Below are 115,343 nucleotides of genomic sequence, written 5' to 3'. Positions count from 1 at the left end.
TCGTTCTGGTCGGGCGCTCAGGAATTCCGCGGATGCGGGTTTTCAGGGCGCGATTTTTCGATCAGGCGCGCAACAAAGCGCACCCTTCCGCAGAAGGTTGATCTGAACTGGAAGAAACTGACATGACTTCACCCCGAAGCTTTCGACAGGCTGCCGGGGAGACGTCGAGATGATGAAGCAGGCTCATCCTGCCGCAATGCACTCAACCCCTCCGGACACCCCGCCCGTGGACGTTTGGTGATCGAGGCAGGTCTCCTGGCTCACGGGTCTCAGCTTCCATCCCGACCTTCCCGAGGCCTCATGCCTCAGTGGTCCAATTCCGGACAGTTGCTCGCCGTCTACAGTTGCGGGGGCAGCTACGGCATAGCCTGAACGGAAAACCCGCCGGCGCACCGTATTCCCGTCTTAGCTCCCAATTCTTGCGAATCGGAAGAACCTCGAACACTAGATATAGTAGTTCATCGGAAATCTGCGTCAATAGGTTCCGTGTGCAGACGGCGGGGGTAGGAGGGTAGTTTCTTTTGCAGTGTGGATAACGGGGAGTAAACGGGCCTTTGGCACCAAGGCTGTGGATGGTGCGCCCCTGGTGCGGACGCCCCATTCCATCAAGCAGCGAAAGCGGCCACGGGCCGGTTGTCCTCGTCGACGGCGACCATAGCGAAAGTTCCGGTAACAGTCCGCTGTCGCAGACCGGTGAGGAGCTCTTCCGACCAGAGTTCGACCTCGACGGTGGCCGAACTGCGACCCGTCCGCACAATGCGGGCGATGGGTTCGATGATCGAACCGATCATGATCCGGTGCTTGAAGTCCATGCCGGTGCAGGAGGCAAGCACGGTCGTCCGGCGGCTCCGGCGCGTCGCGACGACAAAGGCCGCCTTGGTCATCTGCGCAAGGGCGTCGCCGCCGAACATGGCGCCGAAGCTGTTGGCCTGATCGGGAAAGACAATGTCGACCATGCATAGCGTGCCCGCCTCTTCGGGCGCGGTCATCGCTCGATCGAGCGGCGGCAATGTCCAATCCGCTTGCTCGATACCAGGCGTGGCGACCATGGTGAACGTGCCCCGGCTGCATAGGTGGCGGCCGCCGGTGGCGATGTCTTCGGCGATCATCTCGATCTCAATCGTCATCGAACGTCGCCCGACCCGCGCCGGGCGGCCGGTGAAGCAGACGATCTGTCCGATGCGCGCTGGCGCACGAAAGTCGATCCGATCGCAGGACGCGGTCACGAAGGGGACGCGACCGTGACGGGTGGCAATGATGAAGGCGACCCGGTCCATGAGCGCGAGACCGGCGCCGCCGAAGAGCGTGCCGTGGTGATTGGTATCCCCGGGAAAAACGATGTCGATAAGGGTGGCAGGCGCCGAGGTTCTCCCCGGCGCCGTCTCAGTGTGGTCGGTCATGCGCGGACGAACTCGCGTGACGGAGCCCTTGGCCTATGGCGCAGCGCCTTCGCTGCTGCGACCATGTTGACGAGGGTAGGCCGCGTCTCTTCCCAGCGCCGGGTCTTCAGCCCGCAATCGGGATTGACCCAGATCTGGTCCGGCGTGAGGCCCTCGGTCGCTTTTTCGATGAGATGCACGATTTCCTCGACGCCGGGCACGCGTGGCGAATGGATGTCGTAGACGCCCGGGCCGATCTCGTTCGGATAGGCCTCGTCGGTGAAGGCGCCGAGCAGTTCCATCTTCGATCGCGACGTCTCGATCGAGATGACGTCGGCATCCATCGCCGCGATTGCGGCCATGATGTCGTTGAACTCGGAATAGCACATATGGGTGTGGATCTGCGTCGCATCGCTCACGCCGGCTGCGCTGAGACGGAAGCACTCCACCGCCCAGTCGAGATAGGCCTTGCGATCGGCCTTTCGCAGCGGCAGGCCTTCGCGCAGTGCCGGCTCGTCGATCTGGATGATGGCGATGCCGGCGGCCTCGAGATCGGAGACCTCATCGCGCAGTGCCAGTGCGATCTGCCGGCACACCACCGAACGTGGCAGGTCGTCGCGCACGAAGGACCATTGCAGCATTGTGACCGGACCCGTCAGCATGCCCTTGACCGGGCGATCGGTCAGCGACTGCGCGAAGGTCGCCCACTCGACCGTCATCGGGTTCGGTCGCGAAACGTCGCCGAAGATAACGGGCGGACGCACGCAGCGCGATCCGTAGCTCTGCACCCAGCCGCTCTGGGTGAAGGCGTAGCCCGAGAGCTGCTCGCCAAAATATTGCACCATGTCGTTGCGCTCGAACTCGCCGTGAACGAGTACGTCGATGCCGACCTCTTCCTGCCAGCGCACTGCCTGCTCGGTCTCTCGCCGAAGATAGGCGACATAATCGACATAGCTGAGCTCGCCTTTGGCATGCAGCGAGCGTGCCTGCCGGACCTCCGATGTCTGTGGGAAGGATCCGATCGTCGTTGTCGGGAAGAGCGGCAATGACAGCTTCTTCGCCTGCAGTGCCCGGCGTGCCGCAAACGGGGATTGCCGCTTGCTGTCCGCATCCGTCAGCGCTTTCAAGCGCCCGGCGACCAGGGGATCATGGATCCTGAGGGAGGTGAGCCTCGCTTGGGCAGCCGCGATCGAGGCGGTGAAAACGTGCTCGGGAATGGCAAACCCCGGCTCGAAGGCGCTGGCAAGCAGGCTGAGTTCCTCGAGCTTCTGCGTAGCGAAGGCGAGCCAGGAGGACAGTTCCGGATCGAGCGCACGCTCCAGGTCGAGATCGATAGGCACGTGCAGGAGTGAGCACGAAGGTGCGAGCTCGATGCGGTCGCGGCCGTGGGCCGAAATGAGAGGCTGCAGCCGGCGGAACAGGCCGGCCAGATCGGTCCGCCAGATGTTGCGGCCGTCGGTGACCCCGAGCGATAGCACCAGGTCCGCCGGAGCCGATTGGATGAGCGTGTCGATCTGCTGCGGGGCGCGCACGAGATCGACATGCAGTCCGGCGACCGGCAGCGCCAATGCCGTTGCCGTGTTGTCGCCGATCGAGCCGAAATAGGTCGCCAGCATGATCTTGAGTCCGGGCACGTCGGTGTCGAACGTGCGATAGGCGAGGTCGAGGGCGCGACGGTCCTTGTCCGCGAGATCGAGCGCCAGGCAGGGCTCGTCGATCTGGACCCAATCGGCGCCGGCGTCAGCAAGCTCCGCCAGGACCCTCACGTAAACGGGCAGGAGCCGTTCGATCAGATCGATCGGATCGAAGTCGCCGCCCTTCGATTTGCCGAGCTTCAGCAGTGTCACCGGGCCGATAAGCACGGGGCGTGTGCGATAGCCGAGGGCTTGAGCTTCCAGGAAGGTTTCCAGCGGCTGATTGTGGGTGAGCTCGAAGCGCTGATCCGTGTCGAACTCGGGCACCATGTAGTGATAGTTGGTGTCGAACCACTTGGTCATTTCGAGCGCGGGAGTGCCGCTGCTTCCCGAATGGTTGCAGCCGGCGGTGCAGGGCGTGCCAGTCGAGCCGCGCGCCATGGCAAAATAGGTGTCGAGATCGACCGGGCCGCCCTTCCAGCCATAGGCCGGCGGGATTGCGCCGACAAGCAGGGCGGCATCGAGCACGTGGTCATAGAAGGAGAAGTCGTTCGACGGGATGACGTCGATGCCGCGCGCCTTCTGCGCGGCCCAGTTTTCGGCGCGGAGCTTCGCTCCGGTATCGAGAAGTTCGTCGCGGTTGGCCTTTCCGGCCCAATAGCGTTCGAGCGCGAATTTCAGTTCGCGACGGCGGCCGATGCGCGGGAAGCCGAGATTGGCAGTCTTGATGGTCATTTCCTTACCCCGAAGGTTATGGGCAAGGCTTGAATGCGACGCAGCCGTGGCGCGAGAGCGATCCCGCGTCCTCAACGCGCCTCATCGGACACCCCGCCCGTGGACGTTGTTCATCGCGGCAGGTCTCCTGGCTTGCGGGTCGTCGCGGACCGTTCCGTCTTCCCGAGGCGTCTTCCTCAGTGACATCATCGAACGGCCGCTCTCCGCCTACAGTTGCGGGGGCAGCTCCGGTCTTGGCGCTTTTCAAGGCGCCGCACCGAATTCCCTCTTAGCTCCGTCCCGCCAAAAGGCGGGCGAAGAACCACGATGGGGCGACAATGCCCTGTCCCGAGCTTTCCGTCAATCGCATAAAGAAATGCTTATGTCTTTATTTTCTCCCACTGCCGCACGCGGCGAGACAGTGGCAGGACGAGGTGTTTCCATTGCTATCCGCACACGGGACGGTTGCGGCTTGGTCGAAGCATCCTCCTCCGGCCAGTGCCACGGATCGGCCGTATCGCCGACGCGCGCGCGGATGTGCTCCAGGTCACGCGTCAGGCCGATGTCTCGGAGTTGGAACTCGCTGAAGGCATCGATGGCGATGGTCGGGTTGAGTGCGTTGCCGGCCCAGTTCAGGACATGGTAAATCGTTGATCGCACTGCGCTAAGCATTGCTATCCTCACTTCTTCTCAAGGGCGTGTGTTCGCGAAAAAAGTGAGGGTTTTTGCGGCTTCGCGCAAAGCGATTTCTCGCATACTGGCATAAAGAATGCTTATCTCAGTTCCATGAGCAAGATTCCCCCCATGAGTGCGGTGCGCGCCTTCGAGGCGGCGGCCAGGCACCTGAGTTTCACCCGCGCCGCCGAAGAGCTCGGCATGACGCAGGCGGCCGTCAGCTACCAGATCCGGCTCTTGGAGGATCGTATCGGCGCGCCGCTGTTCGTGCGCCTCCCGCGCGAAGTGCGGCTGACCGCCGCCGGGCGGCAGCTCGCGCCAAAGGTGACGGAGGCGATCGACCTTCTCGGCGCGGCTTTTTCCGAGATCGCCGACAAGACCGAACACCACCTGCACATTTCGGTGCTTCCGACCGTCGTCTCGAGCTGGCTCGGCCAGCGGCTCGCATCGTTTCAGACGGCCCACCCGAACATCAGCATAAGGGTGCACATGTCGACCGATCTGGTCGACTTCAAGCGTGACGCCATCGATCTTGCGGTGCGCAGCGGCGCTGGCGACTGGCCGGGCAACGACGTGTTTCCGCTGTTCCCGCTCGATTACGTGCCGATCTGCACCCCGTCCTTCCTGGAAAAACACCAGCTCAAGGAGCCCTCCGACGTTCTCAGAGTCCGGCGTTTCGGCAACGCCAACTGGTGGCGGCGATGGATGATCGAAACCGGCGTCGAGCCACCGGCAAGCAACGGCACCGAGTTGATCTTCGACGTCCAGGCGATGGATGTCGCCACGACCCTGGCGGATCACGGCATTGCCATCGCCGTCTCGACCTTCCTGATGGATGAGCTGAAGAGCGGCAGGCTGATCCGGCCATTCGAGCATGTCGTGCGCGACGGCCGCGCCTACTGGCTGGTCTATCCGCAAAGCAGCAGGCGGCAGAAGAAGATCCAGGCCTTTCGTGAGTGGGTCGTCGCCGAGGCTGACGCGTCGAACGCGATGCTTTCGACCGTGATGGAGCAATCCTGCCCGACGACATCGCGGGCCGAGCGCGGCGCAACGCTCTGAAGTTCGGCGTACACAACGGCGACCCACCTCAATGGGCGCACGTCCGCGCCGATTTCGCGGCCTGTCGGGTTTTCTGAAGATGACGCTTTCATGGAGAAACTGAAAATCAGCTGAGAACGGCTGTTACCAATCTGACATGGCGGCTCCCTAAAGACTGCGGCCAACCGCAGACGAGGGGAGAACAGCTCTCCGACGCGGATACCGCAATCCATCGTCGGAGGCCCGTTTCCATGAAGATCGTCCAGATCAGCGACACCCATCTCAGCCCCGCCAAAAGCCATTTCAACGGCAATTGGGAACCGGTTCGCGCCTGGATCGAGGAGGTGGCGCCCGATCTCGTCGTCCATACCGGCGACGTGACGATCGACGGTGCCGACCACGAAGACGACATTGCCTTCTCGCTCGGCCTGATCGGCCAGCTCTCGATGCCGGTGCTGACCGTTCCCGGCAACCACGATGTCGGCCACCTGCCGGGCTCGCACCAGCCGGTCGATGCTGAGCGGCTTGCCCGCTGGCGCCGGCTCGCCGGTCCGGACTACTGGGGCCGCGACCACGGCGACTGGCGGCTGATCGGGCTCAACAGCCTGCTCTTCGGCTTCGAGGACGAGGAGGAGGACAGGCAGTTCCGTTGGCTAGAAGAACAGTTGCAGGGGCGTGATGGCCGCCAGGTGGCGATCTTCGCGCACAAGCCGCTCTTCGTCGATGACCCGCTGGAAGGCGACACCGGCTACTGGGGCATTCGTCCGCGCCAGCGCCAGCGCCTCCTTGAGCTCTTCGCCGATGCCGAGGTGGCGCTGCATGCAAGCGGCCACCTGCACTGGGCCTGGGCGGGTGAACATGCCGGCACCTCGCTCGTCTGGGCGCCGCCGACCTCCTTCATCATCGACACGCTGGAACGGCCGATGCCGGGCGAGCGGCTGGTCGGCGCCGTCGTGCACGAGTTCACCGACGCTGGCGTCTCGAGCGAAATCGTCCGGGTTCCGGGCCTCGTCAACCATGTGCTCGATCCGATCGTCGAGGAAGTCTATCCGCTGGCGGCGAAGAAGAAGGTCCTTGTGGAGGCGGCGCAATGAGCGTGCTTTCGCTTCGCGGCATCACCAAATCCTATGGCGGCAACGCCATATTGAAGGGCGTCAGCCTGGAGGCGGAGGCTGGTGAGTTCATCGCGCTCGTCGGCCCTTCAGGCTGTGGCAAGAGCACGCTGTTGCGCATCGTCGCCGGTCTCGATCACGGCGACAGCGGCGAGATCGTCATCGGCGGCCGCAGCGTTGCCCGCATGGTCGCGGCCGATCGCAATGTCGCGATGGTCTTCCAGTCCTATGCTCTCTATCCGCATCTGACGGCGGGCCAGAACATCGCCGTGCCGCTCGCCATGCGGCGGCTGACAGCGACGCAGCGCCTGCCGGTCATAGGCAATCTTCTGCCGGGGCAGAAGCAGATCCGCAGCGACATTCAGCGACAGGTCAAGGAGATGGCGCTGGCGTTGAAGATCGACCATCTGCTCGACCGCAAGCCCGGCCAGATGTCCGGCGGCCAGCGCCAGCGCGTGGCGCTCGCCCGGGCCATGGTGCGCCGTCCCGCGGTCTTCCTGATGGATGAGCCGCTCTCCAATCTCGACGCCAACCTGCGCGTCCATGCCCGTGGCGAGATCGTCGACCTGCACCGCCGGGCCGGCGTGCCGACGCTCTACGTCACCCACGACCAGTCGGAAGCGCTGTCGATGGCCGACCGGGTCGCCGTGATGATCGGCGGCAATCTCCTGCAACTGGCGAGCCCGAAGGAGATCTACGACAACCCCTCCCATATCGAAGTCGCGCGCTTCCTCGGCCAGCCGAAGGTCAATGTGCTCGAAACCCGCAGTGACGCCGCCGGCATCGTGCGCTTTGGCGATCTTGCCCTGCTGGCAAAGCGCGGGCAGGCGCCGGACGCACCGGTGAAACTAGCGATTCGCCCGGAATTCGTCCGTTTCCGCGCGGCCGCTGCCGGTCGACTGTCTGCGCGGGTCGAGCGCATGGAGTTCCTCGGTTCTGAGGTCATCGTCCATGCCCGCCTTGACGCGATCGGCGAAGTGATGACGTCGAAGGCGACGCCGTCTGAAGCCGCTTCTCTCACCCTCGGCCAGCCGGTCGATGTCGAGATCATGCCGGAGCGCACGGTGCTCTTCGATAAGGAAGGCGCTCGCGTTGAGGCGGAGCCGATCGCGATCGCCGCGTCCTTGGAGAAGGTCCATGGCTAAGGGGGGCAGCGACCACAATCTGGCGGCGGAGCGCGGTATTGCGACTGGCGATACCCCCCTCTGCCTTGCCGGGCATCTCCCCCACAAGGGGGGAGATCAGATGGACGCAACGTCCCGGACCTCGCTTGCCTTGCCGGGGGAGCAATCGGGGCAAGTTGTCGGCGACGAAACGGCGGGGCGTAAAGCCGTTGGTCTTGAAGCGGTTAGCATTGAGACTTCAGAGCGCGTCGGTCCGGGCGAGAGCGCGCCACTAGCCCATCTCCCCCCTTGTGGGGGAGATGCCCGGCAGGGCAGAGGGGGGTACTCCATGGCACAACCCGGACCGTTTTCTCCTGCCGATGCCGTGCGGCGACAGTCTCGCGCCCCCGTCGAAGCCGCCTACCTCCCCGACCGGCGCGAGGCCCGCATCGCCGGGCTGCTCGCGCTGCCGGCAATCGTCCTCCTGTTCCTCTTCATCCTGTTGCCGACGCTGGCTGTGATTGTGCTCGGCTTTACCGACTTCGAACTCGGCTACGGCAGTTTCCGTTTTGTCGGTTTCGAAAACTATGTCGAACTCCTTGGCGACCGTACCTTCCGCCGCTCGCTCTGGAACACCGCCGTCTACACCGCGATCGTCACGCCGGTTTCGATCGTGCTCTCGCTTTCGATCGCCATGCTGATCGAGGCGGAAACAAAGGGGCGGGCGTTCTTCCGCACGGTCTATTTCCTGCCGGTCGCCTCGCTGCTCGTCGCCATGGCGACCGTCTGGCAGTTCCTCTTCCATCCGACCATCGGCCCGATCAACACCTTCCTCGCGCTCTTCGGCATTGCCGGCCCCAACTGGCTCGGCGCCTCCGGCACGGTGCTCTATGGTCTCTCGATCATCGGCATCTGGCAGTCCGTCGGCTTCAACATGGTGCTGTTTCTCGCCGGCCTCACCGCCATCCCGCGCGAACTCTATGCCGCAGCCGAAGTCGACGGCGCCAAGTCCTGGTTCGACCGCTTCCGGCTCGTGACCTGGCCGATGCTCGGGCCGACGACGCTCTTCGTTACTACCATCAGCATCATCAACTCGGTGAAGGTGTTCGAGACGGTGAAGACGCTGACCGAAGGTGGCCCGAACAAGGCCTCGGAAGTGTTGCTTTTCACCATCTACCAGGAAGGCTTCGTCTATCTCCGCGTCGGCTACGCCTCGGCGATGACCGTCGTCTTCCTTGCCATCCTCGTCGTCCTGATGTTCCTGCAATACCGCGTGCTTGACCGGAAGGTGCATTACGCATGATCTCCAATACTCTTTCCGTCACCCGCATCGCCCGTCTGACGCTCCTGTCACTCGGCGCCCTCATCTTCCTCGCGCCCTACATCTTCATGATCTCGACCGCCGGCAAGGCGCAGAGCGAGATCTTCTCCTCGTCGCTGTCGCTGATCCCTGAGCAGTGGTCCTATATCGAGAACTTTTCCAAGGCGCTGTCGCGCGTCTCGATGACGACCCTGCTCTTCAACGGCGTCGTCGTTTGCGCCCTGATCTTCGTCATCCAGATCGTCGTCGCCATCCCCTGCGCCTATGCCATGGCGAAGCTGAAGTTTCGGGCGGCCCGCACCATGATGGTGCTGGTCATGCTCGGCCTGCTCGTGCCGATCCATGCAACGGCGCTGCCAATTTACATGGCCTTCGACAGGCTGTCGGTGCTCAACAGCTACGCAGCACTGGTGGCGCCCTTCTCGATCTCGGTCTTTGCGATCTTCCTGTTCCTGCAGTTCTTCCGCGCCATGCCCGACGACCTGATCCATGCGGCGAGGCTCGACGGCATGTCGGAGGCCGGCATCGTCGCGCGTGTCATCGTGCCGAATGCCTGGCCGGCGATCACGGCTTTCGCGATCTTCTCGGTGGTCGCCCACTGGAACGACCTCTTCTGGCCGCTGATCGTCGTCACCAACCAGGATTATGCGACCCCGCCGCTCGGTCTTCTCTACTTCCGCGCCGCGGAAGCCGGCGACGACTACGGCGCGCTGATGGCGGCGACCCTCATCATCACCCTTCCCCTCGTGACGGCTTTCCTGCTCGCGCAGAAACGCTTCGTCGAGGGCATCACCATGACCGGTCTCAAAGGCTGAACGGTCCAACCTGGAGCGCAACCCATGAAACATCTGAGACAGCTTTTCACCGCGGCTGCCGCATCGCTGATGCTCGCTGCCCCTGCAAATGCCGAGACCCAGCTTACGGTGCATTATCCGATGCCCGGCTTCTTCAAGGACGTGATGGACACGATCTCGAAGAAGTTCATGGAGGAAAACCCCGACATCAAGATCACCTTCGCCAACCCGTCGGCGACCTATGAGGAAGGCATCCAGACGATCATGCGTCAGGCCGGTACGGCCGAGATGCCCGATCTCACCTTCATCGGCCTCAACCGCCTGCGCATGGTCAATGAGCGTGACATCCCCGTCGACCTCGGCCCGTTCATCGCCAAGGACGGCAATATGGCCGAGCAGGGCTTTTCCGAAAACATACTGAAGCTCGCCCAGGTCGGCGGCAAGCAGGTGGGCCTTGCCTTCGCCACCTCCAACCCGATCATGTATTACAACGCCGATCTGGTGCGCAAAGCCGGTGGCGACCCGGAAAACCCGCCAAAGACCTGGGACGAGGTCATCGCACTCGGCGCGAAGATCAAGGCGCTTGGCGACGGCAACGAAGGCATCGATTTCCGCTGGCAGGGCGACGACTGGATGTTCTCGGCACTGCTCTTCGGCGCCGGCGGCGAGATGCTGGCTGCTGACGAAAGCACGGTTGCCTTCAACGGGCCTGAGGGTCAGAAGGCCGTCGAGGTGCTCGACCGCATGGTCAAGGAAGGCGGCCTGCCGGTTCTGACCAAGCAGGCCGGCGAGCAGGCCTTCGTTGCCGGCAAGGTCGGCTTTGCCTTCCAGACCACGGGGGCGCTGCGCAACACCATCAAGAATGTCGGCGACAAGTTCGACCTGCGCACCGCCCATATCCCTCTGCTCGACCCGGCAAAGGGCAAGCTGCCGACCGGCGGCAATGCCGTCGTCATCCTGACGCGCGATGCCGAAAAGCAGGAAGCCGCCTGGAAGTTCGCGAAGTTCGCCGCCGGCCCCTATGGCGCCTCGGTCGTCGTGCCGGGCACCGGTTACGTGCCGAACAACGAACTGGCCGCTAAATCGCCCGAGTATCTCGCCGACTTCTACAAGGAAAACCCGCTGTTCCGCGCCGGCCTGGAGCAGATGCCGCTGATGCGCCCGTGGTATGCCTTCCCCGGCAGCAACGGCGTGAAGGTCACGCAGACGATCGTTGAGAATCTCTCGCGCATCGTCGAGCAGACGGCGACGCCGAAGGAAGCACTGGACGAGGCTGCGGCCGAAGTCGAAAGCTTGCTGCCGCGCAGCTGATGCTGGATCCAAGCGATGGACGCCGCCCCGGAGAAAACTCCGCGGGCGGCGTTTCTGCGTGATCAGGCGAGGTGGCGAACGGTTCCGCCGGGATAAAGGCGGCAATCGAGGTTGAGGTGGCGGCAGCGGGAGGCATTTTCTGCCATGTCGAGCAGCAGCGCCGCCGCCGCGACCCCCATGTCGCCGTCGGGCATCGCGATGGTGGTAAGGGCCGGAGTCATCAGCCGCCCGAGCGCGATACCGTCGAACCCCGCGACGGAGACGTCTTCCGGCACGGCGAGACCTTCCCGTCGGAGCGCCGCGATGACGCCAAGCGCCAGAAGATCGTTGGAGGCGATGATCGCGGTCGGGCGGTGATGTGCGATGACCGTACCAAGGTCGAGGTTCTCGTAGCCGTCGACGAAGGGAATCTCGACCGCCTCCATCGGCGGGACACCGGCTTCCTGCATGGCGGCGGAATAGCCGTCATAGCGCAGGCGCGCCCGGTCGGACGACCGGAAGTGTCCGGAGACGACGAGAATGCGGCGATGCCCGTGGTCGAGGATATGCCGGGTCAGCTCGTAGCCGGCGCGATAGTTGTCGACGGTGACGGCGGCCGCAAATCGGGCGACCGGCCGGTTGTTGAGGAGCACTGTCGGCGGCAGTGCCGCCGAAAGCGCCTCGCTGGACTTGGCGTCGCAAAGCGTCAGGATCAGCCCGGTCGGGCGTTGGTCCAGCAGCGAGCGCACTGCACGCGCCTCGAGTGTGGGATCGTAATTGGACTGGGCAATCAGCACGCCGTGGTTTGCCGCCTGCATGCGGTGCTGGATGCCGCCGAGCGAGGCGGCGAAGACCGGATTGGTGACGCTCGGCACCAGCACGCCGACGACCGGTTGGCTGCGGCTGGCGGCGCGACCTGCCGCCGGCTGTGGCCGATAGCCGAGTTCGGCGGCGGCCCGGCGCACGCGCCGCACCATCTCGTCGCTGACGGGACCTTCGCCCTTCAGCACACGCGAGACGGTGGCCAGCGAGCAGCCGGCATGAAAGGCGATCTGTTGCAGGGTAATCATCGCAGCCGTCTAGCCGATCCGCGTGACAGCAGATTGAAGGACCCGTTCGCGGTTTTCCACGTCGCGAAATGAATTATTATTCATGCCGTGAATTATATTGACAGCGCGTGAGTCCGCGGTTTTAATCGCAATCGTCGGAAGTCGAGGAGGAGTTCCGGCGAACTCATACATTCAGCGGTCGCGAGAAGCGACCCTATCGGTTTTTGGGAGGGGCTTCGGCCTCGAGGAGGACGCGTGCGCAAATTTCTCAGCACGACCGCTCTGGCGGTCATTGCAGCTTCGTTCTGGGCAGGTTCGGCCAGCGCCGAAACGGCGAACCCGTTTCGCTGCCAGCCCGGCGAAAAATACGTCATGAACGTCATGGTATCGGGGGTCGAATACTGGTTCCCGGTCTATGAAATGTTCAAGCAGGCCGGCCAGCAGTTCGGCTGCGAGACGGAATACACCGGCACGCCGGAATATGACGTCAACAAGCAGATCGCCACCTTCGACCAGGCGCTCGCCCAGAACCCGGCCGGCATCCTGGTGCATCCGATGAACTCGGATCCGTTCATCGAGCCGATCAATCGGGCGATCGATCAGGGCACGGCGGTCGTGACCTTTGCGGCGGACTCGCCGCTGTCGAAGCGCGTCTCTTTCATCACCTCGGACAATACCCGCGAAGGCACCTACGCCGCCGACGCGATCGCCGAGAAGATGGGTGGCAAGGGCGAATACGCCGTGCTCGAAAACCCCGGCCAGGACAATCACGATAAGCGCATCGCCGCCTTTGTCGCCCGTATGGCCGAGAAGTGGCCGGACATGAAGCTCGTCGGCCGTGCGGCCTCGAACCAGGATCCGAACAAGGCCTATCAGGGGCTGATGAGCCTGATCCAGGCCAATCCGAACCTCGGCGCCGTATTCATGCCGGAAGCCAACTCCGCCATCGGTGCCGCTCAGGCCAGCAAGGAAAGCGGCGGCAAGGTGCTCGTCATGTGCGCCGACGTCAACGCCAACATCCTCGACATGATCAAGGCCGGCGAAGTCTTCGGTTCGATCAACCCGAACCAGGGCATGCAGGGTTATATGGGCTTCATGCTGCTTTGGCTCGCCAAGCACCCGGAGCTGATCGATCCGATGAACGACGCCAAGCGCTCGGGCTTCAACCCGATGAGCATCCCCGTGGTCGACAATGGCCTTTCCATCGTCACCGCCGAAAATGCCGACGACTTCTACTGGGACAAGTACCTGAAGCGTCGTGGCACCAAGGGCATCGACGAGTAAGATCCATGAATTGGCTGCCCGGTTCGTTTCCGGGCAGCCAGGACTGCGGGTGGAGGACGGCATGACAGCACAACCGGTTCTGGAGGTCCGGCGCGTCACCAAGCATTTCGGTGCGGTGAAGGCGTTGACGGAGGTGGATTTTCGGCTCGAGCGCGGAGAAATCCACGCGCTCTGCGGCGAAAACGGCGCGGGAAAATCCACGCTGATGAACATCATTGCCGGTGTGCTGCAGCCGAATGACGGCGAGGTGCTGGTCGATGGGGCGCCCGTGAAGATCGCCTCGCCGGCGATTGCCCAGACCCTCGGCATCGGCCTCGTCCATCAGGAAATTGCGCTCTGCCCGGATGCGACGGTGGCGGAAAACATGTTCATGGCCGCCACCAACCGCCGCCGCTCGCCGCTGATGAACTACGGCGCGCTGGAGCGCGAGGCGCAAGGTGTCATGAACCGGCTGGCGCCGATCGACGTCCGCCGCAAGGTCGCCGACCTTGCCATTTCCAGCCAGCAGCTGGTCGAGATCGCCAAGGCGCTGACGCTCGACTGCCGCGTCTTGATCCTCGACGAGCCGACCGCGGCGCTGACGGAGGCCGAAGCCCAAGCACTTTTCGGCATCATCCGCGACCTCAAGGCCGCGGGCATATCGATCATCTACATCAGCCATCGCATGGCCGAGATTTTTTCGCTTTGCGACCGCGTCACCGTGTTTCGCGACGGCCGGCATGTGGTCACCGAAAAGATCGCGGATGTCACGCCTGACGATGTCGTGCGCCGCATGGTCGGCCGCGAGATCAGCCAGCTCTATCCGCCGAAACAGGCACCGGAGATGCGCTCGGACGAGACCATTCTTTCGGTGCGGGATTTGAGCGACGGCGACCGCATCGACAACGTGTCCTTCGATCTGAAGCGCGGCGAAATTCTTGGCATTGGCGGTTTGATCGGCTCGGGCCGGACCGAAATCGCCGAAGCGATCTGCGGTCTCAGGGCAAAATCCAAGGGCGAGATTGCGCTCCGCGGGAAGCCGCAGCGCATCGGCAACTACCGCGACGCCGTTAATGCCGGCATCGTCTACCTCTCGGAGGATCGCAAGGGGTCCGGCGTGTTCGTCGACTTGTCCATCGCCCAGAACATTTCGGTGCTCGACCTGAAGACGCTGACCGGGCCACTCGGTCTGCTGAATTCCCGGGCGGAAGCCGATCTTGCCCACGATTTTGTTCGCCGGCTCGGCGTGCGCATGGGCGGCATCGAGATGCCGGTGTCGTCGCTGTCGGGCGGCAACCAGCAGAAGGTGGCGATCGCCAAGCAGCTCGCCGTGCGGCCGCAGGTGATCCTCATGGACGAGCCGACGCGCGGCATCGATGTCGGCGCGAAATCCGAGATCCATCGGCTGCTGCGCGAACTGGCGGAAGCCGGCATCGGCATCGTGGTGATTTCGTCCGAACTGCCGGAGCTGCTCGGGCTCTGCGACCGGGTTCTGGTCGTGCGGGAAGGTGTGATCGCCGGCGAGCTTGATGACAGAGAAATGAGCGAGGAGGCGGTGATCCGCCTGGCGTCCGGCGTGACGCAGACGGATCTGATCGCAACAGGCAGGCCGGCAAATGTCGCCTGAAAGAACGGAAAGAGCCGGGGAGGCGGAAATGGCTGTTGATACGATGGTTGCAACGCATGCGCAGGCGCCTGCCTGGAAACGCATCGGCACGATGCGCGAGGCGGGGCTGATCGCCATCATCCTGGCGCTCGGCATCGTCATGAGCTTCGCCTCGCCGCACTTCCTCACCTTCGGCAACATGCGCGCCATGCTGATGAGCTTCTCGGTCGAAGGCATCGTCGTCGTTGGCATGACGATCCTCCTGATCGTCGGCGGCATCGACCTCGCCGTCGGCTCGGTCGTCTGCTTCGCCATGGTGCTCGCCGGTTCGCTGTTCCTCGCCGGTGTCGATCCCTGGACGGCCTCGCTGGTCGGCATCCTCGCCAGCAGCATGATCGGCATGATCATGGGTTTCTTCGTCACCGTGGTCGGGCTCAATCACTTCATCACATCGCTGGCCGCCATGGTCATCGTGCGCGGCCTCTGCCTCGTCATCACCAAGGGCACGCCGCTGTCGCTCTTCACGCTGCCGGCGTCCTTCAAAGCCGTGGGGCAGGGCACCTTCCACGGCGTGCCCTATGTCATCCTGATCTTTGTCGCCGTCGTCGTGCTCTTCGACTTCCTGCTGCGCCGGGCGACCGCCTTCCGCAAGGTCTTCTATACCGGCAGCAACGAGAAGGCGGCGCTCTATTCGGGCATCAAGACCAAGCAGGTGAAGTTCTGGGTGACGGTGCTCTGCTCGACGCTCGCAGGTGTCGCCGGCGTCATCTACATGTCGCGCTTCGGTGCGGCGACGCCCACCTTCGGTGTCGGCATGGAGCTCAACATCATCGCGGCAGCCGTCATCGGCGGCGCCTCGCTCAACGGCGGCTCGGGCACCATCCTCGGCGCCATCCTCGGTATCGCTCTTCTCTCGGTCGTCACCAGCTCGTTGATCCTGCTCGACGTCTCCGTCTATTGGCAGGACATGATCAAGGGGTGCATTCTCTTGGCTGCCGTCTCCATCGACCACTTGCTGCACAAGCGGAAGGCCGCCTGACCATGCCGATTGCCAAACCCAACTTGTCCCCGGTTTCGAGCGCCCGAGAAGAACTCGTCGTCGCACGGCAGATGCACCAGGCGCTCGTCCTGCACTTCCTCGAAGGGCTCACCCAGTCGCAGATCGCCGACCGGCTCGGCATCTCACAGCCGACCGTTAACCGCCTGATCAAGCGCGGCCGCCAGCTCGGCCTCGTCGAGATCAAGATCAAGTCGCCGATCGAGCCCTTGGTCGACATGGAAGAGCAACTGCTGGCGATCGGCGGCATCCGCCGCGCAATAGTCGTGCCCACCGTCTCCGAAAACCAGCAGACCGCCCTCCAGGCGGTCGGCGAGGCGGCCGCCCGGCTGTTGCTCGAAGAGATCGGTGACGGCGACACGATCTGCATCACCGGCGGCAAAGGTGTCAGCGCCGTCGTCGCCGGGCTGCAGGCGCCGCGCCGCTTCGATGTCGAGGTCATTCCCGGTACGGGCTGCGTCCAGGGCAAGCACTATACGGATGTAAACCATGTTTCGACGATGATGGCCGATCGGCTTGGCGGGCGGTCCTTCCAGATCCACGCGCCGCTCTTTGCCGACAGCGCTGCCGAGCGGGCGATGCTGATCAACATGCGCTCGGTCGCCGATGTTTTCGGCAGGGCGCGCGAGGCGAAGGTGGCGGTGGTCGGCATCGGTTCGATCCTTTCCGACGATTCGAGTTACTACGACCTGCATCCGTCCTCGAGCACCGACCGGGCGGCGATCGAGCGCTCAGGTGCGAGCTGCGAACTGCTCGCCCATCTGCTCGATGAAAAGGGCCAGGTCTGCGATTACAGCCTCAACCGTTCCCTGGTGTCGCTGACGCTTCAGGAGTTTGCCTCGATCCCGACGAAGATCGGGGTTGCGAGCGGACCGAACAAGGCCGGACCGATCCTCAGCGTCATGCGGGGACACCACCTCGACACATTGGTAACCGACGAGGCGACCGGCGAGCGCGTGCTCGCCATGGCAAGCGAAAAGGGACTTCTGGCATGAGCGGGGATCAATTGAAACGGGAGATCGGCCGATCGGGCGTGAAGGCTTCGGCCGTCGGGCTCGGTACCTGGGCGATCGGCGGCTGGATGTGGGGCGGCACGGACGAGCGGGAATCGATCGCGGCGATCCAGGCCTCGCTGGACGCCGGTGTGACGCTGATCGATACGGCGCCGGCCTATGGCCTCGGCCGCTCGGAAGAGATTGTCGGCAAGGCTTTGGCCGGCCGCCGCGACAAGGCAATCATCGCCACCAAGTGCGGGCTCGTCTGGCATACGGACAAGGGCAAGCACTTCTTCGACCAGGACGGCAAGCCGGTGCACCGCTACCTCGGCCGAGATGCGATCCATCACGAGGTCGAGCAGAGCCTGAAGCGGCTCGACACCGACTACATCGACCTCTACATCACCCATTGGCAGGACCCGACGACGCCGATCGAGGAGACCATGGCCGCGCTCGAAGAGCTGCGCGCCGCCGGCAAGATCAGGGCGATCGGCGCCAGCAATGTCGAACGCGGCGAACTGCAGCAGTACATCGCGACCGGCGGGCTCGACGCGATCCAGGAACGCTTCAGCATGATCGATCGCGAGATCGAGACGGAGCTCTTGCCGCTGACGAAGCGCAACGGCGTTGCGACGCTCAGCTATTCCTCGCTGGCGCTTGGCCTTCTCTCGGGCAGCATCGGGCCGGAGCGGGTGTTTTCCGGCGACGACCAGCGGCGCGACAACCCGCGCTTCTCGGTCGGCAACCGTGAGAAAGTCGCAGCCTTTGCCAAGGCGATCCGGCCGGTCGCGGAAAAACATGGCGCGACGATCGCCCAGATCGTCATTGCCTGGACGCTTGCCCAGGAGGGCGTGACCTTCGCGCTCTGTGGCGCACGCAATCCGGCGCAAGCTCTCGACAATGCAAGGGCCGGGACGATCCGGCTCGATCATGACGACCTTAAGGGCATCGACGCGGTGATCGCGGCGAAACTCGTCAACATGGACAGCTAACGGACTGCCATCATGAACCGTGAAGAGATTTTCAACGGGCTCGCCAAGAGCCCGAAGGTGGACGTGTGCGTCCTCGGCGGCGGCATCAACGGCCTCAGCGTCTTTCGCGAACTGGCGCTGCAGGGGGTGAACGTGCTGCTCGTCGAAAAGCACGACTACTGTTCGGGTGCCAGTGCGGCTCTGTCGCGCATGGTACATGGCGGGCTGCGCTATCTCGAAAACGGCGAGTTCAGCCTGGTCAGGGAATCGCTCGTCGAGCGCGACCGGTTGCTCAAGAACGCACCGCATTACGTCGCGCCCTTGCCGACGACGGTGCCGGTCTTCGATATCTTCTCCGGTCTCGCCAATGGCGCCGTGCGCTTCCTGGGCCTGACGCGCCGGCCGAGCCGCCGCGGCGCGGTCGCGGTCAAGATGGGCCTTGGCATCTATGATTTCCTGACGCGCAAGCGGGCGCTGATGCCGAAGCACGCCTTTCGCGGCCGGCGTGCCACACTTGCCCGCTGGCCGGCGCTCAATCCCGACATCAAGAGCTCGGCCACCTACTACGACGCCTGGGTCAGCCAGCCGGAGCGCCTCGGCATCGAGCTGTTGAAGGACGGTCTCGCCGCCGGTTCTCATGCCGGCGCGCTCAACTATGCGGAGTTGACGCTTGCAGCCCCCGGACGCTTCGAACTGAAGGACGGTATCAGCGGCGCCTCGGCTGCGATCGAGCCGAGCCTCATCATCAACGCCACCGGCGGCTGGATCGATATCGCCAACAGCGCGCTGTTTGCCGCGGCGTCGAAGCCGGCGCCGCTGATGGGCGGCACCAAGGGATCGCACCTCATCATCGACAATACGGCGCTGATGGAAGCACTCGACGGCCACATGATCTACTACGAGAACGAGGATGGGCGCATCTGCATCCTCTTTCCCTATCTCGGCAAGGTGCTGGTGGGCTCGACGGACATCCGTGTTGATGACCCGTCAACCGTTCGCTGTGAGCCGGACGAGCGAGACTACATCCTGCAATCGCTCGCCTTCGTGCTGCCCGACATCAAGATCCGACCCGACGAGGTGGTCTATCAATTTGCAGGCGTGCGGCCCTTGCCGGCGAGCCAGGACAGCTTCACTGGCCGTATCCCGCGCGACCACTTCTGCACCTTCGTCGAGTGCCGCGATGGCGGAGCGCCGGTGCTCTGCATGATCGGCGGCAAGTGGACGACGTTCCGTTCCTTCGGCGAAATGGCGGCGGACCTCGCTTTGAAGCGGCTCGAAAAGCAGCGCCGCGTATCGACCGGCGATCGTGCCATCGGGGGCGGCCGGCACTTTCCGTCCGACCGTGAGGCCTGGGTTCACGATGTCGCCGCGGCGACCGGCCTTTCCGGGGCGCGCGTGCACACCCTGCTTGCACGCTACGGAACCGACTCGACCCTGATTGCCGATTTCATCGCCGCCGGCACGGATCATGCCTTGCCGCATCCCGATTATTCGGCGCGCGAGCTGCAGTTCCTGATCCGCAGCGAGGCCGTCGAACATCTCGACGATCTGCTGCTGCGCCGCACGACGCTGGCGATATCTGGCGAGCTCTCGCTCGATATGGTGGATGCGGCGCTTGCCTTGCTGGCGATCGAGAAACACTGGCCGCCGGTGCAGGCGGCAACAGAGCGTAAGCGATTTCTTACCCTTCTCGCCGAGCGCCATGGCGTCGACGAACAAACCCTATCCGTACGGAACGAACAAAGGAGTGCATTATGCGAAACAACAGCAAGGTCCGGATGAACCGTCTTTTCGGTGGTGGACGTTGCCTCGACGTCGCGATCGATCACGGTGTCTGCAACGAACCGTCCTTCCTGAACGGCCTCGAGGACATGTCGTCCGTGGTGAAGGCGCTGGTCGCCGCTGGCCCGGACGCCATCCAGATGAACTACGGCCAGGCTGACCTGTTGCAGGAGGTGCCCGGCAAGAACAAGCCGGCGCTCGTCATGCGCATCGACATGGGCAACCCCTATAACCGCATCCGCCACCGACAGATGTGGGCGGTGCTGCAGAACGAAGCCGAGCCGCTGATCGGCGCGCTGGCGATGGATGCCGCCTGCGTCGTCGTCAATCTCTTCATGCTGCCGGACGAGCCGGATCTCTTCCGCCAATGCGTCGCCAACATCTCGCGGGTCCGCGCCGATTGCGACAAATACGGCATGCCGCTGATGATCGAGCCCTTGGTGATGCAGCCGGTGACCGAGCATGGCGGTTACATGGTCGACGGCGACGCCGAGAAGATCGTGACGCTGACAAGGCTTGCACGCGAAATGGGGGCGGATATCGTCAAGGCCGATCCGACGACGAATGCGGAGGATTTCCACCGGGTCGTCGAGGCGGCGCGCTGCCCGGTTCTGGTGCGCGGCGGTGGCAAGGAGGACCTGCGCAATGTCTTTGACAAGTCTGCGGCCTTGATGCGCCAGGGTGCAATGGGCATGGTCTATGGCCGAAACATCTATCAGCACGCCAATCCGAGCGCCGTTGTGCGCGGCCTGATGGCGATCATCCACGAGGATGCGACCGGCGAGGAAGCCTACGCGCTCTACCAGCGCGGCTGAGATCGGCGATCGGTATCGCGCTTCAGGAGCAGGTGCATTCGGTTGAATGCACAAGGATGCTCCGGCGCGAAGGGAACGCTGCCGCTGCGAGGACACCGGCAGCGTTCCGGCAACTGGATTGAGAACCTTGGGAGGGGTTCGCCTATGGGAAAGTATCTGCTCGGGATCGACGCCGGGAACACCGTGATCAAGGCGGTGCTTTTTGATCGTGACGGCAACGAGATCGCGATGGCCGCGGAGGAAGGGCATAGCCAGGTGCCGATGCCGGGCCATGTCGAGCGCGGGCTCGGCGAGCTGTGGAGCCATGCCAAGGTGGTTATCCGCGCCTGCATCGAGCGCGCCGGCATTGATGCCAGCGAAATCGCCGCGATCGGCTGTGCCGGGCACGGCAACGGTCTCTATGCACTGGATCGAAGCGGTGAGCCGCTCGTCGGCATTCAGTCGCTCGATACCCGTGCCGCCGGCCTCGTCGAGGACTGGCTGGCCGAAGGCGTCGGCGAGCGAACCTATCCGATCGCCGGACAGAAGCCCTGGCCCTCCCAGACGCCGACGCTGCTTGCCTGGCTGAAACGGCATCGCCCCGAACTCTTTGCGAAGGTCGGCACGGTGTTTCTCTGCAAGGACTTCGTCGTCAACCGATTGACCGGTGCGCGCGTCAGTGACGTTTCGGACATGAGTGGTGCGGGCCTGCTCGACGTCGCCGGTCGGCGTTACGATGCGGCATTAATGAAGGCCTATGGCCTCGGCGATGACATGGACCTGCTGCCCAATCTCGCCGAGAGCGCCGATATCGTCGGCACGGTTACCGAAGACGCGGCGGCGCAAACGGGGCTGGCGGCCGGCACGCCGGTTGTCGGCGGTCTCTTCGACGTAGTCGCCTCGGCGATCGGCTCGGGCGTCACCAAGACCGGTGCTGCCTCGATCATCGCCGGGACCTGGAGCATCAACCAGGTGATCATCGACCAGCCTGATCTCTCTCGCCCGATCTTCATGTCGTCGACCTTCGACCGCAAGCGCTACATGGCGATCGAGGCGAGCGCCACGTCGGCGGCCAATCTCGAATGGCTGGTGCGCGAACTCTTCCCGCACGACGGCAAGGACGGCCGTTCGCCCTTCGATCTCTGCTGCCAGCTCGCGGCTGAGATTATGCCGGCGGCGAACGATCCGCTCTACCATCCGTTCCTCTACGGCGCGCAGCAGGATGGCAACGCGCGAGCCGGTTTCTACGGCATTGCCGGTTGGCACACGAAGGGCCATCTGGTGCGCGCCGTGCTCGAAGGCGTCGCCTTCGGCCATCGCCAGCACATCGCGGCGCTGCGTTCCGCCGGTGCGCGTTTCGACGAGGCGGTGCTCTCCGGCGGCGGATCGCGTAGCCTGATCTGGCCGCAGATCTTTGCCGACGTGCTTGATGTGCCGGTAACGGTCGCCCGTTCACGCGAAACGGGCGCGCTCGGCGCGGCGATCACGGCGGGCGCCGGCATCGGCCTTTTCGCCGACATTGCCGCCGGTGCCGCGGCGATGGTCAAGACCGAACGCCACTACCGGCCGAACCCGGCGCTTGCCGCGCACTATCACAGGCGCTTTACGCTTTACAGCGAGATCGCCGCTGCCATGGCGCCGATCTGGCGCCGGCTGGCGACGCCCGAGCGATCGGAGAGGCAAGCGGCGGAGTGATCCGGGCAAGGGCATCGGCTGGGCGGAGGTGCTGCCGGGAGGAACATCACCACGCCGCCGCAAACCGCCGGACCCGTCAGAAACGCATGTTGATGCCGGCCTTGATGACGTGGCTGTTGATGTCCTTTTCGCTGGAGCCTGAGCTCGTGTGGGTGCGGACATCGGGTGTCGTGATGTAGTTGTATTCGAGCTTGGCAGAGAGGCCGCCGGCAAAGGCCTGCTCTACGCCGGCGCCGAGCAGGTAGCCGCCCTTGAACCCGACGTCCTTCTGTACGCCGCCAGCCTTCTTGTAGCTGGTCATGGCGTAACCCGCCGTACCGTAGACGAGCGTCTGGTCGAAGGTGAGACCCGCCTTCGCCTTGATGGCGCCGCGCCATTTCTCCTTGAGCTTGCCGCCGTTGACCTTGTGTTCGGTGTCGCCGAGATAGGAGCCCTCGATTTCCGCACCGACGATGCCGGGGCCGGCCTGCATGTTGTAGCCGGCCTGGACGCCGAGCGCGACGCCATTGCGGTCGGCGAAGGGGTTGGGGCTGCCGGTAAAGCCAAGGCCGCCATGGGCACCGACATAGGCGCCGCTCCAGCTGAAGGCCGGCGGATCCTGGTAGGTGGGCGCGGAGAAATCAGCCGCCTGGGACGGCTGTGCGCCGAAGAGGGCCAGGAGGGTGAGACCCGACTGGATGGAAAACTTGCTCGATTGCCGCATTTTCTTGCTCCGTGGATAGGAAACGCGCCGTCATGGCGCTTGCGTCTTGCCATGCCCGTTTCACCTTGGGGGCGGGAGGGCGATGTTTGGACGGTACATCGCCTTTGTCGGCCTCACGGATTGCATCAACATTGCGCAACTTGACTAAGTTGCTGATTTTGTTGTTAATTGCATGTTAACCATACTTATGGGCTTAGCCGGCGGGCAAGCTTATACGGAAGCACGCGCCGCCCGAGGGATCATCGACAACCGAGATGTGGCCCTTGTGCCGGCCGATGATTTCGCTGACCAGATGCAACCCGAGCCCGGCGCCATGGTCCCGCGGCTGCAGGCGATGGAACGGTTCGAAGATCCGCTCGCGTTCGCGTTCCGGAATGCCCGGGCCCTCGTCGGTGACTTCGATGACGCCGCCGCGCTCCACCCGGATCGTGATCAGGCCGCCGGCGTGTTCGATGGCGTTGCGCACGAGGTTGGTAACCGCCCGCTCGATGGCGCCGGTGTCGCCGCGCACGACGACACGCTCCGTGCCCGGGGCGAAGGAAAGCTCGCAGCCGGCCGAAAGCGCAAGCGGAGCGAGATCGGCCGTCACGTCGCGGCAGAGCGCCACCAGGTCGATCTGGCCAAAATCCGCGCCGTCGCGGTCGATGCGTTCGAGGTCAAGCAACTGTTCGGCGAGCCCGGCAATGCGGTTGGAATCGATCAGCAGCCGGTTGCGCAAGGGGCCGGCATCCATGCTTTCCAGGCGGGTCTGCAGGATCGCGACCGGCGTCCTCAGTTCGTGTGCGGCGTCGAGGATGAAACGCTGCCGGCGTTCATATCCCTCGTCGAGCCGCTGCAGCGCGCCGTTGAAGGCCTCGACGAGCGGCAGGACTTCGCCGGGAATGCGGTGATCGGGCAGCCGCGCGCCGCGCCGCTCGACATCGATCTTCTGGGCCTGGTCCACCATTTCGGCAAGACCGGAGAAGGCGCGCCTGACGATGATCGGGATGGCAAAGGCCGGGATGAGGACGACGATCAGCACGATCGGCAAGAGCAGCAGGTTCATCAGGAAGAACACTGCGAAGAGGGCGCTCCACAGGCGGCCCGCGCCGCTGAGGACGGTGTAGGTGCCGTTGTCGGTGGTGACGGTGCGGATGACCGCGGAGAGCGTATAGGGTTCGGCGGCATCGCGGATATCGCCGTAAGTCACGCGATCGAGATGTTCGCTGATGCTTCGGTAGGCGTCCGGGACCGGCCCGCTCCGGATCATCTCGCCCCGCTCGTCTCTCGCGACGAACCAGAAATCGGGGGAGGCGCTGCGCATCGCCTTCAACTCGGGCGTTTCGACGATTGTCAATCCACCTCCCGGCGCGGGCCGGACGGCGCCGGCCGCAATCGACGCCGCATCGGCGTCGAGGATCTTGCCGCCAAGATCGGCGCGGATGATCAAGGCCATGAAACCGGCGATGACGGCACTCAAGAGCACCACCTGGAAGACGAGGATCTGCCAGATCAGCCGCTTCTTCAGGGAGTTCGCGGGACGGCTCATAGGGAAGGTCTCAGGAGGTAGCCGACGCCGCGGATGCTGTGGATCTCCACGCCGGCGCCCGTTTCCGAGAGCTTCCGGCGCAATCGCGACACATGGGCATCAAGCGAATTGGACTGGATTTCGTCGTCATAGCCGTAGACCGATTCTTCCAGTGTCGAGCGCTGGACCGTGCGGCCCTGGCGGCGCGCCAGTGCCTCCAGGACCAGCAGTTCCCGCCGCGGAAGGTCGAGGATCCGCCCGTTGACGCTTGCCTGCCTGCCATCGAAATCGAACACGAGATTGCCGATACGTGCGGTAATCGGCGCAATATCGGGCGAACGTCGCATCAGCGCGCGGATCCGCGCCAGGAGTTCCTCGACGGCAAAGGGCTTGGCGAGATAATCGTCGGCGCCCATGTCCAGGCCCCGGACCCGCTCATCGACAGCGCCGCGCGCCGTGAGCACGATGACCGGAATTCCCGATTTGAGCGCGCGGACGCGCGGGATCAGCGAGAGCCCGTCGCCATCCGGCAACTGCCGGTCAAGGATGATGCCGTCATGCACATGATTGGCGAGCGCCGCCATCGCGTGGTCGAGCGTCGGCGCATGGTCCAGGATCATGTCGTAGCGGCCGAGCGCGGCACCGAGCGCGGCCGCCATTTCCAGCTCGTCCTCCACAAGGAGCAGGCGCATTGAAGGTCTCCGAATACGTTGAACGTTGCGCCACATCTGGTCGAGCAGGATTGCAGCAACGTTGCGGCGCCTGTGTCTGCGCGGCCCGTGCTGGTTCTAGCGGGAGATGTTGTGGCACGGCAATGCGCCCTTGCCGGGCTTTACCGTATTCGGTTTGGGGCGCTGTGCAGGCCCTGAACGATCCGTCCGCACCCGGCCTTGGCGTTGCGGACGGACTCGGATCGCCGGCGTTTGGGGCCGGCGATCCGCAACGGGACGGCGATATGCTAGCGGGATTTCGCCTTGAACAGCGCGGTCACACGCTGCGGGTTCCACTCCACTGCTTCGAACCCCGCCTCCAGCAGGATGTTGAACACGGGGACCAGCGTGCTCTCCTTCTTGACGCCTTTCTCGAAGCCGCAGTCGACGGTGACATAGGTGGTCGACTTCAGCGTTTCATAGGCTCCGGTCAGAATTTCCGGCTCGGCACCTTCGGCCTCGATCTTCAGGACGGCAACCTTCTTGAGGCCGACTTCGGCGGCATAGCTGTCGAGGCTTCGCACCTGGATCTTGAACTGGTCGACATAGGCCTCGGTTTCGAACAGCGATCCGTCCGCCGTGCCGGGCTTCGAGTAGAAGGTCAGTTCGCCGTCACTGGACCATAGCCCGAAGCGGTTTGTTCCGCGTCTGCCGCCGAAGTTGTTGCGATCGCAGCAATCCGCCTCCAGGTTTTCCGGTTCGAAGGCATGGTATTCCAGGCCCTTGGCTCGGCTGTAGGCGCCAAGCTCGCCGATATTGGCGCCGCAGTCGATAAAGGCGCCTTCAAGGGGACCCGTGATACGGTGCAGCAGGTATGATTCCGACAGTTGCTTCATGCGCGGCTGGATGCCGCGCTTGTAAAGCCAGAGACGGTCGCGCCGGCAGATCCGCAGTTCGCTTTCGCCGTCCGTCAGTGTGATCATTCTGTCGTTGTCGTTCATCGCGATGCGATGTTTGTAGCCCTTCAGAGCGCTTGTGCCGTTGGCCAGCCTCACAAACTGACGGTTGGAGATGCCCTCAATCAGCGATTGCCGAGCTTCTTTCAGCATGTTCATGTCGTTTTTCGCCCCCGCGATATGCTTGCCCGTATATTTCGAACTTCGGAAATAACCCAATAATCTCAGGTGATTGCCTCTCCGGCATTCCTGCGCGGGCGTCAATGGCGAGGGGGCTGATTCTTCTCGGCGAGGTTGTGTTTATACCCAGAAATAAGCCATGCCATCGGTTGTGGCGCCGTGCACCCGATGGAAGGAACCGTTCGGTCGGAGGCCGTAGCGTGGCAGCCGCTAGGCAACGCCCGGCCCATGCTCTCCCGCCCTATGAATAGGTTCGGGAGAAAACATGGAACGTCCGAGGCAAAACGGGCGAATGGCGGCAGAAGGCGGTTGTCGCGGCGAAGGCCCGATATCAGGAGACAGCCATGATCCGTTGGAAGGCATCATAGGCCGCAAGCACGGTTTCCTTCTGAGCCTCATGACCGGCAATGAAGGCATCGCCGTAGATGGTCTCGTCGGGATATTCGGTGATCAGCGTCAGCGGTGCCGTGTGGCGGTCGTCGACGGAGATCATGCAGGGGAAGCCGTTGATGATGCGGAAGCCGGTTTCGCCGGCATGGGTCTCGTAGAGCGCGATCTGGGCGTCGTTATAGGCGAGCAGGCCCGGAACGGCCGCAAGCCGCTCGGTGACTTCCTCGATCAACTGTTCGGCCCGCGCTTCCCATTCGGCATGATGGCGCATGATCAGGAAGAAGCCCTTGGGCAGGGTCCACATGGCAAAGCCGCGCGGTACGTAGCCCGAAAGCGGCCGGGTCCATTCATGCGAGGGATAGCCGTGCAGGTTGACGTGCAACTGTGCGCCTGTCAGCCGCTCGGCCTCCTTGCGGATCTCGCGCTCGTTGAGTGCTGCACCGGTGCGGTATTCGAGATCGTCGCCAAGTGCGGTGTAGCGCGCGGCATGATGCATGTGCAGCGGGTTGTCGACGCGCAGGCGCTGGTGCACGGCATAGCCGTCGGGGTTTTCGAGCGGCGAGATGGTGAAATGGGTGGCGGCGCGGGCGGCGAGCGTCTGGGCGGCGCGCAGCACGCCGACGATGCCGGTCGTCTCGTTCGGATGCTGTCCGCCGCTGATCATGATCGGGGCATCGGTGCCCTTGTGGTAGCGCGCCATGACCGGTCGGCCGGCACGGGACTTGGCCTCGAAGGGCTGGCCGTCGATGGCGGCGAGTTCCGCATGGATCTGCGCCACTGTCAGTGGTGCCCCGGCGGTGTCGAGCGGCAGGGTTTCTCCATCGACATCCGTCGCCTGCAACGGCCGCGCTTCAACGACGACGGTCGGCCTGCCGACGCCGAAGACGATCTCCGGCACGATCTGGCCGGGCTTCAGGCCACGGTCGCCGAGCGGGCGGCCGGACTTCTTCTGGAAGACTTCGAGCAGCGAGAAGTAGAAATCCTCGTGCAGCGCCTCGCGCAGGCTTAAGACCTCCTCGCCGACGGGCAGGCGGAAATCGGTGATCGGCAGGGTCACGCGGATGTTCAGTTCTTCGAAATAGGGCTCGCTGTTGCCCCAGGCATGATCGGCGATCGCCCGCATGGTGCCGGCGAACAGCCGCTCGTAGTCGGTCTCCAGATGGCATTCGCGATGCTTGTCGCAGCCTTCGTCGAGCCGGATCCAGCCCGTCGGCGACAGCAGGGTCTCACCGATGAAGTCGGTGTGGATGTGGTTCGGAGCGAAGACGGCGTGGTCTTGCTGTCGACCGTCACGGAAGGTCAGAGCGACATCGTAGGTGAAGGCGGTCTGGCTCCCGGCCTCGAAGCGGATGTCGGCATCGCCGACGAGGGCTGCGAGCGGATAGGCTTCGAGCAGGAAGCGGTTCTGCGGGGCACCTTCATGCTGGGGATAGCGGACGACGACGCTTGCGAGGGCTGCACGGTCGACCTCTTCCAGGAAGAAATGCAGCAGCGGCTTGTAGGCGCTTCGAAGCGCCGCCTTGACGCCGAAGCTTGCAAGCTTCTGTTCGGCAGCCTTGCGGCTGGCGGCATCGTCGAACAGCCAGGCTTCGAGCTTGGTGCCGCGGGCGGCTTCCTTGCCGTAGGTGGTCAGAAGCGTGTCGAGGGTGCGCTCGAAGGCGCCTTCGAAAATCGTCGTCATCGTGAGGTTCTACCGGTTGGGTCGAGGCTGTCGCGCAGCCAGTCGCCGAGAAGATTGAGGCCGAGAACGGTGAGCAGGATCGCAAGGCCCGGGAAAACGCTGACCCACCAGGCGTTCTGCAGGTAGGTGCGGCCGTCGGCGAGCATGCCGCCCCAGCTCGGGATCAGCGGATCGACGCCGAGGCCGAGGAAGGTGAGGCTGCTTTCGAGCAGGATGTTGTTGGCGACGTTGAGCGTCATCAGCACGATCACCGGGCCGATCAGGTTCGGCAGCAGGTGCTGGAACAGGATCTTGTAGTCGCGCACGCCGATGGCGCGCGCCGACTGGATGAACTCGCGCTCGCGCAGCGACAGCACCGATCCGCGCACGAGGCGGGCATATTGCACCCATTGCGACACGATCAGCAGGATGATGGTGTTGCCGAGCCCGCCGCCGACGATGGCGATGAAGGTGATCGCCAGCAGGATGAAGGGAAGCGCCAGCTGCACATCGGCAAAGCGCATGACGATCATGTCCCAGAAGCCGCGATAGTAGCCGGAGACAAGCCCCATGACCACGCCGACGACGACGGCGCCGGCAACCGACGTCAGACCGACGAGGAGCGAGATCTTGCCGCCGGCGACGACGCGAGCCAGCACGTCGCGGCCGAGCGGGTCGGTTCCGAGCGGATGCGCCCAATTGACGAAGGGCGGGGTCAGCCGCGCCATCAGGTCGATCTTGTCGACGCCGCCGGGAAAGAGCACGCCGGAGAAAAGAACGGCGAGGCAGATGCCGCCGGTAAGCAACGCGCCGAGGATGAATTCGAGATTGCGGAAGCGGGCAAAACGGGAGTTTGCGGCCTTTGACGTCATCGGCTCACTCCGTCCGGATGCGCGGATCGACGAGGCCATAGGCGATGTCGACCAGAAGATTGACGAACACGATCATCAGCGAAAGCACGGTGATGACCGCCTGGAGCACGGGATAGTCGCGCGAGGCGACCGCGTCGAAGGCGAGCGTGCCCATGCCCGGCCAGTTGAACACCAGTTCGACGACGACGATGCCGCCGAGCAGGCCGCCGAATTGCAGGCCGAAATAGGTGATCAGCGGGATCGCGCAGTTACGCAGCGCGTGCTTGTAGAGCACCTTGTTTTCGCTGAGGCCCTTGGCGCGGGCGACCATGATGTATTGCGACTGCAGCGTTTCGAGCATCGCGGTGCGCACCAGCCGCACATTGGTCGCCGTCAGGATGATGCCCATGGTCAGCGCCGGCATGATGAAGCTCGCAAAGCCGTCCATGCCGCTCGGCGGCAGCCATTTGAGCACGATCGAAAACAACAGCACCAGCATGATCGCCAGCCAGAAGTTCGGGAAGGAAAGCCCGACGAGCGACAGGATGCGGATCGTCTGGTCGGCCCACTTGCCGCGGGCGACGGCGGCGCGGATGCCGAGCGGAATGGAAATCGCGATCGAGACGATCAGCGAGGCAAAGGCAAGCAGCATGGTCGCAGGCAGGGCAGAGGCGATCAGCTGCGCAACGGGCGTGCCGCCCATGAAGGAGCGGCCGAAATCGAGCGTGAACATGCCTGTGATGAATTGGGCATATTGGGCGAGGAACGGCTGGTTGAGGCCGAGCCCTTCGCGGATGCGCACGAGGTCTGCCTCGGTGACGCTGCCGGCACCCTGCGCCAGCATCAGCGCCGGGTCGCCGGTAAACCGGATGGCATAGGAGACGGTCAGTGTCACGACGAACACGACGAAGACCGCCTGCAGAAAACGTTTGATCAGAAATCCGGCCAAGTGACCCGCCCCTCAAGAAGATGGTCCGCCGCCTCACTCGTGGAGCGGCGGACCGAACTGTTTACTCGACCGTCACGTCCGTCAGCCGCAGGCGGCTGTCCGGAACCGGCGTGAAGTTCTTGACGCGCTTGCTCACGCCGAAGATGGCGTTGAGGTTGTAGAGCGGCATTTCGAGCGAACGCTCGGCGGCGTAGTTGGCGATCTGCTTGAGGATCTCCTCGCGCTTTGCCTGGTCGGTGATCGAACGCTGCGATTCGAGCAGCTTGTCGAGTTCCGCGTCCTTGTCGTACGGGTTCCACTTTTCGCCCGAGTGGTACATCGAGTAGGCGGTGTTGTCGTAGTCGAGCGTCCAGCCGCCCCAGGACTGCTGGAACAGCGCGCCGGTCTTGCCGGCCGGGATGATGTCGTTCAGGAGAACGTTGGTTTCATAGGGCTTGATCGTCGCGTTGATGCCGATCAGCTGCAGGTAGCTCGCGATCGCCTGCACGACCTCGTTGAAGGTCGCGTCGTTGCCGCGAACGTCGATCTGCACGGACGCACCCGGCGCAACGCCGGCTTCCTTCAACAGCGCCTTGGCCTGTTCCGGATCGTAAGGAAGCGGCTTCATCGCCGGGTCGAAGCCGAAGGAGAGCTTGCCCTGGAAGCTGGCGATCGGGTCAGCCTGGCCACCGAGGATCGACTGGATGATGGTGTCACGGTCGACGCCGAGGATCAGCGCCTTGCGGACCTTCGGGTCCTTGGTGATGCCGTCGCGGGTGTTGAAGCGCAGAGCGTAGACCGTCGGACCGGCGCTGGTGACGATCTCCAGGTTGCTGTCGTCCTGGATCGTCGGGATCATGCCAATCGGAATGGTCGGCGGGATGACGAGGTCGACGCGGCCGGCCTGCAGTTCGGCAACGGCGGTCGCCGGCTCCGAGATGAAGCGGTAGTTGAGGTTCGAAAGCTTCGGCGCGCCGCCCCAGTGGTCGGCAAAGGCTTCGAGCTTGATGCCGACCTTCGGCTCATAGGAGATGAACTTGAACGGGCCGGTTCCGACCGGATGGGCGTTGAAGTAGTCCTCGCCCTTTTCCTTGATGTACTTCGGCGGCACGATCATCGCGCCATAGCCGGCGAGCTTGGTGAGCAGCACCGGATCCGGGGTCTTGAGAACCAGATCGACGGTCTTCTCGTCGACGATCTCGACCTTCTCGATCACGGCATAGTTGGACTTCTGCGGGCCCTTCGAACCTTCCTCGCCGAGCAGGCGGTCGAAGGTGAACTTTACCGCTTCTGCGTTGAAGGGCTCGCCGTTGTGGAATTTGACGCCTTCGCGCAGGGTGAAGCGCAGGCGCTTGCCGCCGTCGAGTTCTTCCCACGCGGTCGCAAGGCCGGGAACCAGCTTCAGGTCCGGGCCGCGATAGGTGAGGCCGTCATAGATGTTGGTGGCGACCGCCGCCCAGTTGACGAGGAAGGTGTCGACCGGGTCCCAGCTTCCCGGATCCTGCGGCGAAGACACGGTCAGCGTGCCGGCGGCAAAGGCCGGCCCTGCGGTCATGAAACTACCCGCCATCGCAAGGGCGATGAAAGCGGCGTGGATCCCCTTTTTGTTGATCATTTACTCACTCCTGTTTCGACAGCCTTCTTCAAAAGAAAGCGGCTCACGCACCCTTGGCCACGTAATGGCCAGGGGCGATCTCTTTGCGCGGCAACACCGCGGGTTCGTCGCCGACGCGGCGGATTGGGCTCGGGATCTCGCCTTCCAGCATGGCGCGCTCGCGACCCTTGCCGGGCTCGGCGACCGGGACGGCGGAAAGCAGCCGGCGGGTATAGGGATGGGACGGCGTCTCGAACACCTGCTGGCGGCTGCCGAACTCCATGATCTGGCCGAGATAGAGCACGGCAACGCGATGGCTCATGCGCTCGACCACCGCCATGTCATGGCTGATGAAGAGGTAGGCGAGGCCTTCCTGCTCCTGCAGCTCCATGAACAGGTTGATGATCTGCGCCTGGATGGAGACGTCGAGGGCCGAAAGTGCCTCGTCGGCGATGATCAGCTTGGGGCGCGAGGCAAGCGCGCGGGCAATGCAGACACGCTGGCGCTGGCCGCCGGAGAACTCGTGCGGGTAACGCCTGGCGTGCGCGGCCGTCAGGCCGACGCGCTCCAGCAGTTCGTGCACGCGCTTTTCGATGTCCTTTTCGCCGAGGATCAGGCCGTGGGTGCGGATCGGCTCGGCGATCGAGAAGCCCACGGTCTTGCGTGGATCGAGCGAGGCGAAGGGGTCCTGGAAGATGTACTGGATTTCCTGCTTCAGCCTCTGCCGCTCGGCATAGCTCATGGCCGAGACCGGGCGGCCGCCGAAGAGGATCTCGCCCGAGGTTGCGTTCTGCAATTGCTGGATCGTGCGGCCGATCGTCGATTTGCCGGAACCGCTTTCGCCGACAAGTGCAAGGGTTTCGCCCGGGAAGATGTCGAAGCTGACGTTCTCGATGGCGTGCACGCGATGCGTCGCCTTGCCGAAGAGGTTCTTGCGGACGTCGAAGCGGGTGACGAGATCGCGCACCGAGAGAATGGGTGCCGCCTCGTAGCGGGCGGTGCGCTGGATATGGGTTTCGCCGACGCGCTTCGGCTCGCCGTCGACCATCATGGTCAGCGGCAGGCGCTTCGGGAATTCCTCGCCGGTCATGCTGCCGAGCTTCGGCACGGCGGACAGCAGCGTCTGGGTGTAGGGGTGCTTGGGTGCCGCGAAGATCTCGCCGACCGGGCCTTCCTCGACCTTGCGGCCCTTCCACATGACAACGACGTCGTCGGCCATCTCGGCGACGACGCCCATGTCATGGGTGATGAAGATCACCGACATGCCGAGTTCCTTCTGCAGGTCTCGGATGATCGTCAGAATCTGTGCCTGGATGGTGACGTCGAGCGCCGTCGTCGGCTCGTCCGCGATCAGCAGTTTCGGCCGGCAGGCGAGCGCCATGGCGATCATGACGCGCTGGCGCATGCCGCCGGATAGCTGGTGCGGATAGCGGCCAATCAGCTCGGCGCTATCCGGCAGCCGCACCATGTCGAGCAGGCGGCGCGTCTCGACAAGGGCTTCCGCCTTCGTCATCTTTTCGTGCAGCATCAGCACTTCGGCGACCTGGTCACCGATGGTGAAGACCGGGTTCAGCGACGTCATCGGCTCCTGGAAGATCATGGCGATCTCCTTGCCGCGGATGGCGCGCATCGTCTTCTGCGGGGCGCTCGTCAGGTCTATCTCGCCGTCCTTGCCGCGAAACAGGATGCGGCCGCTCGGGAATTGGCCGCCCATCATGTCGGCGAGCCGCATGATCGACAGCGAGGTCACCGACTTGCCGGAGCCGGATTCGCCGACGATCGCCAGCGTGCGGCCGGGCGTGACCGTGAAGCTCAGGTCTTCGACGACGGGATTGCCGTTGAAGGCGACGGAAAGCTTCTCAACGGCGAGCAGCGGCGCAGGCGTATCGACGGTCACGCGGTCTTCCTCGTTTAAAGTGTGGTCGCGGCGCGCGCGGACTGTTCATAGGCGCCCGACATGAAACGCAGGACGGCGGCGATCTCGGAAAGCGTCTCCTCGGAAGGACGCGCTTTGGCGGTGGAGGAGACCAGCAGCCGCTCGCGGATTTTTGCGTAGCGCGTGCAGGCGTCCGACCCCTTGTCGGTGATCAGGATGGTCTTTTCCTTGCCTTCCTTGCCCGTCGTCACGAGGCCTGCGGCTTCGAGCTTGCGGATGGCATAGGTCGCGACATGGGTGTCCTCGATGTCGAGCACGAGACAGATGTCGGCGAGTTTCTTGCCGCGATCGCGGTGGCGGATCGTGTGCAGGATCAGGATCTCGATGGGGGAAAGACCGGGTACGCCGGCGGCCGCCATGCAGCGCATCATCCAGCGGTGAAAGGCATGCGACGCGAGGATCAGCCCGTATTCGACCTCGGAGAGGCCGGGAGAGCCGCCTTCGGCAAGGTGCGCGGAGGAAACGATCGGGCCGATGGCCGCGACCGGCTTTAGATGTTCGGGCAGGGCATTTTCGGCCCATTCCCGTCCTTTAAAGCTCTCCTCCGACTTCTTCGTCATTCAGCTCTTCCTCATCTTGACGATTTTATGTCATCATTTTATCGACATTTTGTCAACGAACTGCTTTGATGAATTTCCGGGCTTGCACAATGAAGCGGCTCGCGAATGAGAGGGATGGACAATGAGCGCACGCGAAACCGGCAGCTGGGACTTCTGGATCGACCGTGGCGGCACCTTCACCGATGTCATCGGTCGCGATCCGCAAGGAAACTTGCATGCGCGCAAGGTGCTTTCGGAAAATCCGGAAGCCTATCGCGACGCCGCCGTGCAGGGCATCCGCCTGCATCTCGGCCTTGCGACCGGTGCAGCGATCCCGACCGGCCTCATCGGCGAAGTGCGCATGGGCACGACGGTTGCCACCAATGCGCTGCTCGAACGCAAGGGTGAGCCCTTGGCGCTGGTGACGACCAAGGGTTTCCGCGACGCGCTGAAGATCGGTTACCAGGAGCGCAAGAAGATCTTCGCGACCGAGATCATCAAGCCGGAAGCGCTCTACCAGGATATCGTCGAACTCGACGAACGCGTGCTGGCCGACGGTATCGTCGAGCAGCCGCTCGACGAGGCGAAGGCGCGTGCGGCCCTCGAAGCCCTGAAAGGCAAGGGCTACAAGGCCATCGCCATCGTCTTCATGCATGCCTACAAGTATCCGGAGCATGAGGCGGCCGTTGCCCGCATCGCCCGCGAACTCGGCTTCGAGCAGGTCTCGGTCAGCCACGAGGTCTCGCCGCTAATCAAATATGTCGGCCGTGGCGACACCACCGTCATCGACGCCTATCTCTCCCCGGTGCTGCGCCGCTACGTCGCCCAGGTCTCCGGCGAACTCGACATCGTGCGCACCGGCGCGCGCGTCATGTTCATGATGTCCTCAGGCGGCCTGACCGCGGCTGAAATGTTCCAGGGCAAGGACGCGATTCTCTCCGGCCCGGCCGGCGGTGTCGTCGGTCTCGCCAAGACCGGCGAAGCCGCGGGCTTCGATCGCGTCATCGGCTTTGACATGGGTGGCACCTCGACGGACGTCGCCCATTTCGATGGTGAATATGAGCGGGCGTTCGAGACCGAAGTTGCCGGCGTGCGCGTGCGCGCACCGATGATGCTGATCCACACGGTTGCCGCCGGCGGCGGCTCGATCCTGCACTTCGACGGCGAACGTTTCCGCGTCGGCCCGGATTCGGCCGGCGCCAACCCGGGCCCCGCCTGCTACCGCAACGGCGGCCCGCTCGCGGTCACCGACGCCAATGTCATGCTCGGCAAGCTGATGCCGGACTTCTTCCCGGCGCTCTTTGGTCCGAACCAGGACGAACGTCTCGACGTCGAGACCGTGCGCGGCCGTTTTGCTGCCATGGCAACCGAGATCGGTGATGGCCGCAGCCCCGAGGATGTGGCCGACGGTTTCATCCGCATCGCCGTTGCCAACATGGTCGAGGCGATCAAGAAGATCTCCGTGCAGCGCGGCTATGACGTGACCCGCTATGCGCTGAGCTGCTTCGGCGGTGCCGGCGGCCAGCACGCCTGCCTTGTTGCCGACCAGCTCGGCATGAAGAGCATTCTCGTGCATCCGATGTCCGGACTGCTCTCGGCCTATGGCATGGGGCTTGCCGATATCCGCTCGACTCGCCAGAAGGCGCTCGGCGTCGCGCTCGACGACAAGGCGCCGGCAGCCCTCAGCACGCTGGGCGCCGAGCTTGAAGTCGACTGCCTCGGCGAACTGGAAGCACAAGGAATTGCCCGCGACGAGATCCGCACGCATCTGCGCGCCCATATCCGCTATGCCGGCACCGACACGGTGCTTGCGGTCGATGCGACCTTCCCTGACCATGACGACATCGCCCGCCTGCGCGCCGAGTTCGAAGAGCTGCACAAGCGCCGCTTCGGCTTCGTCGCCGACAACAAGGCGCTGGTGATCGACGCCGTCGAAGTCGAGACGGTCGGCGGTGGTGCGGCCCAGATGGAACGCGAAGGTGCGTCCGTCACCTCAGGCACGCCCGACGTTTCACGCCGCACTCAGTTCTATTCGCAAGGCCAGTTCCACGATGCGCCGGTCCTGCTGCGCGCCGAACTCAGCCCCGGCCAGCGGCTCGACGGTCCGGCGATCATCATCGAACCGAACCAGACCGTCGTCGTTGAGGACGGCTGGCAGGCGGAGCTGACGGCCAAGGACCATATCGTGCTTCGCCGCGTGAAAGTGCTGCAGCAGCAGAGCGCGATCGGCACCCATGCCGATCCGGTCATGCTGGAGATCTTCAACAACCTGTTCATGTCGATCGCCGAGCAGATGGGCGTGACGCTGCAGAACACCGCCTATTCCGTCAACATCAAGGAGCGGCTCGACTTCTCCTGCGCCGTCTTCGACAACCGCGGCAACCTCGTCGCCAATGCGCCGCACATGCCGGTGCATCTGGGTTCCATGGACGCCTCAGTCGCAACCGCGATCCGCGAGAACCCGGTGATCAAGCCCGGCGACGTGTTCCTGATCAACGCGCCCTATAATGGCGGCACGCACCTGCCCGACCTCACCGTCTGCACGCCTGTCTTCGACGATGCCGGCAAGGAAATCCGCTTCTGGGTCGCAAGCCGCGGCCACCATGCCGATATCGGGGGCATTTCGCCGGGTTCGATGTCGCCGCTTGCCACCAACATCGAGGAGGAAGGCGTCTATATCGACAACTTCAAGCTCATCGATGCCGGCCGCTTCTGCGAAGCGGAACTCGATGCGCTTCTGAATGGCGCGCGCTATCCGGTGCGCAACATCCTGCAGAACGTCAACGACCTGAAGGCGCAAGTTGCGGCCAACGAAAAGGGCGTCGCCGAACTGAAGAAGATGATCGCCCAGTTCGGCGAGGACGTGGTCGAAGCCTATATGGGCCACGTTCAGGACAACGCGGCGGAAAGCGTGCGCCGCGTGCTTGACCAGTTGCCGGACGGCGAATTCTCCTACGAGATGGACCAGGGCTGCAGCATCGTGGTGAAGATCACCATCGACCGCGACAAGCGCGAGGCGACGGTCGATTTTACCGGCACCTCGGAACAGCGTGGCGACAACTTCAACGCCCCGGCACCGGTCACCCGCGCGGCGGTGCTCTACGTGTTCCGCGTGCTTGTCGAGGCAGACATCCCGATGAACGCCGGGTGCCTGCGGCCGATCCACATCGTCATCCCCGAGGGTACGATGCTGACGCCGCGCTATCCGGCGGCCGTCGTTGCCGGCAACGTCGAGGTCAGCCAGGCGGTCACCAACTGCCTGTTCGGCGCCGTCCAGAGTCAGGCGGGCGCGCAAGGCACGATGAACAATCTCACCTTCGGCAATGACAACTATCAGTATTACGAGACCATCTGCTCCGGCGCGCCGGCCGGTCCCGGATACAACGGTGCCGATGCGGTCCATACGCACATGACCAACTCGCGTCTTACCGATCCGGAAATCCTCGAAACCCGCTTCCCGGTGGTGCTCGAAGACTTCCACATTCGCGTCGGTTCCGGTGGCCGCGGCCAGTGGCATGCCGGCAACGGCACGAAGCGCACGATCCGAGCGCGGGAAACGCTCGACTTCGCGATCCTCTCCGGCCATCGCCGCGTCGCGCCCTTCGGCATCAAGGGCGGCAGCCCGGGTGAACTCGGCCGCAACCTCGTTCGCCGCAACGACGGCCGGACGGAAGAACTGTCGGGCTGCGCCCATACGGTGCTCGAAGCTGGCGAAGCCTTTACCGTCGTGACGCCGACCGGCGGTGGATACGGCCGCTCATAGGCCGGAAAGACTGAAATCTCCCAAGACTGCTGCGGTGGTCTGCGGGCGGGCGAGCGATCGTCCGCCCGTTTTTCGTTTTTGAGATATGCGCATCCACTTGTGCTGCACCTGCGAAAAGACGCGATCGCTTTTTTAACCTGAATTTAAATTCGAAATTACTAAGTAGTTATCGGTCAGTGCGCGCGCCGTTCCTCCTCCCAGGGTGCCGCTAACAGCCGGTCCTCCTCCCGCCGGTATGGCTGACCATGTCCTCCCAATTTGCGCGATCGCGACATCACAGGAGTCACGGCAGTGGCGTTCAAGAACCTCTCGATTTTGACCAAGGTCGGCCTCGTGGTCGTGGTCATGGGCATATCCTCCATTCTGATCGCGCTCGCCGGAGCGCGGGGCCTTTCCTCGCTCGGTGCGACGATCGTCGATGTCGGCGCGCGTGAGGAAGCGGCGCGCGAGGCGATGGACCTGCGCGTCGACATCATCGCCATCAGCCGCATGACCTATCAGCTGGCCGCCGCCCCGGAAAAAGCCGCTGACTTCGGCGCGGAGACCGAGAAGCGCGCCGGCGAAATGCTCGGCCGCCTGACGAAGATCGAGGCAGTCGCCGACGATGCGGAAGACAAGCTGCTGAACGACATCCGCCTCACGCTGAACAGCTATTTCGACGAGATCCGCGCCATGGTCGCCGTCGCTGCCGGCAAGGGCACAGATGCCGGCGCAGTCAAGGCCGCACTCGACAAGGCGCTCGAAGCCCAGAAGACCGTCACGGCAACGGTCAAGACCTACAGCATCCATTCCGGCGACGCGCTGTCGGCCGCCCGCGCCGAAGCGCTCAACTCGTCCTCCGTCGCGATGACCATCCTGGCCGCAGCTGCTGCGGCCTGCGTGATCTTCGGCGTCGGCGTCAGCCTCGTCGTTGCCCGCCGCGGCATCGTCATGCCGGTGCGTGAACTCACCTCGACCATGAGCGAACTTGCCGACGGCAAGCTCGATGGAGATGCGACGGACGTTTCCCGCCAGGACGAAATCGGCGAGATGGCCCGTGCGGTCGAAGTCTTCCGCAAGAACGGCATCGCCATGCGCGCGATGAAGGCGCAGGAAGCGGCACTGCATGCCCGCAGCAGCGACCTGCAGTCGAACATCAGCGTCGTCGTCGCGTCCGCCGTTGCCGGCGATTTCACCGGCCGCATCACCAAGGACTATGAAAACGACGACCTCAACCGCTTTGCGTCGAGCGTCAACGAACTCGTCTCCAGCGTCGACCAGACCGTCAACGAAGTCCGCCGCGTGATCGCGGCCCTTGCCGATGCCGACCTGACGCAGACCATGCGCGGCGAGTTCCACGGCGCCTTCGCCGAGTTGCAGGTGAACGTCAACCAGACGATGGTGACGCTGCGCTCGACCATGCAGAACGTGCGCACGGCGGCCAGCACCATCAACGACAACTCCGCCGAACTGAGTTCCGCCGCCAACGATCTGTCGAAGCGCACGGAGCAGCAGGCGGCAGCGCTTGAGGAAACGGCAGCCGCACTCGACGAGATCACCTCGACCGTGCGCACTGCTTCGGAACGGGCGAACGAGGCGCACGAGATGGTGCGCGCCACCAAGGAGAGTGCCGGCCGCTCCGGCGCGATCGTGCGCAGCGCGGTCGATGCGATGGGCCGCATCGAGGATTCGTCCAACCGCATCAACCAGATCATTTCGGTGATTGACGAGATCGCTTTCCAGACGAACCTTCTGGCGCTCAACGCCGGCGTCGAAGCGGCTCGCGCCGGTGAGGCCGGTCGCGGTTTTGCCGTCGTCGCCCAGGAAGTGCGCGAACTTGCCCAGCGGTCGGCCAACGCCGCCAAGGAGATCAAGACGCTGATCCACAGCTCCGCGTCTGAAGTCGAGACCGGCGTGTCGCTGGTGCGCTCGACCGGCGAGGCGCTGCTGGAGATCGAGACGCTGGTCAACAATGTCAGCGGCCACGTCAACACGATCGCAACGGCGGCCCGCGAACAGGCGACCGCGCTGCAGGAAATCAACACCTCGGTCAATCACATGGACCAGATGACCCAGCAGAACGCGGCGATGGTCGAAGAGACGACGGCAGCCAGCGGCACGCTTGCGGAAGAAAGCCGCCAGTTGCGCACGATGCTGGCGAAGTTCAAGCTGGAAGCTGCCGTCGCACGCGAAAGCTGGAGCCGCGCGGCCTAGAGCATCCTGCCTTCAAGTGGAATCACTTGCGGGCGGAAAGATGCTCTAGAATCGAGTGCTAGAGCGTCCTTTGTGCGTTCGGATGAACGCACGGCGCCCTGGACCCAGCCGCAGCGCACGCACCAAACAAATCTGCGATCGGGGCGGCGGCAAACCGCCCCGATCGTTTTTGTTTTTCCCGGGAAGCCTGTGCGTGCGCTGAAAGTGCGGCGGACTGTCGGCGCAGGCCGCTGCCATTCGATGGCGCCGTTAGAAGCGCACGCTGATCCCCACTCTGCCGCCAGCGGCCTGTTCGCCATCTTCTTCGATGTTGAAAAGCAGGGCCGCGTCCAGGTTCCAGTTGATGTCGTTGGAGAGATCGACGCCCGCCGACAACGTGCCGAAAGCACCGCTGTTGTCGAGTGCGGCAAAGCCGACGCTGGCGCCCATCCGCGGCGTTAGCGTCAAGCCGTTTTCGAGCTCGTAGCTGCGCTCGATTTCCGCACCGGCGCTGAAGCGCCACTGCTGCTCGGTAAAGCCGTCGAGGGATACGGTCCCGCCGGCGCCGTTCGAGACGCTATAGTCATCGACCTTTTCGTTGAAGAAAACCGCCCTGAGTTTTGGCGTCAGGATCGTGTCCTCATCGATCAGCCATTGTCCCTGCAGCTTGGTGTCCCACAGCCAGCGAGTCGTGTCGAACGAGCCGTCGAAGAACGCCGTGTCGATGTCGTTCCAGGAGCCGCCATAGAGCAGGCTCGTGTCGAGGAACACGCCCTTGCCGATCTCGAACGAGGCGTAGGGGCCGGCGAGCCAACCGTTGCCGGTCAGTTCGGCATCCTCCTCCGTCGGGTCGCTCATGCGGTCGAAATGGAAGGATAGACCGACGAGTGCCTTTTCGTTGATGAGGTAGTCGGCCCCCGCTGAGAACATTCCGAAATTGCCCCACCGGCCGTCGTTCTGATCGCGCTTGTGCATCAGGAACGTGCCGTCGATCCAGACGTCGAAGGGCGAGAGCATGGGATCGGCCTGCGTTTCGGCGCCTTCGGCGGTCTTGCGGGCCGCCTCGATCTGCGAGAGGCTGGTGGCAAAACCAAGCGTAATGCCGTCGGCTGACGGCGACACGCGCGTCGTGACCGGATCGCTGCTCGTTGCGTTTCTCCGCCGATCGAGCAGACCCGGCACCTTCAGCGTCGAGGAGATGAGGTTCTGTCGGGTTTCGACAAAACCACGGACGAGACGGTCGACTTCATCGGCGACATGCAGAGGATCAAAGCCGATGCGATAGGAAATGCTGGCGACGTTCGACGCGCCGCTGGCGCTCGACAGTCTGTAGCCGACGACGGCGGTCCCCGAGAAGGCAGGGTTCGGGGTGAACTTCAGATAGTATCCGACCGGTGTGAAGCTGCCGGCGGCCGCAAGTTCACCTTCGATGATCTCAGCCCTTCCCGCGTTCGGCGGCTGGACGAATGCGACGGCGGCCGAGGTGAAGGGGCCGCCGGTCGCGCCAGCGTTCAGATAGACATTCGGCGGCGAAGAGCCGGGGGGAACGGTGACTGTCCTGTCGGGCGCTGTCACCTCGCGCGCCTCGACCGTGATGGAATAGGACGCCGTGCCGCTGTTGCCGGCAGTGTCTGTTGCCCTGATCGTGAACCTGTGTTCCCCGATTGTCGCGTCTGCGTCGAGCGGGCCTGTCAGCGCGCCGGTGGAAACGTTCAGGATCATGCCCTTGGGCAGGCTGCCGCTGCTGACGTCGTAGAGCAGCGCGCCAACACCTCCGTTTGCCGCTATGCTGACGCTGTAGTTCTCGCCGGCCATGGCTGCCGGCAAGGCCCCGGCAGCCGGCACGAACGACAAAGTCAGCGATGCAGCCTTGATTGTCAGGGCGTATGCCGACGAGCCGCTTGTGCCATATGCATCCGTGGCGGTGACGGTGAAGTTGGAGCTGCCGGCCGCGGTCGGGGTTCCTGACAAGGTGCCGTCGGCCGCGATGCTGAGCCCCGCCGGAAGTGTGCCTGCGGTCACCGAATAGGAATAGGGTGCCGCGCCACCGCTGGCAGAGATCGTTTGGCTGTAGGCGGTGCCGACCGTTCCCGCGGCAAGTCCCGAAGGCGCCACTGTGATCGTCGGAGTGCTGACGGCCAGTGTATAGCTTTGCGCCCCGGTTCTGCCGAGGGCGTCGGTTGCCCGGACGTCGAACGTCGAGTTCCCGCTCGCGGTCGGCGTGCCGGAGAGCGTCCCGTTGGCGGCAAGGTTGAGGCCTGCCGGCAACGTGCCGGAGGTGACGGTATAGCCGTAAGGGCTGACGCCGCCGCTGGCGATCAACGTTTGGCTATAGGCCGTGCCCGTCGACGCGGAAGGCAGTGTCGCCGGCGAGAGCGTGATCGTGGGCGCGCCAATCACCAGCGTATAGGCTTTACTGGCGAAAAAGGGGCCGCCGGTTCCACTGGAGCTGTCGGTGGCACGAATTGTGACTTTGAAGGTCCCACTCGCTGTCGGCGTGCCGGAAAGGGTGCCGTCTGCGGCCAGGGTGATGCCGGCTGGCAATGTGCCTGACGCGAGGGAATAGGTATACGGCGCTGTTCCCCCGTTTGCCGTCACCGGCTGGGCGTAGGCGACACCTATTTCTCCGGCCACAAGGCTTGCCGGTGAAAAGGTGATCGTCGGCGCGCCAACCACGACCGTGTAGGCCTGAGTGCCGATGCTGCCGAGAGTGTCGGTCGCTTTGACGGTGAACGAGAAGTTCCCGCTGCCTGTTGCCGTCCCGGACAATGTTCCGTCGCCCAACAATACGATCCCGGGCGGGGCTGTGCCTGAAGACATCGTATAGCTGTAGGGTCCGGTTCCACCGGTCGCCACGATCGCCTGATTGTAGGCAGCACCGATCGATATGGCCGGCAAGGTCACAGGCGAAAGCGTGATCGCCGGTGCCCCGATCTGCAACGTGTAGGTCTGGGTGCCGGAATAGGGGCCAGCACCGGTGGAACTGTCCGTGACCTCAATGGTGACGTTGGAAGGGCCGATCGCCGTTGGCGTGCCCGACAAGGTGCCGTCCGTGGCAAGCGTGATGCCTGGCGGCAATGCGCCAACCTTGACGCTAAAACCATACGGAGCCGTTCCACCGCTGGCCAGAATGGTCTGGCTGTAGGCCGCGCCGACATTGCCGCCTGGTAGGCTTGCCGGAGATATGGCGATTGTCGGAGCGTTGACGGTGAGGGTGTAGGCCAGCGTGCCAATGCTGCCGAACGCGTCGGTGGCCATGACCGTGAACGAGAAACTTCCTCCAGCCGTCGGCGTGCCGGACAGTGTCCCGTTGCTCGCCAAGTTCAGTCCCGCCGGCAGTGAGCCAGATTGCACTGTGTAACTGTAGGGACTGGACCCGCCCGTTGCGGTGATCGTCTGGTTATAGGCAGCGGCGACCGTTGCTGCAGGCAAGGTCGCAGGCGAAAGTGCAATCGTCGGTGCCACGATCTTAAGAGTATACGCCGCCGTGATCGTCTCGTTATGGCCATCCGTGGCCGTGATCGAAAAGTTGAAGGTGTTGGCTGACGTCGGCGTACCCGAGAGCGCACCTGCCGACGAGAGGGTCAACCCGGCCGGAAGTGCGCCCGCCGCAAGGGAATAGGTCCGGGGCGACAGTCCTCCCGAGGCGATGAAATCCAGGTCGTAGGATGCCCCGACGGTGCCCTGGGCCAAAGTGCCGGCTGGCGGGGCGAGGGACAACGGTGCGCCGCGCGTGACGACAAGCGAATAGGTCTTCTGAGTGGATCGATCCTGCGCGGTAACGGTTACGGAGATGGAGTTCATTCCCACGCCCAGGCTGATCGCGCCCGAAGGCGAGCCGCTTGCGACCGGAGTGCCATTGATGGAGACGGTCGCTCCGCTGTCGGTGGTCGTTGAGGTCAGGGACAGCGACGAGACGCTGTTTGGAACATTTATGGAATAGTTCGTCGTCGTTGAAGCGAACGAAGGCGACAGTGTCCCCGTGCTCGGGGAGAGGAGGCTGAGCGTCGCGTCGATTGATGGCGCGATATAGGTGAACCCTCCGGGAAGCGTCCCTGTCCCGGCCGGGTTGGTGACGACGACATCGACTGCGCCAGCCGCATGGGTCGGCGCGACGGCGGTAATCTGCGTGGCACTGACGACGACGACCGACGTGGCAGCGGTTCCGCCGAAAGTAACACCTGTCGTGCCGGTAAAATCGGTGCCGCTGATTGTGACGGCGGTCGCGTCCACTGTCAGGCCGGATGCAGGCGAGATCGACGTGACCGTGGGCGGCAACAGCGTCGAGCGGCATGTGACCGTAACCGTCGCGACGCCGCTCTCGGCGCCGCCTGCCACGTACACCCAGTATGACTGCGCCGGATCGAGCGGGATGCTGCCGGAACGCGTAAAGTCATCCGGTTCATTCTCACCGACGATGTGCGCGACCAGCCTCGTGTCATAGTCGGGGTTCTGTGAAACGCCGAACGACGCGCCAGCCTTGCCGCGGCTCTTTTCCAAGGCGCTGCTGTTGGTCACGATGGCTGTATAGGTGAGTTCCTCACCCGGATCGAACGACGAATAGAAGCCGTCGAACCACGTATCCGGAGCGCCCCGCGAAACATTCGACCAATTGGCGTTGATCTCATTGCAGGCGGTGGAAAGAGCGTAGGCGTTGCCGGCCACCAGCAGCGCGACAAGGAACGTCGCAAGCCAGGTGGCGACCGCCTTGCTCCAACGGGGCAGACCTGCCGGGCGCTTGGGGCGGGCCATGGGCTGCGCGACGGGAGAAGAACTTCGTGGAGCAACGATTTCTCGCCCAGAGTCACGACAGGAATACGCCATCGAAAAAATGCCCCACCACGAATGCCAAACGCAAGCGTACGTGGCGAGAAGGCAAGGCCTTCGTCACACGCGTCTTTCGTCTGGATTGTCCCCCGATTGCCGTCGGTCGGTTGACACCAACAGAACTCCAGCAAGTCATAAGTGTTACTTATTGCTGGTTCGCATACGTGTGGCTGTAGCCTTCTTGCCACACACGTGCAGATTTAGTAATTTTGCCTGGGGACATTCATCTTCTCGCGATGTCTGCTGCGGCACTGCCGTTCCCGTTCTGCGTTTGCGAGGACAGGGCGGCAGATGCCGCCGAAGGCTTTTCGAGCGGCGTTCTCCCCATCCTTGCTTTGCCCCGGGGGGCGCCGTGTCGGCTCGGGCAGGCACCGTTTTCGTGATTGAGCCCTGTCGGCCCTCGGGCTTACGCAAGCGGTAGTCCCCATCATTCTTCCCGATTTGCTGGGAAGCATTCCTGTTAGCCGCTATTCTGGAACACAGACGTGTGAGTCGTTAATGTGCGGGACAACCGAATGACGCAGCAGTTCGACCTCTTTGTTTCGGACGAGGCAACTTCCAAAAAGGCAAGCGGTGGACAGGCGGTCAAGCGCGCATCGCTGACCGAGGACGATATGGTCCGTCACCTTCAGGCGACGGGTCGCTATCGCCTGCTGCAGCGGCTGGTGCCGCGCGACGTGGTGCCTGTTGCTCGCCCCGGCTTTCCGCTGCATGGGGTCATCCTCGATACCGAGACCACCGGGCTCAGCCATCGCAAGGACGAGATCATCGAGATCGGGCTGATCGCTTTTACCTTCGATGAGAAGGGAAACCTCGGGGATGTGACGGGCGTTTTTGGCGGCCTGCGGCAGCCGAGCAATCCGATCCCTGCCGAGATCACCCGTCTCACCGGCATTACCAATGAGATGGTCGCGGGAAAGACGATCGATCTCGACGAAGTGCGGACGCTGATGGAAAAGGCGGACCTCGTTATCGCCCACAATGCCGGCTTCGATCGTCCTTTTTGTGAAGCCTTTTCACCCGTTTTCGAAGGAAAGGCATGGGCCTGTTCCGTCTCCGAGATCGATTGGTCCTCACGCGGCTTCGAGGGCACCAAGCTTGGCTATCTGATCGGGCAGGCCGGCTATTTCCACGATGGCCACCGGGCGGTCGACGATTGTTTCGCCCTGCTCGAAGTCCTTGCCAAGGATAGCGGCTCCGGGAACACGCCCTTTGCCGAACTCTACGAGGCAAGCCAACGATCGCGCGTCCGCATCTTCGCGGAAAACAGCCCGTTCGACATGAAGGATCATCTGAAGGCGCGCGGTTATCGCTGGTCTGACGGAAGCGACGGCCGTCCGAAATCCTGGTGGATCGAGGTCGCCGATTCAGCGCTCGAGGACGAGCTCGGCTACCTGCGCTCGGAGATCTATCGCTGGAAGGAAGCCGATCCGCCGATCAAGCGCCTGACCGCCTTCGATCGCTTCCGGGCCTGACACTCGGGCGAGCCGCGTGGGTCCGAAGGGGGTGACCTTGCGCGGATGCGGCTACATCGATCAAATCATCCTGCTTTCTGCCGGCCTTTGCATGAGGGCAGCTTCCGATCGGAGCGTCCGCATTGGCGTTGGCTGCGCTGCGCACCGACCTGCGTCGGACGCTCCCTTTTCCTCGGCCGCGGCCGATTCCCGTTCATCACCGGCGCCCGGTTTACCGTTAACCACTGAATTCGCGCATAAAAAGCGTGGACGGCAAGCCGAATCCGACTATAGGTGCATAGACTTGACCTAAAAAATCAAGTTTTAGGTCGTTGTTATAGTTCATGTTTCACTGCCGATGATTGCAATGTCGCCCAGTCCCAAGAGCGTTCCCGAAGGTGGGATACCCCGTTATCGCCGACAGTTTCTGCGGCGACCGGTCCGTATGGCTGCGACCGAATTTGCAATGACCGAAGGGCCCGTTGCGCTCCCGCTTTGCCGAAGCGAGCTCTTACGAACAAGGCCGGTCTGTCGGTCGAAATAACCGCAACTGAACGCAATGTCCGGGGGACGCCTTGCGCCGTTTTTAGGAACGGTGAGGGCGCGTGCGTCGCGTTCTGAGCGACGGCCAAATTTGGCCGACAACCGCGGCGGATACGCAATTCACGTTTATCGAAGTTACAGGGGTAAGAGAATGGCAAGGGGCAAGTTCAATTCGGTTTCGCGTCGGCGAGGCAAGGTGGTGCTGGCGGGCGTGTCGCTGCTGGCGATGTCCGCCGTGGTGGCGTCGGCTCAGGAGACGCGCAAGACCAAACGGGTCGAAGCCCCGGCGCAGGCCGAAAGCCAATCGGGCGGTGCGACGAAACTGGCACCCATCGTGGCGGTCGGGCAGACGGGCGGCCAGCCACCCGAGACCGGCACCATCGGCCAGCCCTCGGCTCCCTATGCCGGCGGTCAGATGGCGACCGGCGCGCGGCTCGGCGCGCTCGGCAACCGTTCTGTCAAAGAAACGCCGTTCAGCATCACCGGCTATACGGACAAGCTGATCCGCGATCAGCAGGCGCGAACGATCGCCGACATCACGCTCAACGATCCGTCCGTGCGCGCGGACGCGCCGGCCTTCAGCGAACGCGATTCCTTCTTCATTCGCGGCTTCTCGGTCACCAACCTGGATACAGCCTATGACGGCCTCTTCTATCTGACCAATCCGCGCCGCAGCCCCCTTGAGGGTATCGAGCGCGTCGAGGTCCTGAAGGGCCCGAGCACGCTGGTCAACGGGGGCGTCGGCCGCGTCGGCGGCACCATCAACCTGGTGCCCAAGCGCGCCACCGATGAGCCGCTGACGCGGCTGACGACCACTTACCTCTCGGACTCGCAACTGTGGACGCATCTCGACGTCGGCCGCCGCTTCGGACCGGAAGGTGAGTGGGGCGTCCGCTTCAACGGCTCCTATCGCGGCGGCGACACAGCGCTTGATCACAACGAGAACGAGATCGGCGTGCTGTCGCTCGGGCTCGACTATCGCGGCGACCGGGTGCGCGCCTCGCTCGATCTCAACCATTCTAAACAGAACATTAATGCGCCAGCCTCGCTGTTCAATGCGGCAGCGCCAGGCATCAAAATCCCGGAAGCGCCCGACGGCCGGATCAACACGTCCAATCCGTTCGAGTACCACGACAGCGAGCACAACATGGTCGCTGGTCGCATCGAGTTCGACGTGCTGGACAACACCACTGTTTACGCCGCCGGCGGCATCAGCCGTTACCGCGAGGACTTCCTGAGCACGTCCTACACCATTCAAAATCCCAATGGCGATGCGCTGGCCGAGTTCGGCTACAATCCGCAGGAGATCCAGGGGGTCTCGGGTGAGGTTGGTCTCCGCTCGGAGTTCGATACCGGACCCGTCGGTCATCAGCTCAGCGTTTCTGTGAGCCGAGCGCTCAACGAGAATAACCGCGGCTACTTCCATCCGGGTAGGCTCGGCTTCAGAAGCTACATGACCAACATCTACAATCCGATCTATGTGCCGAGCGATTGGGTCAATACGGGCGGGCTTCCGCGCTCGAACGACCTGCATGCGTTTTCGGACCTACTCGCGACCAGCGTCGCGATCTCCGATACGCTTTCGTTCGCCGAAGATCGATTCCAGCTGACGGTCGGCGGGCGCTATCAGGAAATGCGTGTACGAGGATACAATACGCGTCCCGGCGCCGTGCCGCTCGGTCAACAGACCTACTATTACGAGGAAGGCCGGTTCAGCCCTGCTGTCGCGGCACTCGTAAACGTCACCGACAGCTTCTCTGTCTACGGCAACTACGTGGAAGCCCTAACCGAGGGACCGACGCCGCCGTCCAACGCTCTGAACAGCAACCAGATATTCCCCCCTGTTGTCAGCAAGCAGAAGGAAATCGGCTTCAAATACGACCTCGGCGAAGTAATGCTCGGCGCAGCGCTGTTCGAGATCAGGCAGCCAAACGGTTTGACAACCGGCGGCGTCTTCGCCGTCGACGGCCTGCAGGTGAACCGAGGCATCGAGCTGTCAGCCTATGGCGAACCGGTTGACGGCGTTCGTTTGCTTGGTGGCGTCACCTTCATGGACGCCAAGCTCGATAAGGCAGAGAACTCGAGAACAGGAGAGCGGTTCGATGGCAACCGTGTCCCTGGCGTCCCGACGACCGCGATCAGCCTCTATGGAGAATACGACACACCCTGGGTCGAGGACCTGACGCTCACCGGTCGCCTCGTTTATACCGGCAGCACGTACTACGACCAGAGGAACACGCAAAAGGTCTCGGACTGGACGCGGGTCGATCTCGGTGCGCGCTACTCCTTCGAGCGTGAAAACGGTAAGCCGGTGGAAATCCGGGCGACCGTCCAGAACGTGTTCGACGAGAACTACTGGGCCTCGTCCGCCCGCGGTTTCCTCGCCGCCGGCGCACCGCGCACGTTCATGGTGTCGACCGCATTCGAATTCTGAGCCTGCGGAACTTCAGTCACAAAAGGGAACGGCCGGCATTTCGCCGGCCGTTCCTCGTTTCGGGGGTAGCGTGGATCAGGCTTCCGGCGAATAGCCGAAGACGACGGCCGGATTTTCGGCGGTCTCGACCCAGACGCTCTTCGTCTGGGTATAGGCCATCAGCGCGTCGCGGCCGGAAGAGCGGCCATAGCCGGAGCGTCCGAAGCCGCCAAAGGGCGACATGACGCTGATCGTCTTGTAGCCGTTGATCCAGAAGGTTCCGGCCCGCACATTCGAGGCGACCCGGTGGGCGCGGCCGACATCGCGGGTCCAGACGGCGCCGGCAAGGCCATAGGGGTTGTCGTTGGCGAGAGCCACCGCCTCTTCCTCGTCGTCGAAAACGGTGACGCCGACGACCGGGCCGAAGACCTCTTCGCGGGCGATCGTCATGTCCGGCTTGACGTTGTCGAGAATGGTCGGTGCGAAATAGAAACCGCCCGAGGACTGAAGTGCGGAAGGCTTGGCGCCGCCGGTTGCAAGCGTCGCACCTTCGGCAACGCCCTGGCGCACCATCTCCTCGATCTTCGCCCATTGCCGTGCATTGTTGATCGGGCCGATCTGCGTGGTGTCGAGATAGGGATCGCCGACGGGGATGCGCGCGGCCGCTTGAGCATAGCGCTCGACGAACTGCTGGTGCACCGAGCGATGCACGAGCAGGCGCGAGCCGGCAACGCAGCTCTGGCCGGCGCCCGAGAAGATCGCCGACTGCGCGCCGACGATGGCACGGTCGATATCGGCATCGGCAAAGACGATGTTGCCGGATTTGCCGCCGAGTTCGAGGATGCAGGGAACGGTGTTCTTCGCCGCCGCTGCCGCAATCGCCGAGCCGGCGAGCGCCGAGCCTACGAAGACGACGAGTGCCGTCTTCGGATGCGCGACCATCGCCTGGCCCGCCGTCAACCCTTGCCCGGCGATGACGTTGACGAGGCCGCGCGGCGCGCCGCCGGCCTCGCAGAGGGCGCCGAGCACCAGGGTGCTGAGCGGCGTCAGTTCCGACGGCTTGATGACGACGCCGTTGCCGGCGCAGATGGCCGGCGCAATCTGCCAGCCGCCGGTAAAGAGCGGGGCGTTCCACGGCGTGATCTGGGCGACGACGCCGACGGGTTCGTTGCGGGTGTAGTTCAGGTGGGACGTCGGTACCGGGATGACTTCGCCATGCAGCTTGTCGCACCAGCCGGCATAGTATTCGAACATCTCGGCGACCCGCACCGCCTCGCCGCGGATGTCGCGGATCGGCCGTCCGGCCGACCGGCTTTCAAGCTCGGCAATTTCGCCTGCGCGCTCGCGGATCTTGCGGGCGATCTCGTTCATCACCCGGCCGCGGGCGGACGCCGTCATCGCAATCCACTCGCGCTGGGCACGGGCTGCTGCCTGCATCGCCGCATCGACTACATCGCTTCCGGCATCCTTGAATGTGGCAAAGACTTCGCCGGTCGCAGGATCGGTCAGCTTCTGTTCATCGCCGGAACCGGGCACCAGCGCGCCGTCGACATAGCTGCCGATTTCCGTGCCGGGGATGATGCCGTGGAAGAGGGCGCGTATGCGCTCGGCCTTGGCGGGCATGGTCATGTCGTTCATCGTCGTTCCCTTCAAGTCTCAGTTGTCGTTGGCCACCGGGCGGAAGGCGCCCATGCGGGTGAAGTCTTCGGCGTTGCCGAGCGGGCTTTCCGCCCAGAGCCTGGCCACGGCACTTGCAAGCGGAAGCTCGGCGCCGGTGCGTGCCGCAAGCTCGCTGGCGAGCCGCACGTCCTTGCGCATCAGGCCCATGGTGAAGCCGCTGTCGAAGCGGCCGTTCATCACCCAGGTCGGGAAATGCACCTCGCTGATCATCGATTTGCCGGACGCGGCGTTGAGCACCTTCAGCGCCTCGTCCGCATCAAGCCCGGCGGCAAGCGCCAGCTTCAGCCCTTCGCCTGTCGTCACCATATGGGCGGCGGCGAGCAGGTTGTTGACGAGCTTGGCAACGTTGCCGGCGCCGCTCGGGCCGACATGCAGCGCCTTGGCCGACATCGCGTCGATCACCGGGCCGGCAAGGGCGACGTCCGCGTCACTGCCACCGATCATCATCGTCAGCTTGCCGCTTGCGGCACCTGCCGGACCGCCGGAGACGGGCGCGTCGATGAAGCCGTGGCCGAGGCCGGCAAGGGCTGCGGCGAGATCACGCGAGACATCCGGCTCGGAGCTCGAGGTGTCGATGATGACGACGCGCCGGCCGGCTGTCTTCAGCGCTTCGAGATTGGCTTCCACCACCGCGGCCACGTCCTTGGCGGTCGGCAGCGAGAAGACGATGAAGTCGGTGTCGAAGAAGACGTCAGTCAGGGCCTCGACGGGCGTGACGCCGCCTTCGGCGGCAAGCGCGCGCCGCGCCTCCGAGAGATCAAAACCTTTGACGGCAAATCCCTTGCCGGCGAGCGTCGTCGCCATGCCGAGCCCCATGGCGCCCATTCCCACCACGCCCACTGTCGTTCGTTCCGCCGTCATGATCCGCTCTACCCCTCGAATGATCTTGATGATCGGGCGAAGGTGGCATGCGGGGTGGTGAGCGGGTAGACGGCGCGCCCGGTACATTGCGTTGCTGCCTTGGCAACGTCTGCGGCGTTGTCCTTCGGCGCTGCGCGGCTACGCCTGACTGGTCGCGAATGGAGGCCGCGGTTGGTCGGGAGCAATGGTGAGGATGGGGAAGGGCGGGCGATCAGTCCCTGAACGACTGCATTTCGGCCGCCAGGTGCCGGCCGAGCTTTTCGACCGAAAGCGGCAGTCGGCGGTGGGCGCGCACCATCAGGTGGGCGGTCGCCTCGCTCAGCAGCGGATCGGAAAGATCGATCGCCTGCATGGCGCCACGCGCGATTTCCACTGTGACCGCCGTGCGCGGCAGGAAGGTGACGCCAAGGCCGGCGGCGACGAAGCGGCGGAGCACCTCGATCGAATGGGTTTCGAGCAGCGGCGCCAGCGCCAGCCCGGCATCGGCCGCCACCCGCGCCACCAGCTGCGTCACGCCGTTGCCCTTGCCGAGAAGCGCGCAAGGGGCGGCAAGACAATCGGCGAGCGTCAGGTCATTGCGCTCCGAGAGCGGGTGCCCCGAGGGCACGATGACGCAGAGTGGCTGGCGGGCGATCGCCAACGCCCGGATGCGCGGATCGGTGAAGGGGGTATAGGCGATGCCGATATCGGCGTCGCTGTTGGCGATGGCGTCGACCACGTCTTCGGTGCTGCCGAGCTCGACGATATAGCGGACATAGGAATGCGCCTTGGAGAACGAGGACAGCCCGTTCTCCACCAGGTCGGCCATGAAGCCTTCGCCGCAGCGAATGCGGATGCGGGTCTGCTGCACGCCGCGGATCTGGTCGAGCTGTTCGGCGAGCAGCCCGTTGTCCTCAAGCACCCGCTTGCCGTGTTCGAGCACCAGCTCGCCGGCATCGGTCAAGACCGTGCCGCGGGCGGTGCGTTCGAACAGCGACAGGCCGATGTCGCGTTCGGTGTCGGCGATCTGCCGGCTGACGACCGAGGGCGCCAGTCCCATATGCTCCGCAGCGCCCCGGATCGAACCGATGCGCGCAACCGCCATAAAGATCCTGAGCGCTTTCGCGTCGAGTACGTCCATGGCAGTCATGGATGCGACGGAATCCCCTTGGGGTCAACGGCCAAGCGAGGTCGCGATCAGCCGTGTCCAGAGGTTTACGCCCTGGCCGATGATCGCGTCGTTGAAATCATAGTGCGGCGAGTGCAGGCCGGGGTTTGCGCCTTCGCGCCGAGCACCGAGCCAGAGGTAGCAGCCGGGGCGCTCATCGAGCATGAAGGCGAAGTCTTCCGCTGCCATGCTCGGGGCCGCGTCGACGACCGTCAATTGAGGGTCTGCAGCGGCAACCGAGCGCGCGAGCGCGGCGGCTGCCGGGTCGTTGATGGTGGCGGGATAGCGCCGCTGATAGTCGAGTTCGGCCTTGCAGCCGAGACCCTCGGCAAGCGCCGTGACTAGCGTGCCCATGCGGCTTTCGAGCGTGTCGCCGACCGCCTTGTCGAACCAGCGCGTCGTGCCGCGGATCACCGCCTTCTCAGGGATGACGTTCCAGGCGTCGCCGCCATGGATCTGCGTGACGGAGACGACGGCGGCCTCGAGCGGCGAGACGTTGCGGCTGGCGATCGTCTGCAGCGCCGTCACGATCTGGGCGCTGGCGACGAGCGGGTCGGCACCCTCGTGCGGCATCGCCCCATGGGCGCCACGACCGGTGATGGTGATCTCGAAGACGCCGAAGGCGGCCATCATCGCATCGTCGCGGGCGACCACCGAACCGACGTCGAGCGCCGGCCAGTTGTGCAGCGCATAGACGGCATCGGCCGGGAAATCACGGAAGAGGCCATCGGCGACCATGACGCGGGCGCCGCCCTCGGCCTCTTCGGCCGGTTGGAAGATGAAATGCACGGTGCCGTCGAAGTCCATCTCGCTCGCCTGCCGGGCGGCGGCCAGCAGCATGGCGACGTGGCCGTCGTGGCCGCAGGCGTGCATCTTGCCCGTCGTCTTCGAGGCGTAGGCAGCGCCGGTCGTCTCGACGATCGGCAGCGCGTCCATGTCGGCGCGAATGGCGATCGATCGGTTCGACGGGCCACGCCTGAGCGTGCCGACAAGCCCGGTGCCGCCATAACCGTCCTTCACGGCAATGCCCCATTCGGCAAGCCGGCCGGCGATGAAGGCCGCGGTCTGGCGTTCCTCGAAGGCAAGCTCGGGATGGGCATGCAGGTGATGACGCCAGCGGATCGTTTCCTCGATGCGCTCGGGGCTGATGTCGTGGCGTGTCATTGCGTGCGTCCTGTCATTTGAGGGGGTGGCCGGCCGCAGAGCGGCCGACCTGTTCTTCTTACACAATTCCGGATGGAAAACCGCTTCCTGGAATTGCGTGCCGCGTTACTGTCCGAGGCGGAGGAAGAGGTCGGCGACGACGACCGAGCCCATATAGGTGCCGACCATCACGCAGATCGCGACGATGACGATCTTCCAGCCCGAGCGGCGGGCGATGGCGAATTCGTTCGCGGTGAGTGCCAGGCCGCCATAGGCAAGCGCCGGCGTCGCAAGCGCCAGGAAGTTGAGGTGCTCGACCTTCTCGCTGACCCAGGCCGCACCCGGTACGCCCGGGATGGTGATGAGGATCGCGATCAGCGAGACCCAGGCGACGCCAGGCAGATAGAAGGGCACGAAGCGGGCAAGCGCCAGGCCGACGATGCAGGCGATGTAGAGCGTCGCCATGCCCGGCAGCGCCGTCAGCGGCGAGGTGCCGGTGCCGACCCAGTTGGCGACAAGGCCGATGGCGCAGGCGATCAGAAGCAGGCCGGCATGGCCGACGACATCGATCTTGCGCTCGTCCTCGGGGCTAAGCGCGAGGTCTTCTGCATAGTTGGCGGAGGTGTTGGTCTGATTGCTCATGGTTTTCTCTCCCGATCAGGCTGCGGTGCGACGCTCGGACGGGCGCGCCTTGTTGTAGAGCCACTCGGTCAAGGGCAGCGCGACGAACATGCCGACATAGAGGCCGGTGGCATAGGTCAGGATGTTGCTGGCGGCGGCGAGTGCGAGAATGATGTCCTTCTGGTCCGGTACAGCCGCGACAAGGCCGCCGGTGCAGGCGGCGAGCATCGAGCCCGAGCCGACGCCGCAGGACATCGCGAGCGCGCGCACGTCGAAGACGCCGAGGCCGTGGATGATCGGCGGCATGATGGCGAAGACGAAGGTACCGATCAGCGTACCGGTGGCATAGACGCCCATGGCGCCTGCGCCCTCGGGCGAGTTGAGGCCGTATTTGTCGGCGATCAGCGCGAGGTTCGGCTCGCGGTCGATCGAATAGGTGGCGCCGACGGCTTCGCGGCCCATCTTCAAGAGGAAGACCGCGACCGGGAAGGCGACGATGATCGTGCCGAGATTGCCGAGCTCCTGGAGGACCAGCGCCGGGCCGGCCTCGATGATCTTGGAGATCTGCGGGCCGACCGTCGTTCCGAACTTGGCGATGAACGGCATGATGGCGACGGTGATCATCGCGCCCGAAAGCTTGACCGCATCGCGCGACAGGAACTTGCCGGTCGCCTTGAAAATGGCAGGATTGAAGACGATGCCGAGCGCGAAGGCGTAAAGGATCGGCAGGAAGATGACGGTGCCGATGCCGATCGGAAGGCGCTGAATGCCGATCAGCTCGGAGACGATAACGATCGCCAGCACAAGGATATGCAGATAGAGCGCGCCCGAGGCGGCTCCGGTTTTCCCGGTCATGATGTTCTCCTCTGGTTGGGACCCAGTTGTTGTTCTTTGCCCAACGATAACAGTAGGGGGTGAGGGCAAATTGCGGCTAGCCGGCCGGCAAGCAACGAAGTGTTGCGATTTGAGCAACGGGCGGGCCGTTGTTCGGGCGGCCATCGGGATCGATCCCGCAGCGCCTTCATGTCATGGCTTCATTCCTGCATTTCATTCCAGTTGGCGTCACGACGAATCGTCACCGCCTCTGCCCTTGCTGTCGCATGGCGGGGAGGAGGAGCCAAGCGCTATTCCCTTCCCTTGATAGCTCTCTTGCTCTTAGCCGGGCGCGCGACCTGCCGCTTTCCATTGTCCTCTGATCGTCCCGGCGGCGGAAATTTGTAATCGCCGTAATTTTCACCAAAAATGCTTATTGAAATCGATTACATTTTCTGGCTTCATGGATTTCGCAAGATTTGGGAGGATCTTATGAAGAAATTTATCGCCGCAGCGCTTGGCGCTGTCGCAACCATTGCCATTTCCGCTTCTTTCGCCAATGCCGAGACGTTCAAGATCGGCTTGTCCAACGGCTGGGTCGGCAGCGAATGGCGCACGCAGATGATCGACGAGGCCAAGGAGGCCGCGGCGAAGTGGAAGGAAAAGGGCGTCGACGTCGAAGTCTCCGTCCAGAGCGCCAATGTCGACGTTCCCGGCCAGATCGCGCATGTGCGCAACTTCATCGCCGAGGGCGTGAACGCCATCATCATCAATCCCAACAGCCCGACGGCCTTCGATCCGATCTTCGCCCAGGCGAAGGAAGCCGGCATCCTGGTGATCGCGACGGACGCCGAGGTTTCCTCGCCGGATGCGACCTATGTCGGCATCGACCAGACGGCCTGGGGGGCTGCCGGCGCCAAGTGGCTGGCCGAAACGCTCGGCGGCAAGGGCAAGGTCGTCGCCATCAATGGTGTGGCCGGCCATCCGGCCAACGAGATGCGCGTCGCCGGCTACAAGAGCGTCTTCAAGGACCATCCGGATATCCAGGTCGTGAACGAAGTGAACGCCAACTGGGATCAGGCCCAGGGCCAGCAGGCGATGCAGAACATCCTTGCGACCTATCCTGATATCAACGGCGTCGTCGTGCAGGACGGCATGGCGGCGGGCGCCTGGAAGTCGATCATGGATGCGGGCAAGACCAGCCAGATCGCCGCGACCGGCGAAATCCGCAAGGACTTCATCGACCTCTGGGTCAAGGACAAGCTGAACTCCGGCGCCACCGTCAACCCGCCCGGCGTCATGGCAAGCGCACTCAACGTCGCGGTGCTGATGCTGCAGGGCAAGGAACTGAAAGAGCCGGCAACGGCGGGCCAGTACAAGAACGCCATGTACCTGCCGATCCCGTTCATCGACAGCAAGAACCTTGGCGACGCCGCCAAGCAGCTCGACGGCAAGCCGGGCTACTATTCCTACACCAACGCGCTTTCGATCGACGACGCCACGGCGTTGTTCAAGTAAGCTCCGATCGGCCGGGCAGCTCAAAATCCGAGTTGCCCGGCGACCGATGCCGCCGACGGCTGCCGAGGGCAGGGCCGTATCGGGGTATGAAATCAGCTGCGCGGAGCCCGTGCCGAGATACGGCTCCAATGACGCTGCGGCACGCAACCAGATGGTGGACGACAGCCCATGTCGAAACTGAGACTGAACGGCGTGAGCAAGGCTTACGGCGCAACGCTGGCGCTACGCCGCGGCGATCTCGAGATTGCTGCCGGCGAAGTGCATGTGCTGATGGGCTCCAACGGCTCCGGCAAGAGCACGCTCTGCAAGATCATCGCCGGCAGCGTGCGTCCCGACGGCGGCCATATCCTGATCAACGACAAGCCCGTGATCATCTCAGGGCCGCAAGCCGCACGCGTCGCCGGCATCGGCATCTTCTATCAGGAACTCAGCCTCGCCAGCCATCGTTCGGTCGAGGAGAACATCTGCCTTTCCGCCCTGCCGGTGAGGGCCGGCCTGTTCATCGACCGGCAGGCACTCAAGGCGCGGGCGGCGCGCTATATCGCGCTGTTTTCCCAGGTGGCGGGCGAAGGCTTCCATGCGGAGGCGCTGGTCGGCAACCTGCGGGCCGATCAGCGGCAACTGGTCGAGATCATGAAGGCGCTCGTAAGCGAAGCGCCGATCCTGATCTTCGACGAACCGACCTCGGCGCTTGACCGCGCCCAGGTCGATCGCTTCTTCGAGATCCTGCGCGGCCTGAAGGCTCAGGGGCGCGGTATCATCTTCATTTCGCACCGCATGGACGAAATCACCGCCATCGGCGACCGCGTGACGATCATTCGCGACGGCGAGACCATCGAGACGCTGAAGCTGTCCGAGACCGATCCGGGGACGGTGATCCGGCTGATGGTCGGCGGCGCCAGCGACATGCCGGCGGCACGGTCGTCGGCGCCGGCAGTGGTGGAAGCGCAGGCAGAGGCGGCAATCTCCGTTCGCAACCTCTCGGGCAAGGGCTTTCGCGATGTCAGCTTCGAGGTGGCCAAGGGCGAGATCCTCGGCCTCGGCGGCCTGCACGGCCAAGGTCAGTCGGCGTTGCTCCGAGCGATCTTTGGTGCGGGCACGGTCACGTCCGGCGAGGTAGCGATCGGCGGCGAACGCTACGATGCCAAGAGCCCGCGCGACGCCATCCGCCGTGGCTGCGCCTATGTCTCCGGCGATCGTGGCCGCGACGGTGTCATCAGCGGACGGCCGATCATCGAGAATGTCACGCCAGTCCACTATCTGCGTGACCGGCTGATGATCGCGCGGCCTTCAAGCCTCCGCGACAAGGCGATACCTGCACTGGAGGCGATGCACACGAAGTTTGCGAGCCTCTTCCATCCGATCAATTCGCTCTCGGGCGGCAACCAGCAGAAGGTGATCATCGCCCGCTGGCTGATCGACCGCCCCGACGTACTGCTGCTCGACGATCCGACCAAGGGCATCGACCTCCAGGCCAAGGCCGACCTTTTCGCTCTGATCCGGCAGCTTGCCGCCGAAGGCCTCGGCATCCTGCTCTATTCGTCCGAGGATGCCGAACTGCTCGGCAATGCCAACCGTATCCTCGTCTTCAACGGCGGCTCGGTGACCCGCGAGCTGACCGGCGACGACCGCACCCGCTACAATCTCTACCAGGCTGCATACGAGGCCGCATGATGACAACGACCGCGACAGACATTCGATCATCCGGAGCGGGCGGCTTGCGGTCCTGGTTGGAGCGCTACCCCTTCCTTCCGGCGCTGGTCATCCTCCTCGCGCTTCTGGCGCTGAACGGCGTCTTTTCACCGAACAGCCTGAGCTTCCGCTCGCTGACGGGCCTCCTCAGCACCTATATGGCGCTGGTCATGCTGGCGATCGCCCAGACCTATGTCGTTTCTGCCGGCGATATCGACCTTTCCGCCGGCGCGACGCTGTCGCTGGTCAACGTCGCGATCGTCGTGCTGATGGAGCGCTGGGGCGGCGGCGCCGGTGCGGTGCTGCTCGCACTGGCGCTCGGCGTCCTCATCGGGCTGGCCTGCGGTCTGGTCAACGGCATCGTCGTTGCCGCGCTCCGGCTGCAAGCGATCGTCGCGACCTTCGCGACCAGCATCTTCTTCACCGGTCTGGCGCTCTATGTGATGCCCGTCGCCGGCACGCCGGCGCCGGCGCTCTTCTGGCGCACCTATGGCGGCCGCCTCTTCGGCGTGCCCTTCGTCTTCTACGTGCTCGCGGTGCTTGCCGTACTGCTCTATCTGCTGTCACGCACGCGCATGGTCACCGAGCTGCTGGCCGTCGGCGACGACCAGCAGGCGGCCTATCAGACGGGCCTGCCGGTCGTGGCGGTCCGCGTCAAGGGCTACTTGCTCTGCGGCCTGTTCTCGGCGCTCGCAGCCTTCTGCCTGACGGGCGATACGGCAAGCGGCGATCCGCTGGTCGGCGGCAAGATGACGCTTTACAGCGTCGCGGCCGTGGTGCTCGGCGGCAGCGCGCTTGCCGGCGGCTGGACGACCGTTGTCGGCTCGCTCTTGGGCGCGCTGACGATCGGCCTCGTCAATTCGCTTGTCTTCTTCATGGGCACGCCGTCGGAATGGCAGAACTTCGTCCAGGGCCTCGCCATCCTGCTCGTCTTGATGGCAGGCGTGCTTGCCGGCCGGAGGGCACGCGCATGAGCTCGGTTACCGCGTTTTTCAAGCAACCGCTGGTCGTCGCGCTGATCCTCATCGTCGCGCTGCTCTATCTCGGGCAAAGCCTGTCGCCGGGTTTTGCCTCGGCCGACCAGATCCTGCGGTTGTTGATCGTCGCCTCGCTGCTCGGCATCGTCGCCGCCGGCCAGAATGTCGTCATCCTCGGCGGGCGCGAGGGCATCGATCTCTCCGTCGGCGGGGTCGTCTCGCTCTCGGCGATCATCGCCGGCAATGTCATGAACGGTGCCGATGGCGGCATCCTGCCGGCGGTTCTTGCCTGCCTCGCCGCGGGCGCCTTCTTCGGTCTTTTGAACGGGCTCGGCGTCACGCTCCTGCGCATCCCACCGCTGGTCATGACGCTCGGCATGCTTGGCGTGCTGCAGGGCCTGCTGGTCGTCATCCGCCAGGGCATCCCGTCGGGTCGCGCAGCACCAGGGCTTTCCGCCTTCGTCACCCAGCCGTTCGCATTTGGCATTCCCGGCATCATCTGGCTCTGGATCGCGATCGGCCTGTTCATGGCCTTCATGCTGAACCGCACCGTCTTCGGCCACCGCATCTATGCGATCGGCTCCAACGAGCATGCGGCCTATATGGCCGGTGTGCCCGTCCATCTCATGCGCATCGGCCTCTTCATGATCTCTGGCATGTTCGCGGCCATCGCCGGGCTCTGCCTGCTCGGCTATTCCGGCTCGTCCTTCGCCAATGTCGGCGAGCAATACATGCTGTCGTCGATCATCGCCGTCGTCTTCGGCGGCACGTCGCTTGCCGGCGGCAAGGGCGGCTATACCGGCACCATGGCGGGCGCGCTGCTGCTCGTCATCCTCCAGGGCATCCTGACGACTGTTAACATCGACGAGTCCGGCCGCCAGATGGTGTTCGGCGCGACGCTTCTGCTGCTCATGCTGTTCTACGGCCGCGGGAGGGCGATGCGGGCATGAGCGATCGGCCGAAGATCAAGGACATCGCAGAGCGCGCCGGCGTCTCGGTCGCGACGGTTTCCCGGGCGCTGAGCGGCTCGTCGTTGGTGACGGACGAGACGCGCGAGCGCATCCACGCGCTCGCCCGCGAGCTCAACTACCGCCCGAATGTCAGCGCCCGAAACCTGAGGACGCGTCGGTCGATGTCGGTGCTGCTCGTCGTGCGCGACGTCGGCAACCCCTTCTACCTCGAAATTCTGAAGGGCGTGGAAGCGACCGCGCGCGCGGCCGGCTACGCCGTCCTCATGGGTAATACCGAGAACGACCCGGACCGCGAGGTCGAGTATTTCAACATGCTGCGCGACGGCCATGCCGACGGCATGATCCTGATGACCGGCAAGCTGCCGCTGCCTGAGCCGGGCGAAAGTGCCGATCTCTCGCATCTGCCGGTCGTTATCGCGCTGGAAATGATCGAGGGGTCCGGGTTCCCGCATGTGCAGATCGACAATGTCGCGGCGGCGGAGGCCGCCGTCGAACATCTGATCGCACTCGGCCATCGCCGCATCGCCCATATCGCCGGCCCCCTGCCGGAGGTGATGGCGGCCCACCGCCGTGACGGCTACCGGGCCGCCATGAAAGCCGCCGGCCTTGCGATCCCCGAGGGGTACGAGGTGCGCGGAGATTATCTGCTCGAAAGCGGCGAGGCTTGTGCGGCGGACTTATTCGCCCTGCCGGAGCCGCCGACCGCGATCTTTGCCGCCAACGACGAAATGGCCTACGGCGCGATCCATGCGCTACGGCGGCTTGGCCGCGACGTGCCCGGCGATGTCTCGGTCGTCGGCTTCGACGATCTCTATCTGAGCAAGGCCTTCTATCCGCCGCTGACGACCGTCAGCCAGCCGCGCGCCGACATCGGCCGCACGGCGATGTCGCAGCTGCTCAACGTCCTCTCGGATGGTGACGTCGCCGCAGAGCCGGCCATCGTCCTGCCGACCACGCTCAACATCCGTGGCAGCACCGCACCGCCGCGAAAATAGCCGGAGGTGGGACGAGGAAAGCCGCGTGCGGTTCTCCGCCCGCACCCCGCCGTTACCAAATCGATAAATGGGAGAAGAGAATGACACAGCTACCGAAGCAGACGCTGCGCGTGGGTTTCGTCGGATCGGGCTTCATCGCCCATTTCCATCTGAAATCGATGATCGGCGTGCGTAATGTCGAGGTCACCGGCGTCTTCAGCCGCAAGGTCGAGAGCCGCCAGAAATTTGCAAATGAGGTCGAGGCGCTTGGTCTCGGCAGCTGCCGCACGCATGAAAGCCTGGAAGCGCTGCTGACCGCCGATGACGTCGACGCGGTCTGGATCCTCTCGCCCAACTATACCCGCATCGACGTCATGCGTTCGCTGCACAAGGCCGTCAAGGACGGCCGCAGCAAGATCTTCGCGGTGGCCTGCGAAAAGCCGCTTGCGCGGACGGTCGCCGAAGCCCGCGAGATGCTGTCGCTGGCCGAGGATGCCGGCCTCAACCACGGTTATCTCGAGAACCAGGTTTTCTGCACACCGGTGCTGCGCGGCAAGGAGATCATCTGGCGGCGTGCGGCGTCGACCACCGGCCGTCCCTACCTGGCGCGGGCGGCCGAGGAACATTCCGGCCCGCACGAGCCCTGGTTCTGGCAGGGCGACAAGCAGGGCGGCGGCGTGCTTTCGGACATGATGTGCCACAGCGTCGAGGTCGCGCGCTACCTGCTGACGGCGCCCGGTGCGCCGCGCAATTCGCTGAAGATCAAGGCAGTAAACGGCACGGTTGCCAACCTCAAATGGACCCGGCCGCATTATGCCGAACAGTTGCGCAATCGCTTCGGCAACGAGGTCGATTATCGCAACCGGCCGTCGGAGGATTTCGCCCGCGCCACCGTGACGCTCGAAGACCAGGACGGCAACGAACTGATGATCGAGGCGACCACCTCCTGGGCCTATGTCGGCGCCGGGCTGCGCATCCAGCTCGAATTGCTCGGGCCGGAGTATGCGCTCGAATACAACTCGCTCTCTACGGGCCTGAAGATCTTCATGTCGCGCGAGGTCAAGGGTTCCGAGGGCGAGGATCTCGTCGAAAAGCAGAATGCCGAGCAGGGACTGATGCCGGTACTTGAGGACGAGGCCGGCGTCTACGGCTATACCGATGAGAACCGCCACATGGTCGAGTGCTTCCGCAAAGGCGAAAAGCCGCTCGAAACCTTCGAGGACGGGCTTGCCGTCGTCGAGATGCTGATGGGGCTTTACCGGTCGGCAGAAATCAACGCGACGCTCAACTTCCCGGCGCCGGAGCTCGAACACTACGTGCCGGTCGTGGCGCGCCGGGGCGCTTGATACTCGACGCTCGCGGATGGCGGCGGCTCCAGCCCTCGCCATCCGCCTGTCGGTGAAGGCCTGCAATTACCCTGCAAAGGCCGCGCGTCCGGTCACCTCGTCGATCTCGATTTCGAAGAAGAGATGCGGCGAGGTGCCGGCAATCGCCTGTTCGCCGGGTTTCAGGCCGCCCGGCTCCCACCAGTTCACGCGCTGTTCGAGAAGTGCCCAGGCGTTCATGCGCTCGCGGTGCCATTGTTTCGTGTCCGGCAGTTCCTGGTAGCGGCCGTAGATGACGACGCTGCGCCAGCTTTGGCGGTCCGCTGCCGTGTCCATCTGTAGGCAGACGCGGGGATTGGCCCGCATCCAGTCGATCTTCTGCCCGGGCATCGAAAAGCCGTAGAGCCTGTTTGCGGCCAGCGCATATTGAATGGGGACGACATAGGACTGGCCATCCCGGGCGCACCCGAGACGGGCGATGTGGTTCTCGGCGACAAGATCGATGCATTCCTGCCGCGACATTTCCCTGATCAACATGAAGCTCTCCTTTTGCAAGAGGTCATCCGGGCACCAGTTTCTGCCGACCAGACGAACCGGCATTGATCTCGCTCAACTCGGGTCATCGGCCGCGAAGCCGGAAAATCGTCAGGCGCGGCGGAATAAACCGGCCGACGCTGCGTTTGCCCTCCCACGAAATCAGCCCGATGGCTTTCGTGCGGCGCGGTTGCCGCGTGCGAGCGTCGGGTCAGCAAAAGGGAGCGTAGCTATGACCATCAGCCCGGTGATCGCTTCGGAAAAAGACCTCGTCACCATGGATGCAGCGGCAACCGAGCGCATTGACGGCCATATGCCGGTAAGCCAGGTGCGCCTGCTCGTCGGCGCGATGCTCGTTGCCTTTGCCGCCGTCCTCATCTTTCTCGCGGCTGACGGCCTGGCGCTGCCGATGCGCCTTTCGCTGATGGTGTTTGCGACGACGCTGATCTGCTGGACGATCTTCGACCTGCCGGAAACGCCGGTGGCGCTTGCCGGGGCAGCGGCCCTGGCCGTGACCGGCGCCGTCGGCGAAGAGGCGGTTTATGCCGCGCTTGGCAACGACATCGTCTGGCTGATGATGGCGGCATCGGTGATCGCGGCGGTGCTGCAGGCATCCGGCCTCGTCGAGCGGCTGGCCTTCCGGCTGCTCGCCCGGTTCCGCGACGTCAGCCGGCTGTTCTGGGTGGTGACGCCGACGATCTTCGTGACCGCCTTCGTCATCCCCTCGACCTCGGCGCGGGCGGCGATCTTCATGCCCGTCTTTCTGGGTCTCGCCTCGACCATCGGCCGCCCCGGCATCACGCGCGCGCTGGCCCTCCTGTTTCCGTCGGTGATCCTGCTTTCGGCGGCCGCCTCGCTTACCGGCGCCGGCGCCCATCTCGTCGCCGTCGATTTCATTCGCCGCAGCGGCGGCGAGGCGCCGGGTTTTCTCGGCTGGGCCTTGCTTGCGGCGCCCTTTGCACTGCTGACGAGCCTGATAGCCTGCGGCCTGATCCTGCGCTTCTTCCTCGACGAGGCGGACCGCCATTGGCGCCTCAACCTGCCGGCCGCGCCGACGGAGAAGCGTGCGTTTTCGGCGCAGGATAAGGCGATCCTCGCCGTGACCGCGGCGATCGTCGCTGCGCTTGCGACCTCGGACCTGCACGGCATCGCGCTGCCGGTCGTGGCGCTCGTCGGCGCTCTGGTCCTGGCGTCGGAAAAGATCTCCGGCATGCCGTTCCGCAAGGCGCTGAAAGGTGTCGAATGGAACCTGCTTCTGTTCCTCGCCGGCACGCTCGTCATCGGCGAGGCTCTGCTTTCGACCGGAACGGCAACCGAGCTTGCCGATCGCCTGATCAGCGCCTTCGGCCAGATCGGCAAGCCGCCGGCGTGGCTGGTCGTGCTTCTCGCCATCGCGGTAGCGACCTTTGCCCATATCGTCATTGCCTCGCGAACGGCCCGCGCGACGGTGCTCATCCCGGCCGTGGCGCTGCCGCTGGCGGGTTTCGGAGTCAGCCCCGCCAACCTCATCATGGTCACAGCCATAGGTAGTGGATTCTGCCAGACGCTGATGGTTTCGGCCAAGCCCGTGGCACTCTTCGGAGGCATGGAGCCACCCGCTTTCAGCCCTTCCGATCTCCTGCGTCTGGCCGTGATGTTGGCTCTCCCGTTCATCGCCCTGCTTGCTCTCTTCGCGCTTGCGATCTGGCCGGCGGTCGGGTTGGCAACATGACAATAAGTATCTGATATAACGTCATTTTAAGAGCCGAGGCGCCCGTCGCTTCGGCTCTTTTCCTTTTCTTTCCGCAAAAGAAGGAATTCTGCATTTCGGCCGGAATAAACACCTCAGGCCACCGTTTCTCCCTTGCATCCGCATTGTCACAAAAGTGCAAGGAGATTGTCACATGTCACTTACCATTCTGGTTGCACCGTCCGGTTTCAAGGAAAGCCTGTCGGCGGAGGAAGCTGCCGATTGCATCGAGAAAGGCGTGCTGCGCGCTTGCCCGAGCGCCGAGGTCATCAAGGTGCCCATGGTCGACGGTGGTGAAGGTTTCACCAAGGCGCTGGTGGCGATCACCGGCGGCAGCCTGCACGAACTGACGGTCACCGGTCCGCTCGGCGAGCCCGTCGCCTCGCATTTCGGTTTCCTCGGCGGGCAGTCCGAGCGCACTGCCGTCATCGAAATGGCCGCGGCCGCCGGCTTACGGCTGGTCCCGCGCGATCGCCGCAACCCCTGCATCACCACCAGCTACGGCGTCGGCGAACTGATCCGGGCGGCGCTCGATGCCGGTGCGCGCCGCATCCTGCTCGGCTGCGGCGACAGCGGCATCAACGACGGCGGCGCCGGCATGGCCGCGGCCCTGGGCGTGAAGCTGCTCGACTGGGAAGGCAATCCGCTTGCACCCGGCGGGGCGGCGCTCGCGTCGCTGGCGTGCATCGACATCTCGGGCCGCGATCCGCGCCTTGCGGACGTCCGCATCGATGCGGCCGTCAACTGGCACAATGTGCTCCTCGGCGAGCGCGGCGTTGCCCGCGTTTTCGGGCCGCAGAAGGGTGCTACGCCGGAGCAGGTGGAACTGCTGGCGGCGGCGATGGAGACCTATGCCGCCGCCATTCAGTCGACGACCGGCATCGCTGTCGGCGATGCTCCAGGAGCCGGCGCATCCGGTGGCCTTGGCGCGGCGGTGATGGGGCTGCTCGGCGGTGCGCTGCATCCGCGATACGACATCGTCATGCGCTACCTCGAACTCGACGGCATGATCGCCAAGGCGGATCTGGTGATCACCGCCGAAGGCAGCCTCGACGGCCAGACGCCGTTCGGCAAGGTACCGGCCGAGGTTGGGCACAGGGCCAAGGAGGCGGGCCGCCCCGTCATCGCGCTGGCCGGCACGATCGGCAAGGGCGTGACCCTCAATTTCGAGCATGGCATCGACGCCTTCGCCTCGATCCTGAAGGCGCCCTGCACCCTCGACGATGCCATCAACGCCGCGCCGAAGCTGCTCGTCCGCGCTGCGGAAGATGCGGTGCGCATGGTGCGTGTCGGCATGCTGCTCAACGAACGCGGTCTTGCCGCCTGACGAAGCGGCCACAGCTCTGGCGGGACGGCGGCACTGCCGCCTTCCGCCGGAGCCGCGCGTCAGCGGCGCACGGCCAAGGGTGGCCGTCGGGCGAAGCTCAGGACACCTTCGTCGCGCTGCCATGCAATTGCCAAGGTTGGCCTCGCAGTCTGGGCACCAATTGCATCACCGACTACGAGGGCCGGTTTTCAATGACGAACGGATGGGAAGAATCAGCGCAAGCCTGGATTTCCGGGCTGGGCGTCGAGGGGGACTTTGCGCGGCGCTTCGTGCTCGATGCTCCCATGCTCGAAAGGGCGCGGCAAGGCGGGGCGAGGACTGTCCTGGACGTCGGGTGCGGCGAGGGCCGGTTCTGCCGGCTGCTTGCGGCGGAGGGGATGCGTACGGTCGGCGTCGATCCCGCCGAGACGCTTGTCAGTCAGGCGCGACGACTGCATCCTGATGGCGACTATCGCACGGCACAGGCCGAGGAGCTGCCTTTCGAGAACGAGACTTTCGATCTCGTCGTCGCCTACCTCAGCCTCATCGACATTCCCGATGTGCGGGCGGCCATCGGCGAGATGACCCGGGTGCTTCGCCCGGGCGGTCACCTTCTGATCGCGAACCTGAACAGTTTCTACAGTGCCAGCAACCCTACCGGTTGGCGGAGTGATGGCGACGGTAACAGCAGCTTCGTCGTGGATCACTACATGGACGAGCGCTCTGACTGGATCGGTTGGGGCGACCTGCGCGTGGTGAACTGGCACCGGCCGCTCAGCACCTACATGTCGCTTCTGCTCGCCGCCGGGCTGCAGTTGCGATACTTCGACGAACCCTTGCCGAATGGCGGTGACCGGGAACAAGGGGTTCTTTTTCGAAGGGTTCCCTCATTCCTGATCATGGACTGGGAAAAGCCGTAGCCGGCCGGGGCCGTTTCCCGGCGTTGGCGAAGTGTTTGCGGTCTAGGAACGGCAGAGTTCGCGAGCGTTCAATACACCCCAGCCGAAGACCGGATCCTTGCCCGGCGCGCCGAGGTCCTGCGTCGTCTCAGTGACGAGTTTTGCGATTTCATCGGCCGAGAGATTGGGGTGCGATGCCCTGAGAATGGCGGCGGCGGCCGTGACGAAGGGGGCGGCAAAGGATGTGCCGGTCTTCGGGGCCGCGCCCTCGATCGAAGCCGCCGTCCAGACGCTGGTGCCGAGTGCCGCGACATCGATATGGTCGCCCCGTCCGGCGCGGCGATAGGGCCTGAAGTTGCGGTCGACGGCGGTGACCGCGATCATCGCCGGATAGGCGGCCGGGTAGACGGGCTTCGCCCGCGGGCCGTCATTGCCGGCCGCCGCCACCTGGATGATGTTCCGCTCGGCAACGAGGGCGACGGTCTTTTCGAGCAGCAGATTGTGCGGCCCGGACAGGCTCATGTTGATGACCGTGACATTGCGCGCCGCCAGCAGGTCGATGGCACGCACCAGATCGTAGGTCTCGGCGATGTCGGTCTCGCCGCCCTTGCGCTGAAAGGCGTCGACGGCGATCAGATGGGCATCGCCGAGCAGGCCCGGCGCGCGACTGTCGCTCCGTCCGGCGATCAGGGCTGCGACTGCGGTCCCGTGCTGGCGGCCGGATTCCGGCGCCTCCTCATCCGCCAGCCTGACGATATCGAGTCTGACGTCCTTGAGCGAGGGATGGGCGGGATTGATCGCGGTGTCGATCAGCCCGATGGGGCCGGCGGCCGTACACGCCGCACCGGCGTCGGGCCAGCCGATTGCGGTGCGAACGAGCGCACAGCCGCCATCGGCGCAGGGCGCCGGTGAAGCCGCACCTTCGTTCGGCTCGAAGTAATGGTTGAAGTCCGCGATCGCTCCGGGCGTCGCGTCCGCGACCTGCTGGCGGGCATCTTCGAGCGTCATGCCGCGGGGAGCGCCGAGCTTGACGATCTCGGTGCTGGAAAGACCCACGGGCTCTCTTGCCCGCACGGTGAAGCCGCTTTCTTCAAGGCGCTGGACGGCGGGATCGTTGAGGCCGAGTGCGATGATTTCGCCGGGAACGTGGGTTGGGCGGCGAACTGGCGGCCGTTGGCGCACGACACGCCGCTCCGGTGCTCCACGGAAGAGATCGAGCAGATTGCCGCCTCCGCGCCAGGTGCCGCCCGAGCCGCGGTCGTCTGAGCCGCGTGACGAGCCGCCACCACCGCCGCCATCGTCATCGTCGTCGTCCGCCTGGGCCTGACTGATTGAGGCAAAGCGAAGGGTTGAATTGCCATCCCTACCGTCGCCATAGGAGAGGTCCCCAGCACCGGTTGCCAGGCCGCACAACGACAGGACGGTCAGTCGAAACAGGCGCTTTTTCAAGGTTCTCTCCTTGTGTAACGGCATCCGAAAACGAAAGCTTACCGTGAACGAAAGGACCATAAGTGGTGACTTTCGGGTGCACTTCCCATAACGCTCAACGGATGAATGGACAAATTATTCCACCAGGGATGAAGGGCAGCGCCGAAAGGGGCGCCCGATGACGGATCCGACCATCGCCTTTGGCGAACGCCTGGTCGCGTTTCTGCCGAACCTGCGCCGCTTTGCCATTTCGCTTTGCCGGTCGCGCGACGTGGCCGACGACCTGGTTCAGGCGGCTTGCGAAAAGGCGCTTGCCGGTTCGGACCGCTTCGAGGAAGGCACGCGTTTCGACGCCTGGATGTTCCGCATCCTGCGCAATCTCTGGATCGACCAGTTGCGCCGGCAAAAGACCGCCGGCCCGACGGAAGAGATCGACGCGCAGGCCGAACTCGCCGTCCCCTCCGGCGAGGCCGGGAGCGAGGCGCGCATGGCGCTGAAGAGCGTGGCGGCGGCGATCGACGGCCTGGTGCTCGAACAGCGCGAGGTGCTGATCCTCACCTGCGTCGAGGAGCTTTCCTACAAGGAGGCAGCCGAGGTTCTCGGCATTCCGATCGGAACCGTCATGAGCAGGCTTGCCCGGGCGCGCAAAAATCTTGCGGAGGCAACGGGAATAGAACCGCCGGTCGCGCGTTCACAGGACATGAGAGGCGGGACAAGATGAGCGACACGGAATTCAGCGATGAGATCTTGATGGCGTTCGCCGACGGCGAGCTCGACGAGGAGACGACGCGCCGCGTCGAGGCGGCGCTGGAAACGGACGACGAATTGATGGCGCGCGTCGCGATGTTCATGGAAACGCGCGCGGCCGCAAGCGACGCGCTGAAACCGGTGCTCGACGAGCCGGTGCCGGACGAACTGGTTGCCAAGGTGCGGGCCATGGCGGCCGCTCAGAGCGGCGCTGAACGCGCGGCGGATGCGCCTGCTACAGGCGGCGACAATGTCGTTGCGTTCCGGCGTCCTCAGGATCAGCCGGCATCACCGCGCGGCCCGTCGCGGCTGCTGATGGCGATGGCAGCGTCGCTGCTGGTCGTGGTCGGTGGTGCCGGCGGTTACCTGCTGCGCGGCGGCGGGCTGGTGGATACTGGCGCGATGCAAGTGGCCGGCACTGTCGGCCCGGTGCTCTCCGCTATCCTCAACGAGGCAGCGTCGGGCGAAGAAGTCGCGGTCGGCGCGGGGCAGGGGACGGTCCGGCTGGTGTCGGCATTCGAGCTCGGCTCGGGGCAGCTTTGCCGCGAATACGAGCTCACGCAGCCCGGCGAACCGGGCCTCGTTTCGGTCGCCTGCCGAAAGACAAACGTCTGGCAGACGCGGCTCGCCGTCGCCAAGCCGGAAGGCGGAGACGGATATGCGCCCGCCTCGTCGCTCGAGACCGTCGATGCCTTCCTGACCTCGATCGGCGCCGGGCAACCGCTCGATGCGGATGCCGAGAAGAAGGCGCTCGCTGCCTCGAAGTGAGCGCCAGGAGGTGAGGCATTCGCGCGGGGAGCCGAGCCTATGCCCTGCTAGATCGGCACCGAAAGCCCGACCTTCACCGGATCCATCGTCACGAAGGTGCGGAAGCGCTTGATGTTCGCGTTGCCGAAGAACATGCGCCGCGTGAAGGCCTCATAGTCGGCCATGGTCGGCACGATGACGACGAGCATGAAATCGACGTCGCCGGTGACATAGTAGCATTGCTGCACCTCGGGTGCCGCGGTGAAGGCCGCCTTGGCAGCGTCGAGCAGGGCGATCTGCTCGCTCTCAACCTCCACCTCGACAAGGATCGTCAGCGCCTGGTTGACGCTGACCGGGTCGATCAGCGCGACATTGGCGCGGATGACGCCTGATTCCTCCATGCGCTTGATCCGCCGCTGCACGGCCGGAGCGGAGAGATTGACCGCCTCGCCGATCTGGCGCTGCGGCGTCGTGTTGTCCTTCTGCAGGATGGCGAGGATTGCGAGATCGAAACGATCGAGCTCGACCTGCGGTTTTTTCGACGGGGCCATCCGGTGCCTTTCGGTTCACGGGGTCGGAGCGGCTGCGAGCAGCACACCATGCGTCGGCCCCCAGCTTTACAAACTTGCATTCACGCATGTCATTTAGAGCGCATTTCTCGGCAGTGATGAAATAGATTTTCGTGAGCCTACGGAGATTGCACCATGTTTCTTGCCAATACCCTTGCCGATTTCGGCCGCCCGCTGCTGCCGGAGGATGCGGCCATGCTGTCGCTGACAGCCGCCGCCAGTGTCGAGCAGCAGCTTGCTCGCCGCCCCGACCATCGGCCGACGCCGCTTCATGCCTTGCCCGCCTTGGCCGCCGAACTTGGTATTGCCGGCGTCTTCGTCAAGGACGAGGGCCATCGGCTGGGGCTCTGCAGCTTCAAGGCGCTCGGCGGCTCCTATGCGGTCATCCGGCTGGTGGTCGAGGAGGCGGAGCGCCGCCTCGGGCGCAGTGTCGATCTCGACGAACTCGATCGTCCCGAAGTCCAGGCGATTGCCGCCGCCCAGACCTTCGGCTGCGCCACCGACGGCAATCACGGCCGCTCGGTCGCCATGGGCGCCCGGCTTGTCGGCGCGAAATCGGTGATCTTCGTGCACGGAGGCGTCAGCGAAACGCGCATCGAGGCGATCGCGCACTATGGCGCCGAGATCGTTCGGGTGGCCGGGACCTATGACGATTCCGTCCGCGAGGCAGCACAGGTCTGTGAGGACAATGGCTGGACGGTCGTCTCGGACACCACATGGCCCGGCTACGAGTACATTCCCGGCCTGGTGATGCAGGGCTACACGGCGCTGCTCAGCGAGGCGCTGCGGCAGATGGGGGAGCCGCCGACCCATGTCTTCGTGCAGGCGGGCGTCGGCGGCATTGCCGCGGCCACCGCCGGCCATCTGGCCGTGCGCTATGGTGCGGAGCGTCCACGTTTCGTCGTGGTCGATCCGGCGCGCGCCGCCTGTCTCTACGAAAGTGCGAAGGCCGGGCATCCCATCAAGGTGGCCCATGGCGAGCCGACGATCATGGCGATGCTCGAATGCTACGAGCCGTCGCTCGTCGCCTGGCGTATCCTGTCGCGCGTTGCCGACGCTTTCATGACCGTCGACGAGGAGGATGCCGTCTCGGTGATGAACCGGCTGGCGCGGCCGCAGGGCACTGACCCGGCGATCGTGTCCGGCGAAAGCGGCGGCGTCGGCCTGGCGGGGCTGCTGGCGGTTGCCCGGGACCCGGCACTGCGGAAGACGCTCGGATTGACGGCCCAGTCGCGCGTTTTCGTCATCAATACAGAAGGGGCCACAGACCCCGAGCGCTACGCCGAGCTCGTCGGCCTGTCGCCCGAGACGGTCGCCAGTGCTTCGAACGAAAGAGGGTAGACGATGTCAGAAGTGGATTTCGACCAGCTCGTGAAGGACATGACCGCCTGGCGGCGCGACCTGCACGCCCACCCGGAATTCGGCTTCGAGGAGCAGCGCACCTCGTCCTTCGTCGCGGCCAAGCTTCGAGAGTTCGGGCTCGACGAGGTGGTGGAAGGTGTCGGCGGCACCGGCGTCGTCGGCCGGCTGAAGCGCGGCAGCGGCAACCGCGCCGTCGCACTTCGGGCCGACATGGATGCGCTGCGGATTCCGGAGCAGGGCGAGCCTCCCTACCGTTCGACGAAGCCCGGCACCATGCATGCCTGTGGCCATGACGGCCACACGGCGATGCTGCTCGGCGCTGCCCGGATGCTTGCCGAAGACGGCGGCTTCGACGGCACCGTGTGCTTTATCTTCCAGCCGGCTGAGGAGTGGGGCAAGGGCGCGCTTGCGATGCTCGACGACGGACTGATGGAACGTTTCCCCTTCGACGAGATCTACGGTCTGCACAACATGCCGGGGCTGCCGATCGGCCGTTTCGAAACCCGCGTCGGCGCCATCATGTCGGCGGAGGACAATTTCGAGATCGTGCTGAAGGGCGTCGGCGGACATGCGGCCCGGCCGCACTGGGGCAACGAGACGCTGGTCGCCGCCTGCGCCACGGTCGTCAACCTGCAGACGATCGTCTCGCGCCGCCTGTCGCCGACGGATATCGGCGTCGTCTCGGTAACGGAACTCTTGACAGACGGCACGCGCAATGCGCTGCCCGGCCTCGCCCGGATCCTCGGCGACGCGCGCAGCTTCCGACCGGAGGTCAGCACCAAGATCGAGGCGGAGATGCGCGTGATCGCGAAGGGGACGGCGGATGCCTATGGCTGCGAGGTCGAGGTCAACTACACGCGCGAATTCGTGCCGCTGATCAACGATCCCGCCTTGGCCGGCCACGCCTTCGCTGCGGCCGAAGCGGTGTTCGGGCCTGAGAACGTTGCGATAGCCGCCGAGCCGATGACCGGATCTGAAGATTTCGCGCGTTTCCTCGAACACGTGCCGGGCTGCTTCGTCTTCATCGGCAACGGCGAGGCGTCGGCGCCGCTGCACAATCCGCGTTACGACTTCAACGACGATGCCCTGATCTTCGGCGCCCGCTATCACGCCGAGATCGTCAGGCAGCGACTGGCGTCGGCTGATGGCCGGCCATGAAACCACATGAAAGCAGGACAGAGATGCCACTTCCTTCCATCGACGCCGCGCGGCTGATCGGGCGTATTCGTGAACTCGGCGAAATCGGCCGCGATGCGGAGGGGCAATTGACGAGGCTGGCCGGGTCGGACAACGACAAGGCTGGCCGCGATCGCCTCGTCGCCCGGATCGAGGCGGCGGGCCTCGATGTGGCCGTGGATCAGATTGGTAACATCTTCGGCATCTGGCGCAGCGAGGAGAACAGCGGCGAAGCGCCGATCATGCTCGGCTCGCACATCGATACGGTCATCAATGCCGGCATCTATGACGGATGTTACGGCGTACTCGCCGCGCTCGAAGTAATCGAGACGCTGAAGGACCGTGGCGTGACGCCGGCCCGACCGATCGTCGTTGCCGCCTTTACCAATGAGGAGGGCGTGCGTTTTGCGCCCGACATGCTCGGCTCGCTCGTCTATGCCGGCGGCCTGCCGCTGGACGCAGCGCTCGCGACCATCGGCACGGATGGCTCGTCGCTGGGCGAGGAACTCGAGCGGATTGGCTATGCCGGCAACATCGAGCCGGGGTTCCTCAAGCCCCACGCCTATGTCGAACTCCATATCGAGCAGGGGCCGGTGCTGCAGCGCGAGGGCTTTTCGATCGGTGCCGTCGAGAACCTGCAGGGCATTTCCTGGCAGCGCGTGACGATCGATGGCGTCGCCAACCATGCCGGCACCACGCCGATGGCAATGCGCCATGATGCTGGGCTTGCGGCTGCCCGCGTCGGTCTTTTTCTGCGCGAGCATATAGCTCGCTCGAACGCGCCGAGTGTCGCGACCATTGGCACCATGCGTTTCGAGCCCGACGCGATCAACGTCATCCCATCGCGTGCCGCCTTCACCGTCGATCTGCGCGATCCGGACGAGGATCGGCTGCAGGCGCTCGAAGCGGCGCTTGCGGACTTTCTGGTGCGCATCGGCGCGGAAGAGGGGGTAACGATCTCGGTCGAGCGGCTGGCACGCTTCCAGCCGGTCGCCTTCGATCAGGGCATCGTCGCAGCGGTCGAGGCTTCGGCGAAGGCGCGAGGCCTCAAGAGCCGGCGCATGACCTCGGGCGCCGGTCATGATGCCCAGATGATCGCCCGCATCGCGCCGACGGCGATGATCTTCGTTCCGAGCCGCGACGGCATCAGCCATAATCCGCGCGAACACACGGAGCCGGATGATCTGGTCGCCGGCGCCAACGTGCTGCTCGATGTGGTCGAGCGGATGGTGAGTGGCCGCTAGAGGGTTATAGGGACGTTGCGCGTTCGTTGATCGAACGGGATCGATATCGTGCCTCCCGCTGCTCCGTCATGCCAAGGCTTGGCCCGAGCATCCAGGCACAGGCGCTCCTATGTCCGCGATAAACAGCACACCCTTCGGCGCGACGAAGCAGATGTCTCTTCAAGGCTCTATTCTGGTATGACCCGCGCTTTTGCGGGATCCTGCCTCGCTCTTCTGCCGGGTGGAAGACCCTGGCCCGCTCCCCTCGGGAGGCTCTTCCGGTGTCCGGCGGAAAAGATTGAGGAAACTGCTGCCGCCGTGCCATACGCTGCCGGTTGGTCCGTAATCCCGCCCGTCGCGCGAAGAGGATGAGTGGCGCTCGCTATCTCCGCCGGTCAGGCCGCTTCCGTCGATGACGCCGCCTCCGCCGCCAGCCCCGGTCCCGCCGGGCTCGCCGCCCACGCCGCTACCATCGCCGGAGCCCCAATTGCCGCCACCCTCTGTGCCGTTGCTTCCGCCGCTCCCGACGTTTTCGCCACCTTGATCGCTGCCGCCCGTGCCGCCTGCATCGGCGTCGTCCGCATGGGCAGCGGAAATCCAGGAAAGGCCCGCGGCAAAACCCCAGTCACCGTTGAGGCGCGGCAGATCTCCGCCGAACGCTGCAAGGGCTCCTATGGACAGGGCCGTCAGTCTCATCAGGCGTGTCCTCAAGTCTTTCTCCTTGTGCGAACGGCGTTCTTGCGTCGTCCTGCAAGACTTTTGCGCAGTACAGTACGGCTGCTCGTCGCGAATGAATTTCGCCGACAGCGACTTTTGCGTGCGCCTTGCATACAGTTCAATCGATGTGGGGACAAGCTATTGGGGCGGACGACGTGGTGCGCAAGGTGCGGGGCCATGGCGGCGGCCACGACACGCAGATGATCGCCCGCACCGCTGAGGGGTCGCGAGAGGGACAGAGGACGCTGCATGTTTGTTGACGGGGTCGGTAGCGCGCCTCCCACCTTCCGTCATGCTCGGGTCAAGCCCGAGCATGACGGAAGGTGGGACCGTTGGCGATCACCGCTTCCGCTTCCGAGGCGGAGGCGGAGTCCTGAGTGAACGGAAGGGGCCGTGACTGGCCCCTTCAACGAGTCTCGGTCGTCTACTCGGCCGCGCCAGCCGCCCCTTCCACCGGCATATAGAGGTCGCCACCTTCGCGGTATTTCGCGGCCATTGCCTCCAGCCCCTCCTTCTGCGCTTCCGCACGAATGTCGTGCGAAATCCGCATCGAGCAGAATTTGGGGCCGCACATGGAGCAGAAATGCGCGACCTTGTGCGCTTCCTTCGGCAGGGTCTCGTCGTGGAAGTTGCGGGCCGTTTCCGGGTCGAGCGAGAGGTTGAACTGGTCCTCCCAGCGGAACTCGAAGCGGGCGCGCGACAGCGCGTCGTCGCGTACCTGTGCGGCCGGATGGCCCTTGGCGAGATCGGCGGCATGGGCGGCGATCTTGTAGGTGATGACGCCGACCTTGACATCGTTACGATCGGGCAGGCCGAGATGCTCCTTCGGCGTGACGTAGCAGAGCATGGCGGTGCCGAACCAGCCGATCATCGCCGCACCGATGCCTGAGGTGATGTGGTCGTAGCCCGGCGCAATGTCCGTCGTCAGCGGTCCGAGCGTGTAGAACGGCGCCTCGCCGCAGACGGCAAGCTGCTTATCCATATTCTCCTTGATCTTGTGCATCGGCACGTGGCCGGGGCCTTCGATCATCACCTGGCAGTCTTTCGCCCAGGCAATCTTCGTGAGTTCGCCGAGGGTTTCGAGTTCGGCGAATTGCGCCGCGTCGTTGGCGTCGGCGATGGAGCCGGGGCGCAGGCCGTCGCCGAGCGAGAAGGAGACGTCATAGGCGCGGCAGATGTCGCAGATTTCCTCGAAATGCTCGTAGAGGAAGCTTTCGCGGTGGTGATGCAGACACCACTTGGCCATGATCGAGCCGCCGCGCGAAACGATGCCGGTGACCCGGTCGACGGTGAGCGGGATGTAGTGCAGCCGCACGCCGGCGTGGATGGTGAAATAGTCGACGCCCTGTTCCGCCTGCTCGATCAGCGTGTCGCGATAGACCTCCCAGTTGAGATCCTCGGCAATGCCGTTGACCTTTTCCAGAGCCTGGTAGAGCGGCACGGTGCCGATCGGAACCGGCGAGTTGCGGATGATCCATTCGCGGATGTTGTGGATGTTGCGGCCGGTCGAAAGGTCCATGACCGTGTCGGCGCCCCAGCGGGTCGCCCAGACCATCTTTTCGACCTCCTCGGCCATCGACGAGGTGACGGCGGAGTTGCCGATATTGGCGTTGATCTTCACCAGAAAATTCCGGCCGATGATCATCGGTTCGGCTTCTGGATGGTTGATGTTGGCGGGCAGGATCGCCCGGCCGCTGGCGATTTCCTGGCGCACGAACTCCGGCGTCACATGGTCGGGGACATGGGCGCCGAAGCTTTCGCCGTCGCGGGCCTTCGCACGCGCCACGTCGCGGCCGAGATTTTCGCGGATCGCCACAAACTCCATTTCCGGCGTGATGATGCCGGCGCGGGCATAGGCAAGCTGCGTCACCGCCCTGCCGCCCGTTGCCTTTAGCGGCGCATGCTGGAACGGAAACGTCGGTGTCAGCCTGTCGCCGCTCACAAAGCCGTTGTCCTCCGGTCGCACGATCCGCCCCTCGTAGCTCTCCACGTCGCCGCGAGCGACGATCCAGTTGCGGCGCAGCCGCGGCAGGCCTGCCTCGATGCGGATCTCGGCATCGTCGGCGGTATAGGCGCCGGAAGAATCATAGACCGTGACCGGCGGTTCGCCCGAAGTCGGGTGCAGCGCGATCTCGCGCATCGGCACGCGGATATCCGGATAGAGGACGCCCGGCTTGTGGATCTTGCGGGAGGCCGGAAGCGGGCCTTGGGTGACCGTGAGGGCTGCGGGTTTGGTGGCAATATTCATGACGAGGCTCCAAGTTTGCGATTGGAGACCCAGTTCTGATGCCGGAAGGATGAAAGACGCTCCGCCAGGTGCTCACCGCACGGAATCCTGGCTTCGATATCTGCACCGTCCCTACGCCAGTATGAACTGGATCAGGTTCAACGGGTCACTGCGCCACAGCCGGCAAACCGGCCATCCAGCAGAATCTCAGCCCCTTGCGGGACCCCCCTGGTGAATGCCTAAGAGATAGCCATCGATCGGCCTTGGTCGTCAAGCGTGAATTCGCCCGTCGATGAAGATGCACCTATTGCGTGCATTCTCGAAATTGGTTCGATGCTAGCGGTCGGCTTTTTCCGGTGCTGCCCGCTCGGCGTAATCGGCGCGGTTGATGCCGTGGCGCTGAAGCTTGTCGTAGAAGGTCTTGCGCGGAATACCGAGCGCTTCGATGGTCGCCTTGACGTCGCCGCGCTGGGCGCGCAGCGCCTCCTTCAAGATCTCCGCCTCATAGCGTTCGAGCCGTTCCGGGAGCGCAAATCCGGGCTGTTCGGCGGGCGCAATCGGCTGTCCCAGCGGACCTTCGACACCAAGCGCCACGCGTTCGGCAAAGTGCGAGAGCTCGCGCACATTGCCCGGCCAGGCATGCGTCATCAGATGTCTCTGCACGGCCGATGTGACCACAGGCGCGTCGCGCTTGAAGCGCTCGGCCGCCCGGGTCAGGAAGTGCGAGAAGAGCAGCGGGATATCGTCCCGGCGTTCGCGCAGCGGCGGAATCGACAGTGTCACGACATTCAATCGGAAGTAGAGGTCTTCCCGAAAATCGCCGCGCTCGGCCGGGTTGCCGAGGTCGATCTTGGCGGCGGCGATGACGCGGATATCAACCGGACGAACCTGGTTGGTGCCAAGCGGCGTGATTTCGCGCGCTTCCAGAACGCGCAACATCTTCACCTGTGTTGCCGGCGGCATCGCCTCGATCTCGTCGAGGAACAGCGTGCCGCCGCTCGCATGTTCGATCCGGCCGATGCGCTTCTTCAAGGCGCCGGTAAAGGCGCCCGGTTCATGGCCGAACAGTTCGCTTTCGATCACCGTTTCCGGCAGCGCGCCGCAGTTCAGCGCCACGAAGTTGCCGTTGCGGCGTCGGCTCCAATTGTGGAGCAGCGTCGCCACAACCTCCTTGCCGCTGCCGGTTTCGCCGGCGACGAGCACGTCGACATCGGTATCGGCAATGTGCCGGATCGTCTGGCGCAGCCGTTCCATGACAGGCGTCTGGCCGATCAGCGGCAGGCTGTCACCGGCCGTCTCTGCCGCTCGCTTCAGCGCGCGGTTCTCCATCACGAGCCGGCGTTTTTCCAGCGCGCGATGCACGCTCTGCACCAGCCGGTCGGCGGCAAACGGCTTTGGAATGAAGTCGTAGACGCCATCCTGCAGCGCCTGCACTGCCATCGGGATGTCGCCGTGGCCGGTCACCAGGATCACGGGCAGGTCCGCATCGAAGGCGGCAATGCGACGATAAAGCACCAGGCCGTCCATTCCAGGCATGCGGATATCGCTGACGACGATACCGCCGAAGTCGGCATCAAGCCTTGCCAGCGCTTCGGCGGCGCTGGCAAACGAGGTGACGGCGAGGCCGGCGAGCTCCAGCGTCTGCGTCATCGCCTTGCGCAGATGGTTGTCGTCGTCGACGAGGTAGACGGTCGGCTGCATCGCTCAGGCCCTCTTCAGGCGAACCGTGAAGACGGTGCCCTTGTCGCTGGTTTCGACCGTGATGTCGCCGCCATAGTCGGCGACGATTTCCTTCGATATCGCAAGGCCGAGGCCGAGCCCTTCGTCCTTCGAGGTATTGAACGGCGTGAACAGATCCTCGTGGATATGCGGGGGGATGCCCGGCCCGTTGTCGGCAACGACGAGGGAGACGGTATCGGAAGGCCCGTCCTCGCAGCGCACACGGATCTCGGCGTCGCTGCGATCGCCGAGCGCTTCCAGCGCGTTCTGCAGAAGATTGATCAACACCTGTTCCAGCCGGATGCGGCTGCCGTAGACGCTGAGGCCATTTTCCGGCAGGTCGATGACGATCGCATCCATGCGGCCGGCAAAGCGGCTGCGCAGAAGCAGCATTGCGCCCTCGATCACGTCGCGCATCGGCGTCGGCTCGGCGACGAAGCGACCCTTGCGGGCGAAGCTTCTAAGCTCGTCGGTGATGGTGCCGACGCGGTCGGTGAGTTCGGCGATGCTGACGAGGTTTTCGACCGCCGTCTGCTGCTGGCCGCGATCGAGGAAGGTGCGGGCGTTGTCGGCATAGGCGCGGATGGTGGCGACCGGCTGGTTGATCTCATGGGCGACGCCGGCGGCCACCTGGCCGAGGATCGCCAACCGGTTGGCTTGGACCAGTTCCTGCTGCACCGCCTGAAGCTTCTCGCCGGTGCGCCTATGGTCGGCGATCTCCGTTTCCAAATGATCGCGTGCGAGGCTGAGGTCATGGGTGCGCTCCGCCACGCGGGCCTCCAGCTCGTCACGCGCGGCGCGATCCCTTGCGGATGCGAATGCCAGCGTCTGGCGGCGGCGCAGGAGGAAAGCGGCAAGCGCAAGCAAGGGGGCAAGGACCGCGAGCGCGATCAAACGCGCCTCGCGGGTCGCGGCCGAGATCGCGCCATCGAGCGGCGCCAGCTGCTCCAGCCGCCAGCTCGTGGTCGGAACCATGGTTTCGACCCGCAGGAACCGCCGTTCGCTATCGCCCGGCAGGAGCGCACGCAACTCGCTGGAACCGTCGCTGGTGGGCTCGATATCGCGGAAGGGCAGTGGCAGCAGCGAGGCGTCACCAAATTGCAGGCTGTCGCGGATCGCGGCGACGCGATCGCGCGGAATGGTTCTGGTCGTCATGAACCGCCAGGAGGGAAAACTGGTGATCAGCACGATGCCGCGCCGGTCGGTGACATAGACCGGCTTGCCGGAGGCGAGCCACTCGGCCTCGACATCGTCGAATTCGAGCTTGGCGACGACGACGCCGATCGCGCCGTTAGGGCCCTGGACCCGCCGTGAGATATAAAGGCCCGGCCGCTTGCTGACGTTGCCCATGGCGAAATGCTCGGCCTTGCCGTCGCGCATCGCCATGCGGAAATACTCGCGGAAGGCATAGTCGTTGCCGACGAAGCTCGTCGGCTCGCGCCAGTTGCTGGCAGCGACGGCAACGCCATCGGTGCCGATCACGTAGATGACGGCGGCGTCCGTGTTGGCGGCCAGCGCCTGCAGCTTCTCGTTCAATCGCTGCAGCGCCTCCGCGCTGCGGGTCGAAAGGGCTGCCTTCACCTCGACATCGTCGGCCAGCACCAGCGGCGTCGAGCGCTGGCGTTCGAGCACGGCGCGCAGCAGCGAGGCCTTCAGATTGGCGTCGGTCCGGCTTTGGGCGTCGACCGTTTCGAGCGCCCGGCTGCGGCCGTACTCGCCGGCGAGCAGGAGCGCGGCGACAAGCAGCGCCACGACGAGCCCGGCAAACACCAGCCAGGTGCGGCGCATGGACTGGTCGAGATCTGCCAGGTTGAGAGGGGCGGATGGGGTCTTGAACATGGGCCTGATTGTGCATGTTTTCGCCCATCGTTCCAGATGATTTGTGCGGAAATCCGCTCAACTCTTCGTGCCTGCCGAGCCGTCTCGTAGAAAAGAAAGACATCGATTCAACGGCTTGGCTCGCACCACTGCAAACTGGCACGACCGTTGCAAATGACATCCTCATGACAGCCCGAGCTGTCGCGCATCGGAAATTGACCCGGGAGGCCCGGCATGACGCCGGACTGGGTCCAGTGGAGGATCTCATGATTATCGACCAATCCGCGGAACCGCGCGGCAACACACCTTTCTATCGCCATCTCTATGTACAGGTCCTGGCGGCGATCGCCGCCGGCATCCTGCTCGGGCATTTCTATCCGTCGCTCGGCACCGAGCTGAAGCCGCTCGGCGACGCCTTCATCCGCCTCGTCAAGATGATCATCGCGCCGGTCATCTTCCTGACGGTTGCGACCGGCATTGCCGGCATGACCGATCTTGCCAAGGTCGGCCGCGTCGCCGGCAAGGCGATGATCTATTTCCTGACCTTCTCGACGCTCGCGCTGATCATCGGCCTGATCGTCGCCAATGTGGTGCAGCCCGGCGCCGGCATGCACATCGATCCGGCCTCGCTCGACGTCAAGGCCGTGACGACCTATGCCGAGAAGGCGCATGAGCAGACGATCACCGGCTTCCTGATGGGCATCATCCCGACGACGCTGGTCGGCGCCTTCGCCGACGGCGACATCCTGCAGGTGCTGTTCATCTCCGTGCTCTTCGGTCTATCGCTTGCCATGGTCGGCAAGAAGGCCGAGCCGGTCGTCGACTTCCTGCACGCGCTGACGCTGCCGGTCTTCAAGCTCGTCGGCATCCTGATGAAGGCCGCCCCGATCGGCGCCTTCGGCGCCATGGCGTTCACCATCGGCAAATACGGCGTCGGCTCGATCGCCAATCTGGCGATGCTGATCGGCACCTTCTACATCACATCCTTCCTCTTCGTGTTCATCGTTCTTGGCGCGGTCGCCCGCTACAATGGCTTCTCGATCGTTGCGCTGATCCGTTACATCAAGGAAGAACTGCTCCTGGTTCTCGGCACGTCCTCGTCGGAAGCCGCTCTTCCGGGCCTGATGAGCAAGATGGAAAAGGCCGGCTGCAAGCGCTCGGTCGTTGGTCTGGTCATCCCGACCGGCTATTCCTTCAACCTCGACGGCACCAATATCTACATGACGCTGGCCGCGCTCTTCATCGCCCAGGCGATGGATATCCCGCTGTCGCTCGGCGATCAGGTGCTGCTGCTTCTCGTCGCGATGTTGAGCTCCAAGGGTGCTGCCGGCATCACCGGCGCCGGTTTCATCACGCTGGCTGCGACGCTTTCGGTCGTCCCGGCGGTGCCGGTCGCCGGCATGGCGCTGATCCTCGGCATCGACCGCTTCATGTCGGAATGCCGCGCGCTCACCAACTTCGTCGGCAATGCGGTCGCCACGATCGTCGTTGCGAAGTGGGAAGGCGAACTGGATGAAGCGCAGATGGCCGCGGTCCTTGGCGGCCGTGCGCCGGAGGCGCTGCCGCAGCCGGCCTTGCAGCCGGCGGAATAAGTTTGCCTCCCAAGGCATGACTGCGGTAACGCAGTCCGACGCGGCGCGTGGCAACACGGGCCGGGTCGTCGTTTGCGGCTATTGGCCGCTCAGCGTCATCTTCGATGTGTCCGGCGCGCCAGCGTTCAAGAAGCCGATGAACTCCCGGAGCATCGGCACCCGACGCGGACGGAAGCTCTCCTCCGTCGTGCTGATATCGACGATGCGGTCGACGCGGAACTTGCGGTAACCTTCTCGAAGGCAGCACCAGGCGAGAAGCACCAGAACCCGTTCCAGATAGACGATGGCAAGCGGCAAAACCTGCCGGTCGGTCCGCTGCCCCAAGGCATCCACATAGCCGATGATGACGGCGCGTTCCTGCCAGGAGGCTTCGCGCAGCAGGGAGACATCGACGGGTGGCGGCCCTCTCCTGTCGAAGCGATAGACCTGCGAGACCGCATGAAGCGCCTGGCGTTGCAACCGATCGGGCAGTGTCGCCGTTATCTTGGAAAGGACGGCGCGTGCCGCCGCGGCAAGATCCGGCTCGCCCATATGCTGCACCTCGGCAAGGCCGAGCACCAGCGCCTCGATCTCCAGGCGGGTAAAGGTTTGCGGCGGCAAGGCGATATCCTCCGTCAGCCGGTAGCCGAAGCCGCGCTCGCCATCGATGACGGCGCCGGCGGCGCGCAGGCTGTCGATGTCGCGGTAGAGCGAGCGCAACGACACGCCGGTTTCCTCGGCAAGGTGGGCCGCCGTTACCGGGGAGGGGAGAGTGCGCAGCGCCTGGAGCAGGCGGAACAGACGATCGCTACGAGCCATGGCTGAAAGATAGACGAACCCTACTGACGAAAACTGGCAGTTGGGCGACTGTATAAGGTCGGCATCGACAAACGCAACCGAGGATCCAGACTATGCTGACACTCTTTCACGCCCCGCGCTCGCGCTCGTCGCGCATCATCACCCTGCTTCGCGAACTCGATGCTCTCGACAAGGTGGAAGTCGAGATCGTCGACATCACTCGCGGTGACGGCAGCGGTCGAAAGGATCCGGCGAACCCGCACCCGGAGGGTAAGGTGCCGCTGCTCGTTCATGACGGTGTGGTGCTCTGGGAAACCATTGCGATCATCCAATACCTGACCGACCTCTTCCCGGAAAAGAGGATGGCGCCGCATGCTGGCGATCCGCAGCGTGGCCGTTATCTCAGCTGGCTTGCCTGGTATGCCGGTGTGGTCGAGCCGGTGCTGATCGCGCAAGCCGCGGGGGTTTCGCATCCCTATTTCGACGCCACCTTCCGCGGCCCGACAGAGATGGCGGCACGCCTGGAAAACGCGTTGAAGGACAGTCCGTATCTGATGGGCGAGCACTATTCGGCGGCCGACCTGCTCTTGCATTCGCCCTTCGCCTGGTACCCCGCGGCAACGCCGGATAGCGCCGTCATCAAGGACTGGGTCGAGCGCTGTGGCGCGCGGCCGTCGCTGCAATGGACCGCGGATTTCGATGCCCGGGCGGCAGCGGTAGCCTGACGGCGCCGGCAACGCACCAACTCCGGCCCGGTTCTGGTCCGAAGGGGCATGGTGGCCCAAGGCTACTTCCGCTTGAGATTGATCTCGCTCGTGACGATCCGCTTGCCTGAAGCGGGATCGACGTCGATCGTCTTCAACTGCATCCCGTTGGTGCCGACCTTGCGTAAGGTCAGGTCGGCACTGCGGTCGCCATTGACTTCCTTCGCCCATCGAATGGTGAGGTTGATCGCGTCGCCGCGTCGTTTGCCGTTGAGCCCGGCGCGGCCGCCGCGGGGCCCGAGATAGGAGCCGCTATAGGTGGACCCGGTAAAGCGCAGCTTCGCGTCGATGGATCGCGAGATCAGCAACATGCCGCGGCAGACGCCCTCCATCGATAGAGCGGCGTCGCTCGCCTTGGAACTGAAGTTGCAGGAAATGTTCATCGGCGACATGTGGGCACGGATGCGCACCGTTCCGGTGCCTGCCCAATTGCCGCCGAGCGTCTTCAGGAACGCGCCCTCGTCTGCCCGTGAGGCACTCGTGGACGGCAAGATGAGTGCGGCCATCAGGAGCCATCGCCACATGCCTTGCACCTCCCATTTGCGTGGATGCTGCAACACCCCGTTGCCGCACATGAGCGTCAACGCAACATGTGGCGGCGAAGTTCCTCATTGGCTTCTTTATCTGGCCGGATCTTACGATCGATCAACAATCGGGCACGCATCCGGGCAGCCATCAAAATGTGATCCCTGGCGCTGTTTTATCAGATTTGCCTGCACGTGCGCTGCTGTTTTCAATTTCCCGTATTAACGTTGATCTCTGAAACAGCGTCTCGTCGTCCCCATCCGCAAAAACGGGTAAAGACTTCGTTACCTTGTAAGTATAGACCTCGATCTGCGCTGTCTGTCCGATTTAGCTATTGGCCACCGGGGCGGGAGGGGACTGGTTTATGTTCGGTGTCACATGTTTTTTGCTTTCTTCGACTGCTCGGGGTGGCTGGCTCCGCCTAAAGGCATCCGCCAACCACCGGTTCATTTCGATCGGTCCCACGCAGCGAACAGCGGCTAAGCTGTCTGGTGGCTGCCCGTGACGGCGCAATCCGAATGTGTCGGATCCACGCACGGCGAAACGCCGTTCACGCCTGCGCGGCTCGTCGGCGATCCGCTCTTTGGGGAGGCGTTGCGTCAGGCGGCCCTTCATATGGTTGCGATCCATGACGCCGCTCCGCGCATCGTGCGCTACACCGCCAGCCTGAGAAAATGGCTGCTCACCCAGGCCATCCTGACGCTGCATTTCGAGCGGCTGACCGATCCAACCCGCCCGGAGCTGACGACGGCAAGGCTGATCGACTTTATCGCCGGCAACAACGTTGCCAGCAAGAACACGGCGGCGGCGCACCTGGCCGAGATGCGCAACTATCGGCTGCTTCTCGATGCGGAGCAGGGTGGCGACAAGCGGATCAGGCCCCTGATCCTTTCCGATGTCGCCGAGGGCCTGATCCGGCAGTGGTTCGATGGGCACCTTTCGTCGCTCGACAGGCTCGACGAGGGAACACGGCTGGCGCAGTCGCAAATCCAGCCGACCTTGATGCATCACGTGCTGCCGCGAGCGATGCGGCGGCTCATCGCGGATCGCGCCTGGTGCGACCCACCCGAAAGCATCGCCTCTTTCGTCTCGACGGAGTCGGGCAGCAACATCCTGCACGATCTGGTGGCGCGGCTGCCGACGGGAGTCTTGCCCGATCAGCGGATTTGGGTTGGTCCCCTGAAGCTGAGGGAAATTACCAACCGCTACATCATCTCGCGCACCAATGCGCAACGGGTTTTCGGGCGCGCCGGGGACCTTGGAGTTCTCGGCTGGGAGAGTCCTGGCAGCCGCGGCCCTCTCTGGATCTCGCGTGGACTGGTCGACGAGTACCGTCATTGGCAAGCGGTCAAATTCGCGGCACTCGATGAGGCCTTCGCCTGGGCAACGTTGCAGGCGAGGTGAAAGGCGGGTGGTCTGAGCGCGTGCCGATTGTTGGTTGGTTGCGTACCGGTCGGCTGCTGTTTCAGGATCTGCTGACCTGCCTTGGCGCTGAATCCGCGGCGAACGGCAAGGAGCGGACCGGATACAGAACCCCCGCCCGCCTATAGGCCGTGCAGAACCTGCGTCGCCTTGACGGCAGCGGATGCCCGGTTCTCGACGCCGAGCTTCACATAGATCTGCTCCAAATGCTTGGTGACGGTGCGCGCGCTGAGGCCCAGGATCTCGCCGATGTCGCGGTTCGCCTTGCCCTTGGCGATCCAGAGCAGCACTTCGGATTCCCGCTGGGTCAGCGTGAAATGCTGCCGCAGCACCGCATCGTCGGAGCGGCGATTTTCGGCGGTCAGGCGGAAGAGATGTTCGTTCGGGCCGATGGAGCCGAGGAAGGATATCTGCAGAGCCGACTGGTCGGGCTGGTCGAGCGTGAAGGTGCCGTCCTCGGGCGCGCCCGAGCGGGGCCGGTTTGCCATCCAGTCCGCAATGCGTCGGGTGACGATCGCCAGGCCGTCGTCGCGTCCGGTTGCGGCGTTGACCAGGCGGGTTGCCTGCGGCGTCGACCAGCACACGCCTCCCTCGCTGCGCACGGCGAGAAGATGGCGGCCGGCCGCGTCGAGCGCGACCCTTGCACTCTGGGCGGAACGGGCATTGGAGAGATGGACGCGGATGCGCGCCCTGAGTTCATCGATGTTGATCGGCTTGGTCAGATAGTCGACGCCGCCCGCATCGAGCGCGCGCACGACGTGCTCGGTCTCGGTCAATCCGGTCATGAACAGCACCGGCGTCTGGCCGACGGCAGCATTGGCCTTGAGGCGGCGGCAGGTCTCGAAACCGTCGATTCCGGGCATGATGGCATCGAGCAGGATGACGTCGGGCGTGATGCGCTCGGCAATCGAAAGTGCGGCGCTGCCCGACGTCGCGATCAGCACGGAAAAGCCCGATTGCTCCAGCGCTTCCGTGAGGAAGCCGAGCGCCTCCGGTGAATCGTCGACGAGAAGCACGATGTCGCGGGGGTCGTTGGTCTCAGCCATGGGCATCGTCTCCGTTGATTTCCTTGTTCCTGAGGAAGGCGTCGTAGCCCGAAAGGTCGAAGGCCTGAACATAGGCGCGGGCGGCTTCGGCGAAAGGCTGGTGTTCCGGCTGCAGGGCGATCTCCGTCAGCTTGGCTTCGATGCCCCTGACGTAGCCGATCTCGCCGAGGCGGATCAGTTCTTCCACGTGGTATGCGTCGGGGCGCATCAGCGGTCTCACAACCTGTGCCGGGCTGGCTTGCTTCTCCTCCCCCTCGTGAACCCAGGTGAGGCCCAGATGCACGGCGAGCTTGTCTGCGAGCTGCCCGACGGCGAAGGGCTTGGCGAGCGTGTCGTTGTGGCCGCGGAGGCCCGCGGTCGCCGACCCGTCGCCGATATTGGCCGACAGCATGATGATTGGCGCGATCTGCCCGCTTTCTCGCAGTTGCTCGACAAGCTCCCAGCCGCTCATGCCCGGCATCGAGATGTCGATCAGGAAGAGGTCGGCGCCAACGTCTCGAGATAGCGCCAGGCAATCGGCTCCGGACGCGGCGGCAACAACCGTGAAGTCCATCGGCACGAGAATCTCGCGCATCAGCGCGCGGTGGTCGGCATTGTCGTCGACGACGACGATGGTGCGCCGCGGTCCGAGATAGGAGGTGATGCGGCGAAGGGCTGCGGGAGGTAGCGGACGATCGACCGCCGACAGCATCAGCCGCACGCGGAAGGTGGTGCCTTGGCCAAGCGTGCTGGTGACGGCGATCTCGCCGCCGAGCGTCTGCGTCAGAAGCCTTGTGATGGTCAGCCCCAGGCCGAGGCCGGGCATGCTGCCTTGATGTTCGGCCTCGCCGCGCTGGAACGGGTCGAAGATGCGCGGCAGGTCCTTGTCGGCAATGCCGCGGCCACTGTCGGCAATCGTGAAGGTCGCCACCTGGCTGCGATAGGCGACATCCAGGCGGATGCCGCCGCGCTCGGTGAACTTCAAGGCGTTGGAGAGGAGATTGACGAGGATCTGGCGCAGGCGCTTCTCGTCGGTCTTCACATAACGTGGCAGGCCGCTAGCGCGTTCATGATCGAAGCTGATGCCCTTTGCCAGCGCCTGCGGCCGGAACATCTCGACGATCTGGTCGAGGAAATCGAAAATGTTGATCTCGTTGGAATAGACCTGCAGCTTGCCGGCCTCGATCTTGGAGATGTCCAGCAACCCGTCGATCAGGCCGGAGAGGTGATCGGCGCTGCGCTTGATCACCTTGATCGCGCCCTGACGCGCCGGCGGAATGGTCTCGTCGCGCTCCAGCACCTGAGCATAGCCGAGCACGGCGTTGAGCGGCGTTCGAAGCTCGTGGCTAAGGCCGACGACATAGCGGCTCTTGGCGCGGTTGGCCGCTTCCGCGGTTTCCTTCGCCTGCTGCAGCGCCGCGTCGGTCTTCTTGTGCGCGGCAATTTCTTTCAGCAGCAACGTGTTCTGGCGCGAGGATTCTTCCTCGGCGACCACGCGGCTGTCATGGGCGAGCACGTAGAACCACGAGACGATGCCCGCGAGCACGGCAAAGACGAAAAAGACGATGGCGACGGTGCGCTCGACCACCGCCGCGACCTCGGGGGATGCGCCGGCGGTCTGATGCGCGATCATTGCCAGGATGAGGCCGATGCCGGCGATCGACAGGACTGCAGAGATGGCGTAGCGGCCAAGCCGCGTCGCGAGCTTCTCGGTGACGGTGCGAGGAAGCAGCGTGCTGGCGACGGTCGCGACCTGCGCGTTGAAGCGCGCCTTCGGCTTGCACATGTCGTGGCAGCGGCTGTCGAGCGAGCAGCAGAGCGAACAGATCGGTGCGGCATAGGCCGGACACCAGGCCATGTCCTCCGGCTCGAACGGATGTTCACAGATGGAGCAGGTGATCTCAGTCTGGTTCACCCAACTCCGGCGTGGCTTGCGGGCGAGGTAGAACTTGCCGTCCGTCAGCCAGGCGATCGCAGGCGATGCGATGAAGGCGACGACCAGCGCGATATAGGGAGCAAGCGAGGCGGCGATTTCCCCGAAGGCGCCGAAATGGGCCGCCAGCGCCACCGTTGCCGAGATCGCCATGGCGCCGAGGCCGACAGGGTTGATGTCGTAGAGATGGGCGCGCTTGAACTCGATGCCGGGTGGTGACAACCCCAGCGGCTTGTTGACGAAGAGGTCGGCCGAAATCGTGCAGAGCCAGGCCATGGCGATGATCGAGAAGACGCCGAGCGTTTCCTCGAGCAGCCGGTAGATGCCGAGCTCCATCAGAAGAAGCGCGATCGCGACGTTGAAGACCAGCCAGACGACCCGGCCCGGGTGGCTATGGGTCAGCCGCGAGAAGAAGTTCGACCAGGCGAGCGACCCGGCATAGGCGTTCATCACGTTGATCTTTAGCTGCGACACGACAACGAAGGCGACCATCAGCAGCAGTACCGCCGTTTCCGACGGGATCATGTAGCCGAAGGCGGTGTAGTACATCTGTGCCGGATCGGCCGCCCGGGTCGAGGGCACGCCGGTCGAAAGCGCCAGCACCACAAGGAACGAGCCGGCGAGCAGCTTCGGCGCGCCGACGATCACCCAGCCGGAGCCGGCGAGGAAGACGGCGATGCGATGATGCAGCTTGCGCTGCCCATCTGGTGGCAGGAAGCGCAGGAAGTCGACCTGTTCGCCGATCTGCGCCATCAGCGCGAAGATCACGGCAGATGCCGCGCCGAATTCGACGAGGTCAAAAGGCGCGACGGTTCCGGGCGGGCCTGAGGCGTGATGCATGCCCGAATAGGCAAGCCAGGTGCCGACCTTCTCCCAGTCGGCAAAGGCGATGAAGACGAAGGGCAGGACGTTGAGTACGATCCAGAAGGGCTGCGTGACCAGCTGGAACTTGCTGATCAGCCGCACGCCGTGGGTGACGAGCGGAATGACCATGACGGCGCTGACGATGTAGCCGATCCACAAGGGGATGCCGAGCGCCAGTTCGAGCGCCCCCGACATGATCGACGCCTCGATCGCAAAGAGGATGAAGGTGAAGCTCGCATATATCAGCGAGGTGACGGTCGAGCCGATATAGCCGAAGCTGGCGCCGCGGGTGAGAAGATCGATGTCGACCCCGTGGCGGATGGCATAGCGGCTGATCGGCAGCCCGACCGTCAGGATCATCAGGCTGGCAACGACGATCGCGACGATCGCATTGGTCGTGCCGTAGGACATGGTGATCGCGCCGCCGATCGCTTCCAGTGCCAGGAAGGAGATCGCGCCGATGGCCGTCTGGGAAATGCGCTCGGAGGAGAAACGTCGGGCGCTCTTGGCGGTGAAGCGCAGCGCATAGTCTTCAAGCGTCTGGTTGGCGACCCAACGATTGTACTCCCGCCTGATGGGAATGATGCGCTGGCGCGCCGCCATGGGTGTCCTAACGTGCTGTCGAGGAAGACTCTGCCTTTTTTCTTAGCACGGAAGAATTCTGCTTAAAATTGCTGCAAATAAAAAATCTGCACAGACGGTGAGAGCACGACGCGGCTGCCGTTCGCCGGCCGCCGGAGGCTGTGCAGGTGCTTGATGATGCGATTTCGAAGCGAGGCCGGAAACCGCCGTCAGACGGAGCGGCAATAGATCGGATTGCTGATCGCGCGGCGGATGGTTCGGCTTGCGAGGTCCTCTTCGGAAAGCTGCCAGGGCAGGGTCTTGCCGGCAAGCGCATCCCGGAACGCATTGACGATCGTCTCGCGGCTTTCGACGGCGGCGATCTCGGTGCGGAGAAAACGGTCCGGCGAACCGGCATAGTGGCCGATCCAGTCGTCGGCTTCGATGATCTCTTCCCCAACGATGCCGGAGGCATCCAGCCATAGGAGGTTGTCGCCCCTGGCGCCGCGAACCACGACCTTAGCGGTCACCGGGCCGGTCACCGTCGATCCCATGGGCTGGCCGTTGGCGATGAGTTCCAGATGTGGCCCGGTCGGGCTCTCGGTCACGTAGCCACGGCCGGACTTCATGGCGCAGAGCACGGCGTCTTCTGAGAGTTCTTCCAGATAGAGGACTGTCGTCGGGCGGGCGAGCACCAGCGGGCCCTCGGGCATCAGCCGCGCCGGCTGGTGGTAATCGCTGCCGCCGATGGCGGAGATTTTCAGGCCCGACGCCAGCCGTTGCTGGTAGCGCTCCAGTGACACCCAGTTCCAGGCGAGCCAGTGGGATTGCCAGACCTCCATGCAGTCGATGTCAGGCAGGTCGTAGTCCCAGGGGATCGTCGGCTTGTCGTGGTTGATCGAGAGCAGCCCGCTGCGCTCGTGCACGAGGCGCGCGAGCGTATGGGCGTGTTCCGGCTTCGTCATGCGGAAGTCGATCCAGTCGTCGACGCCGAAGACATTGGCATGGCCGACGGCGGTGGTGATCTCCATGGCGCGCACGAAGACGAGGTCTGAAGATGAGTGCGGATGAAAATAGCGGCGCTGCGTGATGGTGTTGTGGTCGGCGACAGCGAGGAAATCGAGACCCGCCTGCTTTGCTGCCGCATGCAGCAGTTCGGGGGAGCCGGCGGCATCCGAATGGAAGGTATGGCAGTGCAGGTCGCCGCGATACCATCCGGCCTGTTTGCGCACCGGAAACTGTCTCGTCGGCTGCGGTGCGACCGGGCGCGGGCTTCTGTCGAAATCGACCGTTACGTGGACGTCGGCACCCTCTGCGGGGACCTTGTAGAGGCCGAGCATGACCTTCCATTGCCCTGATGATATCTCGCCGTGGATATAGCCGGGAGTGGCGTCGTCGGTGGCGATGAAGAAACGGTCACGTGCGCCGCCGCTCCAGCCGCGAAAGCCCGTTTCGCTGGGGTAATCGGCCGCCTGCGGATCGAGCGCGCCGAGATCGATAATGCACTGCTCGGATTTCGGATAGCCGAGCGTCACGTCGATCCGCGTCACGCCTTCAGGCACGTCGAAGGGTACGTAAAAGTAAGGATTGGCCGCCTGATGCTTGCGGCTGATCCGCACGGAAAATTCCTGCATGGCGGCCTCAGCGCTCGTCGGCCGCCGGAATGCGCGCTCCGGTGTCGTCGAAGAGCGTTATGTGCTTCTGGTCAAAGGAAAGATGCACGGACGTTCCGACCTTGATCTCGTCGTCGGTAAAGATGCGCGCGGTGACGCGGCCGTTGTCGCCGCGCTCGAGGGTGACGAGGCTTTCCGGTCCCATGTTTTCGTTGGCGAAGAGGTCTCCTGAAACCACGTTCCGGTCGCTTGGCTCAGCGATGCGAAGATGTTCGGGGCGGACGCCGAGCGTCATCCTGCCTGATTTCGCCGCCTTGGCGATGGCGTCGGTGAGCGCGATCGGCGCAAGTTGAAGGCCGTCGGCTCGAAGATGCAGGGCGCCTTCGCCGATGGATGCCTCGACGGGGACGAGGTTCATCGGCGGATTACCGACGAAATTGGCGACAAAGGTCGTCGCTGGCCGGCGATAAATCTCGATCGGCGGTGCGAACTGCACGATCCGGCCCTTGTCCATGACGGCGATGCGGGTGGCGAGCGCCATGGCTTCGGCCTGGTCGTGGGTGACGTAGACGGCGGTCATGCCCATGTCGCGCTGCAGGTGGTTGAGGAAGCCGCGTGCTTCGAGACGGAGTTTCGCGTCGAGGTTCGAAAGCGGCTCGTCGAAAAGGTAGACCTCGCTCGGATAGACGAGCGCACGTGCCAGCGACGTGCGCTGCTGCTGGCCGCCGGAGATCTGGCTGGGCAGCCGCTTCATCAGGTCGCCGATCTTCAGCACATCGGCCACTTCCTTGGCGCGGGCGTGGCGCTTGGTCTCCTGCTCGCCGCGCACCTTCAAGGGATAGGCGATATTGTCGGCGATGTTCATGTGCGGATAGAGCGCGTAATCTTGGAAGACCATGGAAATGCCGCGGTCCTTCGGATGCAGATAGGTAACATCGCGGCCCCCGATCATCACCCGGCCGGAGCTCGGTGTTTCGAGGCCCGCGATCATGCGGAGACTTGTCGTCTTGCCGCAGCCGGAGGGGCCAAGCAGGCAGATGAACTCGCCATCGGCGATCTGGAAGCTGATGTCGGGCACGGCGACGAAGGCGCCGAAGCTCTTGGAGATGTTCTGGAATTCGACAGAGGCCATGGCGGGTTCCGATTACGACTTGATGCCACCGAAGAACCGGAAACCGAATTTCCAATTCACGAGGAGATAGAGGGCGATCACCGGCAGCGAATAGATCAGCGAATAGGCGGCGAGCAGCGTGACGATCGGCGTGCCCGCTTCCGAATAGAACGAATAGATGGCGACGGATGCCGGCATCAGCTTGTCGCTGCGAAGGAGGATGAAGGGGATGAGGAAGCTGCCCCAGATGTTGACGAAGGCCCAGACGACGACCACGACGATGCCCGGCCGGATGACCGGCAGAGCCACGTCGAAGAAGGCCTGGAGCGGCGAGGCGCCCGCAACCATCGCGCTTTCCTCGTAGGAGCGGGGGATCGCGTCGATGAAATCGCGAAGAATGAACATCGCCGTCGGCAGCAGCCCACCGGCAAAGACGAGGATGACGGCGAGATGGGTATCGATGAGGCCTGCCGCCGAGATGATCAGGAAGATCGGCACCATCGCCGCCGAGCCCGAGACCACCGAGGAGAAGAGGAGGAGGATGTAGGTGACCGCGCCCTTGCCGGGGATCGGCGAGCGCGACAGCGCATAGGCGGCAAGGGTTGCCGCGGCACCGACCAGCACCACCCCGCCCGCGGCCTGGATGAGGCTGTTGAGCAGCGCCTGCATGGCGAAGGTGTTCTGGAACACGGTCGCGAAGTTCGACAGCGTGAAGGGCGAGGGGATGGCAAGCCCGAGTTCGGCGCGCGCGTTGAACGGCGCAAAGAAGAACCAGACGAGCGGCAGCGCAAAGACCGTGCCGAGGAAGGTGGCGGCGGCGGCAAAGACCGTGCGTCGCACGAAGATGTTCTGAGCCTTCTTCTGCATCATTCCGCCTCCGCCGGCTTCTTGTGGGCAAGGCGAAGATAGACGAGCGCGAAGGCGAGGTTGATCAGCATGATGACCACGCCGACGGCGGCGCCCTTGCCGAACTCGAAATCCTTGAACGCGATGCGGTAAGTGTAGATCGACAGGATCTCGGTCCGGTAGGACGGCCCACCATGGGTCAGCAGGAACGGCGTGAAGACGTTGAAGGTCCACATGGTGATGAGGATCAAATCCGTGACGACGTGGCCGCGGATCAGCGGCAAGGCGATGTCGCGCAGCTTCTGCCAGGAGGTGGCGCCGGCGACATCGGCCGCCTGGAAATAGCTTGGCGGGATCGACTGGAAGGCCGAGTTGAACAGCATCATCGAGAAGGCCGCACCCCGCCAGGTGTTGAAGAACACGATCACCCAGAAGGGCTGCTGCAGCAGCCAGTCGCCCGGCGGCAGGCCGAGGCCGCGCAGGATCATGTTGAGCGTGCCGTTGTCGTAGTCGAGGAAGGCGAACCAGGCGAAGCCGATCACCACTTCAGGCAGGATCCAGGCGGCGATGACGGCCGTCTGCAGAAAGGATTTCAGCGTCGGCGTTACCGACTGGCTGAGCCAGGCGAGCAGCAGCCCGAGCAGCGCCTGGCCGATGAGGGCCGAGAGCAGCACGAACTGGATCGTCAGGATCAGCGAGAAGCCGAACTGGCCGCGGGTGAAGAAGGTCGTGGGATTGAAGAGGGCGAAATAGTTCTGCAGGCCGACGAAATCAGGGTCGACGGCCGTGCGCCCAAGCAGCGTCCGGTTGGTGAAGGAGACGAAGATCACCCAGAAGAAGGGAATGATGACGAAGACCCCGACGAGGGCCGAGGCTGGCGCGAGGAAGAGCGCGCCGGCGCGCGTCGAAAGCAGTGAGAACTTCTTCATGCTCGTGTCATGGCCCTTGTCCTGGATCGTACACCCGGCCGCCTAAAGGAGGCCGGATGCTCTGGTCGCCGGATCAGAGGCGGGGTCCGGGCGGCCCGGATCCCGCACCGCATTCTAGAGCGTGCTGACGGTGTTTTCTTCGCCGACGATGGCGATGACGGCCGCCTTGTACTGGGCCATCGCATCCTCGGGCGAAAGTTCGCCGGAGACGACGCTTTCGGTCATGCGCTGGATCTCGGTCGAGACCTTGTTGTAGTTCGCGTCGTTTGGACGTGCCGTGGTGATCGGCAGCAGGGTCGTTGCCGTCTCGGTCAGGAACGGCGAATTCGGGATCGCCACGTCATCGCGAATGCGGATCGCCGGCTGGATCTCCTGGAAGGCGTCGAGCTGCTCCTTGCTGTTCATGAACGAGAGCAGCGCCCAGGATTCGGCAGGCGCGTCCGTATGCGGATTGATGACGAAGCCGGTGCCGCCGGACATCGTGACGAAGTCCTGGCCACGCAGGCCCTTGCCCGGTGCCGCGGCGGGCATCTTCTTCCAGGTCATGGTGCTGTCGCGGTCGGCGACGGCGAATTCGGCGCCGGGCGCCGTGACCGAGCGATAGAACCAGTCGCCTTCAACCAGCATCGCCGTCTTGCCGTCGCGGAAATTGGCGAAGGTGCGGTTGCGGCCGTCCGCCAAAAGCTGCGCGCGCTGGTCGCCGAGCTTTTCGTCGACATAGATGGTCTTGTAGAGCTTAAGCGTGTCGAGGATGCCCTGGCTCGAAACGATGTACTTGCCGCTGTCGTCGGTGACCTGCTCGCCGGTGCCGAGCAGCGCCATCCAGTAGCCCTGCATGGTCGTCGCCTCGCCCATGGAGACGCCGGCGTTGAGCTGCAGCGGGAAGCTTTCGGGGGCTGCGGATTTGATCTTGCGGGCAGCCTCAAGCAGCTCCTCCCAGGATTTCGGCTGCCAGTTGTCGGCATCGAGGCCAGCCGATTTGAAGAGGTCCTTGCGCACGAAGATCATGCGCGCGTCGGTGCCGAGTGCAATGCCGTAGGGCTTGCCCTGGTAGCTCATCAGCGCCTTTGTGCCGTCGGAAATATGCTGCCAGCCTTCCCACTTCGGCACGTCCGGGCCCGCCACTTCCTCAAGCGACTTCAGGAGATTGCCCTGAACGAAGCTCGGGATCAGGAAGCCGTCGAAGCCGGAGACGTCAGGGCCGGCACCGGTCGAAAAGTCGAGCGCGAGCTGCTGCGTCAATTGCTCGTCCTCGCCGCCGAACTGGGTGAGCTTGACGGTGACGTCCTTGCCCTCGGCCTTCATCTTTTCGGTAAAGGCCGGAATGACCTTCTTTTCGATCCATTCGGCCATGCCGCTGTTCACGCCGCCGACGACGCAGCGGCAGGTGATGTTGAGTTCGGTGGCGCTCACTGGTGCTGCAAAAGCGATGGCCGCGGCTGCGCTGAGCAATAGGGAATGAAACCTGGTACGCATGTTTTCTCCTCCCGATAGGTCCGTTCAAGGACCTGAATGTCTGGTGCGACAGTCCGTCCCTCCTCCAGGTCCGGCGTCCCGACGACGGTCAAGAATGAACACGCTTTCATTTTTGTCAACATGGATCACGCATTCCCTTCGTAAATATCGGCAGAATATCTATCCCACTTGACGAAATCGTCGCGTTGCTCTCTTTTGTGAATGAACACGTTTTCATTTTGTGACGGATAGATGAACGATCGCGCCGACAAGAAAGCCGCCCGAGCCACTGCAGACCAGGTGGCGCGCGAGGCCAATGTTTCCCGTGTGGCGGTATCGCGCGCCTTCAACCCGAACGCGTCGCTGAAGCCGGAAAAACGCGATCGCATTCTTCAGGTGGCGCGCGAACTGAACTACACGCCCGACATGGCGGCGCGCTCGCTGGTGACCGGCCGCTCGCATCTCGTCGGCATGATCGTGCCCGACGTGTGCAGCCCCTGGGAAAGCCAGGAGATCGATGCGCTGACGACGGCGCTGCAGGCCGAAGGCTTCGCGACGCTGCTCTTCAAGGTGAAGGCCGATTTCAGCATGGATCCGCGGCTCTTGACCTATATGCGCGGCTTCAATCCGGACTCGGTGATTGCCTTTACCGAGAACATCCTGCCGGATGTGCTCTGCGGCTTCCTCGATCGCGCTGTGCCGATCTACGTGATCTATGACGACGTCGCGCAGTTTGCGGGCGCTGCGTCCGGCACGCTCTACGACCGGCTGCTCGTTCGCCAGAAAAACGGCATCGAGCAGGCAGTGGCCCTGCTTCAGGGCTATGGCGCGCGCCGCATCGCCTATCTCGGCGGCAAGGCGCAGTCGCTTGCCAATGCCGAGCGCGAGCGCACGCTGAAGGAGACGCTGGCCGAACGCGGCATGGATGCGCCGATCGTGCTTGCGGGCGATTACACCTATGACACCGCCTATCGGGCGACACTCGATCTCTTTCGCATCGGCGAGGGCGCCGATGCGATTTTCGCGGCCAACGACGTCGGTGCCTTCGGCGCGATCGATGCGCTGCGCCACGAACTCGGCCTATCCGTACCCGAGGACGTCAAGGTCGTCGGCTTCGACGACATCCCGCAGGCGCACTGGAAAAGTTACAACCTCACCACCGTGCGCATCGACCTCGACGAGCGGGTGCGCGCACTCGTGCGTCTGATCCTCATGCGGCTGAGGGCACCCGATGCCGCGCCGCTTACCGAGACACTCAACACCCGCCTGATCGTGCGGGGCACCGTCGGCTGAAGGTAGCGAACATGACCGAAAAACGCATCCACGTCGTCTTCAAGACCCATCTCGACATCGGTTTTACCGATCATGCCGAGAAAATCCGAAAGCAGTATCACGAACGTTTCATTCCGCAGGCGATCGAGACCGGGGCGCATTTCTTCAAGGAGAATCCGGACGAGCCGTTGTTCGTCTGGACGACCGGCGCCTGGCTGATCTCTGACCATCTCAATTCACGCTCGAAAGAGGAAGTCGCGCGGCTGGAGCAGGCGATCGAGCGCGGCCTGATCCGCTGGCACGCACTGCCCTTCACGACCCATACGGAGCTGATGTCGCCGGACCTGTTCCGCGCCGGGCTCTCCTATGGGCAGGAGCTCGACCGGCGTTTCGGCCTGAAGACGATCGCCGCCAAGATGACAGACGTGCCCGGCCATACGCTCGGCATGGTGCCTCTGCTGGCTGAAGCCGGCGTGCGTTTCCTCCATATCGGCGTGAACTCCGCTTCGCCGCCGCCGGAAATTCCTGACGTTTTCCGCTGGCGGGCGCCCGGCGGCAAGGAGATCGTCGTCATGTATCAGCGCTCCTATGGCGAGACCTATTTCCCCGAGGGCCTCTCCGATGGCCTGAGCTTTGCCCACACCAGCGACAATATCGGCCCGCAGAGCGTGTCACAGACGGCCGAGGCCTATCGCGAGATCCTGAAGCGCGAGCCTGATGCCACCGTGCGGGCGGCGACGCTGGAGGACTACGGCACGCTGATGTGGGAGGCGCGCGAACGTTTCCCGGTGGTGGAGAAGGAACTCGGCGACAGCTGGATTCACGGCAGCGGCACCGATCCGGAAAAGATCGCCCGCTATCTGGCACTGCAGCGGCTCTATGATCGTTTCGCCGCGGAGCGGATGACGGCAAACCGTCAGGCTTTCGGCCGCAAGCTTGCGCTGGTCGCAGAACACACCTGCGGCGTCGACATCAAATCCTTCCTGCGCGACGAGAAGGCCTGGGCACGGCCGGCTTTCGAGGCGGCGCGAAAATCCGATCCACGCTTCCACTACACCGAGGCTTCCTGGGCGGAGCAGCGCGCCTATCTCGACCAGGCGGTTGCCGAACTTGAGGCCGAGGATGCGGCGCGCGCCGAGGCGGCCCTGGCCGAGATCGCCGTTCCGTCACGTCCGGAGGCGACCGGAGCCGCCACGCGGCTCGATGTCGGCGGCTGGATCATCGAACTCGATCCGGCAACCGGCGACGTTGCCGCTCTCACCGCGCCCGACGGCCGGACGATCCGCGGCGCCAACGGCTCGCTGATCGCCTATCGCTATGAAAGCTACGATGCCGGCGACGTGCGCCGCCACATGGATACTTACCTCACCCAATGGATGGACTGGGCCGTGCTCGACCACGACAAGCCGGGGCTGGCGCATGTCGCCGAAGCGCGCTCGGACGTCCATCGCCCGAAGTTCCGCGGCACGGCAGGTACGTCTGTCATCGCCACGATGACGTCCGAGGCGGTCGAGCGCTTTGGCGCGCCGGCGGAAATCGTCATAGCCTTCTCCGGCGGCAAGGACGGGCTCGACATCCGGCTGACGCTTTATGACAAGAATGCCAACCGCATGCCGGAGGCAAGCTTCCTGTCGTTCACCCCGGAGGGGCAGACCGCGTGGGATGTGCGCAAGATGGGGCACTGGCACGCGACCGACAATTTCGCCCGCGCCGGCGGCGCCCAGTTGCAGGCGGTCACGGCCGTCAAGGGGCAACTGGCGGGCGGTGCGGAGCTCATGGTCGAAAACCTCGACACGCCGCTGGTGGCGCCGCAGTCCTGGCCGTTCATGGCCTTCTGCAAGGACCTGCCCGATTATTCCGCGGGTGTCCGCTTCAACATCCACAACAACAAATGGGGCACCAACTTCCCCATGTGGTGGGGCGGTGATTTCACCACGCGCTTCAAGCTTCGCTTCAGCGGTCGGTGATCGTCAGCGACTGCGGAGCGACGGAAGGCTCGTCCTCGTTCGGGCGGGCCGACCCGGTCTCCCGGTGAAGACACCAGATGTCGACCGGAAGGCGACGACCTGGCAGCACGACCGCCTCGTGCGATATCCATGCGGCTTCAGGCGCTGGTGCTTGAAGCCGGCAGATCAGCGAGGCCGAGACGACGAGCGGCACCTGCAGCGTCTTGGTCATGGATTCCAGGCGCTGGGCGACATTGACCGCGTCGCCGATGACGGTGAACTCGCTGTGGCAGCCGCTGTCGAGAACGCCACCGACGACGGTGCCGTAGTGCAGCCCGATGCCGGCATCGAGGACAGGGTGGTTGTTGCGCGCGTTGTGGTTCTTCCAGTCCGCAAGGATGTCGACGAGATCGAGCGCGCAGGCAAGTGCCCTGTCGGCGTCGTCCTCCTTCGGTCTCGGCTGGCCGAAGACCGCCATGACCCCATCGCCGATGAACTTGTCGACGGTGCCGCCGTGTTCGAAGATCGTCTGCGAGACGAGTTGGCGATATTCGGCAAGCACGAAGGCGAGCTCAGGCGCCGGTGCCGCCTCGGCGAAGCTGGTGAAATCGCGCAGATCGACGAACATGATCGCGGCGCTGCGTCGCTCGAGCCCGAGTACATCGCCTTTCTCCTGCAGGGCGGAGACCACCAGCGGTGAAAAGAAGCGCGAGAGATTTTGCCGTCGCTGGTCTGCCTTGAGCGCTTCCTTGCGCGTCCGGTCGTGGTCGCGCGCTAGAAGATAGATGGCAAAGGCGGTGAAGCCAAAGCTGACGGTCAGGCCGAGATCCTGGTTGAAGAATGCCCCGAGCAGCGAAAGCGGTCCAGAGGCATCGTGCCTTGCGGCAGTCATCGCCAGCATCGTCACCCAGGCTATGAGCACGATGGCGGAAAAAAGGAGGACGAGGCGTCGCTCCAGCTTGAGTCCGACATGGACGAGCAGGATGAAGGCGACGACGAGGCTGGTCGTCGTCAGATTGTGGTTCGCTGTCACCGGGCCGGCCAGAATATGGGCGTAGAGCAGCAGCGCGACCAAGAGCGCATCGAGAACGACGAAGAGGGTCGTCAGCCAGGAGCGGCCGGGCAGATAGCGTGCCGTCGCCACCGAAGCCACGCTGATGGCGAGATAGCTGACGACGACGACCGCGTGCATGCGTTCCGCGCCCGCGTTGCCGCCGAGCAGCAGACTTGCCAGCAGGATTGCGAAAGCAACGAAGCGCAAGGTGAGCGAGCGTTTCTCCCGGGCCGTATCCCAATGCGGATGAAGTGAGGACGTCATGTCTTTCGGCATTCCCCTGCGTCGGTGGGCCGGCGATAGCCGCCCTGCTGCCAATCGATTCGCGTCGAATATGTGGCGTGGCCGCAAGCCGGCTGCCACGCGGTCAGATCCGTTCTAGGGCTTCCAACGGAGGGAAGGTCAAGCCCGACGTCATCGCTGCGCTGAGGCCGCCCGCGAACGAACCGTCGCACCGTTCCTCTTTGCCCCCGGCGCCTACGTAGAATGACGTATGTGCAGTGCAGCGTGGCTGTCCGATGATCCCCTTAAGCAGCGGCTAGAAGCACCGAAAGGCCAGTTGCTCCAGAACGAGAGGGGTTCCATCAGATGACTATCAAGACAAGCGTGACCGGCGCATTCCTGGCCGCCATCCTGTCGACCACGGCTTTCAGCGGCGCTTTCGCCGCTGACGACACGATCAAGGTTGGCATCCTGCATTCGCTCTCCGGCACCATGGCGATCTCCGAGACGACGCTGAAGGACGCCATGCTGATGCTGATCGACGAGCAGAACAAGAAGGGCGGCCTGCTCGGCAAGAAGCTCGAGGCCGTCGTCGTCGATCCCGCGTCCGACTGGCCGCTGTTTGCCGAAAAGGCGCGCGAACTGGTCTCGGTCGACAAGGTCTCGGCGGTCTTCGGCTGCTGGACCTCGGTATCGCGCAAGTCGGTTCTGCCGGTGTTCGAGGAGTTGAACTCGATCCTCTTCTATCCCGTCCAGTATGAGGGCGAGGAAAGCCAGCGCAACGTCTTCTACACGGGGGCGGCGCCGAACCAGCAGGCGATCCCGGCCGTCGACTATCTGATGGAAAACGAGAGCGTCGAGCGTTGGGTGCTCGCGGGCACCGACTATGTCTATCCGCGCACGACCAACAAGATCCTCGAAGCCTATCTGATCTCCAAGGGCGTGAAGCCCGAGGACATCATGATCAACTATACGCCCTTCGGTCACTCCGACTGGCAGACGATCGTTTCCGACATCAAGAAGTTCGGCTCGGCCGGCAAGAAGACCGCCGTCGTCTCGACGATCAACGGCGACGCCAACGTGCCCTTCTACAAGGAACTGGCGAACCAGGGTGTCAAGGCCGAGGATATTCCGGTCGTCGCCTTCTCGGTCGGCGAAGAGGAACTGGCCGGCCTCGATACCACGCCGCTGGTCGGGCATCTGGCCGCCTGGAACTACTTCCAGTCGGTCGATACACCGGCCAATGCCGAGTTCATCAAGACCTGGAAGGCCTACACCAAGAACGACAAGCGCGTGACCAACGACCCGATGGAAGCGCATTACATCGGCTTCAACATGTGGCTGAAGGCGGTCGAAAAGGCCGGCACGACCGATACGGACGCCGTTCTCGACGCGATGATCGGCGTCTCCGTCCCCAATCTTTCGGGCGGCTACTCGACGATGATGCCGAACCACCACATTACCAAGCCGGTGCTGATCGGCGAGATCCAGGGCGACGGCCAGTTCGAGACCGTCTGGGAAACACCCGGCCTCGTCGTCGGCGACGAATGGTCCGATTATCTGCCGGACTCGAAAGACCTGATCTCCGATTGGCGCGCGCCGATGTCCTGCGGCAACTTCAACGTCGCCACCGGCAAGTGCGGCGGCAAGGGCTCCTGATTTCATCACCTAGTCATAGACCGGGCGGCTTGCCGCCCGGAAAGTGATTGCATGACGAAAACTTGAGGCAAGCATGCCCTTCGTTCGGCGGCGCGCACGAGCGAAGGGAGCTTGCTTGGGCTATGACGGGTTTGTGCATGCGCAGCATGAACGGACCCGGATGAGGGGGCCATGTACCGAATTCTGCAGATCCTGTTCGTTGCGCTGTGTCTGGTGATATCGGCCCATGTGGTCGGTTCTCGCGCAGCCGAAGGCCTCGGCCCGCTGATCGATCAGCTGGGCAGCGCGAAACTTTCCGACATGGACGACCACATAACGGCGCTGGCCAAGACCGGCGACGCGAAGGTCATTCCGGTGCTTGAGGCATTGGGCGAGGGGGAACTTTATCAGCGCAAGTCCGACGGCAAGGTTTTCCTCGTCAAGGCGCAGGGCGCAGACCTGCTGCTCGTCGATCCCGCGACCGGGGCTGGCGCCGGAGCGGCACCGAAGGCGGCGATGCAGAAGGTCAAGGTCAACAACGCCGTGCGCCGCGCGGTTCGCAGCGCGCTCGGAGGCCTCACGCTCTTCAGCGACGATACCAGAGCGCGGCTGAAGGCGGCGCAATCCATGCTGCAGACGCCGAATGCCGATGCGCTTGAGGCGATCGAAACGGCGATCGCGGCCGAGAGAGACGGGGCTGTTCGCCAGGTTCTCGATGAGGCCCGCGCGGTGACGCTGCTCGTCTCGGATCGCCCGGAAGATCAGAAGCGCCATGCGATCGCGCTACTTGCGGAAGGCAACGGGCGGAACGGCCTTGCCGTTCTGACCTCTGCGCTCGCCACCGCCGATGCTTCTCTGAAGCCCGATATCGAGACGGCAATTGCCCGGATCGAGCAGACTCAGGCCTTCTGGAATGCCGGCCAGAACGTCTGGTACGGCCTGTCGCTCGGCTCGGTCCTCCTGCTGGCGGCGATCGGCCTTGCCATTACCTTCGGTGTCATGGGCATCATCAACATGGCCCATGGCGAGATGGTCATGCTCGGCGCCTACACGACCTTCCTGGTGCAGGAGGTCATACGCAGCTCCTATCCTCAGCTTTTCGACTGGTCGCTGGCGATCGCTCTGCCGCTTGCCTTTCTCGTAACCGGCGCCGTCGGCCTTGCGATCGAACGCGGCGTCATCCGCTTTCTCTACGGCCGCCCGCTGGAGACGCTGCTTGCCACCTGGGGCATATCCCTGATCCTGCAGCAATCGGTGCGCTCAATCTTCGGGCCGACCAACCGCGAGGTCGGCAATCCCTCGTGGATGTCCGGCGCCTTCGAGCTTGGCGGGCTGACCATCACCTGGAACCGCCTGTGGATCATCGTTTTCGCGCTGGCGGTATTTGCGGCGCTGCTGTTCCTGCTCAAGAGGACGTCGATGGGCCTTAAGATGCGGGCCGTAACCCAGAACCGGCGCATAGCGTCGTCGATGGGTATCCGCACCCCCTGGGTGGACGCGCTCACCTTCGCGCTCGGGTCCGGCATCGCAGGGATGGCCGGCGTTGCGCTCTCGCAGATCGACAACGTCTCGCCCAATCTCGGCCAGGGCTACATCATCGACAGCTTCATGGTCGTCGTCTTCGGCGGCGTCGGCAATCTCTGGGGCACGCTCGTCGGCGCCTTCTCGCTCGGCATCCTCAACAAGTTCCTGGAACCCTACGCCGGCGCGGTGCTCGGCAAGATCCTCGTGCTGGTGCTGATCATCCTCTTCATCCAGAAGAAACCGCGCGGCCTCTTCGCGCTCAAGGGAAGGGCGGTGGAAGCATGATCACGTCATTTCTGATGCGGTCGTTCGACCGCAGCATTCTGATCGCCGTTGCGATCCTTGTCGGCCTCGCGATGCTTGTCCCGGCGCTCAACCTTTTGACCGCGCCCGATCATCCACTGCACGTGCCGACCTATCTTGTGTCGCTGTTCGGCAAGTACCTGACCTATGCGCTGCTGGCGCTGGCGCTCGATCTCGTCTGGGGTTTCTGCGGCATCCTTTCTCTCGGGCATGCGGCTTTCTTCGCGCTCGGCGGTTACGCCATGGGCATGTACCTGATGCGCCAGATCGGGGCGCGCGGCTCCTATGGCAACCCGCTGCTGCCGGATTTCATGGTGTTCCTCAACTGGAAGGAGCTGCCGTGGTTCTGGCACGGCTTCGACATGTTCTGGTTTGCCGCGCTCATGGTGGTGCTGGTGCCGGGGCTGCTCGCCTTCGTCTTCGGCTGGTTCGCCTTCCGCTCGCGCGTCAACGGCGTCTATCTCTCGATCATCACCCAGGCGATGACCTATGCGCTGCTGCTTGCCTTCTTCCGCAACGACATGGGCTTCGGCGGCAACAACGGATTGACCGATTTCAAGGACATCCTCGGCTTCAACATCCAGGCTAACGGCACGCGCGCCGCCTTGTTCGCTGCCTCGGCGCTGATGCTGGCGCTCTGCCTGATCCTGACCTCGGCGATCGTACGTTCCAAGTACGGCAAGGTGCTCGTGGCAGTCCGCGACGCGGAAAGCCGGACGCGCTTCCTCGGCTACCGCGTCGAGCACATCAAGCTCTTTGCCTTCACCCTATCGGCGATGATGGCCGGCATTGCCGGCGCGCTCTATGTGCCCCAGGTCGGCATCATCAATCCCGGCGAGTTCGAGCCCGGCAATTCGATCGAGGTGGTGATCTGGACGGCGGTCGGCGGGCGCGGCACGCTGATCGGCCCGATCGTCGGCGCCATCCTCGTCAATGGCGGCAAGAGCATCTTCACCGCCGCCTTCCCGGAATTCTGGCTGTTTGCGCTCGGTGGTCTCTTCGTGCTCGTCACCCTCTTCCTGCCGAAGGGCGTTGTCGGAACAGCCGGCGCCTACTTCGCTCGCCGGCGTGCCGAGCTTAGGGGGCAGGCGGCTGAAACGCCGAACAATCTTGCTGTTGAACCCATGGCGGCGGAGTAGGCGACATGAACCAGACGATCGGGCAGACCAAGCCGACCAGCCTTCTCTACCTCGACGGTGTTTCCGTTTCCTTCGACGGTTTCAAGGCGTTGAATGCGCTCTCCTTCGTTGTCGAGCCGGGGGAACTGCGGGCGATCATCGGCCCGAACGGCGCCGGGAAAACGACGATGATGGACATCATCACCGGCAAGACGCGGCCGGACGAGGGGCAGGTGTTCTTCAAGGGCGAGATCGACCTGACGAAGAGAGATGAGGCGGAGATCGCCTCGCTAGGAATCGGCCGCAAGTTCCAGAAGCCGACGGTGTTTGAAAGCCACACGGTGTGGGATAATCTCGAACTCGCGCTCAACCGCAAGCGCGGCGTGTTCTCGACACTGTTCTATCGGCTGACGGCAGAAGATCGGGCACGCATCGAGGAGATCCTTGCGACTATCCGCATGTCCCCCCGCCGCGATGATCTCGCCGCCAACCTTTCGCATGGGCAGAAGCAATGGCTGGAGATCGGCATGCTGCTTGCGCAGGAGCCGGAGCTTCTGCTCGTCGACGAGCCGGTTGCCGGCATGACGGATGCCGAGACCGCCGAGACGGCGATCCTGCTCAAGGAGATCGCCAAGTCCCGTTCGGTCGTCGTCGTCGAGCACGACATGGGCTTCATCCGCGAGCTCGGCGTCAAGGTCACCTGCCTTGCCGAAGGCGCGGTGCTCGCGGAGGGGTCGATCGACTTCGTCAGCAGCGATCCGAAAGTGATCGAGAACTATCTTGGCCGGTGATGGCCCACACCGAAAATCGCGAAGGAGGGCGCGCCATGCTCAGCGTCGAAAACGTCAATCTTCATTATGGTGCCGCCCAGGCCCTGCGCAACGTGTCGATCACGGCCGAAATGGGCAAGATCACCTGTGTGCTCGGGCGCAACGGCGTCGGCAAGTCGAGCCTGCTTCGGGCGATCACCGGCCAGCATCCCGTCAGCGCCGGCGCGATAGGTTTCAACGGTGTCGCGCTCGCCGGCATGGCGCCCTATCGGCGGGCAAAAGAAGGTATCGGCTACGTCCCCCAGGGGCGTGAGATTTTTCCGCTGCTGACGGTCAAGGAGAACCTGGAGACCGGCTATGCGCCCCTGAAGCGCGGCGACCGCTCGATACCGGAGGACGTCTTCAACCTCTTCCCGGTGCTGCGCTCGATGCTTGGTCGCCGCGGCGGCGACCTCTCCGGCGGCCAGCAGCAGCAACTGGCGATCGGCCGGGCGCTGGTGACGCGACCGAAGATCCTTGTGCTCGACGAGCCAACCGAAGGCATCCAGCCCTCGATCATCAAGGATATCGGCCGGGCGATCCGCTATCTCAGGGATTCGACCGGCATGGCGATCCTCTTGGTCGAGCAGTATCTCGATTTCTGCCGCGAGCTTGCCGATCACGTCTACATCATGGACCGGGGTGCGGTGGTCCACGAGGGCGCACCCGAAACGCTGGACACATCAGAGGCGCGCCGGCATCTGACCGTATAGGCGCGTCGTCCCGAGCAGCGCATTTTGCCGAAGTGGCGAGGTTTTGTTTGCTGCAGTGGGCGCTCGCTTTTGCGTCCAATGCCGGCAAAAGTCACCCGTGACCGGAGAAATTCCCCTCCGTGCCATAAAAGCGCCTACTAAAATCACTAAATCTATACAGTAACTGACTTATCTTATTGAGAATGGTGCAGTTTGGGTGTAGTACATCCTAAGCGAAAGAGTGCGGCCGTCACAACCCGTTACCCCCGGTGAATGCCGCGGGAAGCGGTGTTGTGGCGGCCTTCCTTGTTCAGGAAAGCGAAGTGACATGTTGACCAAAAAAGGAAAATACGGGCTCAAGGCCCTTGTCGACCTGGCTCAACTGGAGCCCGGAGAGACCGCCTTCATCACCGAGATCGCCACGCGGAACAATATTCCGAAGAAGTTCCTGGACGCGATCCTGCTCGAACTGCGTAATGCCGGCATCCTGCGCTCAAAGAAAGGACCGGGCGGCGGCTATTCGCTCTCCAGGCCAGCCTCCGACATCCGCATCGGCCAGGTCATCCGCACGCTGGACGGACCGCTCGCGCCGATCCGCTGCGCCAGCCGCACCGCCTTCGAGGCCTGCGACGATTGTGCCGATCCGGTCAACTGTCATGTGCGCAAGTCGATGAGCAATGTTCGCGATGCGATCGCCTCGATCCTCGACAACATGACGCTGGAGCAGTTCGCCGCCAACGACAACGCGACCGAGATCGTCGCCTTGAGGGACGCGGAGGCCGGCTGATCTTCGCGCATCCGCTCCTGGTTGGGGCTTGCGAGCGAGATGCGATCAGGCAACTGCAGGGTCATAGCTTTCTGGTGATCGCGGCGGCCGCAGGCGGGCGCTTCTCTAATCGGCACAGTTAGGTCGAAGCTCTTTTCGAGCATATTCCAGGCCTTCACATGGCAAGGCTGTCGTCCGCAGATGGCCCGCAGTGGACATCAGTATGTTGCAAACTTGCAACTTCCGGCTCTTTGCAGACGGCTTCAAGTCGGTGCCCATCAGGATCAATAATGAAGGCGGCATAGTAGTTGGGTCCATAATGCGTTCGCAGACCTGGTGCTCCATTGTCCAGGCCGCCATGGTCCAGGGCAGCCTTGTGGAACAAGGTGACCGCGCTTCGACTTGGAGCTGCAAACGCAAGGTGGAAACCAGCCCCCGGACAGTGAGCCTCTTCACCTCGAAGCTTAATCGTAAATTTGTCGCCACCACCGGGCAAACCATAGCCTACTGCCTGGTCTGGATCGCCGGGAGAAAGGTCTTCCCAGACCCGGACATAGCCAAGGGGTTCAAAAGCGGCGTCATAAAAAGCGACTGATCTTTCGATGTTCGCTACGCCAAATGAAATGTGATGCAGCACCGGCTCTCCCTCTCGTCGCTCCAATCACGACTATGGCGAGACTTGTAAGGAGTTTTGCGGCAGCCGCAATGTACCTGCCGCCCGCGAGCATCTATCGTATTTCGCGGAGCCGAGCCTGAGCCAGGCGCCAGCGTTATCGCGGCCGGTAGGACTTTCTCGGGCTCCCGCCGAAGTCGGAAACTGTTTGCTGTTATTGTCTATAGAATAAGTTCATTATTACGCCTCAACCAAGGAGAGGCGGATGAGCAACGTACACTTCCTCAGGGAACAGGCGCCGGTGAATGCCGAACATGACGAAAGGCGGCGGGACCTGTTTGCCCGCGCCGAAGCGCTGTCACAGGATCTTGCCCGGCGGGGCGCCGAACTTGACCGGGTGGGCGCGCCGCCGCGCGAGGAGGTCGAGGCGCTGCGCCGGGCCGGCCTCCTGACCGCCCTGCATTCGCTGGAGATCGGCGGGGCGGGTTTGAGTTGGGTCGACGGGCTGCGGCTGGTGCGCATCATCGCGCGCGGCGAAAGCTCGATCGGGCAACTTCTGGGCTACCACTACGTCAACAGCCAATACGTCTATTGGGCCGCGGCCGATCCGCGGCAGGCCTGGGTGCTGGGTGCCGAGACGGTCGAACGGCAGCTCTACTGGGGTGCTGCCGTCAACCCGCGTGACCCCGGTCTGACGCTGGATCGGCGTGGGGCACATTACGTGCTCAACGGCCGCAAGACGTTCTCGACCGGCGCGCATGTTTCCGACCGCATCAACGTCAATGCAGTGCTCGACGGCAAGATTGCCAACTTCGTCGTGCCGACGGATCGGCCGGGCTATGTCGTCAACGACGACTGGGACAATATCGGCCAGCGCCTGTCGGACAGCGGCAGCGTCGAGTTCCGTGACTTTCCGGTCTATGGACGAGACTTCATCCAGCCGCTTGCCGATCCTTCCGATCCGCCACCGGCGCTGGCGACCTTCAACACGCCGCTGATCCAGCTCGTCTTCGTCAATTTCTATCTCGGCACGGCCGAAGGTGCGCTCGCGTCGGCGCTCGACTACGTCCGCAGCACGACGCGTCCCTGGGTGACGTCCGGTGTCGAGCGCGCCAGCGACGACCCCTACATTCTCGAAGCGATCGGCGAGCTCCAGTCGAACCTGAAGGCGTCGGTTGCGCTCGCTGATACGGCTGCGGTAGCGGTCGAAGCGGCCCTGTCCGAGGGTAGCTCAATAACGGCCGAGGCGCGCGGCGCGGCGGCGATCGAGGCCTATGCGGCCAAGGTGCATTCCACCCACGTGGCGCTCGACGTGACGACAAGGGTGTTCGAATTGATGGGCGCACGCGCGACGGCCGGGCACTATCGCTTCGACCGCTACTGGCGCAATGTCCGCACCCACACGCTGCACGATCCGGTCGCCTACAAGGCCCGCGAGGTGGGCGACTTTGCGCTCAACGGACGGATCCCGCCGGTAAGCCTCTATAGCTGAACCTGACGCACAGGGTGACTGCGCCTAGAAAAACGCCGCCTGAACAAAAGTTCCGGCGGCGTTTCTTTGATGTCTTCGCTTAAGCGGAGGCCGCGATCGCCTGCCGCTGCCCGGCGAGGTCGCGATAGCCGGCGCCCGGGTGCGGCGCTGCAAGCCTTGGACCGGCCCCGAAGAGCTTTTCCCGGAGCGTGCCTTCGCAGTAGCCGGTCTTGTAGACGCCGCGCCTTTGCAGTTCCGGCACCAGCAGGTCGACGGCGTCTTCGAAGGTCCCGGGCGTGACGGCATAGGCAAGGTTGAAACCGTCGACATCGGTATCCTCGACCCATTCCTGCAGGAGATCCGCGACCGTCGAGGGCGAGCCGACGAAGACGGGGCCGAAGCCGCCGATGCCCACCCAGTCGGCCATTTCGCGCACGGTCCACACCCGGTCCGGGTCGATGGTCGTAAAGGTCTCGACGGCCGATTGCACCGCGTTGGTGTAGCGGTGGCGAAGCGGCTCGTCCGGGGCGAACTGGCCGAAATCGATGCCGGTCCAGCCGGAGATCAACGCCAGGGCACCCTCGTAGGAGACGTGGCTGCGATACTCGTCGAACTTCTTCTTCGCCTCCGCGTCGGTTTCGCCGAGGATCACCGTCTGCAGATTGAAGGCGAAGATTTCGCGTGGGTTGCGACCGGCGCGCGCGGCTGCCTCGCGGACATTGGCGACATAGCGCTTCAATACGGTTTTGGATGGCGCGGCGACGAAGATGCATTCTGCGTGTGCCCCGGCAAAGTCCTTGCCGCGGCTCGAAGAACCGGCCTGGTAGAGCACCGGCGTGCGCTGAGGCGACGGTTCGCTGAGGTGAATGCCGGGAACGGTGAAGTGGCGGCCGTGGTGGTTGATCGGGTGCACCTTGTCGGGATGGGTGAAAGTGCCGGTTGCCCGGTCGCGGACGACCGCGCCCTCTTCCCAGCTTCCTTCCCAGAGCTTGTAGCAGACCTCCAGATATTCCTCTGCGAGATCATAGCGGTCGTCGTGGCGCGCCTGCTGCGCCTGGCCGATGTTGAGTGCGCCGCTGTTGAGGTAGGAAGTGACGATGTTCCAGCCCACTCGGCCCTTGGTGAGGTGATCGAGGGTCGAGATGCGGCGGGCGAAGGTATAGGGGTGCTCGAAGGAGAGCGACGCCGTCAGGCCGAAGCCGAGATGTTCGGTCTCGTAGGCCATGGTCGGAACCAGCTGCAGCGGGTCGTTGACCGGTACCTGGGCCGAATGCCGAAGGGCTGCGTCTGCGTTGCCGTTCAGCACGTCATAGACGCCGAGCACGTCGGCGATGAACAGGCCGTCGAACCTGCCGCGCTCGAGCGTTTTCGCCAGATGCACCCAGTAGTCCAGATCCTTGTAGCGCCAGGACTGGTCGCGCGGGTGGGTCCAGAGCCCCGGCGACTGATGGCCGACGCAGTTCATGTCAAAGGCATTCAGCCGGATCTCGCGGCCCATGGGGCTCTCCTTCGGGCAAGGTTGGGCGTTGTCCGGAGCGTCGGTCACGCCTCGGGCTGTTCGCGCGTGGTCGTTGGGCTCAGAGTGCGCCGGTCTTCGGCGGCTTGACGCCGTTCAGGTGATAGTTGCCGACGACATGATGCTTCCAGCGTACCGGGTCGTGCAGCGTGTGGGTGCGGGCGTTTCGCCAATGGCGGTCGAGGTTGAGGCCGATCTTCGTCGATGCGGTGCCTGCGAGTTCGAAGAGCGTATTGCTCGTTTCGAGCGCGATTTCGGTGGTCAGGACCTTTGCCGCGGCAACGGCAAGCGTCGCTTCGACGACGCTTTCTTCGGTGCCGTTGATCTGGGCGACGTCGACCTTCTTGCCGGCGCGCTCGACGGTTGCGGTTGCCGCTTCCAGACGGATGGCGAGCTGGCCGATGCGGGCGATCGTCAGCGGATCGTCGGCCGCCCGTTCGACGCCGCTGTCCATCCAGGGACGGGTATGATTGCGGACAAAATCGAGGGTTTCGGCAAAGGCCGCCCGCGCGATACCGAGGTCGATGCCGGCATGGATGATCTGGCCGACGGAGCCGATCGTCGTCGGCCGTTCGAAACCGCGGTGGTGGCGAACCACCGCATCGGCCGCCACATAGACATTCTGCAGCACGGTCGTGCCGCTGCCGGTCGTGCGCTGGCCGAAGCTGTCCCAATCGTCGATGATCTGCAACCCTTCGGCGCCGCGCGGCACGAAAGCCATGGTCAGCTTGTCGTTCGGATCGAGGGCGAAGACGACGACCCATTCTGCAAAGAGCACGCCGGTCGAATAATACTTGCGCCCGTTCAGCCGGAAGCCGGGGCCGTCGGGGGAAAGCCGGGTCTCATAGTCGCCCACGGTCTTCGTGCCGCGCTCGGAAAGGGCGTTGCCGAAACGGTCGCCGGCAAGCGCCCGGCCGAAGAAAAATGCCTTCTGCTCCTCGGTGCCATCGGTGCGCAGCGCCTCGAGTATGTAGAAATGGTTCTGAGGGATCTGGCCGATCGAGGAATCCGCTTCCGAAAGGATGGCGGTAATCTCGGCAAGAACGGCATTAGAGACGTCTATGCCATCATATTCCGGCGGCACGGTGATCGCCAGCAGGCCGGATTGGGCGAGCGCATCGAGCTCGTCGAACGGCAGAATGCGATCCGTGTCCCGCTCGTTGGCGCTCCCCGCAAATTCCGCCGCCAGCTCACGCGCGATCGACAGCGCTTCCTCTTCGCTTTCGATCCGGTGCGCCGGGGCTCTTGTTTTCTCGGAAAGCCGCGAGATCGTTCCCATGTGACTGCTCCCTGTCGATTGAGGTGCATATCAGTGAATTATCTGGCCTGATCGGGTAAGATAGTATATTCTATAGAAATTATCGATTTGAGTATTTCGTTTCGGCCTTGATGGCGACTTGGTGTTTACCTTCGGGGCTGAATGGGTAAAATCGATTCGGGGGAAGGCCGGGGAAGAGGACTCCGGCGACGGTAGGCGACGTGTATGCCTGTCGATTTCTCGCAAAAATTGACTGCGGCTCAGGGAACCATCACCCGATTTGCGCATTTGCCTCATCGCCTGCAGTTTGACCCAGTCGCGTGGCCCCAGAGTATCGGCCACCCGGCACGAACACAAACATATGCTGACAGAATTGGCCATTCGCGTTTCCCGGCCTTAACCACTGAAGGAGACACAAATGACGAATTTCCTGCCTGCTCTCCATGAAGGGCACGCCTCCATCACGCTGCAGAACCTGTTTCGTGATGCTCTGGAGGCCTATGATGACTGGGGCGCCAACATGCCCGAGCCCATCGTTGCGTTCGAAGGCAAGCGCATTCCCATCAGCGAGGTCTTCGACTGGATGAAACCTTGCACCGACATTATGCCGGCAAACCTCATCGGCATCGTAACCGACCGGCTGAACAAGCCGTGGAGCGGAGAAGGGCCGCTCGACGCCATGACCGTCTCGACGGCGGCGCGTGTCATGTCGGTGCTGACGCGGCGGCAGCTGCGCAGCTTCGGTCGCGGCTCGATCGAGATCTTCGCCGACCGCTTCAACCATCCGGTCCACGCCAACGCGTGAGACCGGTGACCTCAGGGGAGCGCGCGTGCGCGCTCCTCGTTCCCGGCGGGGCCCCGTCACGGATTTTCCCGCACCTTGCCGACCCCTTCCTTGAAGCATCGCCTTCCCGTAAACACGGTGGGAGATCAAGCGGATATTCGAGCGGACCGGGGGGGGCGGCGTGAATTTTCGACAATTGGAAGTGCTGCGCACGCTTTTGGCGACCGGATCGACGATTGCGGCTGCCAAGACCATGGGGCTCAGCCAGTCCGGCGTGAGCCGGCTGTTGCAGCAGCTTGAGGAAGAGCTGTCGCTGACGCTCTTTGCCCGCGACAAGGGCCGGCTGATTGCCACGCCCGAGGCGATGAAGCTCGCCGAGGATGCGGAGCATATCTTGCTCGGCATCGACCGCTTCACCAATCTGGCCCAGGATCTGCGCAGCGGCGCGGTCGGGCCGGAAGTTGTGCGCATCGGCCTGCCGAACAGCATGTCCGAAACCTTCGCCCCGGCGATGCTCGCCGACTATGCCAAGGATTTTCCCGGCGTGCGCGTCGAAACCTTCTTCGACACGACCGTTGCGATCGCCCGGCTGGTCGAGCAGCGCATCATCGATTTCGGCTTCCTGCGTTACGAGGGGCAATTGAGCGCGGGCATCGAGATGCAGCCGGTGGCCACCGGCCTCAGCGTCTGCGTGATCCAAAAGGGGCACGCCCTGGCGGTACACGAAACAGTGACGCCGAAGGAACTGCGCGGCGTGCCCTTGATCCTGATCGGCCGCCGCCGGCCGACGCGGGTCATGCTCGACGAGATCTTCCGCAAGGCCGGCGTGCCGCAAAAGGTCAAGATCGAGACCCACAGCAACAGCTCGGCCTGCGCCTACGCAGCCCACGGCCTTGGGGTCGCCATCATCAGCAGTTTCTTTGCCAATCTGCATCGCCATCTGCCGATCGAGATCCGTCCTTTTTCGCCGCACCTCACCCAGGATTTCGGCGTCGCGACGGCGGCCGGCGTTCCGCTGTCGCTCGCAGCCCAAGCCATGATTGACTGCCTGAAAAGGCAGGTCGCCGCTTCGCAGCAGCCGTGAGAAGATGGCCTGTCGGCTGTGGACATGGCGCCATTGGCAACATGGCGGGCGCGACACTACATTTTCGGCCGAGACGAACAGAAGAGTGGATAGGATCATGTTTCACGCAGCCGCAATCGACACAGGCGACAAGAGCGCTTTCTACGCGGAGCTGGCCCAGCAGCTCGAATCGCTGCTTCACGGCGAGCCGAACCTGATCGCCAACGCGGCCAATACGTCGGCGCTGATGTTCCAGGCCATGCCGAGCCTCAATTGGGCGGGGTTCTATTTCCTCGAAACCGACGACGAACTCGTGCTCGGGCCGTTCCAGGGCAAGCCTGCCTGTGTGCGGATCGCCGTCGGCCGTGGCGTCTGCGGCACGGCCGTCAAGGAAGGCCGCTCGATCCTCGTGGAAGACGTCCATGCCTTTCCGGGCCACATCGCCTGCGATGCGGCCTCGCGCTCGGAACTCGTCGTTCCGGTCCGGCGTGAAGGGCGGGTGATCGGCGTCATCGATCTCGACAGCCCGGAGCCTGCGCGCTTCGACCACGACGACCAGATCGGTATCGAAAAGCTTGCGGCGATCTTCGCAGCGGCGATCGCGTAGGGCCGCCGC

88 protein-coding genes, 1 pseudogene and 3 riboswitches are annotated in these 115,343 nt (G+C 64.0%); of the genes and pseudogenes, 48 read left to right on the top strand and 41 right to left on the bottom strand.

Annotation, left to right across the window (positions count from 1 at the left end):
• Positions 1–227: 227 nt before the first annotated feature.
• Positions 228–455, bottom strand: a riboswitch (cobalamin riboswitch).
• Between the two features lie 150 nt (positions 456–605).
• The 3 genes from XB14_RS19070 to XB14_RS19060 all read right to left on the bottom strand — a co-directional run bounded on the left by XB14_RS19070 (position 606) and on the right by XB14_RS19060 (position 4,399).
• The gene (locus XB14_RS19070; protein ID WP_077963179.1) at positions 606–1,400 is read right to left on the bottom strand and encodes an acyl-CoA thioesterase; all 795 of its coding nucleotides are present in this window, start codon (positions 1,398–1,400) and stop codon (positions 606–608) included.
• A complete protein-coding gene (gene metE / locus XB14_RS19065) occupies positions 1,397–3,748 on the bottom strand; it encodes a 5-methyltetrahydropteroyltriglutamate--homocysteine S-methyltransferase (protein WP_077963178.1) in 2,352 nt (783 codons plus the stop codon). Before metE ends, XB14_RS19070 begins: the two co-directional genes overlap by 4 nt.
• Positions 3,749–3,847: 99 nt before the next feature.
• Positions 3,848–4,069, bottom strand: a riboswitch (cobalamin riboswitch).
• Between the two features lie 18 nt (positions 4,070–4,087).
• Complete coding sequence (locus XB14_RS19060; protein WP_077963177.1) at positions 4,088–4,399, bottom strand: hypothetical protein; 312 nt, start codon at positions 4,397–4,399, stop codon at positions 4,088–4,090.
• 132 nt (positions 4,400–4,531) lie between these two features.
• On the opposite strand from XB14_RS19060, the gene XB14_RS19055 reads away from it, so the two are divergent.
• The 6 genes from XB14_RS19055 (at position 4,532) to XB14_RS19030 (ending at position 11,081) form a co-directional block, all read left to right on the top strand.
• Positions 4,532–5,461, top strand: coding sequence for a LysR substrate-binding domain-containing protein (locus XB14_RS19055; protein ID WP_179119617.1), 930 nt, complete (start codon positions 4,532–4,534; stop codon positions 5,459–5,461).
• A 230-nt stretch (positions 5,462–5,691) separates the two neighbouring features.
• A complete protein-coding gene (locus tag XB14_RS19050) occupies positions 5,692–6,534 on the top strand; it encodes a metallophosphoesterase family protein (protein ID WP_077963175.1) in 843 nt (280 codons plus the stop codon).
• Positions 6,531–7,697, top strand: coding sequence for an ABC transporter ATP-binding protein (locus XB14_RS19045; RefSeq protein WP_077963174.1), 1,167 nt, complete (start codon positions 6,531–6,533; stop codon positions 7,695–7,697). Before XB14_RS19050 ends, XB14_RS19045 begins: the two co-directional genes overlap by 4 nt.
• Positions 7,698–8,004: 307 nt before the next feature.
• Positions 8,005–8,958 carry a carbohydrate ABC transporter permease gene (locus tag XB14_RS19040; protein WP_077963173.1) on the top strand — a complete coding sequence of 318 codons (954 nt, stop codon included), beginning with the start codon at positions 8,005–8,007 and terminating at the stop codon, positions 8,956–8,958.
• The gene (locus XB14_RS19035; protein WP_077963172.1) at positions 8,955–9,791 is read left to right on the top strand and encodes a carbohydrate ABC transporter permease; all 837 of its coding nucleotides are present in this window, start codon (positions 8,955–8,957) and stop codon (positions 9,789–9,791) included. Before XB14_RS19040 ends, XB14_RS19035 begins: the two co-directional genes overlap by 4 nt.
• A gap of 24 nt (positions 9,792–9,815) precedes the next feature.
• A complete protein-coding gene (locus tag XB14_RS19030) occupies positions 9,816–11,081 on the top strand; it encodes an ABC transporter substrate-binding protein (RefSeq protein ID WP_077963171.1) in 1,266 nt (421 codons plus the stop codon).
• A 62-nt stretch (positions 11,082–11,143) separates the two neighbouring features.
• On the opposite strand, the gene XB14_RS19025 is transcribed toward XB14_RS19030, so the two are convergent.
• Positions 11,144–12,130 (bottom strand): LacI family DNA-binding transcriptional regulator, encoded by a 987-nt coding sequence (locus tag XB14_RS19025; protein ID WP_077963170.1) that lies wholly within the window; start codon positions 12,128–12,130, stop codon positions 11,144–11,146.
• 234 nt (positions 12,131–12,364) lie between these two features.
• On the opposite strand from XB14_RS19025, the gene XB14_RS19020 reads away from it, so the two are divergent.
• From XB14_RS19020 to XB14_RS18985, 8 genes are all read left to right on the top strand, one after another.
• Complete coding sequence (locus tag XB14_RS19020) at positions 12,365–13,393, top strand: substrate-binding domain-containing protein (protein WP_077963169.1); 1,029 nt, start codon at positions 12,365–12,367, stop codon at positions 13,391–13,393.
• Between the two features lie 61 nt (positions 13,394–13,454).
• The gene (locus XB14_RS19015; RefSeq protein ID WP_077963168.1) at positions 13,455–14,999 is read left to right on the top strand and encodes a sugar ABC transporter ATP-binding protein; all 1,545 of its coding nucleotides are present in this window, start codon (positions 13,455–13,457) and stop codon (positions 14,997–14,999) included.
• 28 nt (positions 15,000–15,027) lie between these two features.
• On the top strand, positions 15,028–16,017 hold the full coding sequence (locus XB14_RS19010) for an ABC transporter permease (protein ID WP_077963167.1): 990 nt from the start codon (positions 15,028–15,030) through the stop codon (positions 16,015–16,017).
• 2 nt (positions 16,018–16,019) lie between these two features.
• Positions 16,020–17,030: a sugar-binding transcriptional regulator gene (locus XB14_RS19005; RefSeq protein ID WP_077963166.1), complete on the top strand. Its 1,011-nt coding sequence runs from the start codon at positions 16,020–16,022 to the stop codon at positions 17,028–17,030.
• Positions 17,027–18,022 carry an aldo/keto reductase gene (locus XB14_RS19000; protein ID WP_077963165.1) on the top strand — a complete coding sequence of 332 codons (996 nt, stop codon included), beginning with the start codon at positions 17,027–17,029 and terminating at the stop codon, positions 18,020–18,022. Before XB14_RS19005 ends, XB14_RS19000 begins: the two co-directional genes overlap by 4 nt.
• A gap of 12 nt (positions 18,023–18,034) precedes the next feature.
• Positions 18,035–19,783: a glycerol-3-phosphate dehydrogenase/oxidase gene (locus tag XB14_RS18995; RefSeq protein WP_077963164.1), complete on the top strand. Its 1,749-nt coding sequence runs from the start codon at positions 18,035–18,037 to the stop codon at positions 19,781–19,783.
• Positions 19,756–20,598, top strand: coding sequence for a class I fructose-bisphosphate aldolase (locus tag XB14_RS18990; RefSeq protein WP_077963163.1), 843 nt, complete (start codon positions 19,756–19,758; stop codon positions 20,596–20,598). The genes XB14_RS18995 and XB14_RS18990 overlap by 28 nt, the downstream gene beginning before the upstream one ends.
• Before the next feature lie 144 nt (positions 20,599–20,742).
• Positions 20,743–22,272, top strand: a complete 1,530-nt coding sequence (locus XB14_RS18985) for an FGGY-family carbohydrate kinase (protein ID WP_077963162.1) — start codon at positions 20,743–20,745, stop codon at positions 22,270–22,272.
• A 76-nt stretch (positions 22,273–22,348) separates the two neighbouring features.
• On the opposite strand, the gene XB14_RS18980 is transcribed toward XB14_RS18985, so the two are convergent.
• From XB14_RS18980 to XB14_RS18935, 10 genes are all read right to left on the bottom strand, one after another.
• Positions 22,349–22,975, bottom strand: a complete 627-nt coding sequence (locus XB14_RS18980; protein WP_077963161.1) for an outer membrane protein — start codon at positions 22,973–22,975, stop codon at positions 22,349–22,351.
• A gap of 193 nt (positions 22,976–23,168) precedes the next feature.
• Positions 23,169–24,503 (bottom strand): sensor histidine kinase, encoded by a 1,335-nt coding sequence (locus tag XB14_RS18975; protein WP_077963160.1) that lies wholly within the window; start codon positions 24,501–24,503, stop codon positions 23,169–23,171.
• Positions 24,500–25,174, bottom strand: a complete 675-nt coding sequence (locus tag XB14_RS18970; protein WP_077963159.1) for a response regulator transcription factor — start codon at positions 25,172–25,174, stop codon at positions 24,500–24,502. The genes XB14_RS18975 and XB14_RS18970 overlap by 4 nt, the downstream gene beginning before the upstream one ends.
• Positions 25,175–25,440: 266 nt before the next feature.
• Positions 25,441–26,247: an FkbM family methyltransferase gene (locus XB14_RS18965; protein ID WP_077963158.1), complete on the bottom strand. Its 807-nt coding sequence runs from the start codon at positions 26,245–26,247 to the stop codon at positions 25,441–25,443.
• 352 nt (positions 26,248–26,599) lie between these two features.
• Entirely contained in the window at positions 26,600–28,339 is a 1,740-nt protein-coding gene (locus XB14_RS18960) for a M14 family metallopeptidase (RefSeq protein WP_077963157.1), read from the bottom strand.
• Entirely contained in the window at positions 28,336–29,190 is an 855-nt protein-coding gene (locus XB14_RS18955; protein ID WP_077963156.1) for an ABC transporter permease, read from the bottom strand. Before XB14_RS18955 ends, XB14_RS18960 begins: the two co-directional genes overlap by 4 nt.
• Positions 29,191–29,194: 4 nt before the next feature.
• The gene (locus tag XB14_RS18950) at positions 29,195–30,118 is read right to left on the bottom strand and encodes an ABC transporter permease (RefSeq protein ID WP_077963155.1); all 924 of its coding nucleotides are present in this window, start codon (positions 30,116–30,118) and stop codon (positions 29,195–29,197) included.
• A gap of 61 nt (positions 30,119–30,179) precedes the next feature.
• On the bottom strand, positions 30,180–31,667 hold the full coding sequence (locus XB14_RS18945; RefSeq protein WP_419178610.1) for an ABC transporter substrate-binding protein: 1,488 nt from the start codon (positions 31,665–31,667) through the stop codon (positions 30,180–30,182).
• Between the two features lie 88 nt (positions 31,668–31,755).
• A complete protein-coding gene (locus tag XB14_RS18940) occupies positions 31,756–33,588 on the bottom strand; it encodes a dipeptide ABC transporter ATP-binding protein (protein ID WP_077963153.1) in 1,833 nt (610 codons plus the stop codon).
• 14 nt (positions 33,589–33,602) lie between these two features.
• Complete coding sequence (locus tag XB14_RS18935; protein WP_077963152.1) at positions 33,603–34,187, bottom strand: winged helix DNA-binding protein; 585 nt, start codon at positions 34,185–34,187, stop codon at positions 33,603–33,605.
• Between the two features lie 121 nt (positions 34,188–34,308).
• On the opposite strand from XB14_RS18935, the gene XB14_RS18930 reads away from it, so the two are divergent.
• Both XB14_RS18930 and XB14_RS18925 read left to right on the top strand, forming a co-directional pair.
• A complete protein-coding gene (locus tag XB14_RS18930) occupies positions 34,309–37,929 on the top strand; it encodes a hydantoinase B/oxoprolinase family protein (protein WP_077963151.1) in 3,621 nt (1,206 codons plus the stop codon).
• Positions 37,930–38,220: 291 nt separating this feature from the next.
• Positions 38,221–40,122 (top strand): methyl-accepting chemotaxis protein, encoded by a 1,902-nt coding sequence (locus XB14_RS18925; RefSeq protein ID WP_077963150.1) that lies wholly within the window; start codon positions 38,221–38,223, stop codon positions 40,120–40,122.
• Between the two features lie 249 nt (positions 40,123–40,371).
• Here the strand turns inward: XB14_RS18925 and XB14_RS18920 are convergent, their stop codons facing one another.
• Positions 40,372–44,853, bottom strand: coding sequence for a putative Ig domain-containing protein (locus tag XB14_RS18920; protein WP_179119615.1), 4,482 nt, complete (start codon positions 44,851–44,853; stop codon positions 40,372–40,374).
• Positions 44,854–45,443: 590 nt separating this feature from the next.
• On the opposite strand from XB14_RS18920, the gene XB14_RS18915 reads away from it, so the two are divergent.
• Both XB14_RS18915 and XB14_RS18910 read left to right on the top strand, forming a co-directional pair.
• The gene (locus XB14_RS18915) at positions 45,444–46,403 is read left to right on the top strand and encodes a 3'-5' exonuclease (protein WP_077963148.1); all 960 of its coding nucleotides are present in this window, start codon (positions 45,444–45,446) and stop codon (positions 46,401–46,403) included.
• 748 nt (positions 46,404–47,151) lie between these two features.
• Complete coding sequence (locus XB14_RS18910) at positions 47,152–49,359, top strand: TonB-dependent siderophore receptor (protein ID WP_077963500.1); 2,208 nt, start codon at positions 47,152–47,154, stop codon at positions 49,357–49,359.
• 75 nt (positions 49,360–49,434) lie between these two features.
• Here the strand turns inward: XB14_RS18910 and XB14_RS18905 are convergent, their stop codons facing one another.
• From XB14_RS18905 to XB14_RS18880, 6 genes are all read right to left on the bottom strand, one after another.
• On the bottom strand, positions 49,435–50,976 hold the full coding sequence (locus XB14_RS18905) for an aldehyde dehydrogenase family protein (RefSeq protein ID WP_419178601.1): 1,542 nt from the start codon (positions 50,974–50,976) through the stop codon (positions 49,435–49,437).
• Between the two features lie 18 nt (positions 50,977–50,994).
• Positions 50,995–51,879 (bottom strand): NAD(P)-dependent oxidoreductase, encoded by an 885-nt coding sequence (locus XB14_RS18900; RefSeq protein ID WP_077963147.1) that lies wholly within the window; start codon positions 51,877–51,879, stop codon positions 50,995–50,997.
• A 211-nt stretch (positions 51,880–52,090) separates the two neighbouring features.
• Positions 52,091–53,008 (bottom strand): LysR family transcriptional regulator, encoded by a 918-nt coding sequence (locus tag XB14_RS18895; RefSeq protein WP_234804083.1) that lies wholly within the window; start codon positions 53,006–53,008, stop codon positions 52,091–52,093.
• A gap of 24 nt (positions 53,009–53,032) precedes the next feature.
• Entirely contained in the window at positions 53,033–54,190 is a 1,158-nt protein-coding gene (locus XB14_RS18890; protein WP_077963145.1) for a M20 aminoacylase family protein, read from the bottom strand.
• Positions 54,191–54,295: 105 nt separating this feature from the next.
• Entirely contained in the window at positions 54,296–54,811 is a 516-nt protein-coding gene (locus tag XB14_RS18885; protein WP_077963144.1) for a hypothetical protein, read from the bottom strand.
• A 15-nt stretch (positions 54,812–54,826) separates the two neighbouring features.
• A complete protein-coding gene (locus tag XB14_RS18880; protein WP_077963143.1) occupies positions 54,827–55,645 on the bottom strand; it encodes a DUF3100 domain-containing protein in 819 nt (272 codons plus the stop codon).
• 450 nt (positions 55,646–56,095) lie between these two features.
• Here XB14_RS18880 and XB14_RS18875 point away from each other — a divergent pair, with 450 nt between their 5' ends.
• The 6 genes from XB14_RS18875 to XB14_RS18850 all read left to right on the top strand — a co-directional run bounded on the left by XB14_RS18875 (position 56,096) and on the right by XB14_RS18850 (position 63,081).
• Complete coding sequence (locus tag XB14_RS18875) at positions 56,096–57,121, top strand: ABC transporter substrate-binding protein (protein ID WP_077963498.1); 1,026 nt, start codon at positions 56,096–56,098, stop codon at positions 57,119–57,121.
• A 168-nt stretch (positions 57,122–57,289) separates the two neighbouring features.
• Positions 57,290–58,795, top strand: a complete 1,506-nt coding sequence (locus XB14_RS18870; protein WP_077963142.1) for a sugar ABC transporter ATP-binding protein — start codon at positions 57,290–57,292, stop codon at positions 58,793–58,795.
• Positions 58,795–59,787, top strand: coding sequence for an ABC transporter permease (locus XB14_RS18865; RefSeq protein WP_077963497.1), 993 nt, complete (start codon positions 58,795–58,797; stop codon positions 59,785–59,787). The genes XB14_RS18870 and XB14_RS18865 overlap by 1 nt, the downstream gene beginning before the upstream one ends.
• On the top strand, positions 59,784–60,740 hold the full coding sequence (locus tag XB14_RS18860) for an ABC transporter permease (RefSeq protein ID WP_077963141.1): 957 nt from the start codon (positions 59,784–59,786) through the stop codon (positions 60,738–60,740). The genes XB14_RS18865 and XB14_RS18860 overlap by 4 nt, the downstream gene beginning before the upstream one ends.
• Positions 60,737–61,756 carry a LacI family DNA-binding transcriptional regulator gene (locus XB14_RS18855; protein ID WP_077963140.1) on the top strand — a complete coding sequence of 340 codons (1,020 nt, stop codon included), beginning with the start codon at positions 60,737–60,739 and terminating at the stop codon, positions 61,754–61,756. The genes XB14_RS18860 and XB14_RS18855 overlap by 4 nt, the downstream gene beginning before the upstream one ends.
• Before the next feature lie 80 nt (positions 61,757–61,836).
• Positions 61,837–63,081, top strand: a complete 1,245-nt coding sequence (locus tag XB14_RS18850) for a Gfo/Idh/MocA family protein (protein ID WP_077963139.1) — start codon at positions 61,837–61,839, stop codon at positions 63,079–63,081.
• A gap of 66 nt (positions 63,082–63,147) precedes the next feature.
• Here XB14_RS18850 and XB14_RS18845 read toward each other — a convergent pair whose 3' ends face one another.
• Entirely contained in the window at positions 63,148–63,597 is a 450-nt protein-coding gene (locus XB14_RS18845; protein WP_077963138.1) for a pyridoxamine 5'-phosphate oxidase family protein, read from the bottom strand.
• Positions 63,598–63,826: 229 nt separating this feature from the next.
• Between XB14_RS18845 and XB14_RS18840 the strand changes: the two genes are divergently transcribed.
• The 3 genes from XB14_RS18840 (at position 63,827) to XB14_RS18830 (ending at position 67,549) form a co-directional block, all read left to right on the top strand.
• A complete protein-coding gene (locus tag XB14_RS18840) occupies positions 63,827–65,305 on the top strand; it encodes an SLC13 family permease (RefSeq protein WP_234804082.1) in 1,479 nt (492 codons plus the stop codon).
• A 172-nt stretch (positions 65,306–65,477) separates the two neighbouring features.
• Positions 65,478–66,650, top strand: coding sequence for a glycerate kinase (locus tag XB14_RS18835; protein WP_077963137.1), 1,173 nt, complete (start codon positions 65,478–65,480; stop codon positions 66,648–66,650).
• 191 nt (positions 66,651–66,841) lie between these two features.
• A complete protein-coding gene (locus XB14_RS18830) occupies positions 66,842–67,549 on the top strand; it encodes a class I SAM-dependent methyltransferase (protein ID WP_077963136.1) in 708 nt (235 codons plus the stop codon).
• A gap of 42 nt (positions 67,550–67,591) precedes the next feature.
• On the opposite strand, the gene XB14_RS18825 is transcribed toward XB14_RS18830, so the two are convergent.
• Complete coding sequence (locus XB14_RS18825; protein ID WP_234804081.1) at positions 67,592–68,977, bottom strand: S8 family serine peptidase; 1,386 nt, start codon at positions 68,975–68,977, stop codon at positions 67,592–67,594.
• Positions 68,978–69,134: 157 nt separating this feature from the next.
• Here XB14_RS18825 and XB14_RS18820 point away from each other — a divergent pair, with 157 nt between their 5' ends.
• Both XB14_RS18820 and XB14_RS18815 read left to right on the top strand, forming a co-directional pair.
• Entirely contained in the window at positions 69,135–69,677 is a 543-nt protein-coding gene (locus tag XB14_RS18820) for an RNA polymerase sigma factor (RefSeq protein ID WP_077963135.1), read from the top strand.
• A complete protein-coding gene (locus XB14_RS18815) occupies positions 69,674–70,471 on the top strand; it encodes an anti-sigma factor family protein (protein WP_077963134.1) in 798 nt (265 codons plus the stop codon). Before XB14_RS18820 ends, XB14_RS18815 begins: the two co-directional genes overlap by 4 nt.
• A 47-nt stretch (positions 70,472–70,518) precedes the next feature.
• On the opposite strand, the gene XB14_RS18810 is transcribed toward XB14_RS18815, so the two are convergent.
• Positions 70,519–71,001: an Lrp/AsnC family transcriptional regulator gene (locus XB14_RS18810; protein WP_077963133.1), complete on the bottom strand. Its 483-nt coding sequence runs from the start codon at positions 70,999–71,001 to the stop codon at positions 70,519–70,521.
• Positions 71,002–71,154: 153 nt separating this feature from the next.
• Here XB14_RS18810 and XB14_RS18805 point away from each other — a divergent pair, with 153 nt between their 5' ends.
• From XB14_RS18805 to XB14_RS18795, 3 genes are read left to right on the top strand one after another with little or no spacing between them, the layout of a single operon-like run.
• Positions 71,155–72,360, top strand: a complete 1,206-nt coding sequence (locus XB14_RS18805; RefSeq protein WP_077963132.1) for a diaminopropionate ammonia-lyase — start codon at positions 71,155–71,157, stop codon at positions 72,358–72,360.
• A gap of 3 nt (positions 72,361–72,363) precedes the next feature.
• Positions 72,364–73,539: a M20 aminoacylase family protein gene (locus XB14_RS18800; protein ID WP_077963131.1), complete on the top strand. Its 1,176-nt coding sequence runs from the start codon at positions 72,364–72,366 to the stop codon at positions 73,537–73,539.
• 23 nt (positions 73,540–73,562) lie between these two features.
• Complete coding sequence (locus XB14_RS18795) at positions 73,563–74,801, top strand: Zn-dependent hydrolase (protein WP_077963130.1); 1,239 nt, start codon at positions 73,563–73,565, stop codon at positions 74,799–74,801.
• Positions 74,802–74,960: 159 nt separating this feature from the next.
• On the opposite strand, the gene XB14_RS32745 is transcribed toward XB14_RS18795, so the two are convergent.
• The 4 genes from XB14_RS32745 to XB14_RS18780 form a co-directional block, all read right to left on the bottom strand.
• Positions 74,961–75,476: a hypothetical protein gene (locus tag XB14_RS32745; protein ID WP_143348447.1), complete on the bottom strand. Its 516-nt coding sequence runs from the start codon at positions 75,474–75,476 to the stop codon at positions 74,961–74,963.
• Between the two features lie 445 nt (positions 75,477–75,921).
• The gene (gene thiC, locus XB14_RS18790) at positions 75,922–77,745 is read right to left on the bottom strand and encodes a phosphomethylpyrimidine synthase ThiC (protein ID WP_077963129.1); all 1,824 of its coding nucleotides are present in this window, start codon (positions 77,743–77,745) and stop codon (positions 75,922–75,924) included.
• Between the two features lie 90 nt (positions 77,746–77,835).
• Positions 77,836–77,964: riboswitch (TPP riboswitch) on the bottom strand.
• A 96-nt stretch (positions 77,965–78,060) separates the two neighbouring features.
• Positions 78,061–79,425, bottom strand: a complete 1,365-nt coding sequence (locus XB14_RS18785) for a sigma-54-dependent transcriptional regulator (RefSeq protein WP_077963128.1) — start codon at positions 79,423–79,425, stop codon at positions 78,061–78,063.
• Positions 79,426–79,428: 3 nt separating this feature from the next.
• Positions 79,429–81,282 (bottom strand): sensor histidine kinase, encoded by a 1,854-nt coding sequence (locus XB14_RS18780; protein ID WP_077963127.1) that lies wholly within the window; start codon positions 81,280–81,282, stop codon positions 79,429–79,431.
• A gap of 245 nt (positions 81,283–81,527) precedes the next feature.
• Here XB14_RS18780 and XB14_RS18775 point away from each other — a divergent pair, with 245 nt between their 5' ends.
• Positions 81,528–82,853, top strand: a complete 1,326-nt coding sequence (locus tag XB14_RS18775) for a dicarboxylate/amino acid:cation symporter (RefSeq protein ID WP_077963126.1) — start codon at positions 81,528–81,530, stop codon at positions 82,851–82,853.
• Between the two features lie 78 nt (positions 82,854–82,931).
• Here XB14_RS18775 and XB14_RS18770 read toward each other — a convergent pair whose 3' ends face one another.
• The gene (locus XB14_RS18770) at positions 82,932–83,651 is read right to left on the bottom strand and encodes a helix-turn-helix transcriptional regulator (RefSeq protein WP_077963125.1); all 720 of its coding nucleotides are present in this window, start codon (positions 83,649–83,651) and stop codon (positions 82,932–82,934) included.
• A gap of 92 nt (positions 83,652–83,743) precedes the next feature.
• Between XB14_RS18770 and XB14_RS18765 the strand changes: the two genes are divergently transcribed.
• Positions 83,744–84,355: a glutathione S-transferase family protein gene (locus XB14_RS18765; protein WP_077963124.1), complete on the top strand. Its 612-nt coding sequence runs from the start codon at positions 83,744–83,746 to the stop codon at positions 84,353–84,355.
• 62 nt (positions 84,356–84,417) lie between these two features.
• On the opposite strand, the gene XB14_RS18760 is transcribed toward XB14_RS18765, so the two are convergent.
• Entirely contained in the window at positions 84,418–84,918 is a 501-nt protein-coding gene (locus tag XB14_RS18760; RefSeq protein ID WP_077963123.1) for a hypothetical protein, read from the bottom strand.
• Positions 84,919–84,986: 68 nt separating this feature from the next.
• Between XB14_RS18760 and XB14_RS33285 the strand changes: the two genes are divergently transcribed.
• Together XB14_RS33285 and XB14_RS18755 are read left to right on the top strand one after the other, a co-directional pair.
• Positions 84,987–85,157: a hypothetical protein gene (locus tag XB14_RS33285; protein WP_179119613.1), complete on the top strand. Its 171-nt coding sequence runs from the start codon at positions 84,987–84,989 to the stop codon at positions 85,155–85,157.
• Positions 85,158–85,420: 263 nt separating this feature from the next.
• Positions 85,421–86,323, top strand: a complete 903-nt coding sequence (locus XB14_RS18755; RefSeq protein WP_077963122.1) for a hypothetical protein — start codon at positions 85,421–85,423, stop codon at positions 86,321–86,323.
• 140 nt (positions 86,324–86,463) lie between these two features.
• Here XB14_RS18755 and XB14_RS18750 read toward each other — a convergent pair whose 3' ends face one another.
• The 7 genes from XB14_RS18750 to XB14_RS18720 all read right to left on the bottom strand — a co-directional run bounded on the left by XB14_RS18750 (position 86,464) and on the right by XB14_RS18720 (position 96,699).
• Positions 86,464–87,387 (bottom strand): response regulator transcription factor, encoded by a 924-nt coding sequence (locus tag XB14_RS18750; RefSeq protein WP_077963121.1) that lies wholly within the window; start codon positions 87,385–87,387, stop codon positions 86,464–86,466.
• Positions 87,380–90,766, bottom strand: a complete 3,387-nt coding sequence (locus tag XB14_RS18745; RefSeq protein WP_077963120.1) for an ATP-binding protein — start codon at positions 90,764–90,766, stop codon at positions 87,380–87,382. The genes XB14_RS18750 and XB14_RS18745 overlap by 8 nt, the downstream gene beginning before the upstream one ends.
• A gap of 188 nt (positions 90,767–90,954) precedes the next feature.
• Positions 90,955–92,358 carry a CehA/McbA family metallohydrolase gene (locus XB14_RS18740; RefSeq protein WP_077963119.1) on the bottom strand — a complete coding sequence of 468 codons (1,404 nt, stop codon included), beginning with the start codon at positions 92,356–92,358 and terminating at the stop codon, positions 90,955–90,957.
• Positions 92,359–92,365: 7 nt separating this feature from the next.
• A complete protein-coding gene (locus XB14_RS18735) occupies positions 92,366–93,469 on the bottom strand; it encodes an ABC transporter ATP-binding protein (protein ID WP_077963118.1) in 1,104 nt (367 codons plus the stop codon).
• Between the two features lie 12 nt (positions 93,470–93,481).
• Positions 93,482–94,315: a carbohydrate ABC transporter permease gene (locus XB14_RS18730; RefSeq protein ID WP_077963494.1), complete on the bottom strand. Its 834-nt coding sequence runs from the start codon at positions 94,313–94,315 to the stop codon at positions 93,482–93,484.
• A complete protein-coding gene (locus XB14_RS18725; protein ID WP_077963117.1) occupies positions 94,315–95,223 on the bottom strand; it encodes a carbohydrate ABC transporter permease in 909 nt (302 codons plus the stop codon). The genes XB14_RS18730 and XB14_RS18725 overlap by 1 nt, the downstream gene beginning before the upstream one ends.
• 114 nt (positions 95,224–95,337) lie before the next feature.
• The gene (locus tag XB14_RS18720; protein ID WP_077963116.1) at positions 95,338–96,699 is read right to left on the bottom strand and encodes an extracellular solute-binding protein; all 1,362 of its coding nucleotides are present in this window, start codon (positions 96,697–96,699) and stop codon (positions 95,338–95,340) included.
• 231 nt (positions 96,700–96,930) lie between these two features.
• Between XB14_RS18720 and XB14_RS18715 the strand changes: the two genes are divergently transcribed.
• The gene (locus tag XB14_RS18715; protein WP_077963115.1) at positions 96,931–97,971 is read left to right on the top strand and encodes a LacI family DNA-binding transcriptional regulator; all 1,041 of its coding nucleotides are present in this window, start codon (positions 96,931–96,933) and stop codon (positions 97,969–97,971) included.
• A gap of 11 nt (positions 97,972–97,982) precedes the next feature.
• The gene (locus XB14_RS18710; protein ID WP_077963114.1) at positions 97,983–99,917 is read left to right on the top strand and encodes a DUF5054 domain-containing protein; all 1,935 of its coding nucleotides are present in this window, start codon (positions 97,983–97,985) and stop codon (positions 99,915–99,917) included.
• Here the strand turns inward: XB14_RS18710 and XB14_RS18705 are convergent.
• Entirely contained in the window at positions 99,904–101,214 is a 1,311-nt protein-coding gene (locus XB14_RS18705) for an adenylate/guanylate cyclase domain-containing protein (protein ID WP_077963113.1), read from the bottom strand. The genes XB14_RS18710 and XB14_RS18705 overlap by 14 nt on opposite strands.
• Before the next feature lie 324 nt (positions 101,215–101,538).
• On the opposite strand from XB14_RS18705, the gene urtA reads away from it, so the two are divergent.
• The 6 genes from urtA to XB14_RS18675 all read left to right on the top strand — a co-directional run bounded on the left by urtA (position 101,539) and on the right by XB14_RS18675 (position 108,043).
• Positions 101,539–102,831 (top strand): urea ABC transporter substrate-binding protein, encoded by a 1,293-nt coding sequence (urtA, locus tag XB14_RS18700; RefSeq protein WP_060522006.1) that lies wholly within the window; start codon positions 101,539–101,541, stop codon positions 102,829–102,831.
• A gap of 171 nt (positions 102,832–103,002) precedes the next feature.
• Entirely contained in the window at positions 103,003–104,619 is a 1,617-nt protein-coding gene (gene urtB / locus XB14_RS18695) for an urea ABC transporter permease subunit UrtB (RefSeq protein ID WP_077963112.1), read from the top strand.
• Complete coding sequence (gene urtC / locus XB14_RS18690; protein ID WP_077963111.1) at positions 104,616–105,776, top strand: urea ABC transporter permease subunit UrtC; 1,161 nt, start codon at positions 104,616–104,618, stop codon at positions 105,774–105,776. The genes urtB and urtC overlap by 4 nt, the downstream gene beginning before the upstream one ends.
• Before the next feature lie 5 nt (positions 105,777–105,781).
• Positions 105,782–106,546 carry an urea ABC transporter ATP-binding protein UrtD gene (gene urtD, locus XB14_RS18685; RefSeq protein ID WP_077963110.1) on the top strand — a complete coding sequence of 255 codons (765 nt, stop codon included), beginning with the start codon at positions 105,782–105,784 and terminating at the stop codon, positions 106,544–106,546.
• Between the two features lie 35 nt (positions 106,547–106,581).
• On the top strand, positions 106,582–107,277 hold the full coding sequence (urtE, locus tag XB14_RS18680) for an urea ABC transporter ATP-binding subunit UrtE (RefSeq protein ID WP_077963493.1): 696 nt from the start codon (positions 106,582–106,584) through the stop codon (positions 107,275–107,277).
• 307 nt (positions 107,278–107,584) lie between these two features.
• Positions 107,585–108,043, top strand: coding sequence for an RrF2 family transcriptional regulator (locus XB14_RS18675; protein WP_060522010.1), 459 nt, complete (start codon positions 107,585–107,587; stop codon positions 108,041–108,043).
• A gap of 220 nt (positions 108,044–108,263) precedes the next feature.
• On the opposite strand, the pseudogene XB14_RS18670 reads toward XB14_RS18675, so the two are convergent.
• A pseudogene (locus XB14_RS18670) lies at positions 108,264–108,659 on the bottom strand (VOC family protein); the annotation flags it as partial.
• A 241-nt stretch (positions 108,660–108,900) separates the two neighbouring features.
• On the opposite strand from XB14_RS18670, the gene XB14_RS18665 reads away from it, so the two are divergent.
• On the top strand, positions 108,901–110,127 hold the full coding sequence (locus XB14_RS18665; protein WP_077963108.1) for an acyl-CoA dehydrogenase family protein: 1,227 nt from the start codon (positions 108,901–108,903) through the stop codon (positions 110,125–110,127).
• Between the two features lie 79 nt (positions 110,128–110,206).
• Here XB14_RS18665 and XB14_RS18660 read toward each other — a convergent pair whose 3' ends face one another.
• Both XB14_RS18660 and XB14_RS18655 read right to left on the bottom strand, forming a co-directional pair.
• Positions 110,207–111,604 (bottom strand): LLM class flavin-dependent oxidoreductase, encoded by a 1,398-nt coding sequence (locus XB14_RS18660; RefSeq protein ID WP_077963107.1) that lies wholly within the window; start codon positions 111,602–111,604, stop codon positions 110,207–110,209.
• A gap of 79 nt (positions 111,605–111,683) precedes the next feature.
• A complete protein-coding gene (locus XB14_RS18655) occupies positions 111,684–112,901 on the bottom strand; it encodes an SfnB family sulfur acquisition oxidoreductase (protein WP_077963106.1) in 1,218 nt (405 codons plus the stop codon).
• 397 nt (positions 112,902–113,298) lie between these two features.
• Here XB14_RS18655 and XB14_RS18650 point away from each other — a divergent pair, with 397 nt between their 5' ends.
• The 3 genes from XB14_RS18650 to XB14_RS18640 all read left to right on the top strand — a co-directional run bounded on the left by XB14_RS18650 (position 113,299) and on the right by XB14_RS18640 (position 115,334).
• Positions 113,299–113,685 (top strand): hypothetical protein, encoded by a 387-nt coding sequence (locus tag XB14_RS18650; protein ID WP_077963105.1) that lies wholly within the window; start codon positions 113,299–113,301, stop codon positions 113,683–113,685.
• A 160-nt stretch (positions 113,686–113,845) separates the two neighbouring features.
• Positions 113,846–114,748, top strand: coding sequence for a LysR family transcriptional regulator (locus XB14_RS18645; RefSeq protein ID WP_077963104.1), 903 nt, complete (start codon positions 113,846–113,848; stop codon positions 114,746–114,748).
• 97 nt (positions 114,749–114,845) lie between these two features.
• Positions 114,846–115,334, top strand: a complete 489-nt coding sequence (locus XB14_RS18640) for a GAF domain-containing protein (RefSeq protein ID WP_077963103.1) — start codon at positions 114,846–114,848, stop codon at positions 115,332–115,334.
• Positions 115,335–115,343 lie beyond the last annotated feature (9 nt).

Origin of the sequence: Ensifer adhaerens (assembly GCF_002007205.1) — a bacterium.
GTDB lineage: Bacteria > Pseudomonadota > Alphaproteobacteria > Rhizobiales > Rhizobiaceae > Ensifer > Ensifer adhaerens_D.
The sequence above is the reverse complement of the archived record's forward strand: the minus strand, read 5'-3'. Positions and strand labels throughout refer to the sequence as shown.

What these genes read in the sequence shown, in the direction of transcription:
- XB14_RS18865 (WP_077963497.1), top strand. Translation starts at nt 58,795, where the DNA reads ATGACAACGACCGCGACAGACATTCGATCATCCGGAGCGGGCGGCTTG.
- XB14_RS18705 (WP_077963113.1), bottom strand. Translation starts at nt 101,214, where the DNA reads ATGACGTCCTCACTTCATCCGCATTGGGATACGGCCCGGGAGAAACGC.
- XB14_RS18880 (WP_077963143.1), bottom strand. Translation starts at nt 55,645, where the DNA reads ATGACCGGGAAAACCGGAGCCGCCTCGGGCGCGCTCTATCTGCATATC.
- urtC (WP_077963111.1), top strand. Translation starts at nt 104,616, where the DNA reads ATGATCACGTCATTTCTGATGCGGTCGTTCGACCGCAGCATTCTGATC.
- XB14_RS18675 (WP_060522010.1), top strand. Translation starts at nt 107,585, where the DNA reads ATGTTGACCAAAAAAGGAAAATACGGGCTCAAGGCCCTTGTCGACCTG.
- urtA (WP_060522006.1), top strand. Translation starts at nt 101,539, where the DNA reads ATGACTATCAAGACAAGCGTGACCGGCGCATTCCTGGCCGCCATCCTG.
- XB14_RS19015 (WP_077963168.1), top strand. Translation starts at nt 13,455, where the DNA reads ATGACAGCACAACCGGTTCTGGAGGTCCGGCGCGTCACCAAGCATTTC.
- XB14_RS18955 (WP_077963156.1), bottom strand. Translation starts at nt 29,190, where the DNA reads ATGACGTCAAAGGCCGCAAACTCCCGTTTTGCCCGCTTCCGCAATCTC.
- XB14_RS19050 (WP_077963175.1), top strand. Translation starts at nt 5,692, where the DNA reads ATGAAGATCGTCCAGATCAGCGACACCCATCTCAGCCCCGCCAAAAGC.
- XB14_RS19060 (WP_077963177.1), bottom strand. Translation starts at nt 4,399, where the DNA reads ATGCTTAGCGCAGTGCGATCAACGATTTACCATGTCCTGAACTGGGCC.
- XB14_RS18990 (WP_077963163.1), top strand. Translation starts at nt 19,756, where the DNA reads ATGCGAAACAACAGCAAGGTCCGGATGAACCGTCTTTTCGGTGGTGGA.
- XB14_RS32745 (WP_143348447.1), bottom strand. Translation starts at nt 75,476, where the DNA reads ATGAGACTGACGGCCCTGTCCATAGGAGCCCTTGCAGCGTTCGGCGGA.
- XB14_RS18735 (WP_077963118.1), bottom strand. Translation starts at nt 93,469, where the DNA reads ATGGCCTCTGTCGAATTCCAGAACATCTCCAAGAGCTTCGGCGCCTTC.
- XB14_RS18985 (WP_077963162.1), top strand. Translation starts at nt 20,743, where the DNA reads ATGGGAAAGTATCTGCTCGGGATCGACGCCGGGAACACCGTGATCAAG.
- XB14_RS18920 (WP_179119615.1), bottom strand. Translation starts at nt 44,853, where the DNA reads ATGGCCCGCCCCAAGCGCCCGGCAGGTCTGCCCCGTTGGAGCAAGGCG.
- XB14_RS19045 (WP_077963174.1), top strand. Translation starts at nt 6,531, where the DNA reads ATGAGCGTGCTTTCGCTTCGCGGCATCACCAAATCCTATGGCGGCAAC.
- XB14_RS19025 (WP_077963170.1), bottom strand. Translation starts at nt 12,130, where the DNA reads ATGATTACCCTGCAACAGATCGCCTTTCATGCCGGCTGCTCGCTGGCC.
- XB14_RS18820 (WP_077963135.1), top strand. Translation starts at nt 69,135, where the DNA reads ATGACGGATCCGACCATCGCCTTTGGCGAACGCCTGGTCGCGTTTCTG.
- XB14_RS19070 (WP_077963179.1), bottom strand. Translation starts at nt 1,400, where the DNA reads ATGACCGACCACACTGAGACGGCGCCGGGGAGAACCTCGGCGCCTGCC.
- XB14_RS18845 (WP_077963138.1), bottom strand. Translation starts at nt 63,597, where the DNA reads ATGTTGATCAGGGAAATGTCGCGGCAGGAATGCATCGATCTTGTCGCC.
- XB14_RS18800 (WP_077963131.1), top strand. Translation starts at nt 72,364, where the DNA reads ATGTCAGAAGTGGATTTCGACCAGCTCGTGAAGGACATGACCGCCTGG.
- XB14_RS18720 (WP_077963116.1), bottom strand. Translation starts at nt 96,699, where the DNA reads ATGCGTACCAGGTTTCATTCCCTATTGCTCAGCGCAGCCGCGGCCATC.
- XB14_RS18910 (WP_077963500.1), top strand. Translation starts at nt 47,152, where the DNA reads ATGTCCGCCGTGGTGGCGTCGGCTCAGGAGACGCGCAAGACCAAACGG.
- XB14_RS18890 (WP_077963145.1), bottom strand. Translation starts at nt 54,190, where the DNA reads ATGACACGCCACGACATCAGCCCCGAGCGCATCGAGGAAACGATCCGC.
- urtD (WP_077963110.1), top strand. Translation starts at nt 105,782, where the DNA reads ATGAACCAGACGATCGGGCAGACCAAGCCGACCAGCCTTCTCTACCTC.
- XB14_RS18765 (WP_077963124.1), top strand. Translation starts at nt 83,744, where the DNA reads ATGCTGACACTCTTTCACGCCCCGCGCTCGCGCTCGTCGCGCATCATC.
- XB14_RS18730 (WP_077963494.1), bottom strand. Translation starts at nt 94,315, where the DNA reads ATGCAGAAGAAGGCTCAGAACATCTTCGTGCGACGCACGGTCTTTGCC.
- XB14_RS18840 (WP_234804082.1), top strand. Translation starts at nt 63,827, where the DNA reads ATGACCATCAGCCCGGTGATCGCTTCGGAAAAAGACCTCGTCACCATG.
- XB14_RS18745 (WP_077963120.1), bottom strand. Translation starts at nt 90,766, where the DNA reads ATGGCGGCGCGCCAGCGCATCATTCCCATCAGGCGGGAGTACAATCGT.
- XB14_RS18945 (WP_419178610.1), bottom strand. Translation starts at nt 31,667, where the DNA reads ATGGCGGGTAGTTTCATGACCGCAGGGCCGGCCTTTGCCGCCGGCACG.
- XB14_RS18895 (WP_234804083.1), bottom strand. Translation starts at nt 53,008, where the DNA reads ATGACTGCCATGGACGTACTCGACGCGAAAGCGCTCAGGATCTTTATG.
- XB14_RS18740 (WP_077963119.1), bottom strand. Translation starts at nt 92,358, where the DNA reads ATGCAGGAATTTTCCGTGCGGATCAGCCGCAAGCATCAGGCGGCCAAT.
- XB14_RS18830 (WP_077963136.1), top strand. Translation starts at nt 66,842, where the DNA reads ATGACGAACGGATGGGAAGAATCAGCGCAAGCCTGGATTTCCGGGCTG.
- XB14_RS18775 (WP_077963126.1), top strand. Translation starts at nt 81,528, where the DNA reads ATGATTATCGACCAATCCGCGGAACCGCGCGGCAACACACCTTTCTAT.
- XB14_RS18725 (WP_077963117.1), bottom strand. Translation starts at nt 95,223, where the DNA reads ATGAAGAAGTTCTCACTGCTTTCGACGCGCGCCGGCGCGCTCTTCCTC.
- XB14_RS19030 (WP_077963171.1), top strand. Translation starts at nt 9,816, where the DNA reads ATGAAACATCTGAGACAGCTTTTCACCGCGGCTGCCGCATCGCTGATG.
- XB14_RS18970 (WP_077963159.1), bottom strand. Translation starts at nt 25,174, where the DNA reads ATGCGCCTGCTCCTTGTGGAGGACGAGCTGGAAATGGCGGCCGCGCTC.
- XB14_RS18770 (WP_077963125.1), bottom strand. Translation starts at nt 83,651, where the DNA reads ATGGCTCGTAGCGATCGTCTGTTCCGCCTGCTCCAGGCGCTGCGCACT.
- metE (WP_077963178.1), bottom strand. Translation starts at nt 3,748, where the DNA reads ATGACCATCAAGACTGCCAATCTCGGCTTCCCGCGCATCGGCCGCCGT.
- XB14_RS18960 (WP_077963157.1), bottom strand. Translation starts at nt 28,339, where the DNA reads ATGACGACGATTTTCGAAGGCGCCTTCGAGCGCACCCTCGACACGCTT.
- urtE (WP_077963493.1), top strand. Translation starts at nt 106,582, where the DNA reads ATGCTCAGCGTCGAAAACGTCAATCTTCATTATGGTGCCGCCCAGGCC.
- thiC (WP_077963129.1), bottom strand. Translation starts at nt 77,745, where the DNA reads ATGAATATTGCCACCAAACCCGCAGCCCTCACGGTCACCCAAGGCCCG.
- XB14_RS18975 (WP_077963160.1), bottom strand. Translation starts at nt 24,503, where the DNA reads ATGAGCCGTCCCGCGAACTCCCTGAAGAAGCGGCTGATCTGGCAGATC.
- XB14_RS18995 (WP_077963164.1), top strand. Translation starts at nt 18,035, where the DNA reads ATGAACCGTGAAGAGATTTTCAACGGGCTCGCCAAGAGCCCGAAGGTG.
- XB14_RS18835 (WP_077963137.1), top strand. Translation starts at nt 65,478, where the DNA reads ATGTCACTTACCATTCTGGTTGCACCGTCCGGTTTCAAGGAAAGCCTG.
- XB14_RS18860 (WP_077963141.1), top strand. Translation starts at nt 59,784, where the DNA reads ATGAGCTCGGTTACCGCGTTTTTCAAGCAACCGCTGGTCGTCGCGCTG.
- XB14_RS18965 (WP_077963158.1), bottom strand. Translation starts at nt 26,247, where the DNA reads ATGAACATGCTGAAAGAAGCTCGGCAATCGCTGATTGAGGGCATCTCC.
- XB14_RS18760 (WP_077963123.1), bottom strand. Translation starts at nt 84,918, where the DNA reads ATGTGGCGATGGCTCCTGATGGCCGCACTCATCTTGCCGTCCACGAGT.
- XB14_RS18875 (WP_077963498.1), top strand. Translation starts at nt 56,096, where the DNA reads ATGAAGAAATTTATCGCCGCAGCGCTTGGCGCTGTCGCAACCATTGCC.
- XB14_RS18750 (WP_077963121.1), bottom strand. Translation starts at nt 87,387, where the DNA reads ATGGCTGAGACCAACGACCCCCGCGACATCGTGCTTCTCGTCGACGAT.
- XB14_RS18905 (WP_419178601.1), bottom strand. Translation starts at nt 50,976, where the DNA reads ATGAACGACATGACCATGCCCGCCAAGGCCGAGCGCATACGCGCCCTC.
- XB14_RS18785 (WP_077963128.1), bottom strand. Translation starts at nt 79,425, where the DNA reads ATGCAGCCGACCGTCTACCTCGTCGACGACGACAACCATCTGCGCAAG.
- XB14_RS18980 (WP_077963161.1), bottom strand. Translation starts at nt 22,975, where the DNA reads ATGCGGCAATCGAGCAAGTTTTCCATCCAGTCGGGTCTCACCCTCCTG.
- XB14_RS18815 (WP_077963134.1), top strand. Translation starts at nt 69,674, where the DNA reads ATGAGCGACACGGAATTCAGCGATGAGATCTTGATGGCGTTCGCCGAC.
- XB14_RS18870 (WP_077963142.1), top strand. Translation starts at nt 57,290, where the DNA reads ATGTCGAAACTGAGACTGAACGGCGTGAGCAAGGCTTACGGCGCAACG.
- XB14_RS18855 (WP_077963140.1), top strand. Translation starts at nt 60,737, where the DNA reads ATGAGCGATCGGCCGAAGATCAAGGACATCGCAGAGCGCGCCGGCGTC.
- XB14_RS19055 (WP_179119617.1), top strand. Translation starts at nt 4,532, where the DNA reads ATGAGTGCGGTGCGCGCCTTCGAGGCGGCGGCCAGGCACCTGAGTTTC.
- XB14_RS18810 (WP_077963133.1), bottom strand. Translation starts at nt 71,001, where the DNA reads ATGGCCCCGTCGAAAAAACCGCAGGTCGAGCTCGATCGTTTCGATCTC.
- XB14_RS18930 (WP_077963151.1), top strand. Translation starts at nt 34,309, where the DNA reads ATGAGCGCACGCGAAACCGGCAGCTGGGACTTCTGGATCGACCGTGGC.
- XB14_RS18780 (WP_077963127.1), bottom strand. Translation starts at nt 81,282, where the DNA reads ATGTTCAAGACCCCATCCGCCCCTCTCAACCTGGCAGATCTCGACCAG.
- XB14_RS19010 (WP_077963167.1), top strand. Translation starts at nt 15,028, where the DNA reads ATGGCTGTTGATACGATGGTTGCAACGCATGCGCAGGCGCCTGCCTGG.
- XB14_RS18655 (WP_077963106.1), bottom strand. Translation starts at nt 112,901, where the DNA reads ATGGGAACGATCTCGCGGCTTTCCGAGAAAACAAGAGCCCCGGCGCAC.
- XB14_RS18665 (WP_077963108.1), top strand. Translation starts at nt 108,901, where the DNA reads ATGAGCAACGTACACTTCCTCAGGGAACAGGCGCCGGTGAATGCCGAA.
- XB14_RS19000 (WP_077963165.1), top strand. Translation starts at nt 17,027, where the DNA reads ATGAGCGGGGATCAATTGAAACGGGAGATCGGCCGATCGGGCGTGAAG.
- XB14_RS18885 (WP_077963144.1), bottom strand. Translation starts at nt 54,811, where the DNA reads ATGAGCAATCAGACCAACACCTCCGCCAACTATGCAGAAGACCTCGCG.
- XB14_RS18935 (WP_077963152.1), bottom strand. Translation starts at nt 34,187, where the DNA reads ATGACGAAGAAGTCGGAGGAGAGCTTTAAAGGACGGGAATGGGCCGAA.
- XB14_RS18640 (WP_077963103.1), top strand. Translation starts at nt 114,846, where the DNA reads ATGTTTCACGCAGCCGCAATCGACACAGGCGACAAGAGCGCTTTCTAC.
- XB14_RS18915 (WP_077963148.1), top strand. Translation starts at nt 45,444, where the DNA reads ATGACGCAGCAGTTCGACCTCTTTGTTTCGGACGAGGCAACTTCCAAA.
- XB14_RS18715 (WP_077963115.1), top strand. Translation starts at nt 96,931, where the DNA reads ATGAACGATCGCGCCGACAAGAAAGCCGCCCGAGCCACTGCAGACCAG.
- XB14_RS19040 (WP_077963173.1), top strand. Translation starts at nt 8,005, where the DNA reads ATGGCACAACCCGGACCGTTTTCTCCTGCCGATGCCGTGCGGCGACAG.
- XB14_RS18660 (WP_077963107.1), bottom strand. Translation starts at nt 111,604, where the DNA reads ATGGGCCGCGAGATCCGGCTGAATGCCTTTGACATGAACTGCGTCGGC.
- XB14_RS18900 (WP_077963147.1), bottom strand. Translation starts at nt 51,879, where the DNA reads ATGACGGCGGAACGAACGACAGTGGGCGTGGTGGGAATGGGCGCCATG.
- XB14_RS18650 (WP_077963105.1), top strand. Translation starts at nt 113,299, where the DNA reads ATGACGAATTTCCTGCCTGCTCTCCATGAAGGGCACGCCTCCATCACG.
- XB14_RS18710 (WP_077963114.1), top strand. Translation starts at nt 97,983, where the DNA reads ATGACCGAAAAACGCATCCACGTCGTCTTCAAGACCCATCTCGACATC.
- XB14_RS19035 (WP_077963172.1), top strand. Translation starts at nt 8,955, where the DNA reads ATGATCTCCAATACTCTTTCCGTCACCCGCATCGCCCGTCTGACGCTC.
- XB14_RS18795 (WP_077963130.1), top strand. Translation starts at nt 73,563, where the DNA reads ATGCCACTTCCTTCCATCGACGCCGCGCGGCTGATCGGGCGTATTCGT.
- XB14_RS18805 (WP_077963132.1), top strand. Translation starts at nt 71,155, where the DNA reads ATGTTTCTTGCCAATACCCTTGCCGATTTCGGCCGCCCGCTGCTGCCG.
- urtB (WP_077963112.1), top strand. Translation starts at nt 103,003, where the DNA reads ATGTACCGAATTCTGCAGATCCTGTTCGTTGCGCTGTGTCTGGTGATA.
- XB14_RS19005 (WP_077963166.1), top strand. Translation starts at nt 16,020, where the DNA reads ATGCCGATTGCCAAACCCAACTTGTCCCCGGTTTCGAGCGCCCGAGAA.
- XB14_RS18850 (WP_077963139.1), top strand. Translation starts at nt 61,837, where the DNA reads ATGACACAGCTACCGAAGCAGACGCTGCGCGTGGGTTTCGTCGGATCG.